General features: G+C 63.5%; 127 protein-coding genes and 2 pseudogenes (1 of these 129 only partly in view). 30 read left to right on the top strand and 99 right to left on the bottom strand.

Translation table 11 applies throughout. From position 1 onward, the window contains the following. The 3 genes in view from YP76_RS20430 to pcaF are tightly spaced (each overlapping or abutting the next) and all read left to right on the top strand, a layout consistent with a single transcriptional unit that may run on beyond the window. Positions 1-166 carry the final stretch of a CoA transferase subunit A gene (locus YP76_RS20430; RefSeq protein WP_046765449.1) on the top strand. 545 nt of this gene lie to the left of the window's left edge, so 166 of the gene's 711 nt are visible here — the last part of the coding sequence; its start codon lies beyond the left edge, outside the window; its stop codon occupies positions 164-166. Next, positions 166-840 (top strand): 3-oxoacid CoA-transferase subunit B, encoded by a 675-nt coding sequence (locus YP76_RS20425; protein ID WP_046765448.1) that lies wholly within the window; start codon positions 166-168, stop codon positions 838-840. The genes YP76_RS20430 and YP76_RS20425 overlap by 1 nt, the downstream gene beginning before the upstream one ends. Continuing rightward, a complete protein-coding gene (gene pcaF, locus YP76_RS20420; protein WP_046765447.1) occupies positions 840-2042 on the top strand; it encodes a 3-oxoadipyl-CoA thiolase in 1203 nt (400 codons plus the stop codon). Before YP76_RS20425 ends, pcaF begins: the two co-directional genes overlap by 1 nt. 58 nt (positions 2043-2100) lie before the next feature. Here the strand turns inward: pcaF and YP76_RS20415 are convergent, their stop codons facing one another. From YP76_RS20415 to YP76_RS26765, 4 genes are all read right to left on the bottom strand, one after another. After that, positions 2101-2805, bottom strand: coding sequence for a tyrosine-protein phosphatase (locus YP76_RS20415; protein WP_198147560.1), 705 nt, complete (start codon positions 2803-2805; stop codon positions 2101-2103). Beyond that, the gene (locus tag YP76_RS20410) at positions 2802-5081 is read right to left on the bottom strand and encodes a TonB-dependent receptor plug domain-containing protein (RefSeq protein WP_052757525.1); all 2280 of its coding nucleotides are present in this window, start codon (positions 5079-5081) and stop codon (positions 2802-2804) included. The genes YP76_RS20415 and YP76_RS20410 overlap by 4 nt, the downstream gene beginning before the upstream one ends. 94 nt (positions 5082-5175) lie before the next feature. Beyond that, positions 5176-6414, bottom strand: a complete 1239-nt coding sequence (locus YP76_RS20405; RefSeq protein ID WP_198147559.1) for a spinster family MFS transporter — start codon at positions 6412-6414, stop codon at positions 5176-5178. A 40-nt stretch (positions 6415-6454) separates the two neighbouring features. Beyond that, a complete protein-coding gene (locus tag YP76_RS26765; protein ID WP_052757524.1) occupies positions 6455-7303 on the bottom strand; it encodes a metallophosphoesterase family protein in 849 nt (282 codons plus the stop codon). 153 nt (positions 7304-7456) lie between these two features. Here YP76_RS26765 and YP76_RS20395 point away from each other — a divergent pair, with 153 nt between their 5' ends. Beyond that, positions 7457-8407 (top strand): LysR substrate-binding domain-containing protein, encoded by a 951-nt coding sequence (locus tag YP76_RS20395; protein WP_046765444.1) that lies wholly within the window; start codon positions 7457-7459, stop codon positions 8405-8407. A 390-nt stretch (positions 8408-8797) separates the two neighbouring features. Here YP76_RS20395 and YP76_RS29300 read toward each other — a convergent pair whose 3' ends face one another. Further along, positions 8798-8974 carry a hypothetical protein gene (locus YP76_RS29300; RefSeq protein ID WP_408640455.1) on the bottom strand — a complete coding sequence of 59 codons (177 nt, stop codon included), beginning with the start codon at positions 8972-8974 and terminating at the stop codon, positions 8798-8800. A 372-nt stretch (positions 8975-9346) separates the two neighbouring features. Here YP76_RS29300 and YP76_RS20390 point away from each other — a divergent pair, with 372 nt between their 5' ends. From YP76_RS20390 to YP76_RS20370, 5 genes are all read left to right on the top strand, one after another. After that, the gene (locus YP76_RS20390; protein WP_046765443.1) at positions 9347-9571 is read left to right on the top strand and encodes a hypothetical protein; all 225 of its coding nucleotides are present in this window, start codon (positions 9347-9349) and stop codon (positions 9569-9571) included. Between the two features lie 69 nt (positions 9572-9640). Then, positions 9641-10183, top strand: coding sequence for a sigma-70 family RNA polymerase sigma factor (locus YP76_RS20385; RefSeq protein WP_332307428.1), 543 nt, complete (start codon positions 9641-9643; stop codon positions 10181-10183). After that, positions 10180-10950, top strand: coding sequence for an anti-sigma factor family protein (locus YP76_RS20380; RefSeq protein ID WP_046765441.1), 771 nt, complete (start codon positions 10180-10182; stop codon positions 10948-10950). The genes YP76_RS20385 and YP76_RS20380 overlap by 4 nt, the downstream gene beginning before the upstream one ends. Before the next feature lie 82 nt (positions 10951-11032). Further along, positions 11033-12121 (top strand): catalase family peroxidase, encoded by a 1089-nt coding sequence (locus YP76_RS20375; protein ID WP_046765553.1) that lies wholly within the window; start codon positions 11033-11035, stop codon positions 12119-12121. Continuing rightward, entirely contained in the window at positions 12118-12714 is a 597-nt protein-coding gene (locus YP76_RS20370; protein WP_046765440.1) for a cytochrome b, read from the top strand. Before YP76_RS20375 ends, YP76_RS20370 begins: the two co-directional genes overlap by 4 nt. Positions 12715-12751: 37 nt before the next feature. Here YP76_RS20370 and YP76_RS20365 read toward each other — a convergent pair whose 3' ends face one another. Further along, positions 12752-13129 (bottom strand): winged helix-turn-helix transcriptional regulator, encoded by a 378-nt coding sequence (locus tag YP76_RS20365; protein WP_052757523.1) that lies wholly within the window; start codon positions 13127-13129, stop codon positions 12752-12754. A gap of 93 nt (positions 13130-13222) precedes the next feature. Here YP76_RS20365 and YP76_RS20360 point away from each other — a divergent pair, with 93 nt between their 5' ends. The 4 genes from YP76_RS20360 (at position 13223) to YP76_RS20345 (ending at position 16112) form a co-directional block, all read left to right on the top strand. Then, on the top strand, positions 13223-14005 hold the full coding sequence (locus YP76_RS20360) for an MBL fold metallo-hydrolase (RefSeq protein ID WP_046765439.1): 783 nt from the start codon (positions 13223-13225) through the stop codon (positions 14003-14005). Between the two features lie 202 nt (positions 14006-14207). After that, positions 14208-14819 carry a TetR/AcrR family transcriptional regulator gene (locus YP76_RS20355; protein ID WP_046765438.1) on the top strand — a complete coding sequence of 204 codons (612 nt, stop codon included), beginning with the start codon at positions 14208-14210 and terminating at the stop codon, positions 14817-14819. A 56-nt stretch (positions 14820-14875) separates the two neighbouring features. After that, a complete protein-coding gene (locus YP76_RS20350; RefSeq protein ID WP_046765437.1) occupies positions 14876-15310 on the top strand; it encodes an ester cyclase in 435 nt (144 codons plus the stop codon). Positions 15311-15452: 142 nt separating this feature from the next. Beyond that, positions 15453-16112 (top strand): FMN-dependent NADH-azoreductase, encoded by a 660-nt coding sequence (locus YP76_RS20345; protein WP_046765436.1) that lies wholly within the window; start codon positions 15453-15455, stop codon positions 16110-16112. 168 nt (positions 16113-16280) lie between these two features. On the opposite strand, the gene YP76_RS27940 is transcribed toward YP76_RS20345, so the two are convergent. The 19 genes from YP76_RS27940 to YP76_RS20255 all read right to left on the bottom strand — a co-directional run bounded on the left by YP76_RS27940 (position 16281) and on the right by YP76_RS20255 (position 36271). Beyond that, on the bottom strand, positions 16281-16796 hold the full coding sequence (locus YP76_RS27940) for a DUF6438 domain-containing protein (RefSeq protein WP_157035843.1): 516 nt from the start codon (positions 16794-16796) through the stop codon (positions 16281-16283). A gap of 42 nt (positions 16797-16838) precedes the next feature. Then, positions 16839-17627 (bottom strand): 2OG-Fe dioxygenase family protein, encoded by a 789-nt coding sequence (locus tag YP76_RS20335; protein WP_084733302.1) that lies wholly within the window; start codon positions 17625-17627, stop codon positions 16839-16841. Between the two features lie 38 nt (positions 17628-17665). Further along, a complete protein-coding gene (locus tag YP76_RS27250) occupies positions 17666-17812 on the bottom strand; it encodes a DUF2474 domain-containing protein (RefSeq protein WP_084733291.1) in 147 nt (48 codons plus the stop codon). Further along, positions 17812-18819 (bottom strand): cytochrome d ubiquinol oxidase subunit II, encoded by a 1008-nt coding sequence (gene cydB, locus YP76_RS20330; RefSeq protein WP_046765434.1) that lies wholly within the window; start codon positions 18817-18819, stop codon positions 17812-17814. The genes YP76_RS27250 and cydB overlap by 1 nt, the downstream gene beginning before the upstream one ends. A 2-nt stretch (positions 18820-18821) precedes the next feature. Then, a complete protein-coding gene (locus YP76_RS20325; RefSeq protein ID WP_046765433.1) occupies positions 18822-20243 on the bottom strand; it encodes a cytochrome ubiquinol oxidase subunit I in 1422 nt (473 codons plus the stop codon). Further along, the gene (locus tag YP76_RS20320; protein WP_084733290.1) at positions 20231-21235 is read right to left on the bottom strand and encodes a carbon-nitrogen hydrolase family protein; all 1005 of its coding nucleotides are present in this window, start codon (positions 21233-21235) and stop codon (positions 20231-20233) included. The genes YP76_RS20325 and YP76_RS20320 overlap by 13 nt, the downstream gene beginning before the upstream one ends. Positions 21236-21254: 19 nt before the next feature. Further along, positions 21255-22601, bottom strand: coding sequence for an aminotransferase-like domain-containing protein (locus YP76_RS20315; protein WP_198147558.1), 1347 nt, complete (start codon positions 22599-22601; stop codon positions 21255-21257). Positions 22602-22809: 208 nt separating this feature from the next. Beyond that, complete coding sequence (locus YP76_RS20310; protein ID WP_046765431.1) at positions 22810-24306, bottom strand: catalase; 1497 nt, start codon at positions 24304-24306, stop codon at positions 22810-22812. A 601-nt stretch (positions 24307-24907) separates the two neighbouring features. After that, positions 24908-25081, bottom strand: coding sequence for a cbb3-type cytochrome oxidase assembly protein CcoS (gene ccoS, locus YP76_RS20305; RefSeq protein WP_046765430.1), 174 nt, complete (start codon positions 25079-25081; stop codon positions 24908-24910). Next, a complete protein-coding gene (locus YP76_RS20300) occupies positions 25078-27228 on the bottom strand; it encodes a heavy metal translocating P-type ATPase (protein ID WP_046765429.1) in 2151 nt (716 codons plus the stop codon). Before YP76_RS20300 ends, ccoS begins: the two co-directional genes overlap by 4 nt. Beyond that, positions 27225-27680, bottom strand: a complete 456-nt coding sequence (locus YP76_RS20295; protein WP_052757521.1) for a FixH family protein — start codon at positions 27678-27680, stop codon at positions 27225-27227. Before YP76_RS20295 ends, YP76_RS20300 begins: the two co-directional genes overlap by 4 nt. Then, positions 27677-29215: a cytochrome c oxidase accessory protein CcoG gene (ccoG, locus tag YP76_RS20290; protein WP_046765428.1), complete on the bottom strand. Its 1539-nt coding sequence runs from the start codon at positions 29213-29215 to the stop codon at positions 27677-27679. The genes YP76_RS20295 and ccoG overlap by 4 nt, the downstream gene beginning before the upstream one ends. Continuing rightward, entirely contained in the window at positions 29202-30140 is a 939-nt protein-coding gene (gene ccoP, locus YP76_RS20285) for a cytochrome-c oxidase, cbb3-type subunit III (RefSeq protein ID WP_046765427.1), read from the bottom strand. Before ccoP ends, ccoG begins: the two co-directional genes overlap by 14 nt. Next, positions 30130-30312, bottom strand: coding sequence for a CcoQ/FixQ family Cbb3-type cytochrome c oxidase assembly chaperone (locus YP76_RS20280; protein ID WP_046765426.1), 183 nt, complete (start codon positions 30310-30312; stop codon positions 30130-30132). Before YP76_RS20280 ends, ccoP begins: the two co-directional genes overlap by 11 nt. Next, entirely contained in the window at positions 30309-31046 is a 738-nt protein-coding gene (ccoO, locus tag YP76_RS20275; protein WP_046765425.1) for a cytochrome-c oxidase, cbb3-type subunit II, read from the bottom strand. The genes YP76_RS20280 and ccoO overlap by 4 nt, the downstream gene beginning before the upstream one ends. Before the next feature lie 10 nt (positions 31047-31056). After that, positions 31057-32721 carry a cytochrome-c oxidase, cbb3-type subunit I gene (gene ccoN / locus YP76_RS20270; RefSeq protein WP_046765424.1) on the bottom strand — a complete coding sequence of 555 codons (1665 nt, stop codon included), beginning with the start codon at positions 32719-32721 and terminating at the stop codon, positions 31057-31059. 144 nt (positions 32722-32865) lie between these two features. Continuing rightward, positions 32866-33957: a histidinol-phosphate transaminase gene (hisC, locus tag YP76_RS20265; protein ID WP_052757520.1), complete on the bottom strand. Its 1092-nt coding sequence runs from the start codon at positions 33955-33957 to the stop codon at positions 32866-32868. Then, positions 33950-34708 carry a sterol desaturase family protein gene (locus YP76_RS20260; protein ID WP_052757519.1) on the bottom strand — a complete coding sequence of 253 codons (759 nt, stop codon included), beginning with the start codon at positions 34706-34708 and terminating at the stop codon, positions 33950-33952. Before YP76_RS20260 ends, hisC begins: the two co-directional genes overlap by 8 nt. 162 nt (positions 34709-34870) lie before the next feature. Continuing rightward, positions 34871-36271, bottom strand: coding sequence for an aminotransferase-like domain-containing protein (locus YP76_RS20255; protein ID WP_046765421.1), 1401 nt, complete (start codon positions 36269-36271; stop codon positions 34871-34873). Between the two features lie 111 nt (positions 36272-36382). Between YP76_RS20255 and hemA the strand changes: the two genes are divergently transcribed. The 4 genes from hemA to YP76_RS20235 are packed head-to-tail and all read left to right on the top strand — an operon-like array spanning position 36383 to position 40542. Further along, on the top strand, positions 36383-37606 hold the full coding sequence (gene hemA, locus YP76_RS20250; RefSeq protein WP_046765420.1) for a 5-aminolevulinate synthase: 1224 nt from the start codon (positions 36383-36385) through the stop codon (positions 37604-37606). A gap of 14 nt (positions 37607-37620) precedes the next feature. Beyond that, positions 37621-39606 carry a DUF2849 domain-containing protein gene (locus YP76_RS20245; RefSeq protein WP_046765419.1) on the top strand — a complete coding sequence of 662 codons (1986 nt, stop codon included), beginning with the start codon at positions 37621-37623 and terminating at the stop codon, positions 39604-39606. 13 nt (positions 39607-39619) lie between these two features. Beyond that, positions 39620-40156: a DUF934 domain-containing protein gene (locus YP76_RS20240; RefSeq protein WP_052757518.1), complete on the top strand. Its 537-nt coding sequence runs from the start codon at positions 39620-39622 to the stop codon at positions 40154-40156. Next, positions 40153-40542, top strand: a complete 390-nt coding sequence (locus YP76_RS20235) for a DUF983 domain-containing protein (protein ID WP_046765418.1) — start codon at positions 40153-40155, stop codon at positions 40540-40542. The genes YP76_RS20240 and YP76_RS20235 overlap by 4 nt, the downstream gene beginning before the upstream one ends. A 10-nt stretch (positions 40543-40552) precedes the next feature. On the opposite strand, the gene YP76_RS20230 is transcribed toward YP76_RS20235, so the two are convergent. From YP76_RS20230 to YP76_RS20215, 4 genes are all read right to left on the bottom strand, one after another. After that, a complete protein-coding gene (locus tag YP76_RS20230; protein WP_269748658.1) occupies positions 40553-41500 on the bottom strand; it encodes an aliphatic sulfonate ABC transporter substrate-binding protein in 948 nt (315 codons plus the stop codon). 29 nt (positions 41501-41529) lie between these two features. Then, positions 41530-42324: an ATP-binding cassette domain-containing protein gene (locus YP76_RS20225; protein ID WP_232307664.1), complete on the bottom strand. Its 795-nt coding sequence runs from the start codon at positions 42322-42324 to the stop codon at positions 41530-41532. 8 nt (positions 42325-42332) lie between these two features. Then, entirely contained in the window at positions 42333-43187 is an 855-nt protein-coding gene (locus tag YP76_RS20220) for an ABC transporter permease subunit (RefSeq protein ID WP_232307663.1), read from the bottom strand. Between the two features lie 188 nt (positions 43188-43375). Then, on the bottom strand, positions 43376-44905 hold the full coding sequence (locus YP76_RS20215) for an MFS transporter (protein WP_046765415.1): 1530 nt from the start codon (positions 44903-44905) through the stop codon (positions 43376-43378). A 99-nt stretch (positions 44906-45004) separates the two neighbouring features. Here YP76_RS20215 and YP76_RS20210 point away from each other — a divergent pair, with 99 nt between their 5' ends. After that, a complete protein-coding gene (locus tag YP76_RS20210; protein ID WP_046765414.1) occupies positions 45005-45919 on the top strand; it encodes a LysR family transcriptional regulator in 915 nt (304 codons plus the stop codon). Positions 45920-45959: 40 nt separating this feature from the next. Here the strand turns inward: YP76_RS20210 and YP76_RS20205 are convergent, their stop codons facing one another. From YP76_RS20205 to YP76_RS20180, 6 genes are read right to left on the bottom strand one after another with little or no spacing between them, the layout of a single operon-like run. Then, complete coding sequence (locus YP76_RS20205) at positions 45960-46619, bottom strand: hypothetical protein (protein WP_046765413.1); 660 nt, start codon at positions 46617-46619, stop codon at positions 45960-45962. Between the two features lie 6 nt (positions 46620-46625). After that, positions 46626-47156 (bottom strand): DUF2726 domain-containing protein, encoded by a 531-nt coding sequence (locus tag YP76_RS20200; protein WP_084733288.1) that lies wholly within the window; start codon positions 47154-47156, stop codon positions 46626-46628. Between the two features lie 10 nt (positions 47157-47166). Further along, positions 47167-47367 (bottom strand): hypothetical protein, encoded by a 201-nt coding sequence (locus YP76_RS20195; RefSeq protein WP_046765412.1) that lies wholly within the window; start codon positions 47365-47367, stop codon positions 47167-47169. Positions 47368-47417: 50 nt separating this feature from the next. After that, on the bottom strand, positions 47418-50450 hold the full coding sequence (mobF, locus tag YP76_RS20190; RefSeq protein WP_046765411.1) for a MobF family relaxase: 3033 nt from the start codon (positions 50448-50450) through the stop codon (positions 47418-47420). Between the two features lie 3 nt (positions 50451-50453). Continuing rightward, the gene (locus tag YP76_RS20185; RefSeq protein WP_046765410.1) at positions 50454-52766 is read right to left on the bottom strand and encodes a type IV secretion system DNA-binding domain-containing protein; all 2313 of its coding nucleotides are present in this window, start codon (positions 52764-52766) and stop codon (positions 50454-50456) included. Then, positions 52756-53046 (bottom strand): hypothetical protein, encoded by a 291-nt coding sequence (locus YP76_RS20180; protein ID WP_046765409.1) that lies wholly within the window; start codon positions 53044-53046, stop codon positions 52756-52758. Before YP76_RS20180 ends, YP76_RS20185 begins: the two co-directional genes overlap by 11 nt. 611 nt (positions 53047-53657) lie before the next feature. Between YP76_RS20180 and YP76_RS20175 the strand changes: the two genes are divergently transcribed. Beyond that, positions 53658-53876 carry a hypothetical protein gene (locus tag YP76_RS20175; RefSeq protein WP_046765408.1) on the top strand — a complete coding sequence of 73 codons (219 nt, stop codon included), beginning with the start codon at positions 53658-53660 and terminating at the stop codon, positions 53874-53876. Between the two features lie 147 nt (positions 53877-54023). Then, positions 54024-55184: an IS110 family RNA-guided transposase gene (locus YP76_RS20170; protein WP_046765407.1), complete on the top strand. Its 1161-nt coding sequence runs from the start codon at positions 54024-54026 to the stop codon at positions 55182-55184. A gap of 397 nt (positions 55185-55581) precedes the next feature. On the opposite strand, the gene YP76_RS20165 is transcribed toward YP76_RS20170, so the two are convergent. The 4 genes from YP76_RS20165 to YP76_RS27935 form a co-directional block, all read right to left on the bottom strand. Then, positions 55582-55806, bottom strand: a complete 225-nt coding sequence (locus tag YP76_RS20165; RefSeq protein WP_046765406.1) for a hypothetical protein — start codon at positions 55804-55806, stop codon at positions 55582-55584. Positions 55807-56174: 368 nt separating this feature from the next. Beyond that, entirely contained in the window at positions 56175-56813 is a 639-nt protein-coding gene (locus tag YP76_RS20160) for a hypothetical protein (protein WP_046765545.1), read from the bottom strand. 476 nt (positions 56814-57289) lie between these two features. Continuing rightward, positions 57290-57496 (bottom strand): hypothetical protein, encoded by a 207-nt coding sequence (locus tag YP76_RS20155; protein ID WP_046765405.1) that lies wholly within the window; start codon positions 57494-57496, stop codon positions 57290-57292. A 304-nt stretch (positions 57497-57800) separates the two neighbouring features. Next, the gene (locus YP76_RS27935) at positions 57801-58079 is read right to left on the bottom strand and encodes a hypothetical protein (protein ID WP_157035842.1); all 279 of its coding nucleotides are present in this window, start codon (positions 58077-58079) and stop codon (positions 57801-57803) included. Between the two features lie 294 nt (positions 58080-58373). Between YP76_RS27935 and YP76_RS20145 the strand changes: the two genes are divergently transcribed. Next, a complete protein-coding gene (locus YP76_RS20145; RefSeq protein ID WP_052757516.1) occupies positions 58374-58625 on the top strand; it encodes a hypothetical protein in 252 nt (83 codons plus the stop codon). Between the two features lie 16 nt (positions 58626-58641). Here YP76_RS20145 and YP76_RS20140 read toward each other — a convergent pair whose 3' ends face one another. The 18 genes from YP76_RS20140 to YP76_RS20055 form a co-directional block, all read right to left on the bottom strand. Further along, positions 58642-59208, bottom strand: a complete 567-nt coding sequence (locus tag YP76_RS20140; protein ID WP_046765402.1) for a hypothetical protein — start codon at positions 59206-59208, stop codon at positions 58642-58644. Positions 59209-59407: 199 nt separating this feature from the next. Next, positions 59408-60487: a DUF2493 domain-containing protein gene (locus YP76_RS20135; RefSeq protein WP_046765401.1), complete on the bottom strand. Its 1080-nt coding sequence runs from the start codon at positions 60485-60487 to the stop codon at positions 59408-59410. Positions 60488-61097: 610 nt separating this feature from the next. After that, positions 61098-61304, bottom strand: a complete 207-nt coding sequence (locus YP76_RS20130) for a hypothetical protein (RefSeq protein ID WP_046765400.1) — start codon at positions 61302-61304, stop codon at positions 61098-61100. 69 nt (positions 61305-61373) lie between these two features. Continuing rightward, complete coding sequence (locus YP76_RS20125) at positions 61374-62006, bottom strand: hypothetical protein (RefSeq protein ID WP_046765399.1); 633 nt, start codon at positions 62004-62006, stop codon at positions 61374-61376. Positions 62007-62033: 27 nt separating this feature from the next. Further along, complete coding sequence (locus tag YP76_RS20120) at positions 62034-62363, bottom strand: hypothetical protein (protein WP_046765398.1); 330 nt, start codon at positions 62361-62363, stop codon at positions 62034-62036. Between the two features lie 57 nt (positions 62364-62420). Further along, complete coding sequence (locus tag YP76_RS20115) at positions 62421-62750, bottom strand: single-stranded DNA-binding protein (protein WP_046765397.1); 330 nt, start codon at positions 62748-62750, stop codon at positions 62421-62423. Positions 62751-63405: 655 nt separating this feature from the next. After that, positions 63406-64497, bottom strand: coding sequence for a hypothetical protein (locus YP76_RS20110; protein WP_052757515.1), 1092 nt, complete (start codon positions 64495-64497; stop codon positions 63406-63408). A gap of 135 nt (positions 64498-64632) precedes the next feature. After that, entirely contained in the window at positions 64633-65184 is a 552-nt protein-coding gene (locus YP76_RS20105; RefSeq protein WP_046765396.1) for a DUF736 domain-containing protein, read from the bottom strand. Positions 65185-65339: 155 nt separating this feature from the next. Next, positions 65340-66278: a hypothetical protein gene (locus tag YP76_RS20100; protein ID WP_046765395.1), complete on the bottom strand. Its 939-nt coding sequence runs from the start codon at positions 66276-66278 to the stop codon at positions 65340-65342. 66 nt (positions 66279-66344) lie between these two features. Beyond that, positions 66345-66629, bottom strand: coding sequence for a hypothetical protein (locus YP76_RS20095; RefSeq protein WP_046765394.1), 285 nt, complete (start codon positions 66627-66629; stop codon positions 66345-66347). A gap of 11 nt (positions 66630-66640) precedes the next feature. Next, complete coding sequence (locus YP76_RS20090) at positions 66641-67306, bottom strand: hypothetical protein (protein ID WP_232307662.1); 666 nt, start codon at positions 67304-67306, stop codon at positions 66641-66643. Positions 67307-67625: 319 nt separating this feature from the next. Beyond that, positions 67626-67823, bottom strand: coding sequence for a hypothetical protein (locus tag YP76_RS20085; RefSeq protein WP_046765392.1), 198 nt, complete (start codon positions 67821-67823; stop codon positions 67626-67628). A gap of 61 nt (positions 67824-67884) precedes the next feature. Continuing rightward, positions 67885-68199, bottom strand: a complete 315-nt coding sequence (locus YP76_RS20080) for a DUF7673 family protein (protein WP_046765391.1) — start codon at positions 68197-68199, stop codon at positions 67885-67887. A gap of 98 nt (positions 68200-68297) precedes the next feature. Then, positions 68298-68717: a type II toxin-antitoxin system VapC family toxin gene (locus tag YP76_RS20075; RefSeq protein ID WP_046765390.1), complete on the bottom strand. Its 420-nt coding sequence runs from the start codon at positions 68715-68717 to the stop codon at positions 68298-68300. Continuing rightward, entirely contained in the window at positions 68717-68971 is a 255-nt protein-coding gene (locus tag YP76_RS20070) for a type II toxin-antitoxin system Phd/YefM family antitoxin (protein ID WP_332307427.1), read from the bottom strand. Before YP76_RS20070 ends, YP76_RS20075 begins: the two co-directional genes overlap by 1 nt. 37 nt (positions 68972-69008) lie before the next feature. After that, complete coding sequence (locus YP76_RS20065; RefSeq protein WP_046765388.1) at positions 69009-69401, bottom strand: DUF6915 family protein; 393 nt, start codon at positions 69399-69401, stop codon at positions 69009-69011. A 2-nt stretch (positions 69402-69403) separates the two neighbouring features. Then, a complete protein-coding gene (locus YP76_RS20060) occupies positions 69404-69874 on the bottom strand; it encodes a DUF6878 family protein (RefSeq protein WP_046765387.1) in 471 nt (156 codons plus the stop codon). Beyond that, entirely contained in the window at positions 69871-70389 is a 519-nt protein-coding gene (locus YP76_RS20055; RefSeq protein WP_046765386.1) for a hypothetical protein, read from the bottom strand. Before YP76_RS20055 ends, YP76_RS20060 begins: the two co-directional genes overlap by 4 nt. Positions 70390-70537: 148 nt before the next feature. Here YP76_RS20055 and YP76_RS20050 point away from each other — a divergent pair, with 148 nt between their 5' ends. Continuing rightward, entirely contained in the window at positions 70538-72166 is a 1629-nt protein-coding gene (locus YP76_RS20050) for a Na+/H+ antiporter (RefSeq protein ID WP_046765385.1), read from the top strand. A 111-nt stretch (positions 72167-72277) separates the two neighbouring features. On the opposite strand, the gene YP76_RS20045 is transcribed toward YP76_RS20050, so the two are convergent. From YP76_RS20045 to YP76_RS20030, 4 genes are all read right to left on the bottom strand, one after another. After that, positions 72278-72742 (bottom strand): DUF736 domain-containing protein, encoded by a 465-nt coding sequence (locus tag YP76_RS20045; protein WP_046765384.1) that lies wholly within the window; start codon positions 72740-72742, stop codon positions 72278-72280. Positions 72743-72927: 185 nt separating this feature from the next. Beyond that, complete coding sequence (locus YP76_RS20040; RefSeq protein ID WP_046765383.1) at positions 72928-73158, bottom strand: hypothetical protein; 231 nt, start codon at positions 73156-73158, stop codon at positions 72928-72930. A gap of 259 nt (positions 73159-73417) precedes the next feature. Further along, complete coding sequence (locus tag YP76_RS29190; protein WP_332307426.1) at positions 73418-73558, bottom strand: hypothetical protein; 141 nt, start codon at positions 73556-73558, stop codon at positions 73418-73420. Beyond that, positions 73555-73782, bottom strand: coding sequence for a hypothetical protein (locus YP76_RS20030; RefSeq protein WP_157035841.1), 228 nt, complete (start codon positions 73780-73782; stop codon positions 73555-73557). The genes YP76_RS29190 and YP76_RS20030 overlap by 4 nt, the downstream gene beginning before the upstream one ends. Before the next feature lie 331 nt (positions 73783-74113). On the opposite strand from YP76_RS20030, the gene YP76_RS20025 reads away from it, so the two are divergent. Next, on the top strand, positions 74114-74659 hold the full coding sequence (locus YP76_RS20025) for an AAA family ATPase (protein WP_046765381.1): 546 nt from the start codon (positions 74114-74116) through the stop codon (positions 74657-74659). 247 nt (positions 74660-74906) lie between these two features. On the opposite strand, the gene YP76_RS20020 is transcribed toward YP76_RS20025, so the two are convergent. The 18 genes and pseudogenes from YP76_RS20020 to YP76_RS19940 all read right to left on the bottom strand — a co-directional run bounded on the left by YP76_RS20020 (position 74907) and on the right by YP76_RS19940 (position 89930). Continuing rightward, positions 74907-75233: a hypothetical protein gene (locus YP76_RS20020; RefSeq protein WP_046765380.1), complete on the bottom strand. Its 327-nt coding sequence runs from the start codon at positions 75231-75233 to the stop codon at positions 74907-74909. Continuing rightward, entirely contained in the window at positions 75233-75424 is a 192-nt protein-coding gene (locus YP76_RS20015; RefSeq protein WP_046765379.1) for a hypothetical protein, read from the bottom strand. The genes YP76_RS20020 and YP76_RS20015 overlap by 1 nt, the downstream gene beginning before the upstream one ends. Positions 75425-75449: 25 nt before the next feature. Next, on the bottom strand, positions 75450-77111 hold the full coding sequence (locus YP76_RS20010) for an ATP-binding protein (protein WP_046765378.1): 1662 nt from the start codon (positions 77109-77111) through the stop codon (positions 75450-75452). 94 nt (positions 77112-77205) lie between these two features. After that, the gene (locus YP76_RS20005; RefSeq protein ID WP_046765377.1) at positions 77206-77685 is read right to left on the bottom strand and encodes a hypothetical protein; all 480 of its coding nucleotides are present in this window, start codon (positions 77683-77685) and stop codon (positions 77206-77208) included. A gap of 79 nt (positions 77686-77764) precedes the next feature. Further along, the gene (locus YP76_RS20000) at positions 77765-78523 is read right to left on the bottom strand and encodes a PRTRC system ThiF family protein (protein WP_046765376.1); all 759 of its coding nucleotides are present in this window, start codon (positions 78521-78523) and stop codon (positions 77765-77767) included. After that, positions 78418-79173 carry a PRTRC system protein A gene (locus YP76_RS19995; RefSeq protein WP_046765375.1) on the bottom strand — a complete coding sequence of 252 codons (756 nt, stop codon included), beginning with the start codon at positions 79171-79173 and terminating at the stop codon, positions 78418-78420. The genes YP76_RS20000 and YP76_RS19995 overlap by 106 nt, the downstream gene beginning before the upstream one ends. After that, entirely contained in the window at positions 79170-79994 is an 825-nt protein-coding gene (locus YP76_RS19990) for a PRTRC system protein B (RefSeq protein WP_046765374.1), read from the bottom strand. The genes YP76_RS19995 and YP76_RS19990 overlap by 4 nt, the downstream gene beginning before the upstream one ends. A gap of 7 nt (positions 79995-80001) precedes the next feature. Further along, positions 80002-80862 (bottom strand): hypothetical protein, encoded by an 861-nt coding sequence (locus tag YP76_RS19985; RefSeq protein WP_084733286.1) that lies wholly within the window; start codon positions 80860-80862, stop codon positions 80002-80004. Positions 80863-80941: 79 nt separating this feature from the next. Beyond that, complete coding sequence (locus tag YP76_RS27240; RefSeq protein WP_084733285.1) at positions 80942-81166, bottom strand: hypothetical protein; 225 nt, start codon at positions 81164-81166, stop codon at positions 80942-80944. A gap of 2 nt (positions 81167-81168) precedes the next feature. Next, complete coding sequence (locus YP76_RS19980; protein ID WP_046765372.1) at positions 81169-81375, bottom strand: PRTRC system protein C; 207 nt, start codon at positions 81373-81375, stop codon at positions 81169-81171. 42 nt (positions 81376-81417) lie between these two features. Further along, positions 81418-81846 carry a PRTRC system protein E gene (locus tag YP76_RS19975; RefSeq protein ID WP_046765371.1) on the bottom strand — a complete coding sequence of 143 codons (429 nt, stop codon included), beginning with the start codon at positions 81844-81846 and terminating at the stop codon, positions 81418-81420. 36 nt (positions 81847-81882) lie between these two features. Then, a complete protein-coding gene (locus YP76_RS19970) occupies positions 81883-83502 on the bottom strand; it encodes a PRTRC system ParB family protein (RefSeq protein ID WP_046765370.1) in 1620 nt (539 codons plus the stop codon). Between the two features lie 164 nt (positions 83503-83666). Next, positions 83667-84020, bottom strand: coding sequence for a DUF3768 domain-containing protein (locus YP76_RS19965; protein ID WP_046765369.1), 354 nt, complete (start codon positions 84018-84020; stop codon positions 83667-83669). After that, positions 84017-84619 (bottom strand): annotated as a pseudogene (locus YP76_RS28825) (hypothetical protein); the annotation flags it as partial. The pseudogene YP76_RS28825 and the gene YP76_RS19965, both read right to left, overlap by 4 nt. 103 nt (positions 84620-84722) lie before the next feature. Next, entirely contained in the window at positions 84723-85181 is a 459-nt protein-coding gene (locus tag YP76_RS19955) for a hypothetical protein (RefSeq protein WP_020819456.1), read from the bottom strand. Continuing rightward, positions 85165-86928, bottom strand: coding sequence for a site-specific integrase (locus tag YP76_RS19950; protein ID WP_020819455.1), 1764 nt, complete (start codon positions 86926-86928; stop codon positions 85165-85167). Before YP76_RS19950 ends, YP76_RS19955 begins: the two co-directional genes overlap by 17 nt. 49 nt (positions 86929-86977) lie before the next feature. After that, positions 86978-88795, bottom strand: coding sequence for a site-specific integrase (locus YP76_RS19945; RefSeq protein WP_020819454.1), 1818 nt, complete (start codon positions 88793-88795; stop codon positions 86978-86980). Then, a complete protein-coding gene (locus YP76_RS19940; protein ID WP_046765368.1) occupies positions 88788-89930 on the bottom strand; it encodes a tyrosine-type recombinase/integrase in 1143 nt (380 codons plus the stop codon). Before YP76_RS19940 ends, YP76_RS19945 begins: the two co-directional genes overlap by 8 nt. 203 nt (positions 89931-90133) lie before the next feature. Here YP76_RS19940 and YP76_RS19935 point away from each other — a divergent pair, with 203 nt between their 5' ends. The 3 genes from YP76_RS19935 to YP76_RS19925 are packed head-to-tail and all read left to right on the top strand — an operon-like array spanning position 90134 to position 92447. Beyond that, positions 90134-90622 carry a TIR domain-containing protein gene (locus YP76_RS19935; RefSeq protein WP_020819452.1) on the top strand — a complete coding sequence of 163 codons (489 nt, stop codon included), beginning with the start codon at positions 90134-90136 and terminating at the stop codon, positions 90620-90622. A gap of 5 nt (positions 90623-90627) precedes the next feature. Continuing rightward, entirely contained in the window at positions 90628-91788 is a 1161-nt protein-coding gene (locus tag YP76_RS19930) for a toll/interleukin-1 receptor domain-containing protein (RefSeq protein ID WP_020819451.1), read from the top strand. Between the two features lie 2 nt (positions 91789-91790). Continuing rightward, on the top strand, positions 91791-92447 hold the full coding sequence (locus tag YP76_RS19925; protein ID WP_025160956.1) for an SLOG domain-containing protein: 657 nt from the start codon (positions 91791-91793) through the stop codon (positions 92445-92447). A 16-nt stretch (positions 92448-92463) separates the two neighbouring features. Here the strand turns inward: YP76_RS19925 and YP76_RS19920 are convergent, their stop codons facing one another. The 5 genes and pseudogenes from YP76_RS19920 to YP76_RS19900 form a co-directional block, all read right to left on the bottom strand. Beyond that, positions 92464-93018, bottom strand: coding sequence for a toll/interleukin-1 receptor domain-containing protein (locus YP76_RS19920; protein WP_021224402.1), 555 nt, complete (start codon positions 93016-93018; stop codon positions 92464-92466). Positions 93019-93092: 74 nt separating this feature from the next. Then, positions 93093-93905, bottom strand: coding sequence for an IS5 family transposase (locus tag YP76_RS19915; RefSeq protein WP_046765367.1), 813 nt, complete (start codon positions 93903-93905; stop codon positions 93093-93095). 67 nt (positions 93906-93972) lie between these two features. After that, complete coding sequence (locus YP76_RS19910) at positions 93973-94482, bottom strand: TIR domain-containing protein (protein ID WP_046765366.1); 510 nt, start codon at positions 94480-94482, stop codon at positions 93973-93975. Positions 94483-94723: 241 nt separating this feature from the next. Further along, a pseudogene (locus YP76_RS19905) lies at positions 94724-95098 on the bottom strand (hypothetical protein); the annotation flags it as partial. An 87-nt stretch (positions 95099-95185) separates the two neighbouring features. Then, complete coding sequence (locus YP76_RS19900) at positions 95186-95428, bottom strand: hypothetical protein (protein WP_046765364.1); 243 nt, start codon at positions 95426-95428, stop codon at positions 95186-95188. 118 nt (positions 95429-95546) lie between these two features. On the opposite strand from YP76_RS19900, the gene YP76_RS19895 reads away from it, so the two are divergent. Further along, positions 95547-95783: an acyl carrier protein gene (locus YP76_RS19895; protein ID WP_046765363.1), complete on the top strand. Its 237-nt coding sequence runs from the start codon at positions 95547-95549 to the stop codon at positions 95781-95783. Here the strand turns inward: YP76_RS19895 and YP76_RS19890 are convergent. Next, positions 95759-96568, bottom strand: a complete 810-nt coding sequence (locus YP76_RS19890; protein WP_046765362.1) for a Mom family adenine methylcarbamoylation protein — start codon at positions 96566-96568, stop codon at positions 95759-95761. The two genes, YP76_RS19895 and YP76_RS19890, sit on opposite strands and share 25 nt — an antisense overlap. 263 nt (positions 96569-96831) lie before the next feature. On the opposite strand from YP76_RS19890, the gene YP76_RS19885 reads away from it, so the two are divergent. Beyond that, complete coding sequence (locus YP76_RS19885) at positions 96832-97326, top strand: MucR family transcriptional regulator (protein WP_046765542.1); 495 nt, start codon at positions 96832-96834, stop codon at positions 97324-97326. A gap of 79 nt (positions 97327-97405) precedes the next feature. After that, positions 97406-97912 carry a hypothetical protein gene (locus YP76_RS19880; RefSeq protein WP_232307661.1) on the top strand — a complete coding sequence of 169 codons (507 nt, stop codon included), beginning with the start codon at positions 97406-97408 and terminating at the stop codon, positions 97910-97912. Between the two features lie 59 nt (positions 97913-97971). Here the strand turns inward: YP76_RS19880 and YP76_RS19875 are convergent, their stop codons facing one another. The 10 genes from YP76_RS19875 to YP76_RS19830 form a co-directional block, all read right to left on the bottom strand. Then, positions 97972-98775 (bottom strand): N-6 DNA methylase, encoded by an 804-nt coding sequence (locus YP76_RS19875; RefSeq protein WP_046765361.1) that lies wholly within the window; start codon positions 98773-98775, stop codon positions 97972-97974. Positions 98776-98864: 89 nt separating this feature from the next. After that, positions 98865-100076 (bottom strand): hypothetical protein, encoded by a 1212-nt coding sequence (locus YP76_RS19870; protein ID WP_046765360.1) that lies wholly within the window; start codon positions 100074-100076, stop codon positions 98865-98867. Beyond that, on the bottom strand, positions 100073-101284 hold the full coding sequence (locus YP76_RS19865) for a helicase HerA domain-containing protein (RefSeq protein ID WP_046765359.1): 1212 nt from the start codon (positions 101282-101284) through the stop codon (positions 100073-100075). The genes YP76_RS19870 and YP76_RS19865 overlap by 4 nt, the downstream gene beginning before the upstream one ends. 137 nt (positions 101285-101421) lie before the next feature. Next, positions 101422-101853, bottom strand: coding sequence for a DUF4262 domain-containing protein (locus tag YP76_RS19860; RefSeq protein WP_046765358.1), 432 nt, complete (start codon positions 101851-101853; stop codon positions 101422-101424). A gap of 12 nt (positions 101854-101865) precedes the next feature. Further along, the gene (locus tag YP76_RS28820; RefSeq protein ID WP_232307660.1) at positions 101866-102357 is read right to left on the bottom strand and encodes a hypothetical protein; all 492 of its coding nucleotides are present in this window, start codon (positions 102355-102357) and stop codon (positions 101866-101868) included. Between the two features lie 69 nt (positions 102358-102426). Continuing rightward, complete coding sequence (locus YP76_RS28815; protein WP_232307659.1) at positions 102427-102873, bottom strand: hypothetical protein; 447 nt, start codon at positions 102871-102873, stop codon at positions 102427-102429. Between the two features lie 31 nt (positions 102874-102904). Continuing rightward, a complete protein-coding gene (locus YP76_RS19845; RefSeq protein ID WP_232307658.1) occupies positions 102905-104263 on the bottom strand; it encodes a hypothetical protein in 1359 nt (452 codons plus the stop codon). Then, positions 104263-104715, bottom strand: coding sequence for a hypothetical protein (locus YP76_RS19840; protein ID WP_046765539.1), 453 nt, complete (start codon positions 104713-104715; stop codon positions 104263-104265). Before YP76_RS19840 ends, YP76_RS19845 begins: the two co-directional genes overlap by 1 nt. Positions 104716-104726: 11 nt before the next feature. Continuing rightward, positions 104727-105371: a hypothetical protein gene (locus YP76_RS19835; protein WP_046765355.1), complete on the bottom strand. Its 645-nt coding sequence runs from the start codon at positions 105369-105371 to the stop codon at positions 104727-104729. A 60-nt stretch (positions 105372-105431) separates the two neighbouring features. Next, positions 105432-106466, bottom strand: coding sequence for a deazapurine DNA modification protein DpdA family protein (locus tag YP76_RS19830; protein ID WP_046765354.1), 1035 nt, complete (start codon positions 106464-106466; stop codon positions 105432-105434). A gap of 29 nt (positions 106467-106495) precedes the next feature. Here YP76_RS19830 and YP76_RS19825 point away from each other — a divergent pair, with 29 nt between their 5' ends. After that, entirely contained in the window at positions 106496-106990 is a 495-nt protein-coding gene (locus YP76_RS19825; protein WP_046765353.1) for a hypothetical protein, read from the top strand. A gap of 20 nt (positions 106991-107010) precedes the next feature. Here the strand turns inward: YP76_RS19825 and YP76_RS19820 are convergent, their stop codons facing one another. The 4 genes from YP76_RS19820 to YP76_RS28375 all read right to left on the bottom strand — a co-directional run. After that, positions 107011-107499 carry a thermonuclease family protein gene (locus YP76_RS19820; RefSeq protein ID WP_046765538.1) on the bottom strand — a complete coding sequence of 163 codons (489 nt, stop codon included), beginning with the start codon at positions 107497-107499 and terminating at the stop codon, positions 107011-107013. A gap of 23 nt (positions 107500-107522) precedes the next feature. Beyond that, on the bottom strand, positions 107523-107729 hold the full coding sequence (locus YP76_RS19815) for a hypothetical protein (RefSeq protein WP_046765352.1): 207 nt from the start codon (positions 107727-107729) through the stop codon (positions 107523-107525). A 40-nt stretch (positions 107730-107769) separates the two neighbouring features. Further along, complete coding sequence (locus YP76_RS19810; RefSeq protein ID WP_046765351.1) at positions 107770-108381, bottom strand: DUF6927 domain-containing protein; 612 nt, start codon at positions 108379-108381, stop codon at positions 107770-107772. A 33-nt stretch (positions 108382-108414) separates the two neighbouring features. Continuing rightward, positions 108415-108663, bottom strand: a 249-nt coding sequence (locus YP76_RS28375) for a zincin-like metallopeptidase domain-containing protein (protein ID WP_046765350.1), incomplete at its 5' end; no start/stop codon positions are given.

Genomic DNA, 108663 nt, shown 5'->3' with positions numbered 1-108663 from the left:
CGCCGGTAGAGTGACGGTGGTCGAGGTGGAGGAGATCGTCGAGGCGGGCACTTTCGATCCCGACTGCATCCACACGCCCGGCATCTATGTCGACCGCATCGTCAAGAGCACGATCAACGAAAAGCGGATCGAGAAGCTCACGACGCGCGCGAGGGAGGCGGCATAATGACCCAGGAAAGCAAAGGCTGGACGCGCGACGAGATGGCGGCGCGTGCCGCGAGCGAGCTTCGCGACGGCTTCTACGTGAACCTCGGCATCGGCATCCCGACGCTGGTCGCGAACTACATCCCGGAAGGGCTGGACGTGACGTTGCAATCGGAGAACGGGATGCTCGGCATGGGGCCCTTCCCCTATGAGGGCGAGGCTGATCCGGACCTCATCAACGCCGGCAAGCAGACCATCACCACGCTGCCCACCTCGAGCTTCTTCTCCTCGGCCGACAGCTTCGCCATGATCCGCGGCGGCCATATCGACATGGCGGTGCTCGGCGCGATGGAGGTGTCGGCGCAAGGCGACCTCGCCAACTGGACCATCCCCGGCAAGATGGTGAAGGGCATGGGCGGCGCGATGGATCTCGTCGCCGGCGTCAAGCGCGTCGTGGTGGTGATGGACCACACCAACAAGGCGGACGAGCCCAAGATCCTGGAGCGCTGCACGCTGCCGCTCACCGGCAAGGGCGTGGTCGATCTCATCATCTCAGACCTCGCCGTGATCGCCTGCGACAGAAAGGCAGGCGGACTCTCCCTGGTCGAACTGGCGCCGGGCGTCACCGTGGACGAGGTGAGGGAAAAGACCGGTGCCGATATCGACACCAGCGCCTTCGAGAAGGAGACCGCGTGATGGCGGACGCTTTCATCTGCGATGCGATTCGCACGCCGATCGGCCGCTTCGGCGGCGCGCTTGCTACCGTCCGCGCCGACGATCTCGCCGCGATCCCGATCAGGGCGCTGGCCGAGCGCAACTCGAAAGTAGACTGGCAGGCCGTAGACGATGTGATCCTCGGCTGCGCCAACCAGGCAGGTGAGGACAATCGCAACGTCGCGCGAATGGCGACCCTACTCGCGGGCCTGCCCAAGGAAGTATCCGCCTCCACTGTGAACCGGCTGTGCGGCTCTGGGCTCGACGCGGTGGGGTTGGCCGCGCGCGCGATCCGAGCGGGCGACGCCCAGCTCATGATCGCCGGCGGCGTCGAAAGCATGAGTCGTGCGCCCTATGTGATGGGCAAGGCCGAGACCGCTTTCTCGCGTGGGCAGAAAATCGAGGACACGTCGATCGGCTGGCGCTTCATCAATCCGGCGATGAAAGCCGCCTATGGCGTCGATTCGATGCCGGAGACGGGCGAGAATGTCGCCCAGGAATGGGGCGTCTCCCGTGCGGATCAAGACGCATTCGCGCTCGCCAGCCAGCGGAAGGCGGCCGCCGCGCAGGAAAATGGCCGGCTCGCCGCAGAGATCGTGCCCGTCACCATCCCTCAGAAAAAGGGGGAGCCTGTGATATTCGCGCAGGACGAGCATCCTCGTGCCACGACACTGGAAGGCCTGGCGAAGCTCAAGCCGGTGGTCAGCCCGGACGGCACGGTGACGGCCGGCAATGCGTCCGGCATCAATGACGGCGCGGCGGCGATGCTGATAGCGTCCGAGGAAGCGGCAAAGGCGAATGGCCTCACGCCGCGCGCGCGTATTGTCGCCATGGCTGCTGCGGGCGTCGCGCCGCGCGTGATGGGCATCGGTCCGGTGCTGGCAGCCCGCAAGCTGCTCATGCTTGGTGGGCTCTCCATCGACCAACTCGACGTGATCGAGCTGAACGAGGCCTTTGCCAGCCAGGCCATCGCGGTGCTGCGCGATCTCGACCTCCAGCCCGACGACGAGCGCGTCAACCGCAACGGCGGCGCCATTGCGCTTGGTCATCCACTCGGCATGTCGGGCGCGCGCATCGCGCTCAGCGCTGCCGAGGAACTGCATCGCACCGGCGGCCGCTATGCCATGGCTTTCATGTGCATTGGTGTGGGTCAAGGCATAGCGCTGCTGATCGAACGCGTTTGATCGGCCGGTGGATTCGCGGGCGGCCCAGCATCCTGCCCGCGTCCGGGCCGCTGATCAGCTATCTCGCTGCGTCTCGATTGAGCGATCGCAAACCGGCAACATAGGCATTCATTCCTCCCGCGCAGTGTATCGCATCGAGGGCTGCTTCGAGGGGACCTGCCTGGACACCGGCAAAGGCTTCGATGAGCGCATCGGTTGGGCCGCGTCCGCAGATCGACAGAATTTGCGCGCGGGCTTGCTCACGAAACTGGGGATCGACGAGCCTCTTGTTGCTGCGCATGAATTCCACCAGCACCGACTGACGGGACGCGCCCGCGATGCTCTGGGCGATCGCAACGGCGAGCCCAGTACGATCCTTGCCTGCGGTACAGTGGACGAGCACAGGCCTTTCGCCCTGCCCCAGCGCGTCGAGAAGGCCAGCCACAAGCGGCTTGAAGTGGGCCGTGAACGGCGCCGCCTGATAATAGCCAAGCAGATAGGCTTGCACGGCTTCAGGGCGAAGATCTCCCGCTTCGAGAAAGCCGACATGGGGTGAGGTCGTGTGTTCTGCGAGATCGCTGGCGATGGTATCGATACCGAGATCCGGTGCGGGAGCGGCGGCGCGTTCCCTCGGGCGGCGCAGGTCCACGATCAATCCGAAACCGATGTCCCGAAGCGCTTCGACATCCTTACCCGTAGCGCCATGGAGATGACCAGACCGATAGAGGCGATTGGCGAATATACCCTCCACACGCCGGAAATTCGCGACTCCTTCCAGACTCACCACGCGATGATCGCACGCGCGAAGAACTCGCGGCCGTTCGTGCCGATGCCGCCGACCTCGGGATATTGGATGCTGCCGCCCTGGCTGATCGCACGATCGACGATCTTGTCGGGATAGGCATTGGTGAGGTTCAACACCCCGAATCCGAACGTCATCTGCTGCCCGATGCGGATATCCGCCGTCAGGTCGAGAGTGGTCACCGGCGAAAATACCTGCTCTGCGAGGAGGGAGACGGCTTTGAATTCCCCGAACCGGGTCAGGTCTGCATTGAGCGTGACGGGGCCGGCCTCGATCCTGCCCGCGGCGGTGATTTTGTCTCGCGGCTGGGCGGTCGTCAGGAGGTCAAGCGCCATCTTACCAAGAAGCGGAAGCGCTGGGAGCGCCGGGTTCTGGGTCAGCTGATCGACATCGCTTGTGGCACGCGCATATCCGAGGTCAAGGTTGGCGCGGACATTCTCGGTCAGACGTCCACGCCAGTGCGCCACGGCTTCGAAACCGGTCGTGGTCGTGTCGAGGGCGTTCGTGAAGAAGCGGACCTGGCTGGCATTGGTGATGCCCGCTTGCTTGAGAACGGTGCTCACGGCCGCACCAGACAAGGTATCGCTGAGCGCGATGCGATCGTCGATCTCGATATGGAAAACGTCTGCAGTCAGTGTGAAGCCATGACCCGGCGTGAGTACGACGCCGACGCTCAGGCTGCGCGATTTCTCGCGCTTGAGCGGCTCGGCGCCGAGCGCTCGCGACACCGGATCATTCACCGCGAAAGTTCCGATATTGACTAGCGTGCCACCACTCGACTGGCTGGTGACGGTGCTGAAACCGGTTTGCTGGAGAGACGGCGCGCGGAACCCCGTTGAGGCACTCGCCCGAAAGGCGATGAACGACGCGGGTCGCACGAGGGCGCTGATCTTGCCGGTCACGGCGCTGCCGAAATCGCTGTAATGTTCATAGCGGACGGCGCCACCGAGGCTCACGGCGTCGAAAGGCTTGATTTCGCCATCGAGGAAAGCGCTCACCGCGTTCCGGGAGATGCTGACCGGCGTGGCCGGATTGAAGCCGGGAAAGCCCTGGGCTCCCGCGCCAGCGAAGGAAGCGGATTCGCCAGAACGGATCGAATAATGCTCGTGGCGATGCTCGGCGCCCACCGCGATATTCCCACCGGCCAGGACCGTGAGCGGGCGGCTTAACGTCAGATTGGCGACATTCTGAAAATAGCGTGCGCCGCCCGCATCGAAGCGCGAAGGGCTCGCCGCGCCCAGGGAGCTGTTGGCGCTGTCCCTGACTTGAAAGTCAGCCGCATTGTAGCCGATGGTATCGCTCAAGTCCCAGCGCCAGCCGCTGACATCCCCCCGCAATCCGATCGAACCACCGACATCGTCCATGGTGAGGCGGATATGGGGCACGAAGCCTTGCGGATAGAGAACTGAGGTGCCAGGCGCACGGAATTGTGCTGGGCTGGTCGAGCGACGATGCGCATAGATGAGATCGCCATAGAGTTCAGCCCCGCCAAGATCGTATCGGGCATTCCATGCCGTGTTGATATCGAGGGATTTCGGATCGCCTTGTTCGCCGGTCAGGCGGCCATAACGGCTGTCGATCGCGGTGCGATTGGTAGGCTCGTGTGATCGGATTTCCGCGGTGATGTTCAGCGATCCTCTTCCACCCAGGCTAAGGCCCTGATTGAGCGTTCCGATATAGGCGGCGCCATCACCGGCGCCGGTGATGCCCGATTGGACTGATACGAAGCCACCATGATCCGCCGTTTTCAGCACGATGTTGATGACGCCAGCGATCGCGTCCGATCCATATTGCGCCGCAGCGCCGTCGCGCAGCACCTCGATGCGCTCGATCGCAGCCATCGGGATGGTCGCAAGGTCGACCGGCACGGCCCCTCGCCCAACCACGTTGTTGAAATTGATGACGGACGAACCGTGCCAGCGCTTGCCGTTGACCAGCACCAGCACCTGGTCGGGCGACAGGCCGCGAAGTGTCGCCGCGCGAGTGTTGGCGGCTGACGGTCCGGTAGCCGATCGCGGATAGTTGAACGAAGGCGCGACGAACTGGAGCGCGCGCGGCAGGTCCATCAGTCCTCGTGCCGCGAGATCTTCGCCCGAATAGACATCGATCGGGGCCGGTGAGTCGGTAACGGCCCGCCCCTCGCTTCGCGTCCCGGTCACGACGATCATATCCTCGTCGCTAACGGCATCCTGCGCAAACGCCGGGCGTGTCGTCAGCGCGACAGTGGCAAGCAGAACTATCTGGATCGATCTAGGCATTGGCGCGCGTGCCCCCCGGCTAATTGAGCTAGACATGCTCTATCGGGGGACGAAGAGAGGGCGGTAACGCAGAACTTCGAATGGGTGTTGTGCGTCATGCAACGCCTCGAGAGACGAGCACGCGATAGGGTTTGAAAGCCGCGGCCGCTGCGAGCGCGGACATGCCAAGTGCAAGGGGAATGACGATCGCTAGCGATTCGCCGAGACGAGCCTCGTCATGGAGGATATGATCGGTCGTCAGCGCGACCGCTGTGGGTCCGATACCGAGCCCGACAAGAGTTACGGCGAACACCGCCAGCGCATGTTGCAGGCCGCGCATGCGCGGCGGCGTGACCTGCTGCAACGTCGCCGGACCCGAGCCGATGGCGAATGTCAGAAGGAAGACCAAGGGAATGGCCAGCAGCAGCGAGCCTTGTGCCTTGGAGGCGAACGGGAGGGCTGCTGCACAAGGCATTGCGAGCGCGGCCGCGACCCCGAGTTGCATCAGCCGGCCTTCGGCGCGAACGGCTGCCATCCGGTCGCCGCAAAGTCCCGCCGACAGCGTGCCGAGCGAGCCTGCGATCATCACGATAAGGCCGAGCTGCGGACCGCTTTCAGTGGGTGCCATGCCATAATGGCGTTGCAGGAAGGCGGGCAACCAGGCGGACAATCCATACATCGCCATCGCTGAGCAGGCGACCGAGGCATTTACCAGTGCGAGCGGCAGCGCACGTGCGGCAAACCAGCCACGCACTTCGTTCCAGGACGGTGCCTCGGGTGCAGGACCACTTCGCGCCGGTTCACGCAGCAGCATTACCCAGAGCGCCACGAGGAGCCCCGGCAAACCAACCGCGAGGAAGGCGAGTTGCCAGCCGTGCATCGCACCGAGTGACGGTACCGTGACGGTTTGCGGAACATGCTTCATGACCAGGCCGCCTGCTACCAACGCAAGGCCTGAGCCGAGATAGACGCCAAGGCTGTAGATGCCCATGGCCAGGCCCTGCCTTCGCGCGCTGAACCAGTCGCCGATCAGCGAATAAGCGGATGGCGTCATCGTGGCCTCGCCGACGCCCACGCCGATGCGGCAGGCGAGCAACATGATATAGCTGCTCGCCAGGCCGCAGCCGGCGGTCGCAAGGCTCCAGAATCCTATTCCGAGACCGAGCAGTCGCGTGCGCGAACGGGTGTCGACCAGCCGACCGATTGGCAACCCGCCGATCGACAGGAACAACGCGAACGATAGCCCCTGCAGCAGGCTGATACCGACATCGCTCAGATGCAGATCGCGTTTGATCGGCTCCACGAGCAGATTGAGGATCTGACGGTCGACGAACGCCAGCACATAGGCGACCATCAGCGCGGTGAGGCCGATCAGGCTGCGGGCGCCAGATCGTTCAGGTGTCGCGTGCATTTGCGATCTCGCGTAGCCGCGCCGCATGGTCCGGATAGGCGTCGGGATGATCGGCCAGATCGTGCTGGACCATGCCCTCCGGGCAAAAGGTCTCAAAGCGATGGAATCCGCTTTCCAACGTCAGCAAGGTCATGCCCACTTCTTTCAGGCCAATGCGCTCTTGCGCCGCATCGGGCAGAACGAAAGCTGTTGAGGGTATCCAGCGATGCTCTACCCCGTCGATATGCAAGCTGCGCGACTGGTGGGTGTGGCCCGAGGCCACGAAACGCAACTCGATGCTCTCCAGGGAGTCCAACAAGCGCTCCCTCGCATCGACGGCGATATAGCGATGGTGCGTGCTGCGATCCTGTCTGCCATCGCGGAACAGCGGCTTGTGTAGAAACAGACCGGTTGGTCCGGCGACCCGCTTGATCGCCTCCTCGAGCCATTCCCATTGCGCTGCTTCGATCGCATCGCCGCGCCCCAGTAGTTGCGCATCGATCCCGATCAGGGTCCAGATGCCTTTCCGTATCGACCAGTGGCCAGGTCCGGCGGCCTCGGCGAAACGCTCGATCGAGGCGGGTACGGCAACGGCCTCCCCATGCGCGCCTGGATTGTCACCGATGTCGTGATTGCCCGCCAGCAAATGCATTTCGGTCGGCCACGCGGCGATCCTCTGGACCGCATGCGCGATTTCGTCCGGTCGCCGCACCGCGTCGGCGGTGACATCGCCGAGATGGATGGTCAGGTCGACCTGATGACCGGCAATCCAGCGCCTCGCTGCAGCAAGATTGCCGTCGAAGGCCGGCGCTAGGGGCGTGAGATGAGTGTCGGAAATGAGCGCAATTCGCATGGTCGCTCACTAGTGCCTCATCTACGCACCCATGCGGAATCACAGGATTTGCAAGGGGTGTTGCGTGTCGAACAACGCCCCTACCGGGTCGCTGACCTGAAAGTGTGACAATTGCGCGATACATTCGGACGTGAGTTCGTTCGGAGATGTGCAATGCGTCAACAAGCCCCACCGCTTGAGGCCATCGAGGCGTTCCTCGTGGCAGCGCGCGCTCAGTCTTTTCGAGCGGCGGCGGACGAAATTGCCCTCAGTCCATCTGCTTTCTCGAGGCGCATCCAATCTCTCGAGACCTTTCTCGGCACGGCGCTCTTCGATCGATCCGGTATCAGCTCCAGGCTGACCGAGGCTGGTATGCTGTATTATTCGAGGATCGCTCCTGCGATCGAACAAATCCGGGTCGCCACATTGCGGCTGCGGGAGGATACCGAGAGTCGCGTGCTGCGCCTCGTGACATCGCATTCCTTCGCGGTCGGCTGGCTGGTCGCCCGCCTCCCCGCACTCAAGCGGGAGTTGGACATCGAGATTGAGTTGTCCATTGGCCGCAATCCAGAGGCGCTGCGTTCGGGCGCTGTCGACCTCGCGATCTGGGGCGATATGCGCGACAACGCTTTGACCAGCGAACAATTGATCGAACTTGTTGCCGTGCCGGCATGTGCTGCTCAGCACGAAATCGATCTGGCGGCACCGGCTTCGCTTGAGCGCCTCTCGGAATATCGTGCGGTAGCAACCAAGGCGCCCGAGCACTTCTGGAAGGGATGGCTGGACGCAATCGGCCATCATGGGCCGCCGCCACAGCGCACCTCGCACTATGATACGATTCACCTCGCCTATGAAGCCGCGGCGAGCGGGGCGGGCCTGGCACTGGTGGTTCCGCTTCTGTCGGACCGGTTCATCCAGGAAGGTCGGCTGACCCCTTTAATGGCGATGCCACTACCGATTGGCGCGGAATACCGCATCTTCTTCTCAAGGGCGGACATCCAGTGCCGGAAGCCCGTGCGGCAGTTTCTGGCTTGGCTGAGACGCGAAGCGCAGGGGAGCGTCAGGGAGTTCGACACTTGGGCTGCCCGTTGCACGAAGCCGATTGCGCCTACAATTGCGAATTGATCAAGTGATCCGCCGTCAGGACAGTTCAGGGTATTGAAGGTCACAATCGCTCAGCGAGAACTTAATTCCCGCGGCGCAAGGCCGAAAGATTGCCCGGCGACAGGCTGATCAACCGGCCGTCTTGTTGAACAGAAGGCCGTATCGCAGGTCTGGATCGGCGATATGGCTTGCCAATGATAGTTCTCCGATTTGGTGATACGGGTTTAGGCTATTCGCCGTTCGGCCTGTTCTGGGGTTCTGTATCCGAGAACCGAATGGATCAGCCTGCGGCTATAATAGCCTTTGATATAGGCGACAGGTCCCGTTGCGTCGCTTCATGCGTTGGCCTTTGCGCTGGTAGGCAAGCTCGACCTTGAGACTGTGGAAGAAGCTGTCCATCGGGACATTATCCTAACAGCACGCAGTGCGGCTCATCGATGGCGTCGCCTTCATTGCGGTGAGTTGTCTGGCATACGCCTCGGCCGCGTATTGGCTTCCGCGATCGGAATGACAGACGAGGCCTTGGCCAGTCGTTGCCGCTGTGCAGCTATCATGAAGGCTGACAGCAGTTGCTCTGTGCGCATGCATTGTCCAGCCGACGATCTTGCGGATTGCGAGATCGACCACGGCTTGCCATCCCGCCTACAGCGCGGAGTGCGGCATGCATCTTTGGACTGCCATACCGGTCGCGATAATCGGCATGGACGCAGACGAAACGGAAGCTCATCTCGACACCTCCGCTAAAATGCCGATCGCCTGTTTTAAGACGTCACGCTCCATGCGTGTGCGTCATCAAAGCACACGACTCGCAAGCGCGAGATGTGTTCATAGTTTTCGCTGGGCTACGGGATTGACCGGTCGCGTGAACGGAGCGCTTCCGATACGCTGACTCGTCCCCTGCAAGGCCCATATGGCCCGTACCGATTGCAAATCCGATGGATCGAGACTCTGTCGTCCGGCATGAGCGACCAGGAAATCATGGAGCGGTTCCGCGTGATTGGAGAAGACGGAAGCTGGCTGACGGTGTTCGATCTGCGACATCACGGCGAGGTCGAAACCGCCCGGGGCGCGCGTCGCCTGATCGGCAGCAGGCGCCTCGAGCTGAGCACCGGCGAAGCGGTGCGTTCTCTAGGGCAGGATCTCTTCGAGGTCGTCGCCACGGGCGAACTGCTGCACCGCGTGTAACCAGGATGACACGGGGTCCGTGCGAATTTTCAATGCCTGGAATAAAATGGCTGCCGGAATGTCTAGTCGATACCCTGTTTCGAGGAGAGCCCGCTGAACGACCTCATTAATCTGCTGCAGCCGCTGGTTCCCGGCCTGCGTCGCTATGCCCGTGCGCTGTTGCACGACGCGGCCGCGGCAGACGATCTGGTGCAGGACTGCCTGGAGCACGCCATCTCCCGATGGGGGCAGCGCCGCGGCGATTCCGTGCGGCCCTGGCTCTACGCGATACTGCATAATCTCGCCGTGAATCGCCTGAAGCAGAAGAGGCGTCGTGGACCGCATATGCCGATCGAGGCGGTAGAGGAGGGCACGTTCGCGCAGGCGCCACGGCAGGATCAGGCGTTGCATCAGGAGGATGTGTTCCGTGCGATCGCGCAACTGCCGGAAGATCAGCGTGCGGTGCTGTTGCTCGTGAGCGTCGAGGATCTCTCTTATGAGGAGGCGGCCGCCACCCTGCAGGTCCCGATCGGCACGATCATGTCGCGCCTGTCGCGGGCGCGCGAGCGACTGCGGCGCATCCTCGATGGAAGCGAATCAAGAGCCGTCCCGCACCTGCGGAGAGTGAAGTGACCAGCAGACCCATTACCGAAGACGATCTCCAGGCCCATGTCGATGAGCGGCTCGAGGCGCGCCGTGACGCCGAGGTGCGCACCTGGCTCACCGAGTACCCGGCCGAGCTGGCGCGCATCGAGGACCTGCGGCGGCAGCGCGATCTGCTGCGCAGCGTGCTGGGCCCGATCGCGGAAGAGCCCATCCCGCCAGATCTCCAGGTGCAGCATCTCGCGCAGCGACAGCGCCGACAATGGGGGAGCAGCTGGCAGGCCGTGGCGGCAGCGTTGCTGCTGATGGTGGGCGGCGCTGGCGGCTGGACGCTCCATGGCCAGATGCAGCCGGCGCGCGGGATCGCAGCGCTCGCCCGGGAGGCGGCGGATAGCTATGCCGTTTATGCGCCCGATCGCGCGCGACCGGTCGAGATCGCGGCAGCGGACCGCGATAAGCTCATCGCCTGGGGCAGCGCTCGGCTCAATCGACAGGTGTCGATCCCCGACCTGTCGTCGCTAGGCTTCAGGCTTCTCGGCGGGCGGCTTGTCGCGACGCCGCATGGGGCGGGGCTGCTCACGATGTACGAGGATCCGACCGGCACACGCTTGGTGATGCTGACGCGGCCGATGACAATCGATCAGAACCGGCCGATGTCGGAGGAGGTGGAGGGCATGATCGGGTCGGTGAGCTGGTCGCGCAACGGGCTTGGCTACAGCATCGCGGGCGCTCTGCTGCCCGAGCGGATCCATCCGATCGCCGATCATGCGCGAGACCAGATGGCCACGGAGAGCTGATCGAGAGAAAAATTCGGCGGCGCTCGGGAATAAAGCCCTCGGCGGGATGTCCATCTCGCATCGATCATATTTTGGACAGCAGATGATGGACGACACTCCTCCTCTCCGACCGACCGGTCCTTATGCGATCATCGGCGCTATTCTTTTGCTGCTCGTGGGCGGTTTCGCCTGGGCGGCAGGCTGGATCGGACCCAAGCGCCTCGATGGCGGCGATGTCGCCAATGCGCTCGAGCAGAATGCAGGCGGCGTGCATGCCGGATATCGTCGCGCGCATTCCAAGGGCCTTTGCCTGGTCGGCGATTTCACCGCGAACGGCGCCGGCGCGACGCTGAGTCGGGCGAGCATCTTCGTCAAGGGCAGCTATCCGGTGATGGGACGCTTCTCGCTCGCTGGCGGTAATCCGCTCGCGGGCGATGGGCGCAATGTGTTTCACTCGATGGCACTGATCCTGCGCACGCCCGATCACCAGGAATGGCGCACGGGCATGAACCACACGCCGATCTTCCCGGTGGCCGACCCCCAGTCTTTCGTCGAGCTGCAGCGCGCAAGCACGCCCGATCCGAAGACGGGCAAGCCCGATCCCGCGGCAATGAAGGCCTATCTCGCGGGTCATCCGGAGACCAAGGCGTTCCAGGATTATGTCAAGCAGGCGGTCCTGCCGAACAGCTTCGGCAATGCGACCTATTATAGCATCAACGCGTTTCGCTTCACCAACGCCGCCGGCGAGACACGGTTTGTCCGCTGGCAAATGGTGCCGGAGAAGGCCGTCGCGGGCCTCGACAAGGCGAAGCTCGACAGCCTGCCGCGCGATTATCTGTTCAAGGAGATGGTCGAGCGTACCGCCAAAGGGCCGTCGCGCTGGCATCTGCTGGTCGTCGTCGCCAATGCCGGTGACGTGACCGATAAGGCGACGGTGGCCTGGACCGGGCCGCACCGGACGGTCGATGTCGGCACCCTCACGGTATCGAAGGTGGACCCTGAGGAGATCGGCAATTGTCGTGACGTGAACTTCGATCCCACCGTGCTCCCGGCCGGCATGGGGCTATCGGACGATCCGCTGCTCGCGGTCCGCGCCAAGGTCTATTCGACATCCTTCGGCCGCCGCGCCGGCGAGACGCCGGGACCGAGCGCCATCGGCCAGGATCTTCGGAACAAGGAGCCCATGCAATGAGCCGCCTCGAACGCACCCGCTTCGCGCTGCCCCTGCGGCTGATCCACTGGACCATGGCCGCGCTCATCCTCGCCATGCTCTTCATCGGGGTCGGCATGGTGTCGACGGTTGGCCCTGCCTATTCGGCGTTGCTGCAGCTGCATCGGCCGATCGGCGCCGCTCTGTTCGTGCTCGTCGTGCTGCGCCTCGCGATCCGGCTCGCCACCGGGGCGCCACCGCTGCCGGCCGACCTGCCCAAGGCCCAGCAGGCGGTGGCCAAGGGATCGCATCTGCTCCTCTATGCCGCGATGCTCGCGATGCCGCTGATCGGATGGGCCATGCTCTCGGCGGGGGGCTTCCCGATCGTCCTGACCAAGGATCTGTCGCTTCCACCGATCCTGCCTCATGATCTGCGCTATTATTTCGCGCTCCGCGGACTCCACACGATCATCGCGCTCGCCTTTTTCGCGCTGATCCTGGCGCATCTCGGGGCAGCGCTCATGCACGGGCTGATCCGCAAGGATGGTGTGCTGCGCAGCATGACCTTTGGCTCGGCTCGTCCTGCACCAGCAGCACCGGGCCTCCTCGAAGAACCGTCCGCTCCGGTCGAATAAGAATCTGGAGGCGCCGTAGTGGCGCCTCCTCCCCTTTTCAGGCAGCGGCCCTGGGGTCGCCAGGCGGCGTCCAGCCATAGCCCTTGGCCTCGAGCCGTGCCATGCCCCAGTCGGATATCTGGTCGAGCAGCGCCATCATGCTCTGTCCATCCTCTGTCAGCGCGTAGCGCGCGCCAGCGCCATTGACCGAGGTGGGGGCCGATTTGGTCAGCATCCCATCATCGAGGAGCGCCTTGAGTTGGGTGGCAAGCACCTGGTCCGGTGCATCCGGGAGCATCTTGGAGAGCGCAGAGAAGGTTTCATGGCCAATAGAAACAAGCAGCAGAATACGCGCCTTCCACTTGCCGCCGATAATCGAGAGCACTTCCTCGACCGGACAAGGCTCGAGCGGTGCACGTTTGGGCTGGTAGGTCATAGTCCTCAAGCCGACTCAGAAAATTCTGCATCTAGCCTAAGGCGGAGCCACCTGATTGTATAGACGAAGAACATACAACAGGAAGCATGACAGATGAAAGTGAATGTTACGTATTTCGACACCGCGATGGCGCTGATCGAGATCGGTTCAATCAGGATTTTGACCGACCCCGTGTTCGATGACGCCGGAACCACGTATAATGATGGCGTGATTGCTTTGGAGAAGACAAGTTCCCGCGCAATCGACCCCAGCGAACTCGGAAGAATTGATGCCGTGCTGCTCAGCCACGACCAGCATAGCGACAATCTCGACATGCGCGGCCGCGAATTTCTCGCCGAGGTGCCGCAGATCTTCACCACGCCGGAAGGCGCCGCGCGTCTTGGTGCGCGCGCTATCGGCCTGACGCCCTGGCAGGTTACCGAAATCAGCCGAGACGGTGTCACGCTGCGGGTCACGGCGGCGCCTGCTCAGCATGGCCCCGACGGCACCGAGGAACTGACCGGTCCGGTCACCGGCTTTCTGATCGACTGGGATGGCCGCAAGGCGAGTGGTCCGATCTATATTTCCGGCGACACGGTTCCCTTCGCCGGCACCAAGGAGATCGTCGAACGTGCCGCCCCGATCGGACTAGCGCTCATGCACATGGGACATGTGACCCCTGCTCCGGATGCCGGGATCTTCTTCTCGCTGTCGGCGCGCGAAGCAGCGGATTATGCCTCGAACCTGAAAGCGGAGGTGATGATTCCGCTCCATTTCGACGGCTGGGCGCATTTCGACGAGGCGAAGCCGGTCGCCACCAGCATCCTGGCCCAGGGCGAAGCCGCCAAGCGGACACGCTGGCTCGCGCCCCGCGAGAGCCTTTCGCTGGAGATGTAACCAGCGATCGCATTCCCATCGCATCGCCGAGAGGGGGCCTGCCAACGCAGGTCCCCTCTTTCGCGTCCGAGACTGGCCGCGGGTTGCGACGTCTCGGCCGAGGTGACATCGGCTCTCTGCGACGTCAGCGAGTCCCTGCCATTGCTGGCGGTCCAGTCGCCAGGCCTATTGCAAGTTTTCAGTGAACATCTATGTTCGTCGAATGACAAAGCGACGTTACACGCTTGGGCAGCGGGCCGCGACCCAGGAAGAAACCCGGCGCAGGATCGTCGAGGCCACGGTCCATCTGCATGAAACGCTTGGTCCCAGAGGCACCACGATCAGCGGCGTGGCCGAGCGTGCCCAGGTCCAGAGGCTGACTGTCTATCGCCATTTTCCGGATGAGGAGGCGCTGTTCAAGGCCTGTACCGGGCATTGGTTCGCGGCCAATCCGATCCCCGAACCCTCTGGATGGGCGATGGAAGCCGGCTATGCGCGCGTGAACAGCGCCTTGAGCCAGCTCTATGCCTATTATCGTCGCACCGAGCGGATGTGGACCGTGACCTTTCGGGACGAGGCCGATGTGCCCTCGCTCGCGGAGCCGATGCACCGCGTGCGCGCTTTCCTGGACGCTATTCGGGACGATTTGGTCGATCATCTCGCCCCCGATGCGTCCACTATCGAGCCTGTTCGCGTGACCCTCGGAAGCGCCGTCCAATTCCTGACCTGGCAGTCGCTTGCGCGGCAGGGTCAGGATGATGCGACGATCGCCGAGTTGGTTTGCGACTGGGTGCGCGGCGCATCCCGCCCTTCGACAACACCTTCCCGCCGCTAGGGTTCGCCCAGCACACCGGAGTGCGCCCGTTTTTGCCCTGATGGAGATAAGAGATCATGTCCGATAACGATGTCACGCGCGCCCTGTTCGATCGCTGGGAGCGAGTCTGGAACCACGGGGAGTTGGATCTGGTGCCGACCTGCGTCGCGCCCCGCTATCTGCGGCATGAGGAAGCCGGCGACCGCATCGTCACGCCGGAAAGCTATGCGGCGGAGATCGTCGCGCTGAAGCGCGATCGGCCGGATTTTCTGATCCTTGCCCATGACTACAGCTTTCAGGGGGATCGTGCCTGGTACCGGGTGTCGATGCGCTGGACCGACCGCGCCACGGACGCGCTTCAGACACGCGCGGCGATGCAGTCCTACCGGATTAAGGACGGCAAGCTGGCCGAGACCTGGGTGATGTCCTGGGCGGTTGGGTCCTCATGGACCGACGCGGCGCCGCTGGATAGCTGGACCAGCCCGATCCTCCCCCACTTCGATCGCGCCTGACTGTCGGTTCGTCCCGATGGTTCGGTTCTCGTCAAAATTGGCAATACACTATTGTTCATTGAATTATTGACCGGCTAGGGGCGAGCGGTTAGCGCCCGAGTCCAGTGAACAAGCTCGTTCACTCGATTCGGGAGAATGACAGATGGAAACAGCCTCCAATTGGCCCGGTAAGTCGGCCCCGCACTTGCTGCATATTGTCGGCTCGCCGCGCCGCGGCGTGTCGGCATCGCTGGATGTGGCCGAGCGGTTTATCGAGGCGTGGACCGCGGAGGATGCCACCCGGACGGTCGGGACGCTCGACATCTGGGAGATGGACCTGCCCAGCTTCGATGGCGCGGCGCTCGAGGCGAAATATGCAAGCCTTGCCGGTACCGAAATGGCGGGTGAGGCGGCACGGGTCTGGGCGACCATTCGTGAGCTCGGCCAGCTCTTCCATGCCGCTGACATCATCCTGATCGGCGTCCCGATGTGGAATTTCGGCATACCCTACCGGCTGAAGCACCTCATTGACGCGGTGACCCAGAAGGATGTGCTGTACGAGTTCGACGGCCAGAACATGCGCGGGTTGCTCGCCGGCCGGAAGCTCGTGCTGACCGCGGCGCGCGGCGCGCGCCTGGGCGGAGACTATCCTGAGAAGGATTTTGATCACCAGATCGCCTATATGCAGATCTGGGCGCGGATGGTCGGCATCACCGATGTCCACGCGATCGTCGCCGAGGGTACGCTGTTCGGGCCGGAAGCGGACGCCGCAGCGCGGGGCCCTGCACGCGCAACAGCGATCGAACTGGCAAGGACACTCTAGGTAAGGCGCCTGTCTCTAGCCCCAAGCGAAGCACATGATGTGATCGCCAAGGGAGGACTGCTTCGTCGGCCAAGCGGTCCTCCCCTCTTCCTGCCCTTTGTTGCTGTCGGGAAGGATGGCTGCGCTCGCCGACCGCGAGTTCGCCGGGGCACTGGGGCCCGACGGAGGTTAGCCGCGGGAAACGCCTGGACGCTGTGTCTGCTTCGCATATTCAGCGACACCGAGCAGTTCGGGGAGCTGGTCGACGGCCGCGTTCAGGCGCGTATTCGTGGGCGAGAGGCAGCCTCGGTCATGCTCCAGAACCGTTTCCCGGCCGTTCGCGTTCTTCCAGATGATCTTCACCTGAGCATGGTCGGTGGCCTGGTTCAGACATTGGGTATTCGCCTTCGTGCCATTGGCGGGCCGGAACGAAGCGAGCGAGCGCAAGACCCTGCGGTAGGTCGCTGGCGTCTTGCGCACTCTCCGATCGCCGAGAACTGCTGTGTGCCGCTCGCCATGGAACAGCACGGTTCCATCCGCCTCAATCTTGACGTCATAAACTGGACAGAAACCGAAGCAGGGGCCGAACGAAACTGAAAGAGCTGGATGCGGTCTTTGCTCCTTGGCCGCCGCAACATTCGAAACACCCAGACCAGCGACCAAAAATCCAGTCAATAGCTTCAGTCTAAGAACAGATATTTTCATGTAAGACATTCCCTGCCCAGATTTATCATCATTTATATCAAACTATTCTTCGATGTTCTCCCTTGCGAACATTAACTTTGCGCTTTGCCGGCGGCGCGATAGAGTTGATGCATCCGAAATGTGATCGGCCATCTCCGGCCGAAACGTCAGCACAAGCGCATCGCGCACCGCGCTTTCCGGCGACTTTATCGGCTTGATCGGCGTCACCACATGCTGGAGGCGGCGATCGTCGACGACGACCATTTCAAAAGGCGACGCCAGTTCGAGATCGGCGAGGTTGCGCCCCTCCGAGTCCCGAATACCGGTTACGCCGCCGAGCATATTCCGGCGGTCGATCAGCATCATGATGACAAGCGTGACGCCGTCCCTGTGTAGGCCCTCGGGCGTCGGCGTCGCTCGCTCGAATGCTTTCCCCTCGATCCGGAACTGGTGCATCTCGCCATGCCAATGCGTCTCGGCAGTGTCCGTGATCCGGTATGCGAGTGAGGTTCCCAGGCTCAGAAGGCCATGAGTGATCGGATGATCGGCAATCTTAGGCTCGACGGGAGAGAACCAGCGATCCACACCACCATTGAGCTGGTTGTGGAGGCGGCTCTGATAATGGCGCTGATGTGGTTTTCGGACAATCGTACCGCCTTCGACAGAGAAGGTCGCAAAGCGGCGCCTGCGGTAGGTACCACCGTCTCCCATCCATTCATCGGGGTCGAGGCGCTCCCAGCTCTCGGTATAAGGGCCGAAGCATTCCAGGGGCAAGCCGAGCAGGTCCCGCGACTGCGCCGCTTCGAACCGGGCGAAGCCGGTGGCTCGGAGCTGGGCAACGGCGCGCTGCATCGTCTCGTCAAGCGGAGCGCGCCACAAAGGGCGATGGTTCATCCTGTCGTCAGCCCCGCCAGGTTCATGAGCCAGCGAAAGCCCATCGCAACAATACCCAGAGCGAGAACGCTTCCCGCCCAGATCAACAGCAGCCAGCCGATGCGGCTAAGCCATAGGGCGCGGGGACGAGATACGGGGCGCATCAGTGATAGCCCTCCCCCACCCGGACCTTTCCGCGAAAGACGTAATAGGACCAGGCGGTGTAAGCGAGGATGAAGGGAATGATGAAGAGCGCGCCGACCAGCGTGAACCCGAGGCTCTCCGGCGGCGAGGCCGCGTCCCAGATCGAGATGCCGGGCGGAATGATGTTCGGCCACAGGCTGATCCCCAGGCCCGTATAGCCGAGGAACAGTAACAGCAGCGTCAACAGGAACGGCGCCGCATGGCTGTCGCGCGAGAGTGACCTCAGGATTAGTGCCGTGGCAACCAGCACCAGCAACGGCACGGGCAGGAAGAAATAGAGGTTGGGTAGCGAGAACCAGCGCGCGGCCACCTCTGGGTGGGCATAGGGGGTCCAGAGGCTGACGATGCCGATGATGACGCACAGCGCCACCGTCACCGGGCGTGCAAGCCCGCGCATGCGCTGCTGCAGCGTCCCTTCGGTCTTCATCACCAGCCAGGTCGCGCCGAGCAGTGCATAGGCGACCAGCAGGCCGACACCAGTGAACAGGCTGAACGGCGTCAGCCAGTCGAACAGGCCGCCGGCATAGGCCCCCTTTTCGACCCGGAAGCCGTTGATGAAGGCGCCCAGCGCCACGCCCTGGAAGAAGGTGGCGATATAGGAACCCCAAGCGAAGGCCTTGTCCCAGAAGGCCTTGTGACCCTCATCCGCCTTGAAGCGGAATTCGAACGCCACACCACGCCAGATCAGTCCGGCAAGCATCAGGACAAGCGGAAGATAGAGCGCGCTCAGGATCACCGAATAAGCTAACGGAAAGGCGGCGAGGAGCGCGGCGCCGCCCAGCACCAGCCATGTTTCGTTGCCGTCCCAGACCGGCGCGACGGTGTTGACCATGGTGTCGCGGTCCTCGTGGGCGGGAACGAAGGGCGACAGGATGCCGATGCCAAGGTCGAAGCCGTCCATGATGACGTACATCATCAGGCCAAACGCGATGATGATCGCCCAAATCAGCGGAAGGTCGATACCCATCGTCAGTCTCTCTTGCCAATCGGGTCGATGTCATCGGGGGCAGCCGAAAGCGGCCGGGCCGGCCGCAGGGCCTGGCCCTTCTCGTGCGCACTTTCCCCGTCGGGACTAGCCTGCGGCCCCTTCGCGGCGAGTTTCATCATATAGCTGATGCCGGTACCGAACACCGCGCAGTACATGATGATGAACAGGATCAGCGTCGACGACAGCGCGAGCGCGCTATGGTTAGACACCGCGTCCTTCGTCCGCATCACCCCATAGACGATCCATGGCTGACGGCCAATTTCCGTAGTGAACCAGCCGGCCAGAATCGCAATGCTGCCCGACGGCCCCATCAGCAAGGCAAAGCGCAGGAACGCTCGGCTTTCGTACAATCGTCCGCGCCAGCGTAGCCAGAGCGCCCAGACGCCCAGCAGCAGCATGAGAAGCCCCAACCCCACCATCACGCGGAAGCTCCAGAAGACGATGGTCGAGTTGGGCCTATCGCCTGGTGCGAATTCCTTCAGGCCGGGAATCTGGCCGTAAAGTTCATGCGTGAGGATGAGGCTGCCAAGATAAGGCACCTCGACCGCATAGTGGGTTTTTTCCGCCTTCATATCGGGCACGCCGAACAGGATCAGCGGCACGCTTTCGCCCGGCCTGTTCTCCCAATGACCCTCGACCGCCGCGATCTTGGCTGGCTGGTATTTGAGTGTATTGAGCCCATGTGCATCGCCAACCGCGATCTGGATCGGCGCCACGATCAGCATCATCCACATCGCCATCGAGAACATCGTGCGTACAGCCGGCGTATCACGCCGCTTGAGGAGGTGCCACGCCGCCGACGCGCCGACAAACACCGCCGTCGAGAGATAGGCCGCGATCGTCATATGCACGAGCCGGTAAGGGAAGGACGGGTTGAAGATCACCTTCAGCCAGTCGGTGGGTATGACGCGTCCGTCCACGATCGCGAAGCCCTGCGGCGTCTGCATCCAGCTATTCGACGCCAGGATCCATGTCGCCGAGATGAGCGTGCCAATCGCGACCATGATCGTTGCGAAGAAATGCAAGCCCGGTCCGACCTTTTTCCACCCGAACAGCATGACACCGAGGAAGCCGGCCTCAAGGAAGAAGGCGGTCAGGACTTCATAGGCAAGCAGCGGTCCGGTGATGCTTCCCGCGAAGCTGGAGAAATAGCTCCAGTTGGTGCCGAACTGATAGGCCATCACCAGGCCCGAAACGACGCCCATCGCGAAGTTGACCGCAAAAATCCCGGACCAGAAATGGTAGAGAGCGCGATAAACCTTGTCTTTCTTCCAGAGCCAGAGTCCCTCGAGGACCGCGAGATAGCTGGCGAGACCGATGGTGATCGCCGGAAAGATGATGTGGAAGGAAACCGTGAAGCCGAACTGGATGCGGGCCAGTTCGAGCGCCGTTAATCCGAACATTCTGTCGCCTCCCCTGCTACGGTCGCGGCATCGAAGTCCTGTGAGATCAAATTGTCAGCTTGCGGCGCGAAGATAACCGGCGCCTTGGCTCGCGTATCCACCGAGAGCTGAAAGATATCAGGTCGCGCATAATGGCCGACGACATCAAGGTCGTACTTGCCGCGCGCGATCACCTTGCGATCGATATCGGCGATCCGGATCATCTCGCCGGTAAAATCGGGTTCGACCAACACATTGCCGAGCGGATCGACAATGCACGAGCCCCCGCGGATCAACACTGTCTTGGGATCATCGCCCTGAATGGCGTCATAGCCGGGTGGCGCATCCGCGCGAGTCAGATACTGGCAGGCCGAGATGACGAAGCAGCGCCCTTCGAGCGCGATGGTGCGCATCGTGGGCAGCCAGGTATCGCGGTCGTCGACCGTCGGCGCGCAATAAAGCTCGATCCCCTGCGCGTACATCGCCGTGCGCAGCTGCGGCATGTAATTCTCCCAGCATATCACGCTGCCGATGCGGCCGAGAGACGTGCCGACAACACCTATGGTCGAGCCGTCGCCAAAGCCCCAGACCAACCGCTCGAGCGCCGTCGGCATCAGCTTGCGATGCTTCGAGAGCAGCCGGCCGTTCGGACCATAGGTGAGCGAACTGCAATAGAGCGTGCCTCCGTCGCGTTCGATTACGCCGACGACGAGATGGATTTTGTTGAGAAGAGCGATTTCGCCCAGACGCGCCGCTTCTTGTCCCGGCACGGCGATCGCGCTCTCATGATAGCGCCGGAAGTCCTCCCTGCCCTGCGGACTGCGGCTGCCCAGCCGCGCGCCGAAATCGAGTCCCTTGGGATAGCCGCCGACAAAGGCCTCGGGGAACACCACCAGCTCGGCCCCAGACCTCGCTGCCTCCCGCGTCAGCTCCGCGAGCTTGGCGATGGTCTTGGGCGTATCGAAGAGAACCGGAGCGGCCTGAACAACGGCGGCCTTGAACGTGTCGGTCATGAGCAGGATCCTGGTGGGGCTAGACGACGGCCTTGGTTCCGAGCGACGGCTCGGCGATCAGGCTCGCCAATTGGGTCAATCCATCTTCGAGCGCGCCCCGGTCCGGCGCGACGCCGATCGAGATACGCACGGCTTCAACGGGGTGGGCGGTGACTGCGAAGGTGGAGGCCGGTACCAGCGAGACGCCGGCACGATCCGCGTGATCAGCGAAATCGGCCGCGCGCCAGTGCTCGGGCAGATAGAGCCAGAGATGATGACCATGAACGTCCGCGGCGTACCGGCTTCCAGCCAGGATGCTCGCGGCGATCTTCTGCCGGGCCGCATTCTCCTCGGCAATCGCAATCGTCACCTCGTCGAGCGATCCCTCGACGATCCAGCGGCTTGCCAGCGCCGACATGAGTGGCGGCGCCATCAGGATGGTCGCGCGCAGAACGGCCGAGAGCCGCCGGGCCTTGGCGGCACTGGGCGCGATGACATAGGCAATCCGCAGCGCCGGTGTGACGCATTTGGAGAGCGTCGCGATATGCCAGGTGATGTCCTCGGCCAACTCAGCCATCGAGACAAGCCGCTCGGGGCGCAGCGGCGCATAGGGATCGTCCTCGAAGATCAGCACGTCATATTGGCGCGCCAACGCTACCAGGGCACGTCGCCGTTCCTCAGGCAGCGTCGCCGTTGTCGGGTTGTCGATCGTCGGTACGACATAGAGCGCCTTGGGCTTCTTCTCGCGACAGACCTTCTCGAACGCGTCAGGGATGATGCCGAGTTCGTCCATCGCGAGCGGTTCCAGCACCAGCCCTTTCTGGACCGCGACCGCCTTGAGGCCCGGATAGGTCATCGCACCCGCCGCCACGACATCGCCTGGTGAGAGCAGCAGCTCGCAGATCGCGAAGAGCGCGCATTGGGCGCCGCCGGTTACGATAATCCGGTCTGCCGTGACAGCCTCGAAGCGCCCACTGAGCCATGAGGCCGCAGCTCTGCGGTCACGTTCGATCCCGTTGCTCTCCTGATAATGGAGCGTCATCAACCCACGTGGGCCGGCCAGGGCTGCAGATACGCCTTGCGGAAATATCTTGCGGAAATCGGTCGCGCTCGGCTGCGGCGGGATGTTCATGCTGAGATCAAGAATGGGCGGAATCGACTCAGCGGTCTCGCCACCACTGGTGCTTGCGCTTATATAGGTACCGCGGCCGGCATGGGCCTCGATCAATCCGCGCCGACGCGCTTCGTTGAAAGCACGCGTGACGGTCGTCAGATCGACCTTAAGCGCATCGGCGACTGCGCGCTGAGAGGGCACGCGCTCGCCGCGCACTGCGCGTCCGGACTGGATATCGGCCTCAAGTGCCTCGACAATGCCGAGATACTTCATGGGCGATGTTTCATTCAGGCGCGGTCGCCACATGATTCCTGCCCCTCGCTACCATGTATGGTAATTAAACATACAATGCTATATACCATGTATGGCAGGCGAGGAAAAGGGCTGATCGCGCAGGCCGGAGACGCGCTCTGACGCTGAATTGGAATGGAGCAGCGGCGCGCGACATGCATTCGCCGCGCGCCGTCAGCAAGCGAAAGGCTCAGCCTTCGCCCATTCCTTCAGCCGGCTTGGGAGCATTGCCGCTGAAAACCTTGTCTTCGATCCGCTTACCGACACCAGTGTCCACGCTCTTCCAATAAGCGAAGGCGCGGCCCAAGACCGGCTCTCGGACGCCGCCAAGTAGACTCGCCGCGACTTGATCGACCAGAGCGTCACGCTGGGCATCGTTGAACACGTCGCGTACCAGCGTGCCGGCCTGACCGAAATCATCGTCCTCGGCATGGAGCGTGTAGGCGCTGCGTACCATCTCGCCATCCGCCTCCCAGCCGTCATCGGCCGGACCGGTCTCGTCGGCCCAGGGCCGTCCGCCTGCGTTCGGGACATAGGTCGGCGCCGCGCCGCTATGATCGAACGCCATCTGACCGTCGAACATATAGGTGTTCACCGGCACCTTGGGGCGGTTGACCGGCAGCTGGTGAAAGTTGGTTCCGATCCGGTTGCGCTGGGCGTCATTATACGCGAATGCGCGGGCCAGAAGCATCTTGTCAGGCGAGAGGCCGATCCCGGGCACGGTGTTGCCGGGCGAGAAGGCCGCCTGCTCGATCTGCGCGAAGAAGTTCTCCGGATTGCGGTTGAGCGTCATCGCCCCAACCGGGATCAGCGGATAGTCCGCATGCGCCCAGGTCTTGGTCAGGTCGAACGGGTTGAACCGATACTCGGCCGCGTCGACATAGGGCATGATCTGCACCGAGAGCTTCCAGACCGGGAACTCGCCGCGCGCGATCGCCTCGAACAGGTCGCGGCGGTGATAATCGGCATCGGCGCCCGCCATGGCGGCGGCTTCGGCATTGTCGAAGAAGCGCATGCCCTGGGCCGTGTGGAAGTGATATTTCACCCAGAATTTCTCGCCCGCCGCGTTGATCCACATATAGGTGTGCGAGCCATAGCCGTTCATATGGCGCCAGCTGAGCGGCAGGCCGCGCTCACCCATCAGATAGGTGACCTGGTGCGCGGTCTCGGGATTGCTCGTCCAGAAGTCCCACTGCATGTGATTGTCGCGGAGGCCTGAATCTGGCAACCGCTTCTGGCTGCGGATGAAGTGCGGGAACTTGATCCCGTCGCGGATGAAGAAGACCGGCGTGTTGTTACCGACGAGATCGTAATTGCCTTCATCCGTGTAGAATTTGAGGCTGAAGCCGCGGACGTCGCGCCAGGTATCGGGACTGCCGGACTCGCCCGCTACGGTCGAGAAGCGCGCGAGCATGTCTGTCTTCGCGCCCTTCTGGAACAAGGCGGCCTTAGTGTAGGCGGAGATATCCTCCGTCGTCTCGAATACACCGAACGCGCCCGATCCCTTCGCATGCGGCTGGCGCTCGGGCACCTTCTCACGATTGAAATGTGCCATCTGTTCAAGGAAATGCACGTCGTGGAGAAGAACGGGGCCGTTGGGTCCGACTGAAAGAGAATTTCGATCGCTCCGCGCCGGCGCGCCGGTGCTCATCGTAGAGCCAGTCTTATTTACGATATTGTCTGTCATTTGCACTCTCCTTTTCAGGTGTCGGGTTTCCATCTTGGGTATTCCCGCTTCTATCCGTTGCGCTTGGTCGACGCTTACGAGGATTATGAACCACAGTAATCGCTTAGATAAATGTCCAACTTGTGACCCACATCTTACTTTCCCAGAGCGATGATCCTTTTTTGTGGATTCCGAGCCCGCTTCGATCAGGTGGGGGTTCAAACTGCCAGGGGCTAATGTCTGCAGCTACGCGTTGGATTTGGTTTGCGCTTACCGGCCCGACAGCGTTGGCAAAGGCGGTTGTCATCGATCAGGCGAGCGAAGCATTCCGCGCAGAGCCCACGATCCTCCGAATAGGGATGCTGTGGTCCCCTTCTGAGCAAGATCACCGACGCGATTGGCCCCGTCAACAACGCCATCAAGACCCACCGCCAGACAGAACGCTCCTGTACGATGGCAATGACCATCGCACATAGGCCTGAAATGACCCAAAGCGCGATCAAAGCATCAACCAGCGGATTCATGTTAAGCCCCACTCGCGAACGCTCCGGTGTATCTCGATCGTCCCAGCAGGCGCGAATTCTGCACCATGATACCAACGCCCCGCGCGCACCGCTTGCCGCTACCTGTTATCGTCACGCGTGTTCTCGGTGTCAGGATGCCGATCCTCCAAGATCCTAATCGACGCGCCCTCAAGATCCTCGAATTGCCCGGACCGCAGCGCCCAGAAAAAGGCGACCAGCCCGCTCGATCCGAGCAGCAGCGCAACCGGAATCAGGATGGCGAGCCCGTTCACGATGCAGCCGAACGCAGGCGCAAGGAATTGCAGACGACGACGATCGACGAGCAGGACATCGCGATAGCCGCGATCAGCGGAGTCACCAGCCCGGCAAGCGCCAGCGGGATGGCCAGGAGATTATAGGCTATCGCGATCACGAGGTTCTGGCGCACGAGCCGCATCGTGCGCCGCGCGGCCCTAACGGCCCTCGCGACGGGCATGAGCGATTCCCCGAGAAACAGCAGGTCGGCGGCCGATTGCCCCACGTCGCTCGCAGCGGCAGGCGCGATCGAGACATGAGCCTGTCGGAGGGCAGGCCCGTCGTTGAGGCCATCGCCGATCATAAGCGGCTTGCGGCCGCGTTCAGCCAGAACGTGTATCGTTTCCGCCTTCTCAGCCGGGGTCAGCTCCGCCAGACCCTGGATATCAAGCGCCTCCGCCAACGCGGTGACCGTCTGACTCCGGTCACCGGAAAGGATGCGTGATTCCATCCCAAGCTCCGCGAGGGATTGCAACGTTGCGAGCGCCTCGGGCCGAATCCGGTCGCGAAAGGTCAGCAGCACGGGTGCGGCCGGTTCCAGCATGAAGGCGGTACGCAGCAACGTATCGTCACTGATCTCGCTGACATCGAGGCCAAGCCAGTCAGGTCGTCCCAATCGCGCGCGACGATCTCCAAATCGCCCTTCGACCCCGAGGCCGGCGACTTCGGTAATCGCACTGGCAGCAAGATATCCGGCGTCCCCGTCCTCCATAGCGTCCGCCAGCGCCGCGCCAAGCGGATGGCGGGTCGAGCGCGCCAACGTGAGCAGCGCCGCCGCCGCTTCCGGCGCGAGAGACGGCAGTTCGACAAGTTCCGGACGTCCAAGCGTCAAGGTTCCGGTCTTGTCGAAGATGGCGATGTCCGCCTCGGCCAGGCGTTCAAGCGCGGAATCGTCTTTCACGACAATGCCGCGCCGCGCCAGCGAGCCGACCGCCACCACTTGGGCGACAGGAACCGCGAGACCCAGCGCGCAGGGGCAGGTGATGATGAGCACAGATACCGCCACCATGATCGCCTGATGGATACCAGCGCCGGCAACCAACCAACCTAAAAAGGCAAGAGCCGCGAGGCTGTGGACGAACGGCGCGTAGATCCGGGCAGCGCGATCGGCGATGCGGACATAGCGCGAGCGTCCCTGCGATGCCGCCTCCATCAGCCGGCCGATCTCGGCCAGTGCGGTATCCTTACCGCTGGCGGTGATCCTCACGGTCAGCGCACCATCGAGGTTGAGCATCCCGGCAAGGATTTCGTCGCCGGCCTTCGCCCGAACCGGCAGGCTCTCGCCCGTCACCAGCGAGCGGTCGATGTTCGACGCCCCCTCTACAACGATGCCGTCGGCGGCAGATCGCTCCCCCGCCGCGACGATGATCCGCATCCCCGGCGCCAGTTCGTCGGTCGGTCGCCAGTGGCTGAGCCCATCGGGCGAAAGCACGAGCGCCTTGGTCGGCCGCTGCTTCTGGAGCGCGATGACGCTGTCATGGGCACGCCGGCGCATCGAGGCATCGAGATAGCGACCGGCGAGAAGGAAGAATATCAACGTCAACGCGCCGTCAAAATAAGCGTGCGGCCCCCCGACGATCGTCTCATACAGGCTGTAGGCGGCAGACAGGATGATGCCGACGGACACCGGCACGTCCATGTTGGTCTGCCATCGCCGAACGGCTGTCCAGGCACTGCGGAAGAACGGGCGGCCGGAATAGCTGATCGCGGGCAAGGCGATCAACGCCGAGAGCCAATGGAACAGATCGCGGGTCGACCCTTCCGCCCCGACCCAGACCGAGACCGACAGCAGCATGACGTTCATGGAAGCGAAGGCGGCCACGGCCAGTGCCCGGAGCAGACCCTTGCGCTCGTCCGGAATATTGACGAGTTCGTCGTCTGTCACCCGCTCCGCCTCGAAGCCGAGCCGGCCAATCGCTTCGCGCAGAGCCGTGTCCGACAGGGCCGACCCATGCGTAATCCGTAGCCGCTTCAGGCCGAAATTGACGCGCGCGTCGACGATCGACTGTTCACGCACCAGGCCGCTTTCAAGCTTGGAGATGCAGCCCGCACAATGGATTCCGGGCACATTGAACAGGCTGATACGCTGGTCGGGAGGGCCTGCAATCGCGGCGCGGCGGCTCATGGGCGAAGATCCTTCTCGAACCGCGCCAGGTCGCGCCGCGCATCCCAGACCGTGACTCGCGCGAGCCAGCGCCCGGGCGGAAGCGCGCGCGCTGTTACGAAGGCATCCCCATCCCGGGAGAAGGCCAACGGCTGCTCGGGCGTGCGCCCAAGCGGATGAGTGGCCGACCCTGTCACCTGAAGCTGCGATGTTGTTCCGTGTGGAGCATATAGCACGACCCGGACCTGTCCCGACGCCATGCGCGTGATGTCGGCCCTCCAGCCGCTGGCCTCCTGCCGCTTCGCCGTGTCCAGCCAATGGTTGAACTTCTGGCCGGCGACATAGCTGTCGTCGACGACCGTTCCCCCAAAAGTCTTCACGGCGAGCGTCGCCATAACGAGATTGACCGCAATCACGACGCCGAAAAAGCCTATGATGATTGCCGTCATGTGCCAGCCGGTGAAGCGGGTCACGGCTGACCTCCCGGTCGCTCGATGGCGCTGATACTGCTGTCACTGCCTCCTTCCTCATCGAGGGCGCGCAGCGTGAAGCGAAGGTCTTCGCGGGCGGCGCCTTCCGAGGGCACCGCAACAAACAGGCGGATTTTCGTGACCGAATCTGCCGGAGCCTCGACCTGGATGCTTGTCGCGGCCGTCTCACGGCTCCCCTGCTCGCCCCAGAGCACGGCGTTCCCGGGGCCGGCGATCGCCACTTCCATGGGCCGTGGCCGGCTCTCCATATTGCGGATACCGATGGTGTAGCTGTTGCGAACCGCACCGTCGGAGAGGCGTACCGAGATCGGATTACGGTCCTGGATGACACTGATATCGATACGCGAGCGCTGGCCGAGCACCAACAGCATGGCGAGGCCGATCCCCGCCCAAAGAAGGAAATAGATCAGCGTCCTCGGCCGTAGCAGGCGCTTGACCGCCGGTTGCGGGACGCCGCCTTCCTGGGCCAGCTTTGCGTCGAGCACGGTCGTATAGCCGATCAGCCGCTTGGGACGTTCGAGCTGATCCATGACCTTGTCGCACGCATCGATGCACAGACCACAGGTGATGCAGCCGAGCTGCGAACCCTCGCGAATATCGATGCCGGTCGGACAGACCGCGACACAGGCATTGCAGTCGATACAGTCGCCGGCGTTCAGGCTGCCATCGGGCCGTGTCTTCAAACCGAAGATGGCGGCGAGGTCCGCGTCGCCCGTTGCGGCCGGGAGGGGCTGGCCTTGTGCGGCGACGGTGGAACGTTTGAGGCCGCGCGTGCGCGGCTCGCCGCGCCAATGCTTGTAGGTGACGACAAGTGATTTCTCGTCGACCATCGCCGCCTGGATGCGCGGCCAGGGGCACATGTAGATGCAGACCTGCTCGCGCAGCAGCCCGCCGAAAATATAGGTGGTGGCGGTCAGGACGCCGATCGTGGCATAAGCAACGACTGGCGCCGAACCATGAAGCAGATCACGCAACAATCCCGGCGCGTCGGCAAAGTAGAATATCCAGGCGCCGCCGGTCAGAATGCTGATCGTAAGCCAAATGGCATGCTTGAGCACCCGCCTCGCGAGTTTGCCTGGCCCCCACGGGGCGCGCTGCAGCTTGATCTGGGCATTGCGATCGCCGTCGATGAAACGCTCGACATGGACGAACAGATCGGTCCAGACCGTCTGGGGGCAGGCATAGCCGCACCAGGCGCGGCCTACCGCGGACGTGACCAGGAACAGCCCGATCCCCGCCATGATGAGAAGGCCGGCGACATAATAAAATTCGTGGGGCCAGATCTCGATCGAGAACATGTAGAAACGCCGATGCGCGATATCGACGAGCACCGCCTGATCGGGCGCATAGGTCCCCCGATCCCAGCGTATCCAGGGCGTGGCATAGTAGATACCCAGCGCCACAATCATAACCGCCCATTTCAACCGCCGATAGGTGCCGTCGACAGCCTTGGGAAACACCTTATGCCGCGCCTCGAACAACGCCGGCGCCGGGTCTGTTGAGTCAATCTTTGACATCTTGAGTTGCCTTTCCGGCGGCTGCCGGTCGTGCCGTCGCCTTGTCCGGAAGCGCTTCGCCGCCTCCGAGCGCATGGACATAGGTGGCGAGCATCTTGATCGTCACAGGATCGAGCCGCGCGCCCCATGCCGGCATCACGCCGTAGCGTGCATTGGTCACGGACGCGGTGAGCGCGTCGCGGTCGCCTCCATAGAGCCAGATCGCGTCAGAGAGTTTGGGCGCGCCAAACTGGCGATTGCCCTCACCGCGAGTCCCGTGACACACCGCGCAATTGTCCGCGAATATCTTCGCGCCACGCTGTGCGGAGGGGCTTGCCTGCTCTTGTTTCGAGATGAGGCGGACATAGGAAACGACGTCGCTGACCTCCTCGGGTTGGAGTATCCCGTCGCGGCCGAAGGCCGGCATTTGCGAGAGACGCGTCTTGTCATGATCGGGATTCCGCACGCCGTGGGCGATCGTGTAGTGGATCTCGGCGATATTGCCCCCCCACAACCAGTCGTCGTCGTTGAGATTGGGATAGCCCTTGCCTCCCGCCGCACCCGACCCGTGACACTGAACGCAGTGCACCTTGAAGGCAGAGCGTCCCCCCTCGACAGCAGCCTCGAACAATGCAGGATTGTCTGGAATTTGCTCGATCGGAGTGCGATCGATGGCGGCACGGATTGGCGCTTTTTTCAGTTGGTCGGCGGCCAGTTCCTTTTCGAACTGCCCATGGCTGCTCCAGCCCAGAACGCCCTGTGTGGCGCCGTGGACTAGCGGCCACGCCGGGAACAGCACCACATAAACGACGCCCCAGGCGATGCTGGCATAGAAGGCCCATAGCCACCAGCGCGGCATTGGGTTGTCGAGTTCCTCGATGCCATCCCATTCATGACCGGCGGTAGAGACGCCTGTCACCTCGTCGATACGTTTCTTATCGGCCACGGCCGGTCTCCTTCGGCAGGGTCGGGTCGTCTTCGAAGATTATCATGGCCGCGCGCTCATGCGCCGCGCGCGCGCGGCGCCGGAACGTCCAGGCGACAGCTACGACATAAGTGGACGCCATGAAGAAAAAGCCGAAGCCGGCAGCGAAATCGCGAACGCTCTCGTAGCTCACCGCGGCTGCTCCTGCGCCTTGGCGGCATCGAAGTCGACGAGCGTTCCGAGCATCTGGAGATAGGCGACCAGTGCGTCCATCTCCGTCACGGCGTCTGGATTGCCGTCGAAGTCGCGGACCTGCGCCCTGGGATAACGCTTCAGCAGATCGTCATGATCGGCATCCGGATCGACCTGGGCGAGGAGATCGGTCTCGGCATTGCGGACAGCGTCGTCGGAATAGGGAACGCCGGCGCGGCGAAGAGCGGTCAGATGATCGCCGATTCCCTTCACGGCGAGCGGTCTTTCCGCGAGGAAAGCATAAGGCGGCATCACCGACTCTGGCACGACCGCGCGCGGGTCTTTCAGATGCTGGACATGCCACTCGTCCGAATAGCGTCCGCCGACGCGGGCGAGATCCGGGCCGGTCCGCTTCGATCCCCACTGGAAGGGATGGTCATACATGCTTTCGGCGGCCAGGCTGTAGTGACCATAGCGCTCTACCTCGTCGCGGAACGGACGGACCTGCTGGCTGTGGCAGCTATAACAGCCCTCGCGCACATAGATGTCGCGCCCGGCCAGCTCGAGCGGTGTATGGGGACGCACGCCATCGACCTTCTCGACAGTGCTGTCGATCCAGAAGAGAGGCGCGATCTCGACAATCCCACCGATCGCGACCGCGATGAAGGCGAGGATTGCAAGGACAGTAACGTTGCGCTCGATGCGCTTATGCTGATCGACGATCCGGGTGGCCATCTCTGCGCTCCTATTCCGCTGCCACAGGCAGGATCGGGCGATCCCGGGCCGGGTCGAAGGCGGGGTTGTTCATGGGGGCCTCACGCCGCTGGCGGCCGATGATCGTGAGCCAGATGTTGCAGATCATCACGGCTCCGCCGGCAAGGTAAAGGACGCCGCCCATCGCACGGATGAAATAATAGGGCTTCATTGCGGCCACGACTTCGGCAAAGGCGTAGACGAGGTAACCGTTACTTCCATATTCGCGCCACATCAGGCCTTGCATGATGCCGGCAACCCACATCGACGAGGCGTAGAGTACGATACCGGCGGTCGCGAGCCAGAAGTGCCAGTTGACCATGCGGATCGAATAAAGCCGTTGGCGACCCCACAGGCGCGGAGTCAGATAATAAAGCGCTGCAAAGGTAATCATGCCGTTCCAGCCGAGCGCGGCGGCATGGACATGACCGATCGTCCAGTCAGTGTAGTGCGACAGGCTGTTGACCGCCTTGATCGACATCATCGGCCCCTCGAACGTGGCCATGCCGTAGAAGGCGAGCGCAAAGACCATCATGCGGATGATGGGATCTGTGCGGATCTTGTCCCACGCGCCGTTCAGCGTCATCAGCCCGTTGATCATGCCGCCCCAGCTCGGCATCCACAGGATGACCGAAAAGACCATGCCCAGCGTCTGCGCCCAGTCGGGCAGCGCGGTATAGTGAAGATGGTGCGGACCTGCCCAGATGTAGATGAAGATAAGCGACCAGAAATGCAGGATAGAAAGCCGGTAGCTATACACCGGCCGCTCTGCCTGCTTCGGCACGAAATAATACATCATCGCCAAAAATGGCACGGTCAGGAAGAAGGCAACCGCGTTGTGGCCGTACCACCATTGCGTCAACGCATCCTGCACGCCAGCGAACAAGGAATAGGATTTGGAGCTGAAGATGCTGACCGGGATCGCCAGATTGTTGACGACGTGCAGCATCGCGATGCTGATGATGAAAGACAGGTAGAACCAGTTGGCGACGTAGATATGCGGTTCATTCCGCCTCGCCAGCGTGCCGATGAACACGACACCATAAGCTACCCACACGACGAGCAACCAGAGATCGGCGATCCATTCAGGCTCGGCATATTCGCGCGATTCAGTGATTCCCAGGACGTAGCCGGACGCCGCCAGCACCAGGAAAAGCTGATATCCCCAGAAGACGAAGCGGGCGAGCGAGGGGAAGGCCAGGCGCGCGCGGCAGGTGCGCTGGACGACGTAGAAGCTGGTCGCGATCAAGGCGTTTCCGCCGAATGCGAAGATGACCACCGAGGTGTGGAGCGGCCGTAGACGCCCGAACGTCGTGAACTCGCTGCCGAAGTTGAGGGCCGGGAAGACGAGTTGGAGCGCGATGAACAGTCCGGCTGAAAAGCCCGCGATCGCCCAGAACACCGTTGCCAGCACACCCCAGCGAATCGGATCATCGTCGTAGACATCGACCCGTTGCGGCGGCCGCACGACAAGGCCCGCCATCGCCTCGTAGTCCGCGCGGTGCATGGTAACCGCCGCGCCGCCGAGCGCGACGATCATGATAATTATCATTTGAACCGCATAGGCGTGATCCTTCGCCAGTGCGGCAGCGACCAGCGCCAGCAATGCCACCACGAGCCAGAGGCCCACCTTTGCCAGCAGTTTCTCCTGAGTCATGTCGGATCGTCGCTTTCGTGGTCATCAGATCCCGCACAGAGGCGGTTGTGTTAGGGAGCGCAGAGACGCGCGGTTCAGGACGGCGTGCGCGTCGGTCTGCAACGGCGCTCAAAGAGTCGATGGAGACCGATCATTTGCTTGCGCTCACGATGCGCAGCGGGTGCGGACGACAAGGCTTGCCTCGATCGCTGACAGCAATTGGTCATTCTCCGCTCTCGTGCCGATGCTGATGCGCAACCGCCCGCGGAGACGCGGGACATCGAACCAGCGCACATGAACACCCTGGCTGGCGAGCAAGGCGTGCAGCGTCTGCGCATCACCGAACGCGGAGGGAATGTCCGCGAGCAGGAAATTGGCTTGGGAGGGCAGTGTCACGATGCCCAGATCGCCCAACTCCCGTGCGACCCGATCTCGCTCCTCGCGCACCAACTGCCAACTCGTCCGCGCATGCCCCATGTCAGCAAAGGCCGCGCAGCCAAGATGCTGGGCAATCACGTCGACATTGTAGCTGTCCCGCACTTTTGTAAGCATCGGGGTGACGAGGCTCTCTCGGCCCAGACCATAGCCAAGACGAAGGCCCGCCAGCGAATGGCCCTTGCTCAGGGTCCGCACGATAAGGAGATTGGCGGTCTGATCGATGAGCGATACGATATCATGCGCCTGCGTCGGATCGACAAAATCGATATAGGCCTCGTCCACCAGCAGCACGCCGCGAAACTCTGCCGCTAACCGAGCAATCGCACGAGCCGACAGGAGCGCACCTGTGGGTGCTTGCGGATTGGCCAGGAACGCCAGCTTGGCGCCTGCTTTATTCCAGCGTGCGGCGATGTCTGTGGGAATCGTCCAATCGTCCTCGAGCGCGACCCGGGCGACCGGACAATCCTGGATTTGAGCAAGCACTCCATAGAGACTGTAGCCCGGCTCGACGAGGCCAATGGCATGGCCGGGCGCGCCAAATGTCGTCACAGCCAGTCGGAGCAATTCATCGCTGCCATTAGTGACGATGACCCGGTCCACCCCACACTCATGATAATCTGCGATCGCGCTCCGAAGCCTTGTCGCCAGTGGGTCAGGATAGCGCTGAAGCATGGCCGGTGTGATCTCCGACAAGGCGCGCATGACCGCGTCGCCCGGGGCGAGCGGGTTTTCGTTCGTATTGAGCTTGACCGCCGGTGCCGCCGGCCTCTCACCGGGCACATAGCCTGCCATGCGACGGATATTGGCGCGCTCATGCATTGCGGGAGCGCCCATCGTCGCGGGACCGCACGGGTATCGGCGCCGCGGACTTGCGCGCGACCCACGGCCAGCGGCGCGCAGCCGCATCGTCATAGCCCAGGTTGAAGACGGTCAGGCTCTTCTTTGGCCGATCCCGTCGTTCGTAAAGCGTCCCGAAAAGCCGATCCCAGGCGAAATTGGTGATACCGTAATTGCCGTTCTCGTCATGGAAATGATGCGCGAGATGGCGCGCCTTCATCTGAGCGAGAAGTGCGTTGCGCGGCTTGTAGGGCAGATGCTCGACGCAATGGACGAACTCATAGAGGCAGGTGATGAGCAGGCCGGCGGCAAACGCAGCCATAGCCGCACCGAAGCCTCCAATCAGCCAGCCGATCGGTATGGTAGCCGCCGCGATCGTAGGGAGCGTCGTATATAACGCACCGAACAGCACCTCGAGATGGTTCGGATCGATATGGTGGTCGTAGTGGATGCGCTTCCAGACACCGGCGGTCAGCGGCGACTTGAACATCCAGCGGCTGTGCAGCACCCAGCGATGCAGGACATACCAGACCAGCGGATAGATGACGCCCGCGACAATGACCGCGGCGGCGTTCTGGAAGAAAGACGACGGACGCATCCAGGCCAGGGCACCAGAGCCGAACGCGAGCAGGAGATAGGCCCACACCGCCGGATATTGAAAGAAAGCGACTGTCAGGCCGCGAAGCGTCATGCGATCGAGCTGATGCCGACGCTTCCAGATCCGTTGCTCCATATTATGGTCTTTCCACCTCTTCACGCGCCGAACCGCACGACGCCCGGCTAGGGGGCAGACGTGGGGGAGCCGGTGAGCGCCGGAAAGTGGGTGGCGCATCAATCGTGCGATTCGACAGATATTATATGCACATTGAATGCATACACTGTCAATTCAATCCTGCTAGACAACGAGGGAGGACATGGCTGGTGACTGTTCCAGCAGGTCGAGAATGGTGGACAGGCTGTCCGTCAGACGTTCGCGCGTCGTGGATGCGCCCAGCCCAAGACGAACCGCCTCGGCAGGGTGCACGATCGCAAAGGAATCGCTCGGTACAACACCGATGCCGGCCTGCCGCAGTCGAGCGGCGAACTCCCCGCGCGTCCAGGGCGATGAGAGCGGAAGCCAGGAATGAAAGGCATTTTGAGCGGTCACCAGGCCATGAGGGCCGAGCAGGCGATCGGCGATCGCGCGTCGCGCTTCGGTTTCCGCCCGGATGGCGGTGACCACCTGATCCGCCAAACCCGTATCGATCCAGCGTGATGCGATGGCGGCCCCCAGTGGCGAGGCTATCGACGTCGCGGCCCGTATGGCGCCGGAAAGTCTTACTGAGGCCCGCAGGTCCGGCACGACCACATAGGCGATCCGCAGCGCGGGCGACAGGCATTTTGAAAGCCCAGCGACATGATAGACACTCTCGGGTGCTAGTGCGACGAGCGGCGGCAGCGGGCTTTGCGACAGCTTCCCATAGGCGTCATCCTCGATGATCTGCACGCCATATTCCCGTGCGATCGCGACAATCGCCATGCGACGCTCGAGGGACATGGTCGCCGTCGTCGGATTGTGCAGTGTCGGGGTACAATAGAGGATGCGCGGCTGGCGGGTTCGGCACACCGTCCGGAAATCGTCTGGATCAAGCCCCTCGTCGTCGATTGCGACGGGCGTCAGTTCGATGGAAAGATGCGCCGCGAGCGAGCGGAAACCAGGGTAAGTCAGCGCCTCGACCGCGACCGGGCCGTCCTTTGCGCCAAGCGCGGTGACGAGCGAAAGCAGTGCGCTCTGCGCGCCCGGACAGACCAGCAGGCGATCGGCCGAGAGGTCCGGCAAGCGATCCGCCAGCCAGTCGACCCCTGCCTGCCGGTCTATCGCCGTGCCCCCGACATCCTGATACCGCATGATCAGGTCCATGCCGCCATCGGCTTCGAGATCGCCTATTCCCGCCCAGAGCTGCGCACTCAGAGCCGCATCGTCGAACTTGGGCGGCAGGTTCATCCCCATGTCCACCAGCCCCGAGGCCAAGCTCGCCGCAGGGCGGCTGCTGCGGCCAGCGCGCACATAGGTGCCCTGCCCCACCCGGCCTTCGACCAGCCCGCGCTTGGTCGCTTCCTTATAGGCGCGGCTGACCGTGGTGAAGTCGATGTCGAGCACCTCCGCCAGCGCCCGCTGCGGCGGCAACCTGTCGCCCGCGACGAGAACGCCCTTCTGGATATCGGTCGCGAGCACTTCTGCGATGGCGAGATAGAGGGGACTAGCCCCCTCCTGAATTGTTGGACGCCATTCGTGTGCGGGTCGTGCGTCTTCCATTGTGCAAGCTTTCGTGTCCATATATATGGATATTGTATGTTGCATTGATTCGGTGCAAGTCCGAAGTGTTCCTCCACCCCGGCAAGGGATAGCAGAAGCAAGGCAAAGACCATGGATTATGTTGCACGGTTTGAAACGCTGATCGGTGAAATGAAGCTCGACGGGCGCTATCGCACCTTCATCGAGCTGGAACGCCTCGCAGGCGAGTTCCCGACTGCCTTGCGACGCGAACCCGATGGTTCGGCGCGCCGTGTCACTGTCTGGTGCAGCAACGACTATCTCGGCATGGGCCAGAACGCCGAGGTGCTGGCGGCAATGCACGGCGCCATCGACCAGTTCGGGGCGGGCACCGGCGGCACGCGCAACATTTCGGGCACGAATCGCAGCCATGTCGCGCTGGAGACGGAGCTTGCCGATCTTCACGGCAAGGAAGCCGCGCTGATCTTCACCTCGGGCTGGATTTCGAACCTCGCCGCGCTCGGCACGCTGGGCCGCGTGCTTCCCAACTGCGCGATCTTCTCGGACGCACTCAACCATAATTCGATGATCGAGGGCATTCGCCGCTCGGGCGCCGAGCGCTTCATCTTCCGGCACAACGATGCCGCCCACCTCGATGAGCTGATGAGTGCGGTTGATCCCGATCGGCCGAAGATCGTGGCCTTCGAGAGCGTCTATTCGATGGACGGCGATGTCGCGCCGATCGCCGCGATCTGCGACGTGGCCGACAAGCATGGCGCCATCACCTATCTGGACGAAGTCCATGCCGTCGGCCTCTATGGCCCGCGCGGCGGCGGCATCGCCGAGCGCGAAGGACTGTCGCACCGACTGACGGTGATCGAAGGCACGCTCGCCAAGGCGTTCGGGGTGATGGGCGGCTATGTCGCCGGTTCCGCGCTGCTCATCGATGTGATCCGCAGCTGCGCCGACAGCTTCATCTTCACCACGTCGATCTGTCCGCATCTGGCCGCGGGCGCCGCTGCCGCGATCCGACACCTGAAGGACAGCGGCGAGGAACGCGCCCTCCAGCAGGCAGCGGTGGACAAGCTGATCGTGATGTTGCGCGCCGCCGACATGCCCGTTCCCGACACGCAGAGCCATATCGTGCCGCTGATCATCGGCGACGCGCATCTCTGCAAGGCGACCAGCGACCTGCTGCTCGCCAGCCACGACATCTATGTCCAGCCGATCAACTATCCGACCGTCGCGCGCGGGCAGGAGCGGCTGCGGCTGACGCCCACGCCTTTCCACACCGAGGCTCATATGAAAGCGCTGGTCGACGCACTGGTCGATGCCCGCGCTCGCCTGGGCTGGAACAACCGGCTGCTCGCCGCCTGAAATAAGGACGAACCATGGCTACCCACTATGTAACGGCCAGCCGGCTGCGCGATGGCGCGTCGGTATGGCTCGGTGACGCTGCAACCTGGGTCGACAAGATCGAGGGCGCGCAGCGCTTCGAGGACGACGCGCTTGAAACGGCGCTGGAAGCCGCGCGCGCGGATCAGGCGGACCATCGCGTGGTCGATGTGCATCCCGCGCCGGCCCCCCTCACCTATCGCGAGCAGATCCGCACCCAGGGTCCGAGTGTCCGTGCTGACCTCGGAACCCAGGCGGGGCGGCCGGCACGCGCCGACGTCCTCCCCCCTCCTCCGTCGGAGCTTGTCCGGTCGCCCTATGCGGGCATCTATCGCTATGACGAATATGATCGCCAGTTCCTGCGCGATCGCGCCGCGCAGTTCCGCCAGCAGGTCGAGCGGCGGCTTTCGGGCGAATTGACCGAGGACGAGTTCAAGCCGCTCCGCCTGATGAACGGCCTCTATCTCCAGCTTCATGGTTATATGCTGCGCGCCGCGCTGCCCTATGGCGTGGTGAGCGCCGCGCAGATGCGCCAGCTTGCTTATGTCGCCCGTCATTTTGACCGCGGCTATGGGCATTTCACCACCCGCCAGAACATCCAGTTCAACTGGATCCGACTGGAGGACACGCCTGACATCCTCGCGCTGCTGGCCGAGGCGGACCTGCACGCCATCCAGACCAGCGGCAATTGCGTCCGCAATGTCACGACCGACCATTTCGCCGGTGCGGCGGCAGAAGAAGTGATCGATCCGCGCCTGTTCGCCGAGATCCTGCGGCAATGGTCGACGGACCATCCCGAGTTCACCTATCTGCCGCGCAAGTTCAAGATCGCGATCACCGGCGGCCCGATCGACCGCGCGGCAATCCACGTTCATGACATCGGCATCATGGCCCATCGCAACGACGCCGGCGAACCGGGCTTTTCATTCCATGCCGGCGGTGGGCTCGGGCGCACGCCAGTGATCGGCGTGCGGGTGCGCGACTGGCTGCCGGTCAAGGACTTGCTGCGCTATGTCGAGGCGATCCTGCGGACCTACAATGCGCTCGGTCGGCGCGACAACATCTACAAGGCACGCATCAAGATCCTTATCAAGGAAATGAAGTCCGACGCCTTCATCCAGATGATCGAGGATGAGTTCGCCGCGATGCCGGAGGACTATAATGTCCTCGATTCCGAGATCATCGCTTCGCTGCAGGCGCGGTTCGTCGAGCCGCCCTTCGAGAGCCTGCCGCCTGTGTCTGCGTCGCTCGACGCCGCCTGCGCGAAGGACGCCGCATTCGCAGCATGGGTGGCAACGAATAGCTATCCGCACCGCGTGGCGGGCTATACCTGCGCGACCGTCTCGTTGAAGCCGACCGGAGGCATACCGGGCGACATCACCGCCGAGGAGATGGAGCGGGTTGCCGATCTGGCCGATGCCTATTCCTTCGGCGAACTGCGCGTGTCGCACGAGCAGAATCTTGTCCTGCCTCATGTCCGGCTCGACGATTTGTATGCGCTTTGGTCCGGGCTGGTCGAGGGCGGTCTCGCCAGCGCCAATATCGGTCTGGTGACGGATATCATCTCCTGCCCGGGGCTCGATTATTGCAGTCTCGCCACGTCGCGCTCGATCCCTGTCGCCCAGCGCCTCGCGGAGCGGTTCTCCGCCCCCGAGCGCCAGCGGGAGATCGGGCCGCTCGATCTCAACATCTCCGGTTGCATCAACGCCTGCGGCCACCACCATGTCGCGCATATCGGCCTGCTCGGCGTCGACAAGGCTGGCGAGGAATATTACCAGATCACGCTCGGCGGCGCGTCCGACGACAAGGCGTCGATCGGTTCGATCATCGGACCGGCTGTCGCCTCGGAGAAGGTGGTCGATACGATCGATGCGATCGTCCATGCCTATATCAAGCGCCGGGAACCCGGTGAGCGGTTCATCGACACCTATCGCCGCCTGGGCGCCGCGCCGTTCAAGGCAGCGGCCTATGCCGGTGATTGAGAGGAGGCTGGTCATGCCCATTATCGACATGGAAGCGAAACCGGTCGCCGACACCTGGATCGAAGGCGCCATCCTCTATCGGATCGCGGCCGAGCCTTTGGTGGTGCCGTTCGCGACGCTCGTTGAGCTGTCGCCCGGCGAGCTGCGGGAAGCGCGGCCGATCGGCGTTCGTGTCGTCACCGGCACGGAGACCGACCGGCTGTTCGCCGCGCTCGACGAACTCGAATTGATCGTGATCGAATTCCCGAGCTTCCGCGACGGACGCGGGTTCACGCTGGCGACGACGCTGCGCAGCAAGCATCACTATATGGGCGACCTGCGGGCGTCGGGGCATATCCTGCCGGATCAGTTCGCCGCGCTACGCGCGTGCGGCTTCTCGACCCTCGAGACGTCCACCTCTCATCCGCCGGAGCAGTGGTTAAGGGCGCTCGCCACTGGTGGCACAGCCGAGCGGCCGACGGGGCCGCTACTCAAGCGGTTGCTCAGCCAGGGAGATTCCCGGCCCCGTGAGACGCTGCATTTGCATATAGGCGACAAAGAACAGGGATGAGCGGCACGGTCCACCGGCTACCCACGGGAACCGACGCATGGAGCAGGCTCCGCGCCCTTCGTGCTGCGCTCAGCGGCCGGTGCCCACGGTGCAGCAAAGGCCGGTTGTTTGCCGGCTTCCTTACGCTGCGGGATCATTGCGAAACATGCGGGCTGGGCTTCGCTGAGACGGAGCCGCTGGACGGCGCCGGCTTTCTCGTCATCGCCTTCGGGTGTTTTCCGTCGGTGGCGCTCGCGCTCCTACTCGAGATCCTGTTCAACCCGCCCTATTGGGTCCATTTCCTGACATCCGTGCCGGTGCTCTTCATCGGCTGCCTCCTGCCGCTGCGACCGATGAAGAGTTGGCTGTTCAATAAGAACTATCTCGCGACTATTCGCCGGGCCTGACGCCTAGCGGTTACGCAGGCTCAGCGGACCAGGCGGCCGCACGCACATCGACCTGCTTCGGGACCAGCTTGAGATCGTAGAACAGGTCCGCGATCTCCTGTTCTTTCTGAAGCGTTTCAGCAGTGATCGCCCCGGCACCGAATTCACCGCGCTCAACCGCGCGTTCCGCTATTTCCTTTGACACGCCGATCTGTGCGGCGAGGATCCCGGCAAAAGCCTTGCGGTTTCCGCTAACCCACCGGCCAGCTTCGCTGACTGCCGCCAGCGCCGCCTTGAGAACAAGCGGATCGTGCTCGGCCAACGGCTTTGCCGCCATATAGAACATGATGTTGGGTGCCAGGCCCGTTCCGTCCGCGATGGCCCGCGCCCCAATGTTCAATTCGGCTGCGGAGAGATAGGGGTCCCACGTTCCCCACGCGTCGATCGCGCCGCGCTCGAACGCCGTTCCGGCATCTGCTGGTGTCATATAGACCGGAACGATGTCGCCAAAGCTCAGGCCGCTCGTCTGCAGCGCGCGCAGGATGAGATAGTGGACGTTGGATCCTTTGACGAAGGCGACACGCTTGCCCTTCAGATCCGCTATCGATTGGATGGAGCTGCCCTTGGGAACGATGATCGCCTCGCTCCTTGGAGAGGGTGGCTCGCAGCCGGCATAGAGGATCTCGGCACCCGCCGCCTGGGCGAATATCGGCGGCGTCTCGCCCACCGGACCAAAGTCGACGGCGCCGAGGTTCATGGCTTCGAGCATCTGCGGGCCGGCGGCGAATTCCTTCCACTCCACCGACCAGCCAAGCGGCTCGATCTTACGTTCGAGGATGCCGGTGTCCTTCAGGTACATGATCGTTCCAATCCCCTTCTGGAAAGCGACACGCAGCGACTTTCGGCCCGAAGTGCAATTGGTCAGCAGGCCGAGCGCGCCGACGGCCAGCGATCCAGCCACGAAATATCTACGGTTCATCATATGCGGCACTCTCCGGGTACACGGGATCAAATCTCTTCGGTGAGCAGCTCTTCCAGGATGCTGTTCTCGATCGTCGCGAGCGTCGGCGAGCCGCGCGTCCTTGGACGGGCTTCACGGACAGCGACATCCTGAACGATCCGGCCGTCCTCGATAATCAGGACGCGATCCGCCAGGGCCACTGCCTCCGTGACATCGTGCGTGACGAGGATGGCGGTAAACCCCAGCCGGCTCCATGCCTGTGTCAGAAGCACCTGCATGGAAAGGCGTGTCAGGGCATCGAGCGCGCCCAGCGGTTCGTCGAGGAGAAGGAGGCGCGGCCGGCTGACAAGGGCGCGCGCGAGCGCGACGCGCTGACGCTGCCCGCCCGACAATGCCGCGGGCCACTCGTTCTGCTTGCTCTCGAGTCCGACCTCGCGAAGAACCTCGCCCGCGAGCGCACCGGCACGCAATTTGTCAGCGTCGCGTATTCCAACCTCGACGTTCGCGAGGACGCGGGCCCAGGGCAACAGCCTCGGCTCCTGGAACATCATCCGCAGATCGCCGCCGCGCTCGCCGCGCACCCCGTCGAATGCGATCGTCCCGGCATCCGGTACCTCAAGCCCGGCGATGAGACGCAGCATGGTGCTCTTGCCCGATCCCGAGCGCCCGACCACCGCGACGAACTGACCGGACGGGATATCGAGATCGACCCCACGCATGGCCTGCGTCTCGCCAAATCGCTTCTGCAGGCCCCGTAGCGAAAGTGCCGTGCCACCGACCGTGCCGCTCGTCCGGTTCGCAATGCCATCGGCCATTGGGTGGACGGGCGGCGCTTCCTGCATGGAGGAGCTCATCCGCCCTGAAACGCCGGATGCCAGGAGAGCGTCAGGCGCTCCAGCAATCCAGCGCATAGATCGGCCAGCTTCCCGAGCAGCGCGTAGATGAGGATGCTGAGCATCACGACATCGGTCCGCATGAACTCGCGAGCCTGCATCGCCATATAGCCGAGGCCGGAGGATGCCGCGATCGTCTCAGCGACGATCAGGGTGAGCCACATGATGCCGAGCGCGAAGCGCAGACCGACGAATATGGAGGGAAGTGCGCCGGGGAAGATCACGCGCCAGAACAATCGCGCGGGGTTCATACCGTAGATCCGGCCCATTTCGACGAGCTGCGGATCGACGCCACGCACGCCGTGAAATGTGTTCAGGTAGATGGGAAAGAACACGCCGAAGGCAACGAGGAACAGCTTGGCGGCCTCATCGATCCCGAACCAGAGGATGACCAGCGGGATGAGGGCGAGATGCGGAATATTCCGGATCATCTGCAGCGTGGTGTCGGTCATCCTGGCGCTCAGGTTCGACAGACCATTTGCCAAGCCGAGCGCAAAGCCGATTCCACCCCCAATCAGGAAGCCGACGGCGGCTCGCCAAAAGCTGACCCAAATATTCTGCTGAAGCTCGCCGGTACCCAGCAGCCGATAGCCGGCTGCGACAATGCTGGTCGGAGCCGGCAGCATTCGTGCCGGAAACAGGCCGACCATGGCTGCGATCTGCCACCCGCCCAGGATAAGCAACGGCAGGAGCCAGGGGACGAGGTTGTCGCCAACGCGAAGTCTCGAGCCTCGCGCTTTCCGGACAGTCGAAACGGCAGTCATGATCGATTGCACGCCGCCCGATTGGCCATTGTTTGTAATGCTGGCCACGCGCGCGGAACGGTGCCGAGCAGAGAAGATCCTGTCCGTCTCACGCGCTGGGCCAGCCTTTGGGCAGAGGGCTTGTGGAGGCTACATTCATTATGCGATACAACTATGTCTTATACGATAATTCGTCAACCAAATGGGCGGCTGTACGCGACGCCGCCCATATGCCTTGATCCAGGCCTTTCGACATCTCAGCCAGCCTGGCGCGGCTCCCGCATCAGCTTGCTGACCAGTATGGCCGCGATAAGTGCTCCGATCGCCGCAGCGACCAGCGCCGTGGAGAAACCGGCGCGATAGGCGAGTTGGGCCTGAACGATCGCCGCCTCCCGAACATCGCCCTTGAGGCCAGCCAAGGCCTGCGTCAGATCGCCCGCCACCACAGCATCCGCAAACCGGCGGCATGGATCGCCGCCCCGGCACGCTGAGGCCATCAGATGGCCGCGGGTCGCCGTGGACAGGATGCCGCTAAGCAGTGCGAAGGCGAGCAGGATGCCTGAAAAGCGCGACGTCGTGCTGATGCCGGAAGCCATGCCCGCCCGATCGCGCGGCGCGACGCTCATGATCGCCTTCTGCGTCTCGCCGTTGAGCAGACCGCCGCCAGCGCCGAGCACCAGCATCCCGGCCATGACCATCGCCGACTGCCCGGCCGACGCACCCCAGCCCGTCAGGGCATTTCCCGCCGCGACAACGAGCAGTCCGACGACCAATATCTGCCGTGACACCAGCCGAGCGCCGAGCCGTCTCCCGATATAAGGAAAAGCCAGCATCGCAAGAGCGAAGGGCAGCATAGCGAACCCAGCTTCGAGCGGCCCGTGGCCCATGCCGTTCTGCAAGAATTGCGGTAGTAGCGATGCCATCACCTGCGCGCTGCCGGCATAGGCGAACATCGCGAGAACCGCGCCGATGAACGCCGGCCGCCGGAACAGCGAGAGGTCGAGCATCGGTCGTGCCTGGGCGCGCTCAACCATGACGAACAGGATGAACCCGCAAACGCCGAGCGCGAATCCGCCAAGCGTCTTCGGAGCCCCCCAACCATGCTCCTGCCCATAGATCAGCGCGGCCGTCAGGAAGAACATCGACGCGGCGAACAGTGCGATTCCCGCCGGATCCGGCTTGCCGACCTCAGGATCGCGCGATTCTTCGATCTTCAGGATAACGGCCGCGCCAAGAGCTGCGCAGATCGGGATGTTGATGAAGAAGGCCCATCTCCAACCCAGCAAATTGGCAATGACGCCTCCAATGATCGGCGACAAAGCCATCGTCAGCCCCATCATCCCGCCCCAGATGGCCCAGGCGCGGTTGCGCTCCGCCTCGCCATGGAAGCTGTGGCCGATGATCGCAAGCGCAGGTGCCAGGAGGAAGGCCGCTCCGATTCCCTGAAGGGCCCGCGCGCCACACAGCATTATCGCGGAGGTGGCCACACCGCAAAGTAGCGAAGCCGCAGCGAAAAAGGCGATCCCTGCCAGGAAAACCCGGCGACGTCCCAGCCGGTCGGCAATGCTGCCTGCCGGAAGCAACAACGCCGCAAAGCACAGCACATAGGAACCGATAACCCATTCGATGTCTGCGAAGCTCGCACCGAGATCGCGGGCGATCGTCGGAAGAACGATCCCGACGACATTGGTGTCGAGCACGGTCATCGCGCAGCCGGTCGATGCGGTGAGAAGCACCAGCAGCGGATTGGGCGCGCCATTGCGCTGGATTTGAGACGATGAAGACATGACGAATTTCCGATCTGTAACCCGCTCCCATTGAAGGCGATCGGAATTCGTGTCATTGCTGGCGTATAGGATTTTAATTAGGTATAACCTAATTCTGTTATGGAACTCAGGCACCTTCGCTATTTCGTGACGCTTGCCGAGGAGCTGCATTTCGCGCGGGCAGCCGAGCGCTTAGGGATCGCACCTCCCACGCTGACCGTCCAGATCCAGGAGATCGAACGATCCCTGGATGCCAGGCTGTTCGCACGGACCAAGCGATCGGTTGCACTGACGCCGGCCGGTTCGATCTTCCTGGAGGAAGCGCGAGCGGTGCTGGCGCGCTTCGCCCAGGCCGAGAGTGCGGGACGTCGCGCCGGCCGCGGCGAAATCGGCAGGATCGAGATCGGCTATGTCGGTTCGGCAGCCTATGCGAGCGTTTTGCAGGCCCGGATTCGCCAATATCGTGCGAGCTGGCCGGGCGTCGAGATCAACGCGCATGAACGGCCGATGGCGGATCTCCCTGCAAGCGTGGCAGACGGCGCCATCGACATCGGCTTCGTCCGGCTCCCTCTGGCCCTTCCTGCCGGCGTGAGCCGGCATGTGCTTCTCCGCGACGAATTCTGCATCGCGCTTCCGGCGGAGCACAGGCTCTCCGGAGAGTCTGGACCCATTCGAGCCGCCCAACTCGCCAACGAATCCTTCATCCCGCCCGAACAGGCCGCAGGGACCCAGGAAGTGGCGCGCCGCGGTCGCTTCGCGCCGCGCATCATGGAGGCGCCTGGCAATCTGGTCGCGGTCCTGGCCCAGGTATCGCTCGGTGTTGGCGTCTCGATCCTGCCGAGCGCGGTCGCCTCGGTCGTCCGGATGCCCAATCTCGTTTTCAGGCCGCTGGCGGGCGAGCCGATCCTGTCCGAAGTCGCGGCGATCTACCGCATGCGCGATCCTTCACCGACAGTCAGGACGTTCGTGCGACAGCTGCTGCAGACGGCACCCCTGAAAATGGCGTTCCAACCCATCGGGGAAACAGCCCTCTGATGAAACGCCGTTGACGATTGCCGGGCCCCACCGCCACGCATCACAATGAGTCCGGTCCTCGCCAGTTCGGCCGTGTCGGGAGCGTGCCGTCGACGCGCCTGTGCAAATCGATGCCGTTGCCGCGCTGGCGCGTGAACACCATCAGCGGCACGACAGTTTCATAGGTCGTGGACGAACCGAAGAAAGCCGTCGGGCCATGCCATCGCTGTCCTTCGGCCACCTTCATTCGATAGGTAGCCGGCGGAACCGGGATCGTCGTCCGGTCATTCTTGCGCACATAGACGGATATGACATGCCGGCCGCTTCGTGGGTCGAAGAGTTGAACGACGGCATTGGCGTCCGCAGTGACGACGATCAGGCGTGACGTGGCGTTCTCCGCATGGACCTGGGCGTTCACAGTGACCGCCCCGGTTTCCGGAAACGGCAGCTCCGGCCGAAGGTCCGGGAGCCATCCATCCCGCTTCAGCGCATGATAGGCCGGTATCGCGGCCAGCAGGACGCTCAAACCGAAGGGCAGCCAGCGCAGTAGGGAGCTGCGCTGCGTGTGAGCACCACCGAACCGGCGCTGCTGATAGTCCTGGCCGCGGTTGACCGGATCGAACCAGGCGCCCTCGACCCGCCCGTTCCGGTCGTTCCATCGCGTGCCCTTTGCGCGCGCCCGATAGCGGGCGCGCATGTAGTCGCGATCATCCAGTCCCATCGCGGATTATCCCCTGAAGTCGATCTGCAGCGCTTCCTCGCGAAGCAGGCCGACAACGCGAAGCACCGCCGGGATGGTCGGCTGCGCAGATGCCGGTATGCGAAACGTCCGGTATCCGGCACCGGCCGTCATGGTATCCCGGTGGCGGTTCTTCGCCGCGCGATGCGACCAGTCATCGACTTCGATGAGGGCGACCACCTTGCCCGTGGTCGGATCCTGCACCACGAAATCGACGATCTTTTGCGAGAAAGCGTTGCGGTCAGCTGGCGAAGATCGTCGATCGGGCCGTGCGGGAACCTTGAGGAGCGCTCCCATCGCCACCTGCGCATGAAAGCGGTACATGGGTAGTATCTCCTCGAGCACGACGAGCATGGCTTCCTCGCGCCGTGTCATTAGGGGCTTGGCAATGGGCGCGGGCGGGCCCGACAGGCCGAGGGCTGCGCTCAACACCGCGAAAAGGATAGCGACCGCCCCGGCGAGCATGAGCATCGGCATGATCGACCCGAGAAGCGGACCCACAATGTTCAGCTTTTCCATGTGGCCCCCTTCAACCCCAGCCATCCCGCCGGCCCTCGCCATTGTCGCGCAGGCTCCTGCCATCGAGCGCCGAACGGCGGATATTCAGCTCGACCTCGTCGCCCTTGCGGGTGAGCTGGACATCGCGCGGATCGAGGCCGTTGCGGCGGGCGTAGTCGTTCGCCGCCTTTTCGCTGCCGAACTTGCCGCCCTGCTCAAATTCCCAACTCATCGGTCGTCTCCTTCATGTCGCCGCGCGCACCGCGCCCGCGGCTTCTTCACTCACAAGTCGAGGCCCAGGCTGCGCTCCGGCAGCGGTGGCAACACGTCGCCCCGATCGGGCTTCAGGTCCGGGGGACGCTGAGGATCCTTGGCAGCCGGCGCGGCGCCATCCGGCAATGGCGGCAGATCGGCGGGGAGCGGCGGTAGGTCCGAGAGATCGACTCCATCGATCGGACCCGGATCGAATTTCTCGCGCGGGGCGGGCCCCTTCTTCCCGTCGATGTCGAGCCGTCCGAGCGTTTCGAGCGAGGAAGTCTTGTTGCCGGGGTTCATGTCGAGCTGCCGCTCGAGCTTCTCCCGATCGTCGATGACCATGGTGAGTTCTTCGCGCACACGCGTCACGCCGACATTGAACAGGCGCTGGTTCGAGAGATTGCGTTCGTGCGCCGACATGACGGTGATCGCCTTGTCGGTGGTGATCCCCTGAGCCATGTGCATATTCAGGCTGTAGGCAAGGTCGAGCCGCGAGAGCATCGGATCGCCGAGCCCGAGCGTGAGCTGTTCCTTGCCCGCCGTCTCGATCTTCACGCCATCGGCATCGATACCGATGACGCGCGCCAGCGCGGCGTTGAGCAGGCCACGATCCTTGTCGTTCGCGGTCCAGCGCACGCGGTCGCCTTCACGCAGATGCAGATCCTTCTTCTCGGAAAGCTGGAGCCGGTCGCGCTGCTCGGTCGGCGACAGTTTCTGGGGGTCGAAGCGGAACTTGCGCCGCCCGTCGGTGAGCTCGACCTTGCCATTGGCATGGACCTTGAGGACGTCGTAGCGGCCGGCCTGAATGCCGACATCCTGTGCCCCGCCCCGGCCGACCTCAAGCGTCTGCCCCTGCCGGTAGGTCGATGCGTAGCGCAGTTCCTCGCGGGTGGTATTGACCCGCTCATAGACCGTGAGGTGAGTCCCCTCGCCCTTCACGCTGCCTTCGGCGATCAGGCCGTCCTGGATGCGTTGATTAATCACCGCACGCGCGTCGCGGCCCGACGCGAAGACCGCCGTCGCCTCGCGCTCCGGACCGGATAGCGCCAGCCACATGTCGGCCGCGGCGGCGGCAGGCTCGGCCGCTTCGACGACACGGTCCCCCAGCACCTTCATCGCTGCACCGGCCTTGCCGATATTGGCGAGCGCCGCGACGGTGCGCAGTTGATCGGTGCGCTGACGGATATTCTGATCCATGCGCGCCATCGTGCCACCGGCCGCTTGGATCATGGCGAAGGCCTTACCGGCGTCGATCGAGGAGAGCTGCTGGCGGTCGCCGACCAGCACGAGCTTGTCGACACCGAGGACCGCGCTGATCTGGTGGAGCTTGAGCATATCGTTGCTCGAGACCATCGAAGTCTCGTCGACGACGAGCATGGTGCCGGCGAGTTTCTCGCGCGCGGCGTCATATCTGGGCGTATCGCGCTCGGAAACGAAGCGCTCGTTGGCGAGCACGAAGGAGGCGATGGTCTGGGCTCTGATCCCCGCCCCTTCGGCGAGGTCCGCCACCATCTTGTTCTGGAATGCGAGGCCGGTGATCGATCGGCCTTCGGCTTCGGCGACCCGAGCGACCGCCTGGAGCATGGTCGACTTGCCGGCCCCCGCGACGCCCTGGACCGACACTGTCCGGTCGGCGGAAGAGAGGATCATCGTCGCCGCGGCAAGCTGACCCGGGTTGAGGGGCAGAGCTGACGCATCCTGCAAGCGCTGCGGCGCCTCGGCGGCCGGCATGATCGGCTCCGCTTTGCCCTTGCCCTCATCGATAGCCCCAAGGATCTTTTCTTCGGTCCGCAGAGCCTCCTGCGTGGTCACCATGCGCCCGGTCCGATCCGCGGCGGTCGCGATACCGGGGATGAGCTGGCGGTTCTGCACAAGCCGGTCGATCCGCCGCTCGATGCTTTCGACCGTGACGCCCTTCAGGCCGAGATCGAGCGCGGTCTTGCTGAGCAGGTTGACGGGCCAGGCGGCTTCGCGTTCGGAGAGGATGCGGACCGCCGAGGCCACGGCCAGTTGCGTGCGTGCCTCATCAGGAGACCGGACCGCGCGGGCGAGCGCGTTATCGACCAGCGGATCGTGCGGACGGAGCAGCGCCCCCAGCCGGTTGCGCGCGCCGTCGATCGCCTCGACGATCGCACGATAGCCGCGCTCCAGGACATTGTCGGGCGGCGTCATCCCGGCGCGGGCCTCCGCCGCGGCGCGCAGGTCCTTGCCATCGAAACCGTGGGTGGCCGCGCGGTCGATCCAGTCCTGACGGAGGGCTGCGCGATCTTCGACATCGAGCTTGGGATCGCGCGACCGTTTGGTGATTTCGCGCAGGCCTTCCGGCGACTTGATGCCGAGCCGGGTGGCGTGCTCAAGGATGTCTTCGCGCCGCTGGCTATATTCCTGGATGACCGCCTTCGGCACCCCGGCAATCTCGAAGGTGCCGTGCTTGCCCTTCATGTCGAGCTGGTAACCGATCTGCTCGAGCCCCGACCGCAAGTAGGCATGGTAGATCGAGCCGATGATGCTGTTGTGGCTCCAGATCTTGTCGGCGTGCAGAGCCTGCCATTTCCCATCGGGCAGCCGGGTCAGGTTGGCGATGACGGCGTGGATGTGCCCCTGCGGGTCGAGCGCCCGGCTCGTGTCGTGCTGGAACAGCGCGTAAACGAGATTGCCGGTCTGGATCGGAACCTTGCGTCCTTCGACATCGCGCCGACCTTCGGCGAGGTTCTTTTCGACCCAGGCCATGGTCTTCTGGACCGCCGCCATGTTGGCGGCAAGGATACGCTTGTCGCCGGCGACATAGGCCATGACCGAGGCGGACTTGGGCATCGAGAAAGTGAGGTCGACGCCGGCGCGCCGGTTCTCGACCTGGGCAACGGCTTCGCCGCTGGGCAGGATACCGTTGAGGGCGCCTTCGAAGGCGTCCTTGGACACCTCGCCAGACAGGCCGATCGCGTCCGCTCCTTCCCCGGCCCACAGGCTGATTTCGGAGGAACCCTCGACGGTGTAATAGTCGTCCTTCGCGAAGTAGTTCGCGGCACCGGATGCGGAGCGGACGGCAGCGACCGACAGCATGGGTCAGATACCCATATCCATGCCGTCATCGTCGCGGCCGGGATGGAAGGCCTGGCGCAGTTCGACCAGCGTCTGATCCTCGACTTGCGGCGCGCGCGCCGCGTCGGCGCGGCGGTCGCTTTCCTTGTCCCTGTCGCGCGCGGAGACCGGCTGTTCCTCGCCATTGGCGCGCGCCGGCTGCGTCTTGTCGGCGGCATTGAGCGAAGGCGCCGTCTGTTCGTCCCGATCGTCGGCGCGTTGGGCGGCGCGGTTCGCCGCATCCTCCTCCTGCTCGACCTCGGCCGAGAGGATGCGCGAGGCAAGCTCCTTGGCGAGGTTGGCGGTTTCGGAGGCCTCCTCGATCACCTGCCCCGCGCCATCCCGCCCGCCTGCCTCTCCTGCCTCCTCGTCCTCCTCGAACGCTTCCTCTCCGCGCTTGGACCGGACCGGCTGAACGTCGGGCCTCAGAAGGAAACCGGGCGCGACCTCGGGGTAATTCTTCCATTCGAGAAGGATGCGCGCGGCGGGAAAGCCGTCGGGAAATTTCACGAAGCCGTGAAGGGCGGGAAGGTTCGTGATGTCGTCGGGAATGACGAGGGGCTCGACCTGCTTGCGCGGGGTCAGCGTCGAGGCATCGCGCGTGTTGTTATAGCCATAGCTATAGGCCTCATCCATCTGGCGGACCTCGCGGTTGCCGATATATTGGGAACATTCCTCAGCGGTCTTGGTCTCGCTGGTGGCAAGGATCAGCTTAGTGCGGGCGAGCGATGCGAGATTGCGCGCGCCTTCCTCGCCATAGACTTCGACGAGCTTCTGAAAGCTGTGGAGGCCCAGGATCATGGCACCGCCGAAATTGCGCGCGGTCTGGAGACCCTTTTCGATGGCGGGCAGACGGTGCAGCGCACCGACCTCGTCGAACATGAACCAGGTGCGAAGCGAGCGCGTGCGCGGCAAGGTCATAAGGCTGGTGATGGCCAGGTTCATCCAGAGCGTGAGCAGCGGCCTGTTCATCTCAAGGTCGTCGTAATCGGAGGTGACGAACAGGATCGATCCGGGCTGCTTGTCGGTGGTCATCCACTTGCGGATCGAGAAGGGCTCGCCTTCGTCCGGCAGGAAGCGGAGCACAGCCGCATTGGTGTTGAAAACCGCGCGGATCGACTCCGCCATGCGCGCTGCTTCGGGCGCCGTCAGGGGATCGGCAATGGTGTTGGCCAGGTATCGATGCACACGCTTGAGATCCGCGGTCATCAGGTTCTCGGACAGCGCGAGGTTGCTCGTCTGGCCGCGTTCCTGGAGGCGGATGCACATCTCGATGAACAGGGTGCGCGCCGCCATCGCCCAGAAGGGCTCGGACGAGCCGCCGTCGGAAGGAATCAGGGCCGCGGCGGCTGAGGTGAAATTGCTGTAGCTTGAGCAGTCGTTGAAGATCGACCAGGCGGGACAGCGCTGGTCCATGGGGTTGAGGATCGTGTCGCGTGATGGATCGTAAAAGGCTTCGACATAAGCGCCGGTCAGATCGAAGATGACCGCCGTGTCCTGGCGCGCGCGCATCTGCGCGACGAGACTCCTGAGCTCGGTCGTCTTGCCCGCGCCTGTGGTGCCGATCAACATCGCATGCGATTGCTCGGTCCGGTGCGGATACGGGATGCCGGCGAGGATGTAAGGGTGGTGGATACCCGCTTCCTTGCGGGCACGGAACGGAAGTGCCAGCACTTGGGCAGGCGACAGGCCGGGCAAGAGCGCCCGCACGTCTTCTTCGAACTTCGCCCGGTTATGCTCGGCGATCTCGGTCTGCAGAATCTCACGGTCGACCAGCATGGCGCCGCGCTCATGGCGTTCTTGAAGGATCGAACGGCCGCGCCGATGCGACAGATCGACGAACCAGATGGCAGCGGGAATGGTGATGAAGATCGAGACGAGGATAGCGCCGATCAGCCCATGCACCGCGGTCGCCCAAGCCTTGATGACCTCGGGGATATAGGGAACCGCCCACATCACCGTTTTCAGGATGTCGCCGTTCGGCAGGGTGACGTTGACGCGTTTGTTCGGATTGAGATCGACCCAGTTCCAGAGCGTCGCGTAGAGCTTCATGCAGACGAGCTGGAAACCATGCTCGTCGAGCTTGATCGACATGATGACGAACCAAGCGGCGAGGAACACGAAGAACCAGAGCATGAAGGGCAGCTTCGCGCCCGAGAGCCACATGAGCATCTCGTGGGTGATGAGCTGGCTGCCGCGGGTGAAATTGCCCGCGTTGCGCTGGACGTTTCCACGCGCGCTATGGTGCTTCAGCGGGATGGCCCGGCCATCGGTTCGGATGTCGTCCTTACGCGCCATGATAGAGCTCCAGGCGCTTGTCGGTTTCCGCGATGATGCGGTCGCGATATTCGGGAAACTGCTCTCGGATGATGATGTCGAGCGCGAGGTGCTGGAACTCGCCGATGCGCGCGATCCGGCGCTGGCTGGACGTCAGCAACTGGCCCGATGAAAGGAAGTTGTCGATCGCCGTCCGGATGAGGTCGGAAGGGGTGCAGCCGCGTTCCGAAGCGAGCGCGACGAGGCGATCATATTTGCCGCGGTCGATGCGGACCGTGCAATGCTTGTTGGGGGTCGTCAAACCAAGCCTCCTAGCAGGGAGGCTGGTGGGGTCTCAGAAACCGATCCCGCTTATAGCGCAACGCCTTCGATGAGGCAAGGAAATCGGTTTGCCTCCTGCGCGCGTGTTCTCCTGTAACACATTGAAATAGCTGTTTTACTTGGGTTTCATGCCTGTAGTGAGGCTGTCCCACAGCCGCACACAGAGTAGATTTCACATAAGCTATTGAAGTCGTTTATAAAGCTATTACACCTTGGTGCGTTCGGTGTGCCTCTCTGTAGCAGGATAGATCCAGTTCCGGGGGGCGTCCGTTGACGCATCGGATGTTGGGGGGAAGCGCCTCCGGCGGGGCGCCGGTCCGTCCTTTGGACGGAAGGTGGCAATGGGCCGCGAGCGATGCGCGTTCACGGCAGGGATCGTAACCCGAAGGGCGGAGACGGGGCTTGCCCTGGCTCCGTGAGGTTAGCCGGGGGCCGCTCGGAAGAGCGGGCGGCGGCTTAGCGAATAGAGCCCGGCGGCGGTCCGCAAGGACACGCCGAGCCGCCCGGACTCAGCTACAGCTTCCGGCTTGCCACGGCACTGGTTATAAGAGCCGCGTTCGCAGCCCGATCAGCGTGAACCGAGAGGCCCTTATGGCACGCACATTGGAACAGGAACGAGCGGCGATCGAAGAGGAAGCCCGCAAGCTGGAGGAGCGTCGGCAAAAGCTGGAAGACCGGGAACGCGAACAGGCGATCCAGACGGTCGAGAAAGCCGGATTGCTCAAGCTCGACGGCAAGCGATTGGCCCAGTTGCTGGCACGAATCCGGACGCTCGGGATTGATGAGGTCGAGAGGCGTCTGATAGCCTGAAGCCCCCCCGCCGCGATCTGAATCGCGGCACGGACATGGGGGGCTCGATGCCCCCCATGTCCGTCCATCCTCGCACAAAAAGATCCCATGGGCGCGGGCTGGCGCTGATTGAGGCAGACTGACCTTCCCGCTTTGTCGTGAAGGAGGTTGCCCGTGTCCATCTCGTCCCATGCCGCCGTCAGCACGCAGTTGAACGCCATCTTCGTGTCGCTGGAGCTGAGCCGTTCCACCTGGTTGGTGACGTCGTTGTCACCAGGTCGCGGCGAGCGCATCTCGCGACACCAGGTGAAGGGAGGCGACGTGCCGGCGCTGCTGGAGCGGTTCGCGCAGTTGCAGGTGAAGGCGCGAGAGCGGACGGGCGAGCAGTACCGGCTGGTCGTTATCCAGGAGGCGGGGCTGGACGGCTTCTGGATACACCGTTGCCTCGTGCGCGAGGGCATCGAGAGCCACGTCGTCGATGCCGCGTCGATCGCGGCCTCACGGCGTAGCCGGCGCGCGAAGACGGACAAGCTGGACGGCGAGGCGCTGGTCCGCACGCTGCTCGCCTACAAGCGCGGAGAGCCGCGGGTCTGCGCAATGGTGACGGTACCGAGCGCTGACGACGAGGACCGCCGACGCATCTGTCGTGAGCGGCGCTCGCTCGTGGTCGAACGCATCCGGCACATCAACCGGATCAAGGGATTGCTGTTCGCGCAGGGCGTCGGCGACTATGAACCGCTGCGCACCAACCGGCGTGCGCGGCTGGAGGAACTGGTCACCGGCGACGGTCGGTCGCTGCCGTGCCATGTGAAGCGGGAGATCGAGCGCGAACTGGACCGGCTGGAACTGGTCATGCGCCAGATCAGGGAAGTCGAGCGCGAGCGAGACGCGATGCTGGAGATGGCGACGGACGAAGCCGCTGAGCCGGCGAGCGCGCGGCTTCTCCAACTGCGCGGCATTGGCCCAGAATTCGCCGGCGTGCTATACGCTGAGGCATTCTTCCGCAGCTTCAGCAACCGGCGGCAGGTCGCCTGCTATGCGGGTCTCGCGCCATCCCCATGGCAAAGCGGCAACATGGACCGCGAGCAGGGCGTGTCAAAGGCCGGCAACAAGCGGTTGCGCACCACCATGATCCAGGTCGCTTGGCTATGGCTGCGGCATCAGCCGGATTCGGAGCTGGCGCGCTGGTATGCGGACCGGGTGCAGGCGAACGGTGGACGGGTGAGGCGCGTGATGATCGTGGCGCTCGCCCGCAAGCTGCTGATCGCGCTGTGGCAGTTCAGTTCGGCCGGCGTCGTGCCGAAGGGCGCGCTACTGAAGGCGGCCTGAGCAAGCTACCCGATACGAGTTCCCGCAGGGCATCGTCCCTGCCGGATCCAGGTGGACGGACCGTCGGCCCCTCTTGGCTTTACCCGCCGACAAAAAGGTTGGTCCCGTCTCCTGAGCCAGACCCGACGCAAGCGGGATTGTGGTGCGGCCGCGCACGAGCGGCGACCGGATGTGAGGTTAGAGCGGACCGGTCAACGGGACGCTTGTTGCAACAGGCTCAGACCATGGATCGCGCTGTACGGAGACAACCAATGGAATGAACGACACAGGGCTTTCAGCCGATCTCTCCACAGCCAAGCTTGGCAAGCAAAGCGCCCGTGCAATGGTTCCGCACAGGCGCTTGACTCGATAATCCCCATGTGAGGGGGGAGAGGCCTGCGCCCCTCCCCGTCCCGGTTCAGATTTCGTCGATGATGCCGCCCGGTGCGGTGTAGACGATCCGGTCGATCAGCGTGGGTGTCAGTGCGCCGTAGTCGCCCTCGTCGATGGCGAAGTAGCCAAGTTCATCGTCCTGGATGACATGCTGGTCGAAGTAGCTGTGTTGCGCCCGGCGATCGGCGTTCGTGACCGCTGCGAAGTAGGCGGCGTTGTCGGCGGCGGCGGCGGTCGTGATGATCTGCATGATGTGCTCCTGTCGGTCTTGAATGACAGGAGCGGCGCGTCGGGCGTCCGAGGTCGGGTCAAGGATCGCGAAGCGACCGCGAAGCGGCGGTGGGGGTCACGATTTTCTTTGTCGGCCATGACGCTGCGGGAGAAGTGCCGGCGCTCGATCCGACAAAGAAAATGGTGGGGCCCCGCCGTCCTTGAGGCGGCCTCGGACGTCTGACAGAATGGGAAGACTGTGAGAGATTTCCCTCTCGTCGGGAGACCTGCGGCAAGGCGTAGCGGCGTGCGGACCGAAGGGTCCGCGCGGCACGCGAGCGAGCTGGGACAGAGAGCCCGGCTGCGGAAATAAAGGGACCGAGCACGAAGCCCGGTCCCGGCTGTCGGTCAGGGATGCCGACCGCAGTGGCAATATTCTTCATCGATGCCGCTGAGAGAGCAATAGCCCGGACCGAAGTCGGCATAGCGCTCGTCCTCGTCCTCGATATAGCCGTGATAGAGAGCGATCGCGACGGCGTAGGGCTGGAGCTGCGGATCGAGGTCGTCGATGGTGCGCGCACATCCCGCGCTGAACTGGCGGGCATAGAGTTCGTAGGATGCGCCAGCGGTCGCCCGCATCTCCTCATTGGCGAGCCGTTCCACGTCCGCCCGGAATTGCTGAAGGGCGAGGAACTGCGGCGTCTTTTCGATGCAGAATTCCGCGGCGAGGGCGATGACTTCGTGTTCGACCACGACGCGATAAGCTGGGCTGTCAACGGCCCGCGCACGCAAGATTGTATAGCCGTTGGAGTGGCCGATCTGGCGTGCGATCCGCTTCGCGATGCCGTTGACGCGATGAAACTCTTGCGTGAAGAATTTTCGTTCGTCGCTGGTTCGCGCGACGGTGATCGAGCGCCCGCACATGTGGGTGAGGATGAGGTATTTGTCGAGCAGGCGAATGAGGCGGAAGCCGGTCGCTTGCGCGGTCCAGTAGCGCGGCTCGTGGGGTTCGACGATGCGGGCAGCGTAAGATTTCATTTTGGTCATGTGAGCCTCCATCACTCGGGCGCTCCTCATCTCGATCAGATAAGGATGAAGGCATCTGGACGCGGTGTTGAGGCAGTCAGGGACGGCGAAGCCGCCGCGTAGCGGGCAGCGGGGGAACCAATTCTCTCGTGGACGACGACAAGCGCAGCGCAGGCGGCGGTCGCGTGAGAATTGGGGGGACCGCTGATCCTTGACGGCCGAGGAACACCCAGCGTCACGATATGGCGATGAAGCTTCGTCTGATGCCGAGATGTTGAGAGCGCGCTGCTTTGCCCCCGGGTCCGCAAGGACCGGGGTTAACAGCAAAGCACTGCTGACTGCGTGGGTGCGGATCGGCCGAGCGCGGCAGGGGGAGAGCATCGGCAAGGCGTAGCGGCGTGCGGACCGAAGGGGCCGCGCGGCACGCGAGCGAGCCGGACCATGAGATCAGCGACGCAAGAAGGGGACCGAGCGCAAGGCCCCGTCCCTGACGCCGATCAGTCGTCCCAGATATTGCCGATGTCCAGCATGTCGTCCGGGATATCCGGGACATGGTCGCTGGGCACGTCATAGTGGGTGTGGCAGTTGGGGCAGCAGGCGCGGTTCTCGTCGAAATCATAGTGCTTCGGGTCGTAGGGAGTGGCGCAGGCCGGGCAGATCGGGGCGTTGAACATCTTGGCGAGGGTTTCGTCGAAATCGTGCATGTGAGCCTCCATCGATTGGCGCTCCTCACCTTCATCAGATGAGGATGGACGCATCGCGACGCGGTGTTGAGGCAGTCAGGGACGGCGAAGCCGCCGCGCAGCGGGCAGCGGGGGAGCCGATTTTGTTGCGGGGAGCGCAGCGAGGCGGCGGCAAAATTGGGGGGACCGCTGATCCTTGACGGCCGAGGAACACCCAGCGTCATGATGTGGCGATGAAGCTCAGCCTGATGCCGAGATGTTGAGAGCGCGTGCTGCTTTGCCCCCGAACCCCGCATGGGCGTTCGGGGTTAACAGCAAAGCCCTTTCAATGGAGACGACCGGAAGCGTCGGGATCGTCCTCTTTTCTGTGGATGAGTTCGAATATGCGCTGATCGATCGCGTGGCTAACCCGGTCCAGATGAAGTCGAAGCGTCTCACCGTGATGTTCCGCGCGTCGGCGGTCGCTGCGCGTCATGGAGGTCCAGTCGATAGCGTCGAGAAACCGGTCGTGGGATGCCAGGATTCGACGCATGGCGTCCTCTTCACGGTCGAGCGCAAGAAGCTCGCGGCAAAGCTTGTCGGCATAGGAGATCGGTTCGCGCATAGGCACGGTTCCTGATGTTGAGCATCGTTCGCTGCCGCTTGGGCAACGCGGCGTCTTGGTATGCTCACATGTCTGTGATAGGCGGCGGGTTGTGCCACGAAGGCCGTGGTGCCGGGACTGGTAATCCCGTCGAGAAAGGCAGCTCGGTGTGACTTCACGCCGGGGTGCCTGCGCATATGTCCAGGTGCCTCGGTGCTAAAAGCGTAGGCGCATGTCTCGACGTGTTACCAGCCCCGGCTCCCCCGCGCCCTGGCGCGAGGGAGTTTAGGCAAGGGCACGGCCGGGAGCATGGGAATGGGCAAACCGGATCAAGGGACGATGCCGCGCCCTGCAAGGCGCGCATCGCGTGCCGACGAACTGGCGGATGAAGCCAGTCCGGCGGTGAGCGATCCATTGGTGGGAAAGACCGTCGCTCTCGTCCTGATGCGCGAGGCCAAGGACGCGCTTGAGGATACCGGCGAGACGCAGGCCCGCGAACTTTTGCAGGCGGCGATCGAAAGCCTCCTCAAGCCGCGCGCGGAGGCCGGTTCACCCGTCAGGAATTGATTGGGCGAGCTTGTCATCAGGCCCATGCGATGCGGGCATCCTCGCGTCCACCGGCGCTCGCGATGAGCCGTTCGAGCCGGGGCAGATAGTGGTCGACACCGCGCAGGGTCGCCCGGCTCGGCGTCGCCGGATCGGAGAGGCGAGCGCGTAGCAGGCCAACGGCGATGTCGCCGACGCTTTCCGCCTCGATGGCGAGAGCTTCGAGCAGGGCATAGGCGTTGCCATAGGCGAGATCGAGTTCGACGGCCTGGTCGGATGTAAGCGCGATGCCGAGCGTGATGCGGGCATCCTCCGCGCTGTGGTGGACCGAGACGCGCCGCCCCCGGAACTGGGCTTCCTCGATGACGGCGATCACGGCGGGATCATGATCGAAGGGGCGGGTGACTGCGGCAAGCGCGAGCGGACAGACGCGAACCTCGAAGCTGTTGCCTAGATATTCGTCGGGGTCGAGCAGCGCGATGCCGAGGCGGTCCCCTTCGGCGCGAAGATAGCGGCGGAAGGTCGCGAGTTGGCGGGCCGTGATGACGGCGGTCGGCGACGTCCCGTTGTCGGCGGGATCCATGATGCGGAACAGGATAGTCACGGGCTTTGTCTCCTCGACTGGTCGCCCCGTTCCTCCCCTCTTTTCTTTTCGGCGGACGCCTGACCGCCGCGCGGCGATCTCGCCCCGGCGATGCCGGTCCGGCCGCGGCGCGCGCGGGTTCGATGCCCGCGCGCGCCGCATCTCCGGAGAAAAAGAGAGAAGAGGTCCCGGCCGAAGCCGGAACCTCTCCGAAGCGGCTTTAGCGCCTGCGACCGCCGCCGCCGTTGACCATCGCTTCATAATAGTCGGCCTGCGTCCACGGGTCGAACTCGTCGCGGGACTTGGGGCCGTTGGTCCGGGCCGGGGCGCGCTGGACCTTGGTCTGATGATCGGCCTTGACGACATGAAGCGGGACGCCAGCCTGTCGCAGCTTCTGGGCGAGGTTCATCTGGATGCCCGATCCTTCGCACACGACGGCCTCGACGGGCTTCAGCTTGAGCATCTCGTCGTTGCGGATGAAGGGCGCTCTGTTCCCGTAGGTCCGGTTGAGGCGGTAGAGGATGACCTTGACGCCGCGCGCGGCAGCCCAGGCCTGCGCGATCGCGTCGCAGCCCTTGGTCTGCGCCGTGGTGACAAGGATCATTTCGGGGATCCGCGCCTTGATGGAGTCGAGGCCCCGCCAGAGCAGTTCGTGATCTTCCCACTGCTGCCCGCCGGAGAAGACCACAACGGGTCCGGTCGGTGCGAGCTGCTCGCGCCGCTCGCGTATGCGCTCTGCCATGTAATTGCGGGCGTCGATCATCGACGCGGTGACGCCCTGCGAGACGCGGCTACCGCGCGTCGGCGAATAGGGTCGGCCTGTTTCGGCGCGATGGACCTCGCCGGCATGGTCGCGCATGCATTCGAGAGCCTTGCGGCAGCCCTCCAGCGTTTTGCAGAGCAGCTGGGCTTCTTCGAGCTGGACGGCGTAGATTTCGGAAGGATCGAAGTGGCGCGCGAGTTCGCCGAGTTCCTTGGCCGCATCGTCCTCTTGGTCGTTGATGCGCTTGGCGACGACGTGGAAGCTGTTGACGAAGCCCCATGAGAGTTGGGAAGCGTAAGGCGCCATCCGGGTGTCGCGCAGCACGTCGAAGATGGTCTGGATGATCATCTGGACCGCGGCGCGCGCCTGCTCTGGATCCGGCATGTCGAGCTGCTCGGCCTCATCGACCGGCGAGAGCTTCGCGCGCTCGTCATATTCGATGAAAGCGTGCTCGTAGGTGGAGGAGCGGTCGTGGTTGTCTGTTTCGCTGGCGATGAAGCTGGCGAGATCGGCGAAGTTCGCGAATTTCTTGGACATAAGTGCCTCGAATGTTTGGATTTTCTCATCCACACGATGAGGGCACTCAGGGGGCATGCGGTGGTCGCGCCGGTCAGGGACGTTAACCGGGAAGCCGGCCGTGGCCGGACCCCGGTTAACGCCGAGCGGGGGAACCGATTTTCTCGTGGCTGACGGCCAGCGCAGCGCAGACGGCGGCACCGTGAAAATTGGGGGGACCGCTCATCCTTGACGGGCGCGTATCCCCGCATGCCAAACTAGGAAGAGATAGGAGTTATTGATATTGGACACGCCTTCCCTGGCGGAGCCCGCAAGCGGGATCGTAACCCGCAGGGCGGAGACGAAGCGTGCTTCGGCTCCGTGAGGTTAGCCGGGGTCCGCTCGATAGAGCGGGCGGCGGCTTAGCGAATAGAGCCCCGGTCCCGTTCTTCGCTCAAGCGAAGGACGGGATGCGCCAATAGCTTGGACGTTCGCTTCGGATTGTCGGATGCCCGGCAAGGTTCAGGCCCTGCTCGATGCAGGCTGCTTTCTCCCATCATGTGGACAGGAGAATGCCTCCCCCTTCCCTTCATCCGCCGCAGGTGGGGATGGATGGGGGATGCGGCGGCAACGGTCGTCGGGTGGCCGGCGTCTAGCTGTTGCCGGCTTCTGCCTCGCGGACGGCGCGCGCATAGGCTTGTTCGAGATTATAGGGGTGCGAGCCTTGGCGAACCTCGATCTTATGGCCGCCAATCGTGAGGTCGATGCCGATATCGAGGCGGTTGCACAATTCCGCCGCCTGGAAGCAGGTGTCGCGGACATTCTCGGCGGTGTCGGCACGGGCGGTGAAGATGATCATGGCTGGCTCCGTCCAGGTGGCGGGAGAAAGCGTCGCGGGCAGCCGCGCGGGCGGCCCGCGACCGGTGGTTCACCGCGGCCGAATCCAGTCGTCGGCGTGCATCCATCCGAGGACTTCGGCGCCGCTGTCGAATACGGATTCGTTGGAGATGTCACGCCACGGCGAGCGCGGCCGGTATGTCGGCATGTAGCGGGCGGTGAGAAGTTCGAAGGTCGCGCAGACATAGCTGCTTACCCGGATGGCGAGCACCGGCACGTCTTCATCCGGGAGCGCTGTGAAGACCGAGGTGAATTCCATGGGGATCGGGAACAGCGTGATCTCGATCATCGCGCGGGCGAGCCGCTCTTCAAGCTCGTCGGCCGAGCCGTGAAAGACGTGCGCGTTGATGTCGTAGTCGATCTGATCAGGCTTCGCGGTTGCGATCGTCGGTCGAAGTTCGAAGTTGCCCGCCCAGCAGGTTTGGTCCGGATGGAGCATGGCGACACTAGGGAGAAGAATGCGCGGCCCGGTTTCCAGTCCGGCCCGCTTCGCGAACTCTGTTGTGATCCTGCCCGAGAGCAAATAGGCGCGTGCCGGATGGCGATGGCGTTGAAGATCGCGTTTGAGATGGGGAAATTCGACCAGCCACCAATGATCGCGATGATGAATTATCAGGCCGCGGCATTGAATGACCAGGCTATGGTCTGGGAGGGAAGCGGTCATGAAGTGATCCTTCGGGAAGGCGACGAGTCAGTGGACCGACCCGTCGTGCGCGAAGAGGGATGCGAGGTTCATGGGCTGGTTCTCGGCCGCGACAAGGGTCCATGCCAAGACCAAATCGTCATGGTATTCCTGATCGACGATCGCGTCGGGGCTGGCCTGCCCATAGGCCTGCTCCTGCCAGCGGCGGGTGTGCGCGGCATCGGCGGCGTCGGTGATCGCGTCTGCCAGGCGCGCAGCGATCTCGTGGCGGTTGAGGCCATCGGCCGCGCGGCGGATACGCTCGACCATGCAGGGGTTGGTGATCTCGATGCCGCCGGTGATTTCGGCGATATCGTCGAAGCTGGTGAGATTGAACATCTGTGCTCTCCATCGGGAAGGTGGAGGGCGGCCGCGCGCGACCGCCCGAGAGGGCGGTCAGAGGAATTCGATTTCCTCGGCGATGATGTCGGTGTTGTAGTAGGTGCGGCCGTTGTGCTCGTTGCGGCTGTAGCGGATCTCGCCGACCACCAGCAGCTTGTCGCCCTTCTTCTTGTGCCGCGCGACCGACTTGCCGAGCCCGTTGAAGGCCTTGATCGTATGGAAGGCGTCGTAGGTCTCGGTGTAGCCGTTCTCGTCCTTCTGGACCTCGCCGTCGCGAATGACCGGCTTGCTGGTGACGAGCGTGAAGCTCGTGCCGCCCTTGGACTCGGTGCCGAAGGTGGTGATGTCCGATGTGATCCGGCCTGAGAGAATAACCTTGTTCATGTGCGTGTCCTTTTCGATCCCGCCAGCGGGCCGACCCCGCTGGGATGAAAAAGGACTGCGGCCCGCGAACGAGGGGCCGGCGCACCCGAACGGCCGGGCCTGGGCCCGGCCAGCGAGGGGGAACCTGAATTTTTCGAGTGGTGCGGGCAGGCGGCCGTCAGGCCGTCAACACGGTCGGAAAATTGAGGTTGCGGCGGCCCCGCGCGGGTGCAGCTTTCATCCCTCCAAGCGGGTGGCCTGCTGGGGTGTCGGGAGGGGCGCGGGTATGGACAATGTGCCTTGTCGGTGATGGGCCGGGGCACGGCGGACGCCATCACCAGGTGCCGATGGACAGGGTTGGCGGAAGAGCCTGCCGTCACCGGCGGCGGGCGGGCGCGATAAGAGGGCGAGGGACGGCAGAACGGGGATTGCGAAACCCGCTCCACCAACAGGCGGCCGGGACTTTGGAGGGATCGGGTGGCCCGGTCCGGTTCCGGGCACAAGCAGACGGGCGCAGGCGACGGTCGGCTGGATAGGCCCGCAAGTGAGCGATGCCGCGTCGAGGAGACGCCGAAGCGCGCGAGCATCATCCACTGGCTGGCACGAGGCGGATGGGCGGTCCGCTTCCTGAACCCCGGGGGGCGCGGACCGTATTCACCATCGAATAGCGCCGTGCTCAGCCCGATGAAGTAGATTGTGCGACAACGGCAGATATGGTTTCAAGCTTGCGCTTGAGTCCCGCTGCCTCGGCAAGCGTCGTTGTCGTTCCGAGCCATGCGAGCGAGCCGTCGTCCCGCTCGGCATAAATGCCATAAGCGGCCGGAACCTCACCCGGGTCGGACACGCGGGTCCGCGCATCAGGATCGTGACGCAGTCCGGCGATCTCTACCTTGCCAGTCCACGCGGGCGGAACAGGACGAAGATCGCCGATGGTAGGGGAGACCTGAAGAGCATTGAGCCAAGCGGGGTGACGCTGCTCGACGAATGCGGCCAGGATGGCGAATGCCTCGGTCGAACGGTCGAACGGGAACTGGGTGCAATCCGGAGAATCTGCCAGCACTTGCGCCAACGCTGCGGTGTAGGTTTCGAATGTTGCGCTGTCGGCGGGCTCCGGCTGGTATTCCGACAGGGCGTTCTGAAGCTCTCGAAGCGCGGCAAATGCCCGGCCGGAAGGGGTGCCGGTCGTGAGATCGGGCCGATCGAAGATCAGATCGAACGGCCTGCCCTCCTGATCGGTATAGGCTTGCTGGAAGACCAGGACCGACACGGCTTCCCATTGTTCGGCGGTGATCCCGCGCGCATCGACATAATAGTCGGGTTCGAACGGGTGCGTGGTTGAATCGAGCACGTCCACGCGCAGTTGCGAGATCAGTCGGGCGGCGGAGTCTTGATCCTGCTGCCGTTCGAGCAGGGTCGAAAGATTGGTCTGATAGAGTGCGACCCATTGCGGCGATGACGCGCCGTCGCGCGGAAATAGCCCGCGCTGCTGGAGCAGGCGGTCGATTTGCGTGGCATCGTGCAGATCATAGGGCTCGCTGAGGACCTCTGAAGCGATGCGATGCCAGACGTGCCAGGGAAAGCTGCCGAACGGCACGACGTGGCGGGCGACAAGGCAATCGTCGTCCAGCATGGGTTCCCGGCTTCCGTCGCCGGCCCAGAATGTCCCTGCGCAGTCCTCGGCGGAGACGATCTCGGCGCTGCTGAGCGCGACGAAATCGGCGGTGAGGCTGCAAGACGATTGGGTTATGTCGTGGGGCTGTGGGGGCACGAAGGGCTCCTTCCTGAGAACCGGCGCTCCGGTCCGTATGACCAAAAAGAAACAGGGCCCGCCTCGCGGGGGATGCGAGACGAGCCCTGAGGGGTGTGCCCGGCCGGGAGGCGGCGGACCGGGCACGGGGGGATATCAGGCGACGGGTTCTTCGGCCTCCACCGTCTCGGGCGAGGATTCGCTGGCCCGCTGGCGGCGCTGGCGGCGACTGCCCTCCTGCGGCGTCGACCCGAAGCTGTGTTCGGCGGAGGATTGGCCGAGGCCCTGTTCGGCGGGCTGAGTGGCGGGGCCGGCGGTTTCGTCGGCGCCGGGCAGCGGCGGCAGGCCCTCGTCGGTCTTGGGCGCCATCTCCGCCGCCAGATCCCGCCGGCGCGTCGGACGCGACCACACCACGTTGTAGCTGCCGTCGTCCTGACGGAACGCCGAGATGTAAAGCGGCGCCGCCAGGCTCGGGTCCTCGATCTTGCCGTTGAGGAACGCTTCGCCCGTGCCGTTCGCGAACAGCTCGAACAGCGCACCCACCTGCACCCACGCCCGCGACGCCGACAGCGCCAGAACCTCGAACTTGGGCGCCTTCGGATTGGTCGAGTGCACCTCGCGCAGCGCGATCGTCATGGCGATCGCCAACGTCGCGATCTTGCCGACGAAAATGCCCGCGTCATTCTGCTTGATCGAACCGATGTTCATGGGAAGGTCTCCTGAAAGCCGGTCTCGAACACCGTGTCCGAGCCAACTTCCTCCCTCCCCCTCCTCTCCTCGGCCGTTCGGCCGAGCAGGCGCGCAAGCGCCACATCCGAGGCCCGCTTCAGCGGCCTCGGGTCGTGCTTCGCGGGGTTCCCGGTTCAGACGTCGAGATAGCAGTCGTGAGTCAGCACGAAGGCGCGTGCGACCGACTCTCCTTCGTAGAGATGCCGGGGCTCGCGTGACCCTGCCCAGACCGGACGGGGAAGGTCGTCGCCCATGGCAAAGCGCCAGCGTGTGAGGCCGTTGACCGCTTCGAGAACGAAGCCGCCATTGTCGGCTTCGAACCGCGATATCGTTGCCTTTTCGCGTGCGAAGTCAGGAAGATCGAGGATCTGGCCGTGCCCGGCGTAGCAATGTTCCCAAGGCGGAAAGTCGGCCAGGTCCTTGGGATGGACGCCCAGAATGCGCTGGTCGAGGTCGATGCCGAGGGTCCAGTAATCCGATGCGGGGGTGATTTGCTCACGGGTGAGCCAGATCCACCCGTCCGAATATTTGAGCGGCAACACGATCCAGGAGCCGCCATTGCATTGCCAGCCAGAGAGACCGACGCCGCCTTGCCCATAGCTGCCGAGATGAGAGGAATAGGCGGTGAGCATGCGGTCGATCGGCCATTCAGGCGGAACCGGTCCGATCACCGAATTGCTCCGCAAGGAAGAGAAGGAGCCGCGTTCGAGCGGATCGTCGGGCTTGACCGCGCGCGTCAGTGCCGGACCGCATCCCGGAAGATCGAGCACCCGTTGCGCCTTCGCGAGAGGATCTTCGCCGTTGATCACCGCGACCTTGATGGACAGTGTCAGCGAACCGGTTCGTGGCTGGGCGGTGCGCGGGCAATCGAGGTCGAGCTGGGCGTCATGCCGGATTGGCGACTGGCTGCGCCCGGATATCGGAGTGATCGTCGGTTGCCATGCGATCTGGCGGCGTTCATACCAGCTTTGCGAAAGCAGCCAGCTTCTTGCGCGCAGTTCGCTTTCTGCCTTGGTGGAGTCGAGAATCCGGTCCGGAACCGTGGCCTTGAGGACGACATGATAGGTGGACATGGAAAAGCCCTCTCTAGCGGGCCGGCCTTTCGGCCGGGTATGATTGTGGGTCGGCGCAAACGCAGTTCAGGCGTATTGCGGACGGGTTTCCGGGAAGGCCGCCGGCGCGGTCCACTCATAGACGATCGCCGTGAAGCGGCCGCCGTCATAGAGCACGGAATCGACATGGCGGCGGTGGCGCTGGAGACGGTCGAGAAGGCGATTGGCGCGTTCGGCCAGGGCCTGTGCCCGCGCCTCGGTTGGTGCGAGCGCAAGCAGCCGGACAAGCTCGCCCGTGTCGAACCACCAGCCTCCTTCTTCGGGCCCGCCATAGGCACGATCGATCTCGTAGAGGGCGACCAGATAACGCATGCGCGATCTCGTCAGGCCAGCGGCGGCGGTAGATCGAGCCATTCAGGCTGGTCATCCGCGATCACGATATCGTAGCCGTTCGCCTCGGCCTCGGAGAACACCGTGGCGGTGGCCAACTCACCGAAACCTGAATCGTTGTTCCAGAACAGCATGCCTTCCTCGGGGTCGCGGATGGTCAGCACATAGCCATCGACGCCTTCGCGGTGTCCGCGTTCGAGCGCGCGTTCGAGGGATCGTGCCGAGCTGCCGAATTCGAGAGCGGCCTCCCGAATGACGACATAGCCGCCGCCGAACTGACCCGGACGAAGCCGGTCGCAGTCGAGGCAATATTCGAAGCCGAAAGGAAGCGCCGACTTCGCGACCGTCTGGATCAGCGCTGCTGTGGCTTCGATGTCGACCTGATCACCATAGAGTGATGCCTGACGTGTTCCGCTGTCGTCGGAGGGATCGATGTGCAGCGAAAGGCCGAGGCCCGGAAAGGCAGGATCGCTGAAGATCGCGAGGAAGCCGCCGAAGATGTCGGCCTCGGTCGGCGGGAAGGTGGCGGCGAAGGCTTCGCCGAGCGTGCCGAAGGCGGCGGTGCGCTCATCGTCTTCAATATCGGGATCGCTCACGATCTCGATCGCTTCGTCGACGAGGGCGAGAACCGCGGCCTCGGCATCGGTGACGGTGAGCACGAAGCTCGCTTTGACGTAATGGTTGGCCATTCTGGGACCTCGCTGGACAGGACAGGCGGCGGCCCGCCCGTCATCGGCCTCGGAGACAATCTCCCGACCCAGCCCCGCCTTCCTGCTTTCCTTTTCCGGCGCGCGTCATGCCTATGACCGCGAACGGTGGAGCGTGGCGGACGGGGGAACATGTGCCGCAAGCGTTTGGGAGCGTGCGGTTGCCCGGATGCGGGTTCTCAGGCGAGACGGGTGGGAAAGGTCAGGCAGCGTTCTGACCGATGTGAGTGGGCTGCCCCTATTGCTGGCTGCCGCTTTGCTCTGACCTGGATTATGCGGTGCGCCGGCGGCGGCGTGTCGGGCCGACATGATCGGCTGAAATTTCGAGGTCGACGGCGAGCTGGGTGAGCGTGCGCTGCGCGCCAAGCCGCTGGAGCCCGTCCATACGGCCATCGAGCCCGAGCGTGGCGATGCGCGATCGGATCAGGGACGCGGCGACGCGCAGCGTGTGGGGATCAAGCTCTTCCATAGCTGCAATCATAGGACAAATTGCACGACCGCGCGAGGATGTTCGTCGAGGCGTCGGGCGGTCAGGCGGCCTCGTCCGCCACGTCGCGCCAGCGACGAACCAGCCCCGCCATGTCGTCGCCCGACAGGAAGCGGTCGGGATAGACGGCAGCGGGCTGCTGGGCCAGATAGCCGACGACGGTCGCGATGTCGGTCGCAAGGGATCGGTCGAGACCGAACAGATCGGTAATGGGAAAATGGCCCCAGTCGTCGCCATCCCACCAGGCGAGGAGGAAGTTGGCGACGCGGCGCGCCTGGCCGGTGTCGGAGCGCGCGACCGTGAAGAGCCGCCGGGCGGCAGCGTCTGCGCTGTCATGGTCGATCGGCAGGGTGTTCATGGTATAGGCTCCCTTGCACGTCTGGTTGGCTCGCCGCTGGGATCGATCATGACAAGGATCGGCATTCAGCGCTATGCTGAATGTCCCCGGAAGGCAGATCAGTTCTGGCCGGCCCAGGGATTAAGCAAGGCCACGCCCGTAGGCTCGAAGTCGCCGACATTGCGGGTCACGACGGTCATGGAATGGACGAGAGCGGTAGCGGCGATGAGCCCGTCGCGTTCCGGCTGCGGATCCGGGACGTGCAACGCCGCGCAGCGTAGCGCGACGTCCGTGTCGATGGGAACGATGCGATCGGCGAAGGGCGTGAGGACATCGTTCTGAAACCAGGTGCGCAGAATGGCGCCGGTGGGCGTATCGACCCGCTCCTTGGCAAGGATACCCTGCTCGATTTCGAGGATGGAGACGGCCGAGATATAGAATTCGTCGACGTCGGCATTGTCGGCCCATGCCGCGACTTCCGGAGGCAGACGATCGGGCCGGCGCAGGGCCGAAATCACGTTCGTATCGAGCAGGAACATCAATCGAGATCCGCAGGCTTCATGATCTGGCCGAGCTTGCCCGGCTCGAACTCGAAGTCGGCGGCCTCACCCGGCTGGGCCAGCGTGGCCAGCAGGCTCCGCGGAGTTTTCCCCTGGCTGCGATGGAAGTCTTCGATCGTCATCAGGACATGCGTCGGCTTGCCCCTTTCCGTGATATAGACGGGCCCGTTACGCGCTGCCTTCTTGGCGCGACTCGCCCCCTGGTTGAAATCGCGGCTTGAGATCGTGGTCATTCCCATTATGTCGGCTTCCTGTAATGTAGTCATGTTACTACAATGCCCTCGATTTGGCAACGGCCATGCCGGTTTCAAGGGACGGGTCGAGACCCGGAGACCCGGTAGGATTGCCGCGCAGCATCCAGGGCATTGGCTGGATCAGCCGCGCCCAATCGGCGAAGGATGGGATGCGGCCGAGATCCTCGGTGACGTGCTGCTCACCGATGAGACGGACGGGAACAACGCGGCCTGCGCTATTCGTGATCGTCACGCCAAAGATCGTCTCCAGCATGAAGATGCCCTCGGCATGATGCCGGAGCGCACGATGACGGGGATCGGCGACGATCTTTTTGGACTCGTCGAACCACTGGTGAAGGGGCAGATAGTCTTGCGGCTCGCCGCCCCAGCGCCGGACCGAACTGAGCGCGTGATAGTGGCAATGCGACATCGCTAAAGCTCCGTTTCGCTGGTTTCATAGTCGATGAAGCGGGTATTGTGGGTGAGCGTCACCGCGCCGGAAGCGACATCGATCTCGATGGTGCCGTGGGCCCCTTCCCCATTTTCCCAGCCGGAGTGATGGGTGCAGACCGCATTGTCGGCGAACGCGGTCACGGCATCCTCAAGCGACATGGCCTGGGTGCTGATCCTGCCGCTATATTCCAACGCAACGTGATCGCGCTGGATATCGGGAAGATCCGTGGCGGTATCACCGGCAAAAGCGAAAACATCGCTCACGCTGCCTTCGTCGCCGCCGCCGTCATAGTGGATTTCCACGCGTGTGATGCCCTGCTCACACAGCAGCGGAAGGAAGGCGGCCTTGCAGCGTGCCTCGACATCCTGGACCGCGGTAAAACCGTTGTGGATCTGCGCGAAGATCTCGGCCTCGGGAGCCGCATGGTCGGAAATGGATTGCTGGGTCATGCGTGGATCTCCTGGGTCAGGATGCTCGCGGCCTCGGCGCTGGCGGGATAGGCTGCGGCGAGATTGCGATGAAGGATTGCGAAGTCCGGGATGGCGAACCGTCCATCAGCATCGGGCCGCGTCGCCAGGAGCGCGCCGGTGACGATGTCGTCGATACGGTCCCGATCGACGGTTGGCGCGGCGCCGTCCGCATAGCGGACCGGCGGAGCGAACGCGGCTTCGATCCAGCTTTCGAGTCCATCCTGCGCGGCCTCGGTATAGGCGGCAACCGCCGGATCGCGCCGATAGGCTCCGGCATCGACTTTGAGGCCGAGCGAATAATAGATTCCAAAGTCGTGCCGGTTGGTGATCGACACGAGCGCGCAGCCGTCGGGCGGCGGCCCGAAGCGGGCAATGACGGCGGCACGGTAAGCGGCGACCTCGAGCCGGTTGAGGCGTTCGAAATCGGGGGTGTGCCCGAGCTGGGCACAATCCTCGTTGGCGGGGGCGCCGCCGAGGTCGATGATGTCGGACATTATGGTCTCCCGTCATGAATGGACAGGAACCGCGCTCCCCCTCCTCTCTACGGCCGCAGGCCGGTCGGCCGGGATTGAAGCTGACAGGAAAGGACCACGGCGTTAGACATGGTGGTAGTCGGTACAAATCCGTTCAGAGGCTTCGTTTTTGGAAACCATCGCGCTCGTCCTGACATTGCTGTTCGCCGTCGTGTTGAGTGGAATCCTGGCCCGCCTCTTGCCGTTTTCGGTTCCGCGTCCCCTTGTCCAGATCGCTCTGGGCGCCGCGATCGGGCTGATCGCCGACTGGCGGGTGACGCTCGATCCGGATATCTTCTTCCTGCTCTTTCTGCCGCCTCTGCTGTTCCTCGATGGGTGGCGGATCCCGCCCGACGATATGTTCAAGGATGGCGTTACGATCCTCGAACTGGCCCTCGGCCTTGTCGTGTTCACGGTCGTCGGCATGGGTTTTCTGATCCATTGGATGATCCCGGCCATGCCGCTCGCTGTCGCATTTGCGCTCGCGGCCGTGATTTCTCCCACCGACCCGATCGCTGTGTCAGCGATCGCGCAGCGCACGCCTATCCCCAAGCGGATGATGCATATCCTGGAAGGGGAATCGCTGCTCAACGATGCGTCGGGCCTCGTCTGCCTGCGCTTTGCGGTGGCGGCCGCCCTGACAGGTTCGTTTTCGCTGGGAGCGGCGGGGCTCAACTTCCTGTGGGTCGCGATCGGGGGAATCGTGGTGGGCGCGGGCCTCACCTGGCTCGTGGGGCGGTTAAAGGAACTGGTCGTCCGGCGGCTGGGTGAGGAGAGCAGCTCGCAAATCCTGATCAGCCTGCTGATCCCTTTCGGGGCCTATCTCGTGGCCGAGCATCTGCATTGCTCGGGTATCCTCGCAGCGGTCGCCGCGGGCGTGATGATGGGGTTCATCGAGACACGCGGGAAGGCATTGGCGATGACGCGGATTCGCCGCACGACGGTCTGGGATCTCATCCAGTTCACGGCCAATGGCATCATCTTCGTGCTGCTTGGCGAGCAGCTTCCGACAATTCTGGCTGGCGCTGCCGACAGCGTCAGGCTGACAGGCCATCATGATGCCTGGTGGCTGGCAGTCTATATCGTCGCGATCAACTTCGCGCTGGCCGCGCTACGCTTCGTCTGGGTGTGGTTCTCGCTGCGTTTGACCTCGTTCCGCCGAGCTGAAGATACCGCCCAACCGAACTGGCGGCTGGTGGGCGCCATGTCGTTCGCGGGCGTCCGAGGTGCGATCACGCTTGCTGGCGTGCTCACCCTTCCGCTCGCCATGGCCGACGGGACGGCTTTCCCGGGGCGCGATCTCGCTATCCTCCTTGCCATGGGCGTCATCATCGTGTCGTTGATCGCAGCGTCCATTGGACTGCCGTTGATGATGCGGGGTCTGAAGATGCCGGCGGAGCCTTCGCGCGACGCGGAGATCGAAGATGCCCGAACTGCAGCCGCTGAAGCCGCGATCGCCGAGATCGAACGGACGCAACACAAGCTTGCGGAAGGGCGAAAGGATGCCGACGTCTATGTGAATGTCGCATCCAGGTTGATGGACCTTTACCGGGAGCGGATCGACAGTCGATCGAGCTTGCCCGAAGCGATGGCATTTCTCCGGCGCGATGAGCGCATCGAACGCGAACTTCGCCTTGCTGCGCTGAAGGCGGAGCGCGGTGAAATCTTCCGACGGGTCCGGCAGAGTAGATTGGGAAGCGAAGCGGCGCGCAAGCTGGTGCGGGAGCTGGACTTTCAGGAGGCCCGCCTGGCGGGTTGATGCCCAGGACAGCCGTCAGGTCCGGCGCGGCCGCGAGCTTTGGTTTGGAGTCAAAAAAAGCCCCCGCTTCGAAGAAAGCGGGGGCTCGGTGGGATGGGACTGCCGGATGCGTCAGCTGGCGAACGCATGTTCGGCGGAGGACTGTCCGAGGCCCTGTTCGGCGGGCTGAGTGGCGGGGCCGGCGGTTTCGTCGGCGCCGGGCAGCGGCGGCAGGCCCTCGTCGGTCTTGGGCGCCATCTCCGCCGCCAGATCCCGCCGGCGCGTCGGACGCGACCACACCACGTTGTAGCTGTCGTCGTCCTGACGGAACGCCGAGATGTAAAGCGGCGCCGCCAGGCTCGGGTCCTCGATCTTGCCGTTGAGGAACGCTTCGCCCGTGCCGTTCGCGAACAGCTCGAACAGCGCACCCACCTGCACCCACGCCCGCGACGCCGACAGCGCCAGAACCTCGAACTTGGGCGCCTTCGGATTGGTCGAGTGCACCTCGCGCAGCGCAATCGTCATGGCGATCGCCAACGTCGCGATCTTGCCGACGAAAATGCCCGCGTCATTCTGCTTGATCGAACCGATGTTCATGGGAAGGTCTCCTGAAAGCCGGTCTCGAACACCGTGTCCGAGCCAACTTCCTCCCTCCCCCTCCTCTCCTCGGCCGTTCGGCCGAGCAGGCGCGCAAGCGCCACATCCGAGGCCCGCTTCAGCGGCCTCGGGTCGATCAGGCATGACTATGTGGGACTGTTGCCGGTCGCCGCAGCGCGGGGAAATCAGCGCCGCGTGATTGTGCGGTCGCTATCCACGAACGGTGCGGCGAGCAGGACAGGATCGCTTCCTGGCCGAGCTTCGATGATCACATCGCGAAAGCGCAGGTCGACGCCGACACCGAATTCGTCGCAATGCTGGACTGCTTCGCGGCAGATTTCCGCCGGATCACAGCATGCAGGGGCGTGAGCGCTCATGATCCTGAAAACCCGCGCCAGGCCAGAAAATACAATCATGGGAGCCTCCATAAAAATGGAGTGAGAGTCGGGCTGCCATGCGGGGGCTGCCGTTGGACCACCTTGAACAGTCAGTGGATCGACCCGAACAGGCGCTTTTTGGCCTCTATTTGATAGGCACCGTCCTTGACCCCGCGCGTCGCGTTCATGTCGGCCGATAGCCTGGTGGCGAGATCGTCCGGGATGTGTGCATATGGCGCGACAATGGCGATCGCGGCCTCGGCCGTGAGCAGCTCGCCAGGTTCGGTGCCGACCCAGATCAGGGCTTGGCCTCGTCCGGCGCTTCGTCGGTCCGGAAGAAGATCTGCGCGAAGAAGGTCTGAAGGGGCCGGTCCCAGCCGATGGCCGCGCGGACGACATCCGGCCGCTCCTGTTTGGGTTGAAGATCGTGGCGGCTCACAAGACGTTGATCAGCCGCGTGCGGTACAGCTCGAGCAGCGCCGCGAAGCGACGATAGCCCGTGATGATCTGGTATTGCTCATCCTCGCCGCGGAGCAACGTCACGGCGGGAGACGCGATCTCGGTCTCGGGATCGAGCGGAGTCAGCTTGAGCATGTCGCCTTCGATTTCGAGGCGAACGGGCCGGCCGGCGGGGGCGTCTTTGTCTATGAGGAGCGCGTGCATGATTGCCTCCATGCCGGCGGCAGGGTGATTTTGCCGGCTTTGTCGTTGTTTTGAATGTCGGTTGGCGGACTGCGAGCGTCAACGGCTTAATAGCGGATGGGAACCTGCTTCATCTGTCAGATCTCGGCCCGACAGAAGCCGGGTTGCTCGAGGAGCGAGTGACACACCGCATCCCAGACAAGCTCTTTGAAGACCCGATTTTCGAGATCAGTGTCGTGGGCCTGTGTGTCGGCTAGTGGTTGAAATCCTAGGCTTGGCACCCGTAGACTGACTGCTCGCAGTCGACCAAACCAAGATGTCCCATGACCATTCGTGCTTCCGGAAAGCAGACATGACAAAAATGGATAGCGCTTCCTTCCACGTAGTCCTTTCCGGCTGCTCAGGAGGCGGTAAATCCACGCTCCTCGCTAAACTCTCGGATCAGGGTTTCAGGACAGTTCCTGAGCCCGGCCGCCGCATTGTAGCCGAGGAACTGTGCGGTAAGGGCACCGCATTGCCGTGGGTCGACCTCGTGGCTTTTGCAACGCGTGCCATCGACATGGCTGCCCAGGACCGCCAAGTCGCTGACCAAGAGAGTGGCTGGACGTTCTTTGATCGTGGTCTCGTTGACGCAGCCGTGGCACTTCAACACGCGACAGACCGCGCGGCGTCGGTCACGCTCGCCGCGTTTCCCCCTTATCATCGACGAGTTTTTCTGACTCCTCCGTGGCCGGAGATCTTCATTCAAGATCGAGAGCGCCAGCACCGAATGGAAGAAGCGATCGCTGAATACGAGCGCCTGCTGATCGCTTACCGCGACCTCGGCTATGATCCAATCATCATTCCCAAGACTACGGTCAGCGAGAGAGCGCGCTTTGTTTTGAGCCACCTTAAATAAGGAGAAGAGTTAGCTTTCGCCCATTCGCCAACAAAAGTTGCCTGGGAGCTAATCACTGAACTGCACCGGGTTTCCCGGAGGCTGATGGGTTTGAGTCATGCTGGCATATCGATGGTATTGATGGCGGCGTACTATTACGCCTCGGGCTCGGCCGGCGGGATGTAGCAGATCGGCTCAAGTAGGCGCGCAAGCACCCATCCGAGTGCCGCCAAGGCGACCTCGGGACGAAACGGGTTGTGCGCTTGTGTTAGTGGATCGAGCCGTAGAGGCGCCTCTTGGCCTCTGCTTGATGCATCCCGTCCTTGACGCCGATCGTGGCGTTCATGTCTGTCGCGAGATCGGCAGCCAGCGTCTCGGGAATCTCGGCATAGGCCTCGACCACCCTGATGGCGACCTCGGGGCTCGGCAGTTCGCCCGGCTCGGTGCCAAGCCAGATCGTCGCCTCGCCTTCTTCTGGTTCGTCATCCGTCGGGGTGAATATCTGGGCAAAGAAGGTTTGGAGTGGTCTGTCCCAACCGATCACGGCCTTGATGACGCCGTTCCCCGGTCTCGGTTTCAGCTGGTAGCGGCTCATTACAGGCTCCGACGAATGCGATGATCGACATGGCGGGCCGCACCCTCGGCGCTGCGCAGCGCCTTGCGGACAGCGGCAGCGGCGCGCGGGGCACCGCTTTGCGACAGAAGGTGCCGCGCGCTGCGAAGCTGGTCAATCGCTTCCCGCACGGCGTCGCGGTCGGCCGGCCTCGCGGCTCTGATGGGTCGCATGGGATTGGTCCCTTCGGAATTGTTCTCAGTATCCCGGCGACGCCGGGACGGGCTCGATGCGGACATCGATGGCGCTCCTGCCGATGATGACCGAGAATTGGCGCCCTTCAGGAACGAACCATTGGGCGCGGTAGACGATGATCGCCCGGAGCCGCTCGACCAGAGCCGCGTCGTCTCCGAGTAATAGGCGGGTGGCCATTTCCCTTGCATCGAGCAGGAAGCGATCGTTCTGTGTCTCCCAGCTATCGGCCTCGCGATCGTCGCTCGCGCAGAAGCATGAAGCCTCAAGCAGGTCGACCAGTTCGTCCGGCGAGATGGCATCCGGCGAGGCAAGAAGGATGTTGGCTTCCTCGAAGTTCCAATGATGCGCCTCGTCATATTCGATGACGACTGGCGCCGGGACGGTCAGCGTTTCGGACCGAGCACCTGAGATCTCGACCATGAGATCGAGCCGGTCAAGCGTTCCGCTTTCGAGCCCAGGCAGAATATCGCTATCGAAAACATGGGTGGCACCGTCTCGCTCAATCTCGAATTTGAGCGCCGTGATCCGGGGAAGTGCATCGTACCAGCCATATCCCGCCATGGCGTTGTCCGGATCGGCGAGCGAGCCCTCGAGGCGGCCATCGCGGGCGAGCGCGAATGCCGCGCATTGTTCGAGCGGCGCGCCGAATTGCTGCATCAGGACGAGATTTTCGGCGGGGATGAGGCCGGGACCAACGTCTCCGCTGTTGAGATCGGCCGTCGCCGGGGTCCAGCCTCGCAGGAGAGCCGTCGCTTCGGGGAGATCTATGCCGAGATTCCGGGCCTCGGTCCATTGGGCAAAGGACAGGCGATGGCTACCGAGCGATGCGATGTGGCCGTAGATCGCCTTGCGGACCGTCTCGCGGAGTGTTTCGAGCGCGGCGTTTTCGACCATTTCCTTGCGGGCTGGGAGGACAAGCTGCAGGGCAGGGGCATCGACGATATCGATTCGCGCCCACCAGCTGCGATCCTTCTCGTCGATCGATGGCAAGGTGCAGGGGACGGTGAGGCCGTGGAAGTTGATGCGCGGTTGGTAGTGGGTGGAACGCGCCCCGTTATAGAGGCCGATGCGCACGCCGTCCGTCTCGACGATGACCACGGCCTCGGCGAGCCAGTCCGATCTGGAAAGCGGCGCGCCCTTGAAGCGGATCGGCGTCGGACAATAGCGCGCGGCCGTGCTCGCACTCGCCTCCAGGGATTTCGCCCAGTCATCCTCGAGTGGCAGCCGGATCTCGGTGCCGAAGCGATGATCGCAGCGATAGACCGGAATGGGACCCCCCGATTCCCAGTCGCCGGGCGCGATCGAGACCCGCCAGGCTTCACCTCCGGCGCGCGAACGCGAACGAATTTCGACATGGCGCCCAGCAAGGCTGAAGACGCCCATGCCGGCAGGGTCTTCGCGGGCCGCGATATCCCCATCCCATCCCGAACGGCCGAGAGCGAGAATGACGGCCGGATCGGCAATCCCGGCGCCGTCGTCTGCGACGATGAGCCACTGCCGATCCTCGGCCTCGGCGACATCGAGGTCGATTGTCGTCGCGCCAGCGCGGCGTGCATTCTGGATGAGCTCGGTCAGTATGGAATCGAGCGTGTTATTGAACAAGCGCGTCACCTTGGTGATCGCTGCGGGATCGACCTGGCTGTGTATGACGGTAGGAAGGGGCATCGGGGTCTCCTCGGCAAGAGCGAATGGCCCCCTTCCCGCCCTTCTTTCCTTTCGCTCGGGGCTTGCGCGTCCACGGGCGGCGGTGGCGCGGCTGTCAGGCGCAGCGGCGCTCCTTCTCGGCCGGCGTTTCGATGTTGACGTAGCGCTGGCCGTCCCTGCGACGTTTGCGGATGCGGCCATCGACGAAGGCCTGGGCCCAGCGGCTGGCTTCGTCCACGCGGGCAGCCACGGCGCATTCGTCAGCCTGTTTGAACAACGCATAGGCAAGCGCATATTGGGCGCGCTCGGGCAGGCCGAGCAGCGTCACGGTGACGGGCAAGGCTCCCTCATAGAATTCGAGGATATGGCGGCCCCCGCCGTGGTGCATCAGGATAGCGAGGAGGCCCTTGTTTCCGGGACCGGTCGGCCGCGCGATCTGGATGTCATGCGACCCGTAGGTTACCCCGACCTGGGACGCCCCGCCCTCGCCGCGATGGAAGACGCGGTCCTCGCGGTTCGCCAGGGGATGGGCGAGAACTTCATAGCCATCGAAGCTATCGACGCGGCGGATGCGGTTATGTCCGATGACGGTCATGGCAAAATCTCCTCATGCCCCGGGCGCAGGCCAGGGGGATTGAATGGGCACGGAAAGTGGCGGAGTGGCGGGCCGGGTTTCAGTCGGCGCGCGGCAAAGGGATCGGGACGGCTTGGCCACTGGCGAGGTTGATGAAAGCGCCGGCGTGCCCGATGGACCCGCGGCCGAGAAGGTCGAACAACAGTGCGAGCGCGTGGCTCGCCAGCACCCGGTTGACGAACAGGGACTGACGTTCGAGCGCCTCGGCGACCGAGCAGGACGGGGCATCGTCCTCGGCCAGGGTTTCGTCGGCCAGCTCGGGAAATGCCTCAAGGACGGTTGGCAGGCGCGCCTTGGGGTTGCCCTTCGGACGGCATGGGCAACCGATCAGATATTGTCCGTCGCTGGCGCGATTGCCGAGGTCCATCCAATAGGTCGGCACGACCCTGCCATCGCCGAGCGCTGCGCCGAGTGCCCGGCGCGCCGAAGCTGTGTCGACGCACGTGATGAGGATGTCGGTGCCTTCCGTATCGACAGCACCGGGTGCTCGGCCATGAACGGCTTTCCAGGCCAGGCCGTGGGCTAGGTTGATCCGCTCCGTGAGCGTGCGCGCCTTCGAGTTGCCGAGATCGCAGCGATAGAAAGGCTGGCGGCCGAGATTGGCCTCGGTCACGATGTCGTCGTCGACGACGGTGACCTCGAGCGAACGCGAGGAGATCGCGCGCAGAGCCGTGTCCAGCGAGGCAAGGCCCATCAGCATCTGGGCGCCGTTTCCACCGCATCCCACGAGGAGTATCCGGAGTCGGCGATTGTCGAAGGTGGCGGGAAGAAAGTGACGCTGGGGCTTGTCAGGCTGCATGGGGGATCTCCCGAGAATGGGCTGCGCGGCACGGCGAGGAACATGCCCCCGGCGCAGAGCCGGGCGGCCATTATCGGACCCTCCGGATGGTCGAGCCGGCCTACGACGAGTGAAATCTTGGTGGCATGGGCATCGTCAGCATCGTCGGTCGCGCTGAAGTAGGCCGGACCCCGCCCGTGACTGTGCATGTCGCAGACGACATGCCAGTCAGGCTCGCAGGCCGGGGGCCGGTAAACGAGGCGCGTCGGCGTCGCTTCATCGATCTGCGGAAAATGCACGAAGAATTCGGTCGTCGCCTCGTTCCACAGGATGAACGCTGCTGCCTCGTTGGGCAGGGCCGCGCGGAAATGGTCCAGGACGGCCGCGAGATGCTCGCCTGGGACCCGGCCGCAGCGCAATTCGGCCTTGGGTTCGCCTATGCTGCCATAGGGGAAATGGGCGGCGAAGGGTGGCGCCAGCGGAGCATCAAGCTCCAGCCAGGGCCTGCGCAGAATGAGCATCGCACCATCGCTTCCCACGGCGAGCCCGTGTCCGGCCCGACTGCTCCGAAGCGCATCGAGCCCAGGCGATCGGCCCATGGGCGGAACAGGATAGCAGGGAACGGCGGCGAGCAGCGCGGCCGCGGTCGGATCATCGGCGAGCATGGTCATCTCCCGGCAGCCGCTGAAACCAGTCGGCCGACCGTGATCGCGTCGGCCGTTGGGCGAGCCGGTCGCTGACGGGCGGCGGGATGGAAGGGCCTGAGGCGCCGGACCGGGAAGCGGCTGGCCGCGCGCGCGGCGAGATCGTCCCAGAGTCTGACGAGGCCGCCTTTGCCGGTGACGGTCCACTCCTGTCCGGGATTGGGGTGCGTCGACCAGGAATCGAACACGGCCCGTTCGAATTCCGGGATGGCGGCAACGCCGAGGGTCTTCGGCCTCGGGATATTGCCCCAGCAGAGCCGCCCTTCGATGAAGACATTGAGAATGGGCGAGTGCAGCACCGGCGTGTCAGCCACGGGTCGCTCGCTGGTCGGCAGCGCGTAGACCCCGAGCCCCGTGCGCGTGGCAATGAACAGATGCGCGGGATAGGGCACCGCGACCGTGGTGCGCCGCGACAGGGCGCGAAGACCGTCGGGCGGCGAGGAAAGCGCGAAGTAGGCGGGGCGAACCTGTGCCGGCGTCCACCAGGCGAGAACATCGGGATGGGAGACCAGGACGGTGTCGGGCAATATCTCGGGGATCGCCGTGCGGCCCAGCGCCTCGGTCCACTGGCGCAGCTGCGCGCGCGACAGGGGAATGCCCGCGGCGATCGTGGGGCGGCCGTCTCCATCGTGCTCGACGGCGTGCATGCTGGCGAACGCCGCCATATCGTTTCTGGGCGCGCCATAGGCGTTCGGGGTCCGGGACGTTCCGGCCTGATAGAGCAGGATGGCGTTGGTCAGGACGAGACCACCGCCGGTGGCTTCGAAGTGGCTGCTGTGATCGGACATGAGGGCCTCACGGATTGGGTGGGTCAAAACGGACGAGATCCTGAGCGGCGAGCAGAAATTGGACGCCGAGCCTCAGGCTCGCGAACCAGTCGTCGATCCGGCTAATCTCGGGCAGCGGGCAGAGGCCGCAGAAATCCATGAAGCCCATTTCCATGCCGTGGCGCGCGACATCGTCGAGTTCGCGCGCGAACTCGTCGAAGGGAACGAGCGTCAGCGGCGGCAGGGACGAGCATTCCTCGATGCCCGGCACATATTCGTAGAGGGTGTCGCTATCGAAGTGCCAGGCGTTGCGGTCCGAGGCGAGGCGCTCGAGCGCCTTGTGCGCGTCGCGAAGCCGGCGCAGCGCGCATGCCAGGGCTTTCGGAAGGCACGCGGGCTTCGCTGCGTTCGCGCTGATCATCCAGTCGGGCCGGCGCGCATTCATTTCCGAGGGGAGCGTCTGCTCTTCAAGCTCTTCCGCGCTGAGACCATGAAAGACGGTCAGGCTCCGGAGGGCGCTCTCGTCGTCGGTCTCACCGTCCCAATAATACATCGAGATTTCCTCGAAGAGGTCCTGGTAGCCGAAGACCGGAAGGGCGGTGCCGAGCGTCTCACCGAGGGCCGCGTAGGCGGCGGCTCGCCAGGGGATGGGAGCGTCGCCGGTTTCGATCCAGCCAAGATCCAGTTGGCCGAGGGTCTCGCAGACAAGGGCGATTGCGGGCGGATTGTCGTCTTCGCCGACGAGGACGGCGACCCGCAGATCGACAAGCTCGATCGGGTCCAGGATTTCGAGAACCGCGGCATTGAAGACCTGCTCGATGTGCTTGCGGGCGCCGACGCGCGTGTACCGCTTGGGGGTTGCTTCCCGCGCGGCCACCCAGCGGCCCATCAGCTTGTGGTGATTGCTGAGCGGCTGATCGAACGTGGCGGGGATGTCGACGGACAGCGCGACCGACCGCCCCGCGAGATCAGCCGAGGGGGGCGAGCCTGAGGCCGGCGGGAGGTTGAAGCGGCTCCGGCGCTTCGCCTTTGTGATTGGCAGGATCGAGGAGGATCCGCGCGTGGAGGGCCTGGGCCTGGGCGCTGCAGGGAGGCTGGGAGAAGCCGGTCGTGTTGCCATCGTCGTGCTCGATCCATTCGAGGAGCGTCTTGCGCTGTGCGGCCGGAATGGCCGCGCTCTTGGAGGGCGGCACGATCAGCCCTTGGTGCCGACGGCGCGCCGATATTCGATGAGGTGGGCGGTGCCCGACACGCCGGCATCGACGATCTCGGCGTTGAGGATCGCCGGGAACAGCGTCGCATGGTAGGAGCGCAGCGCCGCCGGTTCGTCAGCGAGATGCGGCGGGACCGGGAGGTCGATGCCGTCGTATCGGTAAGTCCGGGTCAGGAGGTTGATCTGCATGATGGGCCTCTCGAATTGAGATGTTGGGCAAGTCGATGAAGGTCAGTCCCAGAGGCTGGCCGGTTCGTCCGCCTTGGCGTCGGCTGGCGGAGCGGCGGGGTTCGCAGCTTTTGCGGGACTCGTGGGCGCGGGCGTCTTCGGCGTCGCCGCCTTGGCCTTCGCGGCTTCGGCGGCGGCGGTGCGGGCCGCTTCGGCAGCCTGGCGTTGCTCCTCGAGCTGGTCGGCGAGCGTCTTGCGAGCGGCGATGAGCTGGCCGAGCGCACCGTCTTCGCCCTTGGCGAGTTCGGCATCGATTTCCGCGGCGCTGGCCGTGAGCGCGATCGGGCGGGTTTCGCCGGTCTCGAGTTTGTGCGCGGCGCCTTCCTGCCTGCGGGGGATCACGGTCAGGGTGACGGTATCGTCCGGGCCGGCGACCAGATCGAAGCCGAGCGAATATCGCGCGAGCAGCGGGAGCAGGTTGGTAATCAGCATGGGGGCGCTTCCTTGTCTATGTGAGCGGTCGGGGGGTCAGGCGGCGAGTTCCGTGATCGCGGCTTCGGGCGGCGGCGCGGCCCTCACCGGCGGCGGTCCGTATTGGCCGTCGAGCGTCATCGAGCTGGGGAGGCGTCCCGCCCAGTCGAAGCCGGGCCGGTTGAGCATGCCGGCGATGAGGTCGGCCTTCTTGGCGGTGAGGAGCTTGGCGAATCCCTTTTCGCCCATATGTGCGACGAGGCCGCATTCCTGGGCGATGAACTTGAGTTCGTCCTTGGTGTATCGCTCCAGGAAAGCCTTATCGACCTGCCAGACGTCGCGCAGGTCGACCGCGAAGGCCCGGGCGAGGTCGGCGACATGCGCGAAGGTGAGCACGTCCTTGGCATAGGCGGCGCCGACGGCGGACAGCACGTTGGCCGCTTGCGGCTCTGAGAGAGCGCGGATTTCCGCGATCTTGCCGCCATAGGGGAGATCCGGGAAGGTGGCGCCGACCAAAATGCCGGCACGCGCCTTCAGCGTTTCGGCCTTGATCTGGGGAAGCGTGCCCGACATGGCGGCGACGAGAATGGCGGTATGAGCCTTGACGGCATCGGACGCGAGCGCCCGGGCGACGGCGGTGCGCCACTTCGCCTCGCGCAGGTCGCTGGTACGACCGGCGATCGATTTGACGGTGACGGTCGGCTTGTGGGCGCTTGAGCCGCCGCTCGCCGAAGGGAGCGGGGCCGGCGCGGGCGGTGCGGTGCGGCCGTGGGTTTCAGTGCGGTCAACCGGCGAGGCCTCGGTGTCGTCGATACCGTCATCCTCGTCGTCATCGTTTTCGTCATCCTGCGGATCGCCGGTGGCAGGCGGAGCCGCGGCCCTGGCCGCCTTCTCGGCGCGCTCCTGCTCCTCGAAGCGGATCGCTTCGGCGGTCTGGGTCTTCAGTTCGAAGCACCCGGGATTGGTGCAATGCCCGTCGTCGATATGCGTCTCGAACAGGGTTCGCTGGGAGGCCGAGTTGAACGGGCAGGTGGTGCACTCGGTCTTGTCGAAGCAGGCAGCGGCGAGGTTCTGCGTCACCCGCATCAGCAATTCGCGCGTTTTGCCGACGTCCAGCCCGGCGGCGAGGATGGTCTCGAGGGCCTTGTCCTGCTTGTCGCCGGGTACGGCCGCGAGCAGTTCGGCATGGCCGACCTTGATCCGGCGTTCGTCGAGCGCGAGCTTCACCGCGTCGGAAAGCTCGGCGAGCGCCAGGCGCCGATCGAGCTTCGCGCGGGACCAGCCAAGCCGCCGGGCGGCCTCGGCGCGATCGTTCTGGCATGCGGCGAGATAGCGGACGGCGGCGTCGGCCTGTTCGGTCTCCGACGGATCGTCGCGGTCGTCATTTTCGGCGATCGCGGCATCCAGGGCCTCCTGGTCCGTCATCTCGCGGATGATGACAGGCACTTCGCCATCGGGGCCGTAGGCTTCCAAACCGGCGCGATAGCGGCGCTCGCCGGCGACGATCGCATAGAGCTCACCCTTGGGACGCAACAGGATCGGCTGCAGGATTCCGCGCAGGCGAATCGAGGCGACAAGCTCGTCATGCTTCTTGCGGTCGAAATAGCGGCGTGGATTGTCCCCCTTGGTGATGAGGGAGAGCGGCAGCGTGGCGCGGATTGGTTCTGCAGGGGTCAAGGCTGGTCTCCTCGGAGAGTGGGGAAGGCAGGGTCCATCGAGCCCGCGCGCTCTCGGTCGGCGAGCCTGAAGCTCGCCCTCCCCCTCCCCTCTCGCTGCCCGAAGGGCCGGCGAGCCGGTGCGCTAATCTTCAAAGAGGAGAGGCTCAGGGTGCTCGCTGGCACTCAGTAGTCCTCGGCGAGCATGACCGTCAGGACGCGCCGCGTGATCGATGCGTCCGCCGGATCGTCGGAGCCGAACTCGAGGGCCATGTCATAATAATCGATCTTGAAGAGGACCCTCTGCCCCTGCAGGTCGAAGGCGCCGAAATCGCGCTCGGGCCCGTCGCCGGGCTTGAAGGAATAGCGGCGGACCGCCGCAAGCAGTTCGGCCTGGGCGAGGATCTCGGCGATGCCCTCGCCCTCGCCGGAGAGTCGGGCAAGGCAATTGCGCGTGACCATGATGCGGCCATTGGCATCGAGGCCTTGCCGGCAACGATCGTTCAGACGGGCGATGCGTTCGGTGGCGGGGATCGTCATGCAGCCTCCAGCAAGCCGGCGTTGAAGGTGTCGAGCCACTCCGCCATTGCCGGTCGTTCGGGGAGCGGAACGTGCGCGGCGACGTCCTGGAAGCGGATGAGGTCGGCGGGCGCATCGCGGATGATCGCGTCGATGTCGGCTGCGGGGAGCAGCTCCTCGGCGCGGATGAAGTCGGTCATGCGGCCGGGCCTGGTCGAGGTCGAACGGCGCCAGAGGCCTTCGACGGTGCGCAGGCGCGGGGCCGCGCGGGCTTCGACCAGGACAATGAGCCGCAAGCACCAAGCCGGTAGCGCCCGAACCTCGTCCGGCTTCATGGCGCCGCAGATGAAGCAGCTCGACTTGGGCGGCACAGGGAGGCCGGCGGCCTCGATGCGCGCGATGCAGGCGGCGCGGTCCCACTTCCATTCCCGAAGCGGGTATCGGCACTCGAAGAGATCATGCTCGATCGCCGAGGCATGGGCATGGCGCCGGGTGTCCGTTGGCGAAGCGTCGTAGCCGATCAGGCGGACGACCTTTTGGCCGCGCGCCCATGCCGCCTTCGCAGGCTCCCACTGTTTCAGGAACGCATCCTGGGGCGCCACCTTCCACTTAAGCGAGCATTAGGTCTGGACGGGCCTGTCTCCTTTGCCTCACAAAGCCCGCATTTCCAGCGTTCCTCATCCCCCTTTCCTTTCGGGACGCCCGATTAGGGCGTGACCGACGTCAGACAGCGGAAGGATCGTGCGCTTCAGCGCTGGGGCGGATCGGGATTGGTCTACGTATCCGATCGAGTTCCTGCACGAGTTGGGCATTGCGCCGCTCAAGCCTCTCGGCACGTTGCTCGGCGTCGACGGCGCGTTTCAACAGGCTAGCGTTATGTGTCGCGAGGGCGGCGCTTCGAGCTTCGGCATCCCGAAGAGCCGAGCGTGTGCGATCGGCCTCTCTGGCGGTCGTCTCGTTCGCGCCGGCACGCTGCGACTGAAGCGCGCGGAGGCCGTCGAGAACGCCGGCATGATGGGTATATATGATGTTGCGGCCGACCCCGGCTGCCCGTGCGAGCGCAGCGACTGTGGGTTCTGCGGAGGGATTGCCGGCGAGGCCTGCAAGGGCTTCACGCAGGCGCGCATCCGTCTTTGCCCGCCGTCGAGCTTGCGGGCTGGACAGGTCAATTTCGGTCGCCATCGGTATTTCCTTCGTCTAACTGGTCCAGGATACGGCGAGATTCCTGGATGCGGGCTTCTGCAAGCGCACGGCTCTCGGAGTCGAGGTCATCGCGCTGGAGCAAAGCGCTGTTGCGCTCAAGGCGCGCTTCCCAGACCGGCTTATGCTTGCCGGTCACGGCGAAGTTGGCGCAAGTCGAGCAAGTGCTTTGCGTGCGGAGCACCGGGTTCGGCTCGCGCTCGCCGCCGAGGCATGCCGAGGTTTCCCGGCGGTAGAGGCAGTAGCCCCAGTCGCACACGCCGAGGCGCATATCCGTTTCGGCGAGGATATCGGTGATATAGCCATCGACGTCGCCCGATAGCGTGCGCCCGCGGAACGGCGATCGCTCGGAGAGCATGACGCCCGCCTTCCCGGCGACGTTCGGCGCCAGGAGCAGGTCTTCCAGCGCCTTGCGGGTTTCTTCGGCGGCTTGGTCGTCGATCAGCTGGGCAAGCTCGAAGTCGGTGCCCACATAGGCCCGGTCGGTCATCGCGCGGTGGACATGGCCGAGATGGCGTTGCAGCGCCGTCAGGCCGGTGCGGTCGCGCCGCCCGATGAACCGCGAGAACGTCTTGCGACCCTGATAGGTGGTCAGGTGCCAGGTGCCGCCTTGGTGTTCCGGCAAGGCAAGGAACGGCGCAAGTCGTTCGTTCAAGCGGATATTGACCATGGGTGATCGCAGTAGGGCGACGGGCATCATCGTCGGAAGCGGCGAGCGTCCCCGGCCGAGCTGGTGGAGCCAGAGGTTCCTCTTCCCGCTAAGTTCGCGAAGCGGTGCGGAGAGACGTTCGAGGATGTGGATCGCCCGCCGGACCGGCTCGGGCGCAAGCCATCGATGGATGTCCCCATGTTCCGTCAGCGACGTCTTCGTGATCGTGCCGACCAGATAGACGTGTTCCTCACCGTCTCCATCGGCCGCGCGCCGTTCGAGGCAACCCTCCTCAAGCCTGAGTATTTCGGAGGCTCTCGCGCCAACGAGATAGGCGATGACGACGAAGCAGGCGTCGCCAAGCCGATCCAGCATGAACGTCAGGCGGCGCAGCGGCCATTCCGGATTCGGATACAGATCCGCGTAGGGGCATGGCTCAGCCAACATGGCGCGTCTGATATGCCAGTGGAGCCTTCGCCCCTGATGCTGTGGTCGGAACTGCTCATACAGATCTTCGAGACGGTCGCGCAGCGCGAGTATCTGGTCCGCTGGGTCACCGAGCAGTTCCATAGCGCCGCTGATGAGAGGCACGGCGATCTCGTCGGGCGTATAGGGATGGCCGCCATAAGGTTTCCAGTGCCGCTTCCCAACCGAACCGGCGCGAGGCGGCGCCATCAGCGGCGCGTCGTCCAGCTTGTCGCGCTGCATGTGGAACGTGCGGATCGTGCCGAGATAGCCTTCGGCGGTGCTGAGGGAGAGCCGTGAAGCGTTCCTGCCGGGACGAGCGCGCAACATGGCCACGAACCGGTCGACGGCGTCTTGATCGAGATCCTTGAAGCATCGGACGTTCTCGGCTGCCATCCATCGAACGAGGAAGCGGATGTGGCTGAAGTGACCATCGATCGCTTCCTTGCGAAGTGGCCTCCGCCCTTCGGGCGGATCGGCCCGCAGCGAGAGCAGGAACAGTTCGGCGGCGTGCCGGAGCGGCGTCCACCGATCGTCCCGGAACCGGCTCCCGTCCGGCATTTCGAAGCCCCAGTTGAACGTCGTGGCGGCGGGGATGCCTTCGTTTCCGAGCAATGGCGCCGGAAGTTGGGTAGGCGTGGATGTCGGGACGGAGGCCATGAGGCTATTCCAGGTCCGGCAGCGGCGGCAAGGCGGGTATGTGCCGTTCCGCGTCCGGCATCATTTCGGGCGGGAACGCCGGCAGCAGGTCTTGTGTCAGCACCCGAAGGCTGGGGGCATAGAAGAGGCTGAACCGGATCGGGTCGATGCGTTCCCGCGCCGCTTCAAGATGCATGGTGGCCTGGACAATGCGCGCCAGATGATCCGGGTCGATCGGGACGATCAGGCCTGGACAGGCAAGGCAGCCTCCCAGTTTCGGGCACACGCGGCCAGGCTGTGCCTGCCCGCCGTCGACCGGTCGAAGGCAGTCGTGGCCGAACAGCGCCGTCACCCGCGCGCTGGTATCTGGCCCTTGATGTTGCGAGTCATGGGCGGGCGTCTCGCCGGTGACCCATGTGATCATCAGCGACTGGAGCCGAGCGATCGTATCGCGTTCGAGGCGGCGGACGGCCTCGCCATCGACATAGATGTCGGTGGTGGCGACATTCGCATGATTGAGGACCGCTTTGGCCGCCATGATATCGCCCTGCGACGCTGTGTAATGGGCGCTTGCCATGCTGCTGCGGAACAGCTTGGGCGAGAAGTCGGGAAGCAGGGAACGGGACTTGCCGGGATGCGCTTCGTTCCAGGAAGCGATCGCGCCATTGTGCCGCTCGTAGAAGCGCAACATTGCCGATCGCAACGTGGCCTGCACGATATGACCGGCGCGATGCTCACGCTCGAGGCGTCCTGTCGTCATGAGGAAGCGGTGGAGGAACAGTCGGTCGCGTTTGGACGGCTCCACATGCGGCAATAGGGGTGCCGTCATCGCAAGCAGTTTTTCGATCAGGCGCGGCGCCGCATAGGGTCGGCGATTGTCGAACGAGCGCCGTTGCATGCGTTTCACCTTACCGCCGGCGCGGGGTTTCACCCACTCGACCATGACGCGATGCCGCTCGAGCGGATGCGGCACGAGGCAGTCCCGCTTGATCTGGCGCAGCGGACCGGCGTTGGCCGCCGTCTGGATCAGCAGCACGATATAGAACGCAACCAGCGTGTCGGTCGTGAGGTGGAGATAACCCTCGAGCTCGCGGAACCCGCCTACCTCGGCGATCCTCTGCCGATCGGGCTTATTAAGGTCCAAGCCTCGGTCGGTCGGCATGATGCCGTGGCCGCGGCGATGGAGCTTCCAGATCCAGCGATCCCGTTCGACGGTCCGCCCACCATGGAGCGGCACATTCGGAAGACCAACGATGGCTTGCCCGTGCTGGAACTTGTCCCACGCAGTGTCGATCTCGGCATAGCAGACTGCCAGCAGGGCGCGCATTGCGGCAGGTGTCAGCCGGTCTTGCGGTAGCCGCTGGACGCCGGCCAGCGGGATCGCATTGTTGGGAACGGCGAAGCCCGGTGCGAACAAGCCTGGATTGTCCGCGATCGCGCGCTTGAGGACCGGCCGGATCATACCGAGCTGACCGGATTGTGAGCGGACGCCGCGCCTGCGCCCGTTGGTGGGCATCGCCAGCCAGGTGATGAACCGGCGGATCGTTGCCGTGTCGAGGTCTGCCGCGCGCCTGACACGCGCGTCTTCGCGCAGGAACCTCCCGAACACGCGCAGCGCGAACCAGTGCGCGGTGCGGGTCGCGGCGCTGGATGCTACATCATGATCGCGGAAAGCCCGGGCGATGGCGGCGCTGATATCGTCCGGCATTCCGAACAGCGCCGGGCTGAAGCTTTGGACGATCTTGCCCCATTCGTCGCGGAACTGGATTTCGGCGACCTGCGCCGGATGGTTCGCCGGTGCCGGATCGAGTCTCAGCGTCCGATCGAGGCGGCCCCTAGCCATCGGCGGGGATCAGCTCGCCATAAAGATAGGCGAGGCTTTCGCTCAGATCGCGCTCGTGCAGTTCGACGCAGCGCAGATAAATCGCGGTGGTCGTGATCGAAGCATGGCCCAGCAGCACCTGCACGACCTTGAGCGGGTTGAGATCGGGATTGGTGCGGGCCTGGATCTGAAGGCGGGCCAGCATCGCCATCGCGAAGGTGTGCCGCAGGCAGTGCAATGTACCCAGAAGTCTCGCAGCCGCGAAAGCTTCCGCGAGCTGCGCCGTCAGGAGTTTTCGCGTCATAGCCCGGCCATGCTCGTTCAGCAGGAGATTGGGCGGCGCGCGATAGCCCCGGTCGGAACGGCGGACACGGCGGACGATCCGGGCGCGATCCTCTCCCACATACCAGTCCGTATGATCGAGCAGCCGAAGCGGCGGATAGACTGTCCTTGGCCGGTCTCCCTTGGTGATATGGATCGGCACGCCGACAAGTGGATCGCTGTCGAGGTCGAGTGGCCAGCTATCCGGGATTTGGTCGATGGCGAGCGCGCAAAGCTCCTTGCGGCGCAGTCCCGCCCCAAGCGCCCATTGCGCGGCAAGTCGGGCGGTAGGCCTCAGATGCGCGAACAGCCGTGCCAGTTCGTCGGCGCGCAGAGGTCGCGGCAGTTTTTCCGGGCGTGAGACGATCAGCTCGTTGACCTGGCGCCGCTGCAAGCCTGGGCGATAAGCGCCGTCGAGCATCAGCGTCATCTTTTCGGTCAACCGGAACGGGCAGTGGTCGATCAGGCCCTTATCGAGCGCCCAGCCATAGAACCGGCAGACGGTCGAGACGCGCGCGTTGATCGTGGTCCGGGCATAGGGCTTCCCGGTGTGTGCGCTGGGGTTCTCCAGCATCCGGTTGCGATAGGCAGCGATGACGCGTTCGTCGGCTTCGCGCCATTCGATCCCCGATTGTTCGAGCGAGTCGAACCAATCGTGGAGATGCTCGCCGTAGGTCCGCACAGTTTCCGTAGCGTGGGCGCGGCCGCTTAGCTCTGCATGCTCCATGAGCCAGACGAAGGCCGGCTCGATGATCGCCATGTCGGCGTCGAACAGAATCGGGAAGCCGGCGGGGACATTGGGCACGCCAGAGGCAGCCCGAATCACTGATACCACGGGCCATCTCCCTCGCCCGCACAGGTGCAATTTCGAAAGTAGAGCAACATGCTCGATTTGGCCGAAGCATTTCGATGGAATGGGCGCTTTCCTCGCCATGCCGAAGGGTGTCGCTGCGACCAGCTACCCCAAGCACTCACCGTGCCTGCTGACACCTGGCGCCCGCCTTGATATGAGTGAACGAGGATCAAGGGGGGGAAGCGGTGGCGCGTCGGGTATTCTTTAGCTTTCACTATGACCGTGACGTTCGACGGGTCGTGCAAGTCCGCAATTCCTGGGTGGTTCGTCCAGGTGGCGAAGCGCAGCCTTTCTATGACAAGGCAGAGTTCGAAGAGGCAAAAAGACGCGCGGGCGGCATAGAAAAATGGATCGAGGAGCAGCTCAAAGGCACGTCCGTGACGGTGGTGCTTTTTGGCGCGGAGACGTATGACCGCGAATGGGTCCGGCACGAGATCAAGAGAAGCTACGAGCTTGGGAAAGGCCTATTGGCCATCGACATCCATAGCGTAAAAGATCCGCAACTCGGGACTGATCGACAGGGGACCAACCCTCTCAGCTATTTTACAATAAAGCAGAATGGTCGAGATATTCCGCTGTCAAACCTATACGGGACGTATGATTGGGTTCGGGATAACGGCTATGCCAACATGCCGGCTTGGATCGAAACTGCAGCAAAAGCGGCCGGTCGCTGACATCAATGAGTATTTATGAACTCGCCATACTTGGCGCCGCAACGCCAGAGGAGCGCGCGACACTGACAGCGACGCTCACCGATATCGTTTCCGACTTTGGATTGACGTTGGGGGACGATATAGTTGTGCATAATGCGGAAACGCTGGGTGGGCGGCACAAGCCAGCAGCATTCGCAGGTGCATATTTTGGAGGAAATGCCCAACAAGATCTCGAAGCGGCCCAGGACCTGATCCGAGCGAGCGCGCCCATCATTCCCACGATTGCCGCTGGCGCAGACTTCAATGCTCAGATCCCCCAGTGTCTCCAGCCCATCAATGGGCTAACGCGGCGCGCTGACGATCCAAATATGACTGAACTCGCGTCGACAATGCTGGAATGTGTGGGTTTACTTCGTCGACAGCGACGGGTTTTTGTGAGCTATCGGCGGGTGGAATCCCGAGCAGCTGCGTTGCAACTTCACGATCTCCTTGCGTCCCGCGGATTCGACGTATTCTTGGACACGCACGACATTAGGCCCGGCGATCCGTTCCAAGATGTGCTTTGGCATAGGCTCGTTGATTCTGATGTTATGGTTATGCTCGACACGCCTACCTATTTCGATAGCCGCTGGACGCGACAGGAAATAGGAAGAGCACGCGCGAAAGAGATCCAGGTCCTTCGTGTAATTTGGCCTGAGCATACGCCAAACAAGCTGACCGATCTTGCAGAGACTATATATCTTGACCCAAAGGAACTCGAAGGGCCGGATGGCCCAATAGTAGCCCAAACGGCAGATACAATCGTCCTGGAGGTCGAGCGGCTAAGAAGCCGCAGCATCGCATCTCGATATATGTCGATTACCGGCAAGCTTCGCGCTGACGTCGAAAAAATTGGTGCGTCAGTGGAAGGCGTCGGTGCACATCGGGCCGTCGCCGTGCGGTTGCTGGACGGCGAAAAGATCTGGGCATATCCGATCGTCGGAATCCCCACGGCTGAAATTTTGAACGACGTGGCCGATAAGGCGCGACGAGCGGAACAGCAGGAGATACCGGTACTGGTCTACGATCATATCGGCATCCGTGATGCATGGAATGCTCATCTCCGATGGCTTGGGGATCATATTCGCGCGGTCCGTACGATTAAAGTTTCCGAAGCCGGATGGGCTCTTGCGGCATGGGAGAATTGACCATGACTGAGGCCATTTTTCTTTCGGCGGGCGTGCCAGATCCAAAGCGAGGCCCACAATATGCAGCGACTGCTGACACCGTCGCGATTACAGCCGCAGTCTCCGCTTTGGTGCACGTTACACTAGGGCGCAGGCTGCTTGTCTGGGGTGGTCAACCCGCAATCACACCGATGATCTGGGTGGTCTCGCAAGACATCGGAATAAATTACGGACACTGGGTCCGGCTCTACCAGTCTCGCCATTTCAAGGATGAGTATCCCGAGGATAATGAGCGGTTCAACAACGTGGTTTATACGGAAGAGATCGAAAGGGATCGGGAGAAGAGCTTGCTGAACATGCGTGAACGCATGTTTTCCGAACACAAGTTCAAAGCAGCAGTTTTTATTGGAGGCATGGGAGGAATTATACAAGAATATGAGATGTTTCGACGCCTGCAACCCGAGGCTGCAGTGATACCGGTAATCTCCACGGGCGGCGCGACGCTTGACGTAGGAGCGCAAGTTGAGTCTTTAGCGCCCGACCTAACGGAAGACCGGGACTATGTTGCGTTATTTCACCGCCACCTTGACGTTTCCGTCCGAGAGGAGCGCTTCGAAAGCCCGGCCCTCCAACCAGCTGTCGTTGAGGAGCGATTTTGGCAGCCCCCTGCCACTGCTTAAACGGGGTGGGAACTCATCAGTCGCCAGCAAGCCATTCGCTAAGCTCCGTAGCTGTGTTCCTTTTCTCGTCAAGGACCATCCAGACGCGCTTTTGATGACCCTGTAGATCCCCCCAGACGATGCGGCGGTATAATCCCAGATACTCCCACGACGCCCATGCCTGCTCATGCGCGCTGTCGGATGCCGGGAACAGCGCGATCTTCGTCAACCCTTTATAACCATCGGCCACGCCCAACTCCCAGGGCACCCAACGGCTGTCCTTGCTATTCTTGCTTGCAAGAAGGACAAAGCGCTTGGTCTGGCGAATACGGCTCTTTAGCAGCCCCGCCGTTTCCTCCGTCGTGTATGGGGGCATTTCCGGGTCGATTTCATCGACATAGACCCTAGCTCCGTGCCCTTCCAACACACGAATAGCGCCAACGACCAGATCATCATCTTTGCTCGAGTGTGAAAGAAATGTGGTGCCTGAGAGGCTACGGGAAGCAGCAGACTTTCTGAGGCTTGCCTGTTCGCTAACATTTAACTTATCAGCGAAATTCCGAAGCTCGGATTTTGTAATGTATTCGATCATAATCGAAACTCTATTATCGGATATAGACCGAACTCACGGAGCTACCTCAGTTATTTGAGAGCCTGTCTTGAATCTCATGCGTAACGAGCGATGCGCCTGATGAGGACGACAGCAGCAGCGGCATATAGAAGTGCAGTTGCGGATTTGATGGTTCGCTCGAAGTCCTTTGCCAAGCGTCGATTTCGATTGAGCCATGCGAAGGTTCGTTCAACCACCCATCGTCTGGGATGGACGACGAACCCGGTCTGGTCGGCGAATTTCCGAACGATCTCTATCGTGATGGATGTGGCTTCCCGGACGCGATCGCTGTTGTAGGCGCTGTCGGCATAGGCATGCTCGACCAAGGGGTGCCGCTGGCGTGACTGCCTGAGCAAAGGCACTGCGCCGTCTCGGTCCTGCACGTCAGCGCCATGGACCAGCAGTTCGAGTGCACGACCATCGGTATCGACCATGGCGTGGCGCTTACGGCCCATGATCTTTTTCCCTGCGTCATAGCCGCGCGGTCCACCCGCTTCAGTGGTCTTCACGCTCTGGCTGTCGATGGCCGCCGCTGACGGCATCGGTGCTCGCCCCGTTCGGACACGGTCGATCTGGACAAGATGGTGGTTGAGACTTTCGAATGTCCCATCGTCACGCAGAGCGCAGAACCAGCGATAGACCGTGCGCCATGGCGGAAAGCTGTCGGGCAAAAGCCGCCAAGGACAACCTGCCCGCAGCAAATAGAAAATGGCCTCGATAATCTCCCGCATCGGCCAACGCCGTCGCCGTCCGCATTGGCACGGCGCGGGCAAATACGGCTCAATTAAACGCCATTCTGCATCGGTAAGATCGCTTCCATAGCGAAGCTGTGCGCGGCTATGATGCGCGCGGGCGGTCGGGTTCCACATGATGGTTTCCAAAGTTGGTGTCGCAACCCCTCGGAATCATATCGAAACTCGGCCGTCCACCGTTACGTCAGCGTTCTGACACAGCCTCTGAGCGGATCGCTATCGCGTCCTCAATCCAACTCTCGATTCCGTTCTTGATCGAATCATAGACTGCCTTGCTATCTGAGCCGGAAGGGGTGACCAGCTTCGCTATAGATGATAGCTTTTTCCCGGTATTTCCATAGCCCACTTCGTCAAACGGATTGCTACCAGCCGTGCACGAATTCCCGTCGTGGCCGAGAAGTTTGTTTATCCGAATACCGACCACTCCTTTGCCGGCATCCCAGCCTTTAACGATCTCGCGGATTACCCAAGGCCGGTTCGCTGTTTCAGAGCCGACAAGCACCACCACACAGCTCTTGCCGTACATGTTGTCATCGATCCATTTTTCGATCGAGGCCTTGCCCTTCCGCTTGACCTCTTCCCACGCATTCGCGGTGCAAAGAGACTGCCCTTCAAGAGCACCGATGTTGCGCACTTGCTGGGTGCGCCAAAAATCGTTCGCGAAGTGGAAACTGAAGAAAACGCGCCGCGCCATAAGGCCCCCTTTTGTTCTCCGGCCTTCTACAAGCCCAGCCTTCGTTTCGCCAGAGAAATCGATTCTGAAGCGATCTGCTCGAGGATGGAGTACGGTAGTTGAGGCCCAGCGGGTTCATCCGGCAATCAGGCGTCGCTGCGCGACGCGAGTGACGGGCCGACCACCGCCAGCTCTTTGGGTTAGCGCGGCGGTCGGCCCGTCACTCATCGCGAGCAAAAGAGACAGTCGCCGAAGCCGGACCTAACGAGCACGAATGACGCCCCAGCGAAATGCTGGGCAGCGTCGCGTTGGTGAGTACGTTCGCGAGCAGGTCGTAATAGGGCGGCCAATGTTTGAACCGCCGCGGCGTGTAGCGCACCGTCTCGTAGAGGATCCCGCGCGCGGCCATCCAGGCGGCGATCATCTTCTGATATTCGTATGTCTCCGGCTTCTCGATGCCCGGATCGCCGGTCAGGACGAGATCGGGCGGGGTTCCGCGGCTTTCGAGCTCGACGAGCAGCGCGGTGCTGTCGACGCCGATCCCGTAGGCGAGCACCACGGGGGTAGGTTCGGCGACGCGGATATAGTCGACGTCGCGAATATGCGCGGCGGGCGCGGGTGGATCGATCGCCAGCATGGAGGTGCTCCGTTCTCGCGCAGTTCATCTGCGCACCGAACGTCCTCCCCCCTTTTCTCCTCGGCTCTGGGTGGTGATGGAGCATCGTCAGTCGGCGTCCTGAACGGTGGACTCCCGATCGTAGAGATCGAGATGGACGCCGATCGCGGCCGCCTCATCGGTTGTGAGGTCCCGGTGGTCATCGCTGTCGAGGGAGGTGGCCATCTCGATCACGGGATGAACCGACACGACCTGGCCCGAGGGAAGCCGGAAGAGGTTGGCCGATCCATCGATTTGCTCGGTCCCTTCGGGGACGTCGAAGCGGCCATGGATTTCGAACTCGACATGCATCAGACTGCTCCTCTGCTAAAGACGATATTGCGGCCCCATCGGCAGACGCGAAGCTGCCGAAAGAGCAACGGCGCGCGGATGCCGACCTCGAAAGGCCGTCCCCTTGGAGATCTATTGGATGAGCGACATCGCCGATCGAATTGCGGAGCTTATGGCGGACCAGCTTGGTGCCGACCGCGACAAGGTTACCCCTCACGCCCATTTTATCGATGACCTCGGCGCCGACAGCCTCGACGTCGTCGAACTCGTCATGAGAATCGAGGAAGAGTTCGATATCTCGATATCCGATGCCGATGCCGAGAAAATCCAGACCGTCAGCGACGCGATCGCCTATGTCGAAGGCGCCAAGGCGTGAGGTTGGCTTCGAGCTGCGGGTAGAATCTTGGGATAGGCAAGCCGGGGCAGCGTCCGGCCGTTTCGGCGGGCGCTGCGGGTCAGCTCGAAACAATAGGTGAAAAGCCCAGCGGTGCGATGACGGGTCAGGAGGCCTTCGGCCTGAAGGCGCCGGATCCAGGTCGCCGGCCGCTCCCGAAGGCCCGGGCCTGGCAGGCCGAGGTCGACGATCTGTGCGATCGCGCCATCCATGCCCCGTTCGCCGAGCCGGATCTTGGAGAGCGTTCGATCGGAAATGGTGCGGTCACCCGCGCGAAGGACGATACGCGGCCGGGAAATGCCCCGGTGCGCGCCGGACAAGGCGGCATAGACCCGGCCGATGTGACCCGCCTCGGGATCACTGTAGGAGACCACGGCTTCGATGCTGGGGCGCTCCTGCCGCAGAAGCCGAAAAGCGCGGGCGCAAAAGAAGCTTTCGCCATTCTGCGGAACGCTGTCGAGCAGGATCAGTCGTGCGAGGACGCATCCCTTGGCGGGGTCGGCAAAGCCGGTATGCCGTGTGATGACGGCGTCGGTCGCCGGCACGGCAAAGACGGCAACACCTTCCAGCACAGCGTGGCGGCCGAAGAGACCGACCGCGACCTGAGCGGCCGGGTAACTCGGCAGATAATGATGCTCGGCGACGAATGCGCGCGCGGCGGCGTGGTCGATGATGTCCACCGAGTAGGCGTTCGGATTGATGACGAGAGAGTCGGTCGCCCATAGAGCGCGCCGCTCCCGCCAGCGTTGGCTGCGTGAGGTGTTCATGTCGTGGCCTCGGAATGGAGAAGAATCGAAGTCGCTTGGACCTTCGACCTGTCTCCCCTGCTCATTCCCCTCTTCTTTGGACAGGGATCGAGATGAATGGGTTTACGGAATGTTTGGGATTGGGCACGATCAGATATCGCACATCCCCTGATTGGCACTGGTGAACTTATGTTCCGTTGAGGCCCTGCGAGCTTCACATGGCGTCATGTTCCCGGTAGCGAATAGTCCTCCGGGTTCTTTCAACCAAAGAAGGCAAGATCATGATGAGCGAAGTATCGGAAAACGATAGCACGCTGATTACCCTGACCGCCGATATCGTCGCGGCACATGTGACGAATAACAGCGTGGCGGTGGCCGATCTGCCATACTTGATCCAGAATGTTCATGGAGCGCTGAGCAATCTGGGCAAAAGTGAACCGGTGACCGAGACAAAGCTGGAGCCGGCGGTTTCGGTCCGGGCTTCGGTCAAACCCGACTATATCGTCTGTCTGGAAGACGGCAAAAAGCTCAAGATGCTCAAGCGCCACCTCATGACGCATTATCAGATGACGCCGGCTGACTATCGGTCGAAGTGGAATCTTCCGGCCGACTATCCGATGGTCGCGCCGAACTATGCCGAGCAGCGCCGCACGCTCGCCAAGAGCATCGGCCTCGGGCGCAAGCCCAAGGCGGCAAAGGCAGCCGCACCGGCAAAGGCAGCCAAAGCGCCCCCGGCTCGCCGCGGACGCGCAAAGTCTACGGAAGGGCAGCCTGCCTAGCAGGATTATCGGGCATTTCCTTTCGGAGACGTCGGGTTTGGAACAGGGACAGACGGATCAAAGTGCGCCGGTGCGGCGCGTGACAGCACCTTCAGAGCAGCCCGATGCTCGCACCCCGTCCTATCCCGGCACCGAGGCGTCGGTCGGCGCGGTCATGACCCTGGCCGACGCCTATTGGGATGCCGCACACAGGCTGCTGCCACAGATCGAAAAGGGTCGGAGTGTCTCGTCCGCGCCTACCCGGCTGTGCGCTATCCAATCGATCGAGACCTACCTCAACGCCTTCCTGCTCTTTCATTCGCTCGATCGAAAGCTTGTGCGGGGCCTGCAGCACGATCTCGCGGAGCGCACACGCCTGGCTGTCGAGAAGGGGCTGTCCCTCCGCCGACGCACCGCAGAGCATCTGATCAGGCTCAGCGAGCAGCGTGACTATCTGGTGGTGCGATATGGCCCGGAACAGCTGGGCGACCTGTCCGAAATCAACCGGATGTTCGCGACGTTGAAGGAGATCGCCGAGAAGGTCCGGGCGGCGATCTTCGAGCAGCCCCATGACCCTTCGGATCCGAGGTACAAGGTCTATTGGTGACCCGCAGACCCTGTCGCGCTGTGATGTCAGGGCGCGAACGGCGAACGCGAACCTCGCACTCAGAACAGTGTTAACTGCTCGCCGATCGCGCGGGGCTGTGGTTCCGGCGCTGGGATGCGAGGAGATGAGCGATCCTCTGCTGTGTACGGTGTGGGTCGCGCCGGCGGCTCGGTCGGGCGCGGCTGGGCCGCAAGCTTCGCACCCCAACCTCCCAGGATATGGGCCGGGGTGAACCAGTGCTCGCGAACCTCGTTGCTGAGGGAGTTGCCGACCATGAGATGGGCCGGGATATGGAGCAGGGAGAACTGGATATAGGCCATGTGGACAGCGCGCTGGTCGATATCGACTGCGGTCACATGGAGATGGCGCTGGTAATTGATGTCCGCGGCGAGCATCGCCTGCGCGAGCGCGATGACCATGGCCCCTGCACCGCAGGCGGGCTCCATCGCGCTGACGAACCCCTTGTCGGCAATCAGCGCCCGCGCGTCATCGGCGTTGCCGAGCGTGACCTCCGCCATCATCTGGCAGACGGGATAGGGTGTGAAGAACTGGCCCCTGTTCTTGTTGTGGATCTCGAGCGCGGTGAAGATGCTGCCCAACACATCGCCCGGCGCGGCCTCCAGCGCCATGGTGATTTCGGCGAAGACCTGCGGAAACATCTCGACGGTCGGCCTGTCATATCGTCCTACGATCTCGAGGTAGCGCGCCTCCCGATCGGTCCGCGAGCGGTTGTCGGCGCTGTTCGAGATGCTGATCGCGCAGAGCTCCATGCAATCTGAGAAGAGGCTGTAGCGATCGTGGCGATAGCCATGGGCGTCGAAGAGTTTGAGGACGTTCCTGATATGTCGATCCTGGGGCGGCATGAGGGTTCCCCGAGCGCTGGCCACCTGGGCGACCGCGCCTGCTGTGTCTGGTTGAAGGGTGGGAAGGTCCGCCGGCACCGGCGGAGAGCTCACGCGGCGGCGAGCAGACCCTCGAGGGTCACGGCGCGTCTGGGCCTCCGCCCGAACTGGTAGCCGTGATTGGTCGCGTATTTGCTGACCGACATGGCCTTGCGGTCGAGAGCAACCGCGAGATCGGCGATCGAAACCCCGGTGCGGAAGGCGATGTCGAGAGCGCGGGTCTCATCGTCGCTGAACGGGCGGATATAGCCGTGGACCAGGCCCAGGACGTTGGCACGCGTGGTGATCGATGCCTTGGTCCGCCCCATGCTCGCCGCCAAGGCCTTGGTCGGGACGCGGCCATAGTCTGCGCGCAGCCGCGCCTCCTCGGCGTCGGTCCAGTCCGGACCGATGCGCCATCCGTTGCGGTTGGCATGAAGCCCGCGCAGCCCCAGATATTCGGCGCGATGGCGCAGCGAGCCAGAGGTGCGGCCGAGCTGCCGCCGCAGCGGGGTCAGGCTTGTCCCCTCGGTATAGGCCTTGCCGAGGAGCGCGTCTTCTTCCGGTGTCCAGGCCCGGCCCCACCCGCGGCCGTAGCCGAGCTTGCGGATGGTAAGGCCGAAGCCTCTGATCGTTCTCTGCGGAAATCCCTCCTCGACTAGCATCGCGACGATCGCCGTATAGCGATGGCCGGCCTCGGCGTATTCCAGTGCGCGGGCTGTTTCCTCTGCCGCCCAGCCCGGCGGATGGTTCGCATGAAGGATACCGAGATGCCCGGCGCGCGCGGAGAGACCCCCGATAGGACGGCCAATCAAGGTCGCCAGCTGCTTCAAGGGAACTCCCCTGCGGTAGCCCTCGCGAAGTTGCGCATCCTCCCAGGCCGTCCACTCGGGAGGATTGCTTTCACTCAGGTCGAGCAGACGGGCACGCGCATAAACGGCCGAGCAGGAACGCCCCAGGTCCGAAGCGATGGCGGCGGTCGCTTCCTCTCCATAGCGGCGCGTGAGCTCGGCATCGTCCAGCTCGGTCCAAGATTTGACGGAGTTCCTGCGCAGGCCGAGCACCGAGACGCGCTCGACGATCGCGGCGCGGCCACGTCCAATGGCCAAAGCGATATCGGCGATGGGTATGTCGGAACCGAAGAGCTGTCGCAGTCGGTCGTTTTCGACAGGGGTCCAAGCATCGGCACGAAAGGGCATTTCGCGGAGCGGGGCCAGAATCTGCTCACTGACTGGCGCGGGAACCAGTTCGACGAGATCAGCATCGAGGTCGAACGGTTTCATGCCAGCGCAACCACGGGGATGTCGCTGATCTTCGCGCGGAGGCGCGCATGCAGTCGAGCAATGCGGTCGTTCCCTCGCGGCATGGTGTCTATGGCCGCCAATGCCGACAACACATCGAGCGCCTGGTCCACCGTCTCCCGGGCATAGCCGAGATGTGCGGTAAGGTCGCTGGCGGTCGTGGCATTGGGCGCGATGCGCTTGAGCGCGCCGACAATAGCCGCGGCCTCGGGCGCAGCTGGATCGAGCAAAAATGCGTCGAGCGCGCGCGTGCCCTTCATGGTCAGTGCCGTGCTTCGCGATGCACCCGACACTTCCCGCAGCGCGGCCAAATCGAGCAACGTCTCGGCTTCGCTCGCATCGACAGCGGCGGCCGCCGTCAGCTTCGGCGTGACGCCGAGATGGACAGTAACGGTCTCGTCTATGTGGGCCAGGACCGGCAGCGGCGCGATCGCCGGACCCATCGCGTAGAATTCGCCAGGGGCCAATTTGCGGAGCTGATCAGCCTCCTTCGCCGAGAAGCCGAGCAGATCGGCGGCGCGCGCAATGTCCCGGTCGAAAACATTGAGGCCTACCAGGAAGTTCTGCAATTCGGAGATAACCGAAGAAGAGAGCTTGGCGAGGCGCTGGGTCGCGATGATGGGGGCGATGCCGCGCTTGCGGCCGCGCGCGCATAAATCGGTGAGGGTGGCGACGCCGAGCCGGCGGGTTTCCGCGTCGCGAGCGGAACCGGCGTGATGCGGCGCGAGCAGGTGGCCTTCGTCGATGCAGACGAGGACGGTGTTCCCCCAGTGTTCGCGCGGTACGCCGATGAGGCCGGCGAAGAGCGCGGCGGCCTTGACGATGCGCTGGTCGGGGTCGAGGTCGGTGAGATCGACATGCAGCGAAAGCCGATGATGCCGCGCGCGCGCGGCGGCGGCCGTGAGCCCGTCTGCGGTCAGTTCGCAGGCGCGGAGTGTCGTAGCGCCGATATGCTCTGCTAGGTTGCCGAATTCGCCCTCCGGGTCGACCAGGACGATCGTCGTGAAATCGAATGCCTCCTCGATGATCTTGCGCAATGTTCTGCTCTTGCCGGCGCCGCTGCTCCCCTGAATGAGAAGGCGTCCCGCGAGCAGGCGTTCGAGATTGAGCATGAGGGCGCCGCGGCTATGGTTGCCGATGGGCACCGACCATTGATCCGCAGCCGGATCGATCGAGACGACAGTTGCCATGATGGGATCTCCTGGACTCGGCCTGACTGGCCATCGCCTTGTCCAACCCCCCTCATCTTTCCTGGGCGGCTGCAGGTCCGAACGGGGATTGAGAGACAGCCCCGGTCGCGCGCGTACATGCGTGGCGATCGTGCTGCCTATATGAGCGGCACGTCGAAGCCCGAACCGCATCCCGGCTCACCCGGATAGATGCCCGCCGGATCACATAGGAGAAGTTGGAGGACTTCATATTCCTCGTGCCGGAGATACCGGCCCACCTGTATCGTGTACCGAGTCCGCGCGGCGGCGGAGGCGCGGCGGACACGGACCGGGAACCGGGCGCCAAAGTCGATATCGCCTTCCAGAGGCGTCTTGGCGTCCCGCATCATGTCGCCAAGCAGGTTCAGGATCGGCCCCACCGCGCGGGGATTGAAGTTGCCGAGGATCAGTAACTCGGGGAGACCCTGAAGGGCGTTGCCGATCGTGTAGACGAAGCCGGGACCAGCCTCATCGGAGAAGACTGCCTGCAGGTGCTGGCCATCATGGCGGATGTTATCCTCGATGACGGCATAGAAATCGGTCGGGGGCATGGGGGCACCTCATTAAAGCTGTCGCGTCTGGGGGCGGTCCGGCGTGGCGATGCGGTTGTCATGGATCGGCTGCATGTCCCGCTGCCAAGGGGTCGGCGGCCAAATCCGGCCGTTGTAGCTGATGCGTCCAACCGGGATGTCCGCGAGAAGAACAGACGCATCGGGAAACCGGCTGGCGCCGAGACCCGAATGATCCCGACGCGCGGCATAGAAATCAGAGGCCTCGGTCCAGTCGCGTGCCGCAAGATCAGGATAGCCGTCCTGGCGGACGATCATTTTGGGCGTCCGGCGCCCGCTTTGCTGATTGGATAGTGCGCCGGCGATATGCCCCGCATAGACGGCGACCACCGACCAATAGGCGGCCATGAATGCCTTGCGGGCTTTCCAGTTCTTCTCCGAGCGCTCGCGAGCGTCGCGTCGCAGATCGAGGAGCAATACCGCAAGCAGAGCGCGCAGCTCGGGCGCAAGCGCTTGGAGTGCTCGGACCGCCGGCAACGCCAGCACGGGATTTCGGACAAGCGTGCTCGCTTGCCGATTGGTAGGATCGGACATTTTCAGGCTCCCTGGATGGGATTAGGGGCAAGGCTGATCGGGCGCCGAAAGGACCTCGATATAGCCGGTTTCCACCAGCTCGGTTTTCTGGCTGCGTTCGCGGGCGGTCATGTCAAGGCGCACGTAGAAGCCCGCAAAGTGCTGGCGCACGATTATGCCTTCGCGGTTCGCATAGCGATCACCGCCAATGCGCTGACGCGGGCGAATGCGAGCGCGTGCGCCGATTTCGGGTTGGAGGCTATCGTTGACGTCATCCGCAACGGCGTTTTCGACGGGGAGCGCAGCGCCGTCGCGACGCCCAAGGTCGAGTGCCGCATCGTCTGACTCAGATTCGCCGAAAAATGTCCCGTCATTGCCAAGCGCGAGCAGTTCCTGGGCAACGGCATCCGACGACAGCGATTCCGACGACGCGATCGCAAAAGCGCCGACCATATCGCCGAAGTCGATCTCTTCGCCGATCCGGGCCAAGCTCATAGTCGAGAGGCGATCCTCATCGCTTTCATGCATCAACAGCGTGACGCAAATGGTTATCTTGCGTATCTTCATGGTCATTCCTTTCGTTGATGACCTCCTTCGCCCATGGCATGCGCGTCGCACCGCCGAACACGCGCAGGCGGGCGGCCATTGCGCTGCGTAAGTGCGCGCGGTTGGTGATCACCATTTCCCAGGCAAGCGGTTCACCCGCCGCCGTGACGAAGCCCTCCGCGGGAGCGCCATCAGCCATTTCGACAATGATGCGGTGGCCTCGCTTGGGCAGTTTGCCGCCATAGCGAGCAGTGAATTCTCCGAGGCGACCCGTCAGCCCCTTCACGGCCTTGCCCCAGCGGATATGTCCGGCGCCGACCGTCTGGCCGGCGATAAGACCTCGATCCAGCCAGGTCCGGAAATGCGCTCGCTGCTGGAGCACCGTGTTGCGCGTTCGCTCCATCGTGCGACAAAGGGGTAGAGCAGCGGCATGAGCGTCGAGCAAAGCGAGATAGTCGCCCTGGGCAGCGACAAGGATGTCGTCAAAATCACGGGCGCCGATCAGCGTTCGCAAGAGATCCCGTTGCGTCCGGTCCGATGCGAGCCGCGCTACGGTGGCTGTGCCGACGAGAGGAAGGGCCGCGTTTTCGGCATCATCGCGGGAATGAAATCCCGCCCCGGAAATGATGATGACAGTCGCTTCCTCACTAGCGGGATATGCGTCGAGGGCCGGAAGAAGGACCGCCATTTCAGCCGGGCAATCGACCAGGCCAGCCTCCGGTGCACCGATGAGAAGGAGTCGTCGTCCCCAGCGGGTCGGTCGCGGCGCGTCGGTTGGCTTGGTCCAGTCTCTGGGACGGGGGCGTGCGGATAGACCGGACGATGGCACAACCGTTTGATCAACGATCAGCGCGCGGCGTGCGGTGTCGAACAGGTCGTCGCGATTGCCACCACCGTCACGAAAGCCATGATCGTAGGCTTTGCTGTTGCTGTCGATGTGGCCAGGCCTGCGGCACTCCGGGTCCCAGCCAGCATGTGCAGCATACCAGCCCGAGGCATAGCGGACCGCTCGATCCCAATCATACCCATGGAGGTCACGGGCACGCAGGATTGCATGTTCACGATCATCGCCTTCACCTGCGGCGACGCGGTTTGTCGTAAAGGCGAAATTACGGGCCCGGCGCTCTTCATTGGCCTTGCTGGTCATGGAGTCGAACACAGGCCGTAGTGCCCTGCCTCGTTCGCCCGGGCGCGCCATGCGCTGATCGGCGGGAAAGTGGTTTGGCAAATCCGGATAGCGGCGCCAGGCATCGGCGATGGCCGCTGCACACTCAGGATCACGCCCACGGGCGATCCATGCGGAAGGGTTCGCCGGATCGAATGGCTCGGACATCATCGGTCTCCTTCGAGGCGAAAGCCGAGGGAAGTGGCGGTGACAGTCGGCAGACGAGCTGCAAGTTCACCGTATCGACCCGAAAGGTTCTCGATCGACCCGAAGACCCTTGCATTCGACGGAGCGGCCGGGATCATGAGCCGGAAAGGCACCATCGGCTCCCGCATCTCCGGAAATGCCACCTGGAGGAGCAAGGCACCGACCCGCTCCGCGACATCGTCGATGAGACGGCCGCGCTTATGCTTCTCAACGCCGGGCGCGCTCTCGAGATGAGCCATGGGCGCTATAACATCCGAAACGCGCGCCAGCAGGCCGGTACTATGCCCGTAGTCGGAGTGCATCGGGATCAGGGCCTGCCGTTCAGGCGAAATTTCCCTGAAGGGAACATAGAGGCGGTAGGAGTAGGTTGGTTCCCGAACACCGATCCTGACGCGGGACAGGAGAACGCGCATGACCGCCCCCATTAAGCCACGAGGCGGGGTGCTTCGGGTTCAGCCGTGGGCAAGCGAAGCTCCCGGTGGATCCGAGCGGCGAAGCGATCCGGGTCCATCAGTTCGCGGATCGACGCCCAGAGATTGCGATCACCGAGGTGGTCGTTGCGGCCGCGCACTTTGCGGAAGCACACTTCCCGATCGGGGCCGCCAATATCGAGCGACAATTGCACCCATATCGCTTGGCCGTGGAGCGTCACTTCGCCCGATACGGCGGGTCCGCCCTTGGAGGACCGGATATCAAAACTGCCCTCATCGAGCGCGAGCGCATCGGCAAGACGACGCATAGCCGCACGCCCCTGCGAGTGGAACAGCCGCTTGGCTGGCTCATCATGCGCGACGCCGCGATAGGCGAGCGTGTTCAGGACGGGCTGGTTCCGCAAGGCGGCAATACGTGCGATGCAGTCGCGCCGCAGATCCCTATCCGATCCACGCGTTGCGCAGACAATTCCCAGATGGCGTGCGAGAAGAATGACCGCCGGATCCTTCTCGAGCGCGAGGCCCGCGTTACGGCAATCGGTAATGGCGGCCTGGATCGCGTGCAGCGTCGTGCCGATGGTGATCAGCGCGCTGGGATCAAGGGCCTGCTGGTAACGGAAGGCAAGATCATAGCTCATGATGGGTCTCCGGGATTCGAGCGGATCGACTGCTCGCAACCCCGGTCCCCCTCCCCTCCTTCAGCCCGCTTGCGCTTCGCGGTAGATGTCGGCCGCCCATTGCTCGATCCAGCTGATGGTTATTTCGTCATGGTCGAGGTCGCCGGTTTCAATGAGGTCGCGTATCTCGGCACGAGCCTGCGCAATGGCTCTTTCCCAGCGATCAGCCGGTTGGGGCTGCGTCAGGATTTCAGGCTGGACCGGCAAGAATCTGGGGCGCTGCCCAAGGCGGCTGTGCTGCCGCTGCAGCCAGTGCGCCATATGGTCCGCCACCAACCGATCCGTCTTCGGCCGCCCCTGACGCCGCGCGGCATTGCGGGCACTCACGCCATAGGCCTGGCTATCAAGCGACTCGACCCGATGGGAGAATGCGGTGAGGTAGGGAATGGCGTCGCCCTTCACGCCGAAAAGGTGCAGCCGAACGAACCTCGGAAGCACGCGGTCGAGATGATCGACGACTGCGATCAGCCCATCCGGCCCATGGATCGGCCGGCGACACATGCTTCCGACACCGACGAGCCGTGCCCGCTCGATCGTGAGCGAAAGAGCTTCCGCGCAGCGTTGATAATCACGAGGATGCCGCCCCTGGATAACCGGCATGAAGCTATAGGCGATGCCAGCATCGTCTGCCCGCAGCCGGCATTCGATGTTCGCGCGGATGGTGCGCGAGATGCGGTCGAGCACTTCGTCGCGATCGCCGGCAACTTCCTGCTCGACGCAATAGTCGAGAGCTGCCCACCAAAGGAACGGGTGGGAGCCGGCGAGGCGAATATAGTCGTCGATCGTCCAAGGATAGCTTCCGTAGGTGGCCATCGCGCTGAAGCCGGCGCTGTCGAGGCAGAGGCTATGAAGATCGTGGGCGTTCTCAAGCGGCCTCGTGTTCCAGCCGATCCATTCGCGCACGCCGCGTTTCTTCGACCAGCGGGACAGGGCGTTGGCCGAAACGAGGACAGGCTGCTGTAGCTCGCGCGCGCGTCGGAGGAGCGCGCCGTCAGCCAGATGCGGCAATCCGACGATGATTGAAATCGGCGCCGCGTTGCTCGACGGCGTGTTCATGATAGGTTCCTCCCGCAAAGGAGATTTCAATGCCCCGTTTTCCGGCAGCCTATGTGGAGCCATTCGACCTTGATGTGACGCTGCGCGACGCTGCGCTCGATGAACGGAATCGTCCTACGCGGCGTATGATCGCCAATGCGGCGATCGGCATGCACATCGAGGATGCCTATTATTCGGTTCGCGAACTGCGAGAGGCGGTGAGCTGGATCCATGAGGGGGAGATGGGGGGCAAGCGAAAGCTCCTGTCGATCCTGGGCAATCGCCTGTGCGACGATTTCCAGCGCTGCATCTATTTCTGCCTGGCAGGACGCGGTGTCGTCGAAATGCTCGACGATCTCATGTGGCTGGAGGATTTGCTCGCAGCGCGCGGTCGCGTCGCCGGCGATATCCATCGTCGCAAGATCCGATCGCGACCGTTGGCGGCACCCTATGTGGCAGATGAACCGGATGGACCAATCGTCGATGTGAATGACGACTTCAGGCAGGGCCGTTCCTGGTGGGCTGATCCCGGTCTTCTCGCCTGATGGGGGGTCCTCGTTGAAAGTTACCGCTCGCAGGCGAGACGTTCTCCGCGGCGCCAGCGCGCCGGTTCGATCCACTGGCCGGCAAAGGCTCCGGCCTTCGCTTGCCGGGCGGCGGCATAGGCCTGCGCGTAGCGTTTCGCGCGTCCCGGATCGGCTTTCAGGAATTGGGGTTGGGGAATAGCCAGCCCCGCCCTGATCAACGTCTCTCCGAGATCGCGACCGTTAACGCTGACGGTTGCGACCGGTCGCCCGTAGCTGGCCTGCCGGGTGAGCTGGATTTGGGCGTCGGTTTCTCCCAGGACACGAGCGGCGAGGTCCTGTGCGGCCTTGCCGCAGGTCCAGCAGGATCCTGCTCGCACGCACATCTGTCGCCGTTCGAAGGCATCGACGCCGAGAAGGCGAAAATCGGCTGCAATGGTATCGCCGTCGAGCGCCCTCGCCCGCGCCGTAATGGATTGTTCGTTCTGCACGCCCTGGGCATCGGCCATACCGCATATCGCCAAGCTCATGACCAGATATATCGCCAAACGTCTCACGCCACGATCTCCAGAACGACACGCCGTGGGTCCGCCGGGCCGAGCGATACCCGGAACGGTTGGAGCGGATTGCCGGTACGAAGGATGCTGACTTTCCTGGTGTGATCGTCGAAAATGCGGTTTGCCACGCGCACGGCATTTTCCCGGCTGCACAACTCTAGCCGCTTCAAGGACAGGCCGTTCCTCTCGGTAGCGTTCAACATAAGGGGTCCACTTCATCGCTGGATGGGACGGATACAGAGCCTAGGCGAAGACCGTCTTATGCACCCTGGTGGTAGGGACGATCGACCAGGCCCGCTCCATCAGCCGGGTGATGCGGTAGTAACCTCCGGTGTCCGGATCTCGCAAGACGAGCCGGCGACCGCGCTTGGCCACGATGAATTCCTGGCCGATATGGCCGTCGCTGAACTTCACCGGCTCCGGCAGCCGCAGACGGTCGCCGTCGGAGAGCTTGCGGCTCCGGCGTTCGAGATTTGCGCGACAGCGCTTGCGCCAATCGAGCGCATATTCCTTGTCGGTCGGCGTGAGCAGGTCGAGGATGCGAGCAGGACACTCGGCTTCGCACGGCCCCATGGATTCCTCCATGTCCTTGTATCCGAAGATATAGCCTTCCTTGTCGCGCGGATTCCAGCGAACGAGACACACGATGGCAAACACCTCCCCAGGCTTGCCGTCCGCGATGACTTGCGTCGCCGCATAGTAGACTCGGTTGCCTGGGCAGGCCGAAGCGAGGACCTTCAAGCCGCGCGACGAACCATCCTCCTGGGGGCGCTCATAGGTGAATTGGGCATCGAGATAGGCTTTGGCCGAAGCATGGCCGCCCATCGAACTGCGAGGCATAAAGAGCCAACCCATGGTGGTTCTCCTTGGAAACTGGTGGGAAATCGGTCAGGCCGCAATGGCCGGCTCGGAGGGGGCTGTGGTCGCCCCAGGCATTGGACCCGGCAGATTAGCGTCCACGCCGAAGCTCTTCAGATAGGTGAAGGCCTGTTCGGCCTTGGCGGCGGCATGGATGATTGCGGTCTTGTCGCCGCGAAGAATCCCGAGCCAGTGGCCGACATAGCTCGCATGGCTATCATGTAGGACGTTCGGCAGCCCGAGATCGGCGCAGCACAGCCCTGCCCCGATCTCGGCGAC

The sequence above is a fragment of the Sphingobium chungbukense genome, assembly GCF_001005725.1.
GTDB classification, from domain to species: domain Bacteria; phylum Pseudomonadota; class Alphaproteobacteria; order Sphingomonadales; family Sphingomonadaceae; genus Sphingobium; species Sphingobium chungbukense.
The sequence above is the reverse complement of the archived record's forward strand: the minus strand, read 5'-3'. Positions and strand labels throughout refer to the sequence as shown.

Bases quoted from the DNA above. Each gene is read 5' to 3' on its own strand.
- YP76_RS20425 (WP_046765448.1), top strand. From the start codon at position 166: ATGACCCAGGAAAGCAAAGGCTGGACGCGCGACGAGATGGCGGCGCGT.
- pcaF (WP_046765447.1), top strand. From the start codon at position 840: ATGGCGGACGCTTTCATCTGCGATGCGATTCGCACGCCGATCGGCCGC.
- YP76_RS20410 (WP_052757525.1), bottom strand. From the start codon at position 5,081: ATGCCTAGATCGATCCAGATAGTTCTGCTTGCCACTGTCGCGCTGACG.
- YP76_RS20405 (WP_198147559.1), bottom strand. From the start codon at position 6,414: ATGGTCGCCTATGTGCTGGCGTTCGTCGACCGTCAGATCCTCAATCTG.
- YP76_RS26765 (WP_052757524.1), bottom strand. From the start codon at position 7,303: ATGCGAATTGCGCTCATTTCCGACACTCATCTCACGCCCCTAGCGCCG.
- YP76_RS20395 (WP_046765444.1), top strand. From the start codon at position 7,457: ATGCGTCAACAAGCCCCACCGCTTGAGGCCATCGAGGCGTTCCTCGTG.
- YP76_RS29300 (WP_408640455.1), bottom strand. From the start codon at position 8,974: ATGCATGCGCACAGAGCAACTGCTGTCAGCCTTCATGATAGCTGCACA.
- YP76_RS20390 (WP_046765443.1), top strand. From the start codon at position 9,347: ATGAGCGACCAGGAAATCATGGAGCGGTTCCGCGTGATTGGAGAAGAC.
- YP76_RS20375 (WP_046765553.1), top strand. From the start codon at position 11,033: ATGATGGACGACACTCCTCCTCTCCGACCGACCGGTCCTTATGCGATC.
- YP76_RS20370 (WP_046765440.1), top strand. From the start codon at position 12,118: ATGAGCCGCCTCGAACGCACCCGCTTCGCGCTGCCCCTGCGGCTGATC.
- YP76_RS20365 (WP_052757523.1), bottom strand. From the start codon at position 13,129: ATGACCTACCAGCCCAAACGTGCACCGCTCGAGCCTTGTCCGGTCGAG.
- YP76_RS20360 (WP_046765439.1), top strand. From the start codon at position 13,223: ATGAAAGTGAATGTTACGTATTTCGACACCGCGATGGCGCTGATCGAG.
- YP76_RS20355 (WP_046765438.1), top strand. From the start codon at position 14,208: ATGACAAAGCGACGTTACACGCTTGGGCAGCGGGCCGCGACCCAGGAA.
- YP76_RS20350 (WP_046765437.1), top strand. From the start codon at position 14,876: ATGTCCGATAACGATGTCACGCGCGCCCTGTTCGATCGCTGGGAGCGA.
- YP76_RS20345 (WP_046765436.1), top strand. From the start codon at position 15,453: ATGGAAACAGCCTCCAATTGGCCCGGTAAGTCGGCCCCGCACTTGCTG.
- YP76_RS27940 (WP_157035843.1), bottom strand. From the start codon at position 16,796: ATGAAAATATCTGTTCTTAGACTGAAGCTATTGACTGGATTTTTGGTC.
- YP76_RS20335 (WP_084733302.1), bottom strand. From the start codon at position 17,627: ATGCAGCGCGCCGTTGCCCAGCTCCGAGCCACCGGCTTCGCCCGGTTC.
- YP76_RS27250 (WP_084733291.1), bottom strand. From the start codon at position 17,812: ATGCGCCCCGTATCTCGTCCCCGCGCCCTATGGCTTAGCCGCATCGGC.
- cydB (WP_046765434.1), bottom strand. From the start codon at position 18,819: ATGGGTATCGACCTTCCGCTGATTTGGGCGATCATCATCGCGTTTGGC.
- YP76_RS20325 (WP_046765433.1), bottom strand. From the start codon at position 20,243: ATGTTCGGATTAACGGCGCTCGAACTGGCCCGCATCCAGTTCGGCTTC.
- YP76_RS20320 (WP_084733290.1), bottom strand. From the start codon at position 21,235: ATGACCGACACGTTCAAGGCCGCCGTTGTTCAGGCCGCTCCGGTTCTC.
- YP76_RS20315 (WP_198147558.1), bottom strand. From the start codon at position 22,601: ATGAAGTATCTCGGCATTGTCGAGGCACTTGAGGCCGATATCCAGTCC.
- YP76_RS20310 (WP_046765431.1), bottom strand. From the start codon at position 24,306: ATGACAGACAATATCGTAAATAAGACTGGCTCTACGATGAGCACCGGC.
- YP76_RS20300 (WP_046765429.1), bottom strand. From the start codon at position 27,228: ATGAGCCGCCGCGCCGCGATTGCAGGCCCTCCCGACCAGCGTATCAGC.
- ccoG (WP_046765428.1), bottom strand. From the start codon at position 29,215: ATGTCAAAGATTGACTCAACAGACCCGGCGCCGGCGTTGTTCGAGGCG.
- ccoO (WP_046765425.1), bottom strand. From the start codon at position 31,046: ATGGCCACCCGGATCGTCGATCAGCATAAGCGCATCGAGCGCAACGTT.
- ccoN (WP_046765424.1), bottom strand. From the start codon at position 32,721: ATGACTCAGGAGAAACTGCTGGCAAAGGTGGGCCTCTGGCTCGTGGTG.
- hisC (WP_052757520.1), bottom strand. From the start codon at position 33,957: ATGCATGAGCGCGCCAATATCCGTCGCATGGCAGGCTATGTGCCCGGT.
- YP76_RS20260 (WP_052757519.1), bottom strand. From the start codon at position 34,708: ATGGAGCAACGGATCTGGAAGCGTCGGCATCAGCTCGATCGCATGACG.
- YP76_RS20255 (WP_046765421.1), bottom strand. From the start codon at position 36,271: ATGGAAGACGCACGACCCGCACACGAATGGCGTCCAACAATTCAGGAG.
- hemA (WP_046765420.1), top strand. From the start codon at position 36,383: ATGGATTATGTTGCACGGTTTGAAACGCTGATCGGTGAAATGAAGCTC.
- YP76_RS20245 (WP_046765419.1), top strand. From the start codon at position 37,621: ATGGCTACCCACTATGTAACGGCCAGCCGGCTGCGCGATGGCGCGTCG.
- YP76_RS20240 (WP_052757518.1), top strand. From the start codon at position 39,620: ATGCCCATTATCGACATGGAAGCGAAACCGGTCGCCGACACCTGGATC.
- YP76_RS20235 (WP_046765418.1), top strand. From the start codon at position 40,153: ATGAGCGGCACGGTCCACCGGCTACCCACGGGAACCGACGCATGGAGC.
- YP76_RS20230 (WP_269748658.1), bottom strand. From the start codon at position 41,500: ATGAACCGTAGATATTTCGTGGCTGGATCGCTGGCCGTCGGCGCGCTC.
- YP76_RS20225 (WP_232307664.1), bottom strand. From the start codon at position 42,324: ATGCAGGAAGCGCCGCCCGTCCACCCAATGGCCGATGGCATTGCGAAC.
- YP76_RS20215 (WP_046765415.1), bottom strand. From the start codon at position 44,905: ATGTCTTCATCGTCTCAAATCCAGCGCAATGGCGCGCCCAATCCGCTG.
- YP76_RS20210 (WP_046765414.1), top strand. From the start codon at position 45,005: ATGGAACTCAGGCACCTTCGCTATTTCGTGACGCTTGCCGAGGAGCTG.
- YP76_RS20205 (WP_046765413.1), bottom strand. From the start codon at position 46,619: ATGGGACTGGATGATCGCGACTACATGCGCGCCCGCTATCGGGCGCGC.
- YP76_RS20200 (WP_084733288.1), bottom strand. From the start codon at position 47,156: ATGGAAAAGCTGAACATTGTGGGTCCGCTTCTCGGGTCGATCATGCCG.
- YP76_RS20195 (WP_046765412.1), bottom strand. From the start codon at position 47,367: ATGAGTTGGGAATTTGAGCAGGGCGGCAAGTTCGGCAGCGAAAAGGCG.
- mobF (WP_046765411.1), bottom strand. From the start codon at position 50,450: ATGCTGTCGGTCGCTGCCGTCCGCTCCGCATCCGGTGCCGCGAACTAC.
- YP76_RS20185 (WP_046765410.1), bottom strand. From the start codon at position 52,766: ATGGCGCGTAAGGACGACATCCGAACCGATGGCCGGGCCATCCCGCTG.
- YP76_RS20175 (WP_046765408.1), top strand. From the start codon at position 53,658: ATGGCACGCACATTGGAACAGGAACGAGCGGCGATCGAAGAGGAAGCC.
- YP76_RS20165 (WP_046765406.1), bottom strand. From the start codon at position 55,806: ATGCAGATCATCACGACCGCCGCCGCCGCCGACAACGCCGCCTACTTC.
- YP76_RS20160 (WP_046765545.1), bottom strand. From the start codon at position 56,813: ATGACCAAAATGAAATCTTACGCTGCCCGCATCGTCGAACCCCACGAG.
- YP76_RS20155 (WP_046765405.1), bottom strand. From the start codon at position 57,496: ATGCACGATTTCGACGAAACCCTCGCCAAGATGTTCAACGCCCCGATC.
- YP76_RS27935 (WP_157035842.1), bottom strand. From the start codon at position 58,079: ATGCGCGAACCGATCTCCTATGCCGACAAGCTTTGCCGCGAGCTTCTT.
- YP76_RS20145 (WP_052757516.1), top strand. From the start codon at position 58,374: ATGGGCAAACCGGATCAAGGGACGATGCCGCGCCCTGCAAGGCGCGCA.
- YP76_RS20135 (WP_046765401.1), bottom strand. From the start codon at position 60,487: ATGTCCAAGAAATTCGCGAACTTCGCCGATCTCGCCAGCTTCATCGCC.
- YP76_RS20130 (WP_046765400.1), bottom strand. From the start codon at position 61,304: ATGATCATCTTCACCGCCCGTGCCGACACCGCCGAGAATGTCCGCGAC.
- YP76_RS20125 (WP_046765399.1), bottom strand. From the start codon at position 62,006: ATGACCGCTTCCCTCCCAGACCATAGCCTGGTCATTCAATGCCGCGGC.
- YP76_RS20120 (WP_046765398.1), bottom strand. From the start codon at position 62,363: ATGTTCAATCTCACCAGCTTCGACGATATCGCCGAAATCACCGGCGGC.
- YP76_RS20115 (WP_046765397.1), bottom strand. From the start codon at position 62,750: ATGAACAAGGTTATTCTCTCAGGCCGGATCACATCGGACATCACCACC.
- YP76_RS20105 (WP_046765396.1), bottom strand. From the start codon at position 65,184: ATGAACATCGGTTCGATCAAGCAGAATGACGCGGGCATTTTCGTCGGC.
- YP76_RS20100 (WP_046765395.1), bottom strand. From the start codon at position 66,278: ATGTCCACCTATCATGTCGTCCTCAAGGCCACGGTTCCGGACCGGATT.
- YP76_RS20095 (WP_046765394.1), bottom strand. From the start codon at position 66,629: ATGCGTTATCTGGTCGCCCTCTACGAGATCGATCGTGCCTATGGCGGG.
- YP76_RS20085 (WP_046765392.1), bottom strand. From the start codon at position 67,823: ATGGAAGAGCTTGATCCCCACACGCTGCGCGTCGCCGCGTCCCTGATC.
- YP76_RS20080 (WP_046765391.1), bottom strand. From the start codon at position 68,199: ATGAACACCCTGCCGATCGACCATGACAGCGCAGACGCTGCCGCCCGG.
- YP76_RS20075 (WP_046765390.1), bottom strand. From the start codon at position 68,717: ATGTTCCTGCTCGATACGAACGTGATTTCGGCCCTGCGCCGGCCCGAT.
- YP76_RS20070 (WP_332307427.1), bottom strand. From the start codon at position 68,971: ATGACCACGATCTCAAGCCGCGATTTCAACCAGGGGGCGAGTCGCGCC.
- YP76_RS20065 (WP_046765388.1), bottom strand. From the start codon at position 69,401: ATGTCGCATTGCCACTATCACGCGCTCAGTTCGGTCCGGCGCTGGGGC.
- YP76_RS20060 (WP_046765387.1), bottom strand. From the start codon at position 69,874: ATGACCCAGCAATCCATTTCCGACCATGCGGCTCCCGAGGCCGAGATC.
- YP76_RS20055 (WP_046765386.1), bottom strand. From the start codon at position 70,389: ATGTCCGACATCATCGACCTCGGCGGCGCCCCCGCCAACGAGGATTGT.
- YP76_RS20045 (WP_046765384.1), bottom strand. From the start codon at position 72,742: ATGAACATCGGTTCGATCAAGCAGAATGACGCGGGCATTTTCGTCGGC.
- YP76_RS20040 (WP_046765383.1), bottom strand. From the start codon at position 73,158: ATGATTGTATTTTCTGGCCTGGCGCGGGTTTTCAGGATCATGAGCGCT.
- YP76_RS20030 (WP_157035841.1), bottom strand. From the start codon at position 73,782: ATGCACGCGCTCCTCATAGACAAAGACGCCCCCGCCGGCCGGCCCGTT.
- YP76_RS20025 (WP_046765381.1), top strand. From the start codon at position 74,114: ATGACAAAAATGGATAGCGCTTCCTTCCACGTAGTCCTTTCCGGCTGC.
- YP76_RS20020 (WP_046765380.1), bottom strand. From the start codon at position 75,233: ATGAGCCGCTACCAGCTGAAACCGAGACCGGGGAACGGCGTCATCAAG.
- YP76_RS20015 (WP_046765379.1), bottom strand. From the start codon at position 75,424: ATGCGACCCATCAGAGCCGCGAGGCCGGCCGACCGCGACGCCGTGCGG.
- YP76_RS20010 (WP_046765378.1), bottom strand. From the start codon at position 77,111: ATGCCCCTTCCTACCGTCATACACAGCCAGGTCGATCCCGCAGCGATC.
- YP76_RS20005 (WP_046765377.1), bottom strand. From the start codon at position 77,685: ATGACCGTCATCGGACATAACCGCATCCGCCGCGTCGATAGCTTCGAT.
- YP76_RS20000 (WP_046765376.1), bottom strand. From the start codon at position 78,523: ATGCAGCCTGACAAGCCCCAGCGTCACTTTCTTCCCGCCACCTTCGAC.
- YP76_RS19995 (WP_046765375.1), bottom strand. From the start codon at position 79,173: ATGACCATGCTCGCCGATGATCCGACCGCGGCCGCGCTGCTCGCCGCC.
- YP76_RS19990 (WP_046765374.1), bottom strand. From the start codon at position 79,994: ATGTCCGATCACAGCAGCCACTTCGAAGCCACCGGCGGTGGTCTCGTC.
- YP76_RS19985 (WP_084733286.1), bottom strand. From the start codon at position 80,862: ATGGGCCGCTGGGTGGCCGCGCGGGAAGCAACCCCCAAGCGGTACACG.
- YP76_RS19980 (WP_046765372.1), bottom strand. From the start codon at position 81,375: ATGCAGATCAACCTCCTGACCCGGACTTACCGATACGACGGCATCGAC.
- YP76_RS19975 (WP_046765371.1), bottom strand. From the start codon at position 81,846: ATGCTGATTACCAACCTGCTCCCGCTGCTCGCGCGATATTCGCTCGGC.
- YP76_RS19965 (WP_046765369.1), bottom strand. From the start codon at position 84,020: ATGACGATCCCCGCCACCGAACGCATCGCCCGTCTGAACGATCGTTGC.
- YP76_RS19955 (WP_020819456.1), bottom strand. From the start codon at position 85,181: ATGGCGACCGAAATTGACCTGTCCAGCCCGCAAGCTCGACGGCGGGCA.
- YP76_RS19945 (WP_020819454.1), bottom strand. From the start codon at position 88,795: ATGGCTAGGGGCCGCCTCGATCGGACGCTGAGACTCGATCCGGCACCG.
- YP76_RS19930 (WP_020819451.1), top strand. From the start codon at position 90,628: ATGAGTATTTATGAACTCGCCATACTTGGCGCCGCAACGCCAGAGGAG.
- YP76_RS19925 (WP_025160956.1), top strand. From the start codon at position 91,791: ATGACTGAGGCCATTTTTCTTTCGGCGGGCGTGCCAGATCCAAAGCGA.
- YP76_RS19920 (WP_021224402.1), bottom strand. From the start codon at position 93,018: ATGATCGAATACATTACAAAATCCGAGCTTCGGAATTTCGCTGATAAG.
- YP76_RS19915 (WP_046765367.1), bottom strand. From the start codon at position 93,905: ATGTGGAACCCGACCGCCCGCGCGCATCATAGCCGCGCACAGCTTCGC.
- YP76_RS19910 (WP_046765366.1), bottom strand. From the start codon at position 94,482: ATGGCGCGGCGCGTTTTCTTCAGTTTCCACTTCGCGAACGATTTTTGG.
- YP76_RS19900 (WP_046765364.1), bottom strand. From the start codon at position 95,428: ATGCATGTCGAGTTCGAAATCCATGGCCGCTTCGACGTCCCCGAAGGG.
- YP76_RS19895 (WP_046765363.1), top strand. From the start codon at position 95,547: ATGAGCGACATCGCCGATCGAATTGCGGAGCTTATGGCGGACCAGCTT.
- YP76_RS19890 (WP_046765362.1), bottom strand. From the start codon at position 96,568: ATGAACACCTCACGCAGCCAACGCTGGCGGGAGCGGCGCGCTCTATGG.
- YP76_RS19885 (WP_046765542.1), top strand. From the start codon at position 96,832: ATGAGCGAAGTATCGGAAAACGATAGCACGCTGATTACCCTGACCGCC.
- YP76_RS19875 (WP_046765361.1), bottom strand. From the start codon at position 98,775: ATGCCGCCCCAGGATCGACATATCAGGAACGTCCTCAAACTCTTCGAC.
- YP76_RS19870 (WP_046765360.1), bottom strand. From the start codon at position 100,076: ATGAAACCGTTCGACCTCGATGCTGATCTCGTCGAACTGGTTCCCGCG.
- YP76_RS19865 (WP_046765359.1), bottom strand. From the start codon at position 101,284: ATGGCAACTGTCGTCTCGATCGATCCGGCTGCGGATCAATGGTCGGTG.
- YP76_RS19860 (WP_046765358.1), bottom strand. From the start codon at position 101,853: ATGCCCCCGACCGATTTCTATGCCGTCATCGAGGATAACATCCGCCAT.
- YP76_RS19845 (WP_232307658.1), bottom strand. From the start codon at position 104,263: ATGTCCGAGCCATTCGATCCGGCGAACCCTTCCGCATGGATCGCCCGT.
- YP76_RS19840 (WP_046765539.1), bottom strand. From the start codon at position 104,715: ATGCGCGTTCTCCTGTCCCGCGTCAGGATCGGTGTTCGGGAACCAACC.
- YP76_RS19835 (WP_046765355.1), bottom strand. From the start codon at position 105,371: ATGAGCTATGATCTTGCCTTCCGTTACCAGCAGGCCCTTGATCCCAGC.
- YP76_RS19830 (WP_046765354.1), bottom strand. From the start codon at position 106,466: ATGAACACGCCGTCGAGCAACGCGGCGCCGATTTCAATCATCGTCGGA.
- YP76_RS19825 (WP_046765353.1), top strand. From the start codon at position 106,496: ATGCCCCGTTTTCCGGCAGCCTATGTGGAGCCATTCGACCTTGATGTG.
- YP76_RS19820 (WP_046765538.1), bottom strand. From the start codon at position 107,499: ATGAGCTTGGCGATATGCGGTATGGCCGATGCCCAGGGCGTGCAGAAC.
- YP76_RS19815 (WP_046765352.1), bottom strand. From the start codon at position 107,729: ATGTTGAACGCTACCGAGAGGAACGGCCTGTCCTTGAAGCGGCTAGAG.
- YP76_RS19810 (WP_046765351.1), bottom strand. From the start codon at position 108,381: ATGGGTTGGCTCTTTATGCCTCGCAGTTCGATGGGCGGCCATGCTTCG.